119 protein-coding genes, 3 tRNA genes, 3 rRNA genes and 1 riboswitch (2 of these 126 running past the window's edge) are annotated in these 111961 nt (G+C 61.7%); of the genes, 26 read left to right on the top strand and 99 right to left on the bottom strand.

Translation table 11 applies throughout. The features are described from left to right. On the top strand, nt 1–410 hold the 3' portion of the coding sequence (locus tag ACEN42_RS02480) for a DUF748 domain-containing protein (RefSeq protein WP_187609506.1). Its footprint begins 718 nt before the window's first position; only the last 410 of its 1128 coding nucleotides appear in the window; its start codon lies off the left edge, out of view; it ends in the stop codon at nt 408–410. An 18-nt stretch (nt 411–428) separates the two neighbouring features. On the opposite strand, the gene ACEN42_RS02475 is transcribed toward ACEN42_RS02480, so the two are convergent. From ACEN42_RS02475 to ACEN42_RS02465, 3 genes are all read right to left on the bottom strand, one after another. Beyond that, nucleotides 429–1052 carry an HAD family hydrolase gene (locus ACEN42_RS02475; RefSeq protein ID WP_371880549.1) on the bottom strand — a complete coding sequence of 208 codons (624 nt, stop codon included), beginning with the start codon at nt 1050–1052 and terminating at the stop codon, nt 429–431. Nucleotides 1053–1076: 24 nt separating this feature from the next. Continuing rightward, nucleotides 1077–2864, bottom strand: a complete 1788-nt coding sequence (locus ACEN42_RS02470) for an aminopeptidase P family protein (RefSeq protein ID WP_371881050.1) — start codon at nt 2862–2864, stop codon at nt 1077–1079. A gap of 127 nt (nt 2865–2991) precedes the next feature. Then, complete coding sequence (locus ACEN42_RS02465; protein ID WP_371880548.1) at nt 2992–3264, bottom strand: hypothetical protein; 273 nt, start codon at nt 3262–3264, stop codon at nt 2992–2994. Nucleotides 3265–3670: 406 nt separating this feature from the next. Here ACEN42_RS02465 and ACEN42_RS02460 point away from each other — a divergent pair, with 406 nt between their 5' ends. The 7 genes from ACEN42_RS02460 to ACEN42_RS02430 all read left to right on the top strand — a co-directional run bounded on the left by ACEN42_RS02460 (nt 3671) and on the right by ACEN42_RS02430 (nt 9882). Next, nucleotides 3671–4489, top strand: a complete 819-nt coding sequence (locus tag ACEN42_RS02460; protein WP_371880547.1) for a galactosyltransferase-related protein — start codon at nt 3671–3673, stop codon at nt 4487–4489. Between the two features lie 191 nt (nt 4490–4680). Further along, a complete protein-coding gene (gene hemA, locus ACEN42_RS02455; protein WP_371880546.1) occupies nt 4681–5976 on the top strand; it encodes a glutamyl-tRNA reductase in 1296 nt (431 codons plus the stop codon). 100 nt (nt 5977–6076) lie between these two features. Then, on the top strand, nt 6077–7159 hold the full coding sequence (gene prfA, locus ACEN42_RS02450) for a peptide chain release factor 1 (RefSeq protein WP_238217899.1): 1083 nt from the start codon (nt 6077–6079) through the stop codon (nt 7157–7159). Beyond that, nucleotides 7156–7992 (top strand): peptide chain release factor N(5)-glutamine methyltransferase, encoded by an 837-nt coding sequence (gene prmC / locus ACEN42_RS02445; RefSeq protein WP_371880545.1) that lies wholly within the window; start codon nt 7156–7158, stop codon nt 7990–7992. Before prfA ends, prmC begins: the two co-directional genes overlap by 4 nt. A gap of 84 nt (nt 7993–8076) precedes the next feature. Continuing rightward, nucleotides 8077–8388 carry a Grx4 family monothiol glutaredoxin gene (grxD, locus tag ACEN42_RS02440; RefSeq protein WP_035509911.1) on the top strand — a complete coding sequence of 104 codons (312 nt, stop codon included), beginning with the start codon at nt 8077–8079 and terminating at the stop codon, nt 8386–8388. 10 nt (nt 8389–8398) lie between these two features. Further along, complete coding sequence (locus ACEN42_RS02435) at nt 8399–9001, top strand: UbiX family flavin prenyltransferase (protein WP_371880544.1); 603 nt, start codon at nt 8399–8401, stop codon at nt 8999–9001. Between the two features lie 95 nt (nt 9002–9096). Next, nucleotides 9097–9882 (top strand): class III extradiol ring-cleavage dioxygenase, encoded by a 786-nt coding sequence (locus ACEN42_RS02430; protein ID WP_371880543.1) that lies wholly within the window; start codon nt 9097–9099, stop codon nt 9880–9882. A 72-nt stretch (nt 9883–9954) separates the two neighbouring features. Here ACEN42_RS02430 and ACEN42_RS02425 read toward each other — a convergent pair whose 3' ends face one another. Beyond that, nucleotides 9955–11547: an APC family permease gene (locus ACEN42_RS02425; RefSeq protein ID WP_371880542.1), complete on the bottom strand. Its 1593-nt coding sequence runs from the start codon at nt 11545–11547 to the stop codon at nt 9955–9957. A 403-nt stretch (nt 11548–11950) separates the two neighbouring features. Here ACEN42_RS02425 and ACEN42_RS02420 point away from each other — a divergent pair, with 403 nt between their 5' ends. Then, nucleotides 11951–12154 (top strand): cold-shock protein, encoded by a 204-nt coding sequence (locus tag ACEN42_RS02420; RefSeq protein ID WP_007000074.1) that lies wholly within the window; start codon nt 11951–11953, stop codon nt 12152–12154. Nucleotides 12155–12228: 74 nt separating this feature from the next. Here ACEN42_RS02420 and ACEN42_RS02415 read toward each other — a convergent pair whose 3' ends face one another. Continuing rightward, the gene (locus ACEN42_RS02415; protein ID WP_238217927.1) at nt 12229–13479 is read right to left on the bottom strand and encodes an Hsp70 family protein; all 1251 of its coding nucleotides are present in this window, start codon (nt 13477–13479) and stop codon (nt 12229–12231) included. Between the two features lie 204 nt (nt 13480–13683). On the opposite strand from ACEN42_RS02415, the gene ACEN42_RS02410 reads away from it, so the two are divergent. Continuing rightward, nucleotides 13684–15171, top strand: coding sequence for an MFS transporter (locus ACEN42_RS02410; RefSeq protein ID WP_371880541.1), 1488 nt, complete (start codon nt 13684–13686; stop codon nt 15169–15171). A gap of 6 nt (nt 15172–15177) precedes the next feature. Here ACEN42_RS02410 and ACEN42_RS02405 read toward each other — a convergent pair whose 3' ends face one another. Both ACEN42_RS02405 and ACEN42_RS02400 read right to left on the bottom strand, forming a co-directional pair. Continuing rightward, nucleotides 15178–15774, bottom strand: a complete 597-nt coding sequence (locus ACEN42_RS02405; protein ID WP_035509899.1) for a nitroreductase family protein — start codon at nt 15772–15774, stop codon at nt 15178–15180. Between the two features lie 102 nt (nt 15775–15876). Beyond that, complete coding sequence (locus tag ACEN42_RS02400; RefSeq protein ID WP_187609494.1) at nt 15877–17160, bottom strand: MFS transporter; 1284 nt, start codon at nt 17158–17160, stop codon at nt 15877–15879. A gap of 122 nt (nt 17161–17282) precedes the next feature. Between ACEN42_RS02400 and ACEN42_RS02395 the strand changes: the two genes are divergently transcribed. After that, entirely contained in the window at nt 17283–17933 is a 651-nt protein-coding gene (locus ACEN42_RS02395; RefSeq protein ID WP_238295604.1) for a TetR/AcrR family transcriptional regulator, read from the top strand. Continuing rightward, on the top strand, nt 17926–18483 hold the full coding sequence (locus ACEN42_RS02390) for a DUF1415 domain-containing protein (protein WP_187609492.1): 558 nt from the start codon (nt 17926–17928) through the stop codon (nt 18481–18483). Before ACEN42_RS02395 ends, ACEN42_RS02390 begins: the two co-directional genes overlap by 8 nt. Here ACEN42_RS02390 and ACEN42_RS02385 read toward each other — a convergent pair whose 3' ends face one another. Beyond that, the gene (locus ACEN42_RS02385; RefSeq protein ID WP_371880540.1) at nt 18484–19359 is read right to left on the bottom strand and encodes an SAM-dependent methyltransferase; all 876 of its coding nucleotides are present in this window, start codon (nt 19357–19359) and stop codon (nt 18484–18486) included. A 378-nt stretch (nt 19360–19737) separates the two neighbouring features. Here ACEN42_RS02385 and ACEN42_RS02380 point away from each other — a divergent pair, with 378 nt between their 5' ends. Further along, nucleotides 19738–20058 carry a hypothetical protein gene (locus ACEN42_RS02380; protein WP_035509889.1) on the top strand — a complete coding sequence of 107 codons (321 nt, stop codon included), beginning with the start codon at nt 19738–19740 and terminating at the stop codon, nt 20056–20058. Between the two features lie 48 nt (nt 20059–20106). Here the strand turns inward: ACEN42_RS02380 and ACEN42_RS02375 are convergent, their stop codons facing one another. Further along, nucleotides 20107–20805, bottom strand: a complete 699-nt coding sequence (locus tag ACEN42_RS02375) for a FadR/GntR family transcriptional regulator (protein WP_371880539.1) — start codon at nt 20803–20805, stop codon at nt 20107–20109. Between the two features lie 220 nt (nt 20806–21025). Between ACEN42_RS02375 and ACEN42_RS02370 the strand changes: the two genes are divergently transcribed. From ACEN42_RS02370 to ACEN42_RS02360, 3 genes are all read left to right on the top strand, one after another. After that, the gene (locus ACEN42_RS02370; protein ID WP_371880538.1) at nt 21026–22150 is read left to right on the top strand and encodes a mannitol dehydrogenase family protein; all 1125 of its coding nucleotides are present in this window, start codon (nt 21026–21028) and stop codon (nt 22148–22150) included. A 94-nt stretch (nt 22151–22244) separates the two neighbouring features. Continuing rightward, nucleotides 22245–23531 carry an MFS transporter gene (locus ACEN42_RS02365; protein WP_035509880.1) on the top strand — a complete coding sequence of 429 codons (1287 nt, stop codon included), beginning with the start codon at nt 22245–22247 and terminating at the stop codon, nt 23529–23531. 10 nt (nt 23532–23541) lie between these two features. After that, nucleotides 23542–25083, top strand: coding sequence for a UxaA family hydrolase (locus tag ACEN42_RS02360; RefSeq protein ID WP_187609489.1), 1542 nt, complete (start codon nt 23542–23544; stop codon nt 25081–25083). 56 nt (nt 25084–25139) lie between these two features. Here ACEN42_RS02360 and ACEN42_RS02355 read toward each other — a convergent pair whose 3' ends face one another. From ACEN42_RS02355 to ACEN42_RS02295, 13 genes are all read right to left on the bottom strand, one after another. Then, nucleotides 25140–26774: an NAD(P)/FAD-dependent oxidoreductase gene (locus tag ACEN42_RS02355; protein ID WP_371880537.1), complete on the bottom strand. Its 1635-nt coding sequence runs from the start codon at nt 26772–26774 to the stop codon at nt 25140–25142. A 151-nt stretch (nt 26775–26925) separates the two neighbouring features. Further along, a 5S ribosomal RNA gene (gene rrf / locus ACEN42_RS02350) occupies nt 26926–27039 on the bottom strand. Nucleotides 27040–27214: 175 nt separating this feature from the next. After that, a 23S ribosomal RNA gene (locus ACEN42_RS02345) occupies nt 27215–30101 on the bottom strand. Nucleotides 30102–30388: 287 nt separating this feature from the next. Then, a tRNA-Ala gene (locus ACEN42_RS02340) sits at nt 30389–30464 on the bottom strand. A gap of 47 nt (nt 30465–30511) precedes the next feature. After that, nucleotides 30512–30588 (bottom strand) — tRNA-Ile (locus ACEN42_RS02335). 62 nt (nt 30589–30650) lie between these two features. After that, nucleotides 30651–32184, bottom strand: a 16S ribosomal RNA gene (locus ACEN42_RS02330). The 16S, 23S and 5S rRNA genes sit together here with 3 tRNA genes alongside, the layout of an rRNA operon. Nucleotides 32185–32585: 401 nt before the next feature. Further along, a tRNA-Thr gene (locus ACEN42_RS02325) sits at nt 32586–32661 on the bottom strand. A gap of 18 nt (nt 32662–32679) precedes the next feature. Then, nucleotides 32680–33180: a ClpXP protease specificity-enhancing factor gene (locus ACEN42_RS02320; protein WP_371880536.1), complete on the bottom strand. Its 501-nt coding sequence runs from the start codon at nt 33178–33180 to the stop codon at nt 32680–32682. A 63-nt stretch (nt 33181–33243) separates the two neighbouring features. Beyond that, on the bottom strand, nt 33244–33855 hold the full coding sequence (locus tag ACEN42_RS02315; protein ID WP_014192402.1) for a glutathione S-transferase N-terminal domain-containing protein: 612 nt from the start codon (nt 33853–33855) through the stop codon (nt 33244–33246). 93 nt (nt 33856–33948) lie between these two features. After that, a complete protein-coding gene (locus ACEN42_RS02310; protein WP_238217169.1) occupies nt 33949–34704 on the bottom strand; it encodes a cytochrome c1 in 756 nt (251 codons plus the stop codon). Between the two features lie 23 nt (nt 34705–34727). Beyond that, entirely contained in the window at nt 34728–36110 is a 1383-nt protein-coding gene (locus ACEN42_RS02305; RefSeq protein WP_035506598.1) for a cytochrome bc complex cytochrome b subunit, read from the bottom strand. Beyond that, a complete protein-coding gene (gene petA / locus ACEN42_RS02300; RefSeq protein WP_035506601.1) occupies nt 36111–36731 on the bottom strand; it encodes a ubiquinol-cytochrome c reductase iron-sulfur subunit in 621 nt (206 codons plus the stop codon). It abuts the gene before it with no gap. Between the two features lie 215 nt (nt 36732–36946). Beyond that, nucleotides 36947–37693 carry a Nif3-like dinuclear metal center hexameric protein gene (locus tag ACEN42_RS02295; RefSeq protein WP_371880535.1) on the bottom strand — a complete coding sequence of 249 codons (747 nt, stop codon included), beginning with the start codon at nt 37691–37693 and terminating at the stop codon, nt 36947–36949. Nucleotides 37694–37713: 20 nt separating this feature from the next. On the opposite strand from ACEN42_RS02295, the gene ACEN42_RS02290 reads away from it, so the two are divergent. Beyond that, nucleotides 37714–38940 carry a S1C family serine protease gene (locus ACEN42_RS02290; protein ID WP_371880534.1) on the top strand — a complete coding sequence of 409 codons (1227 nt, stop codon included), beginning with the start codon at nt 37714–37716 and terminating at the stop codon, nt 38938–38940. 98 nt (nt 38941–39038) lie between these two features. On the opposite strand, the gene tatC is transcribed toward ACEN42_RS02290, so the two are convergent. The 29 genes from tatC to ACEN42_RS02145 all read right to left on the bottom strand — a co-directional run bounded on the left by tatC (nt 39039) and on the right by ACEN42_RS02145 (nt 60430). After that, nucleotides 39039–39815, bottom strand: coding sequence for a twin-arginine translocase subunit TatC (gene tatC / locus ACEN42_RS02285; protein WP_035506608.1), 777 nt, complete (start codon nt 39813–39815; stop codon nt 39039–39041). A gap of 44 nt (nt 39816–39859) precedes the next feature. Further along, complete coding sequence (tatB, locus tag ACEN42_RS02280; protein ID WP_371880533.1) at nt 39860–40390, bottom strand: Sec-independent protein translocase protein TatB; 531 nt, start codon at nt 40388–40390, stop codon at nt 39860–39862. A gap of 36 nt (nt 40391–40426) precedes the next feature. Continuing rightward, nucleotides 40427–40663 carry a Sec-independent protein translocase subunit TatA gene (gene tatA, locus ACEN42_RS02275; RefSeq protein WP_035506614.1) on the bottom strand — a complete coding sequence of 79 codons (237 nt, stop codon included), beginning with the start codon at nt 40661–40663 and terminating at the stop codon, nt 40427–40429. Between the two features lie 156 nt (nt 40664–40819). Continuing rightward, entirely contained in the window at nt 40820–41182 is a 363-nt protein-coding gene (locus ACEN42_RS02270; protein WP_035506769.1) for a histidine triad nucleotide-binding protein, read from the bottom strand. A gap of 45 nt (nt 41183–41227) precedes the next feature. Further along, a complete protein-coding gene (locus tag ACEN42_RS02265) occupies nt 41228–41620 on the bottom strand; it encodes a DUF4870 family protein (RefSeq protein ID WP_371880532.1) in 393 nt (130 codons plus the stop codon). Between the two features lie 34 nt (nt 41621–41654). Then, nucleotides 41655–42023, bottom strand: coding sequence for a phosphoribosyl-ATP diphosphatase (locus ACEN42_RS02260; protein WP_035506620.1), 369 nt, complete (start codon nt 42021–42023; stop codon nt 41655–41657). Further along, nucleotides 42020–42412 (bottom strand): phosphoribosyl-AMP cyclohydrolase, encoded by a 393-nt coding sequence (gene hisI, locus ACEN42_RS02255; protein ID WP_371881049.1) that lies wholly within the window; start codon nt 42410–42412, stop codon nt 42020–42022. Before hisI ends, ACEN42_RS02260 begins: the two co-directional genes overlap by 4 nt. 15 nt (nt 42413–42427) lie before the next feature. Then, nucleotides 42428–43201, bottom strand: coding sequence for an imidazole glycerol phosphate synthase subunit HisF (gene hisF / locus ACEN42_RS02250; RefSeq protein WP_371880531.1), 774 nt, complete (start codon nt 43199–43201; stop codon nt 42428–42430). A 78-nt stretch (nt 43202–43279) separates the two neighbouring features. Further along, nucleotides 43280–44032, bottom strand: coding sequence for a 1-(5-phosphoribosyl)-5-[(5-phosphoribosylamino)methylideneamino]imidazole-4-carboxamide isomerase (gene hisA, locus ACEN42_RS02245; protein ID WP_035506628.1), 753 nt, complete (start codon nt 44030–44032; stop codon nt 43280–43282). 152 nt (nt 44033–44184) lie between these two features. Then, a complete protein-coding gene (gene hisH, locus ACEN42_RS02240) occupies nt 44185–44826 on the bottom strand; it encodes an imidazole glycerol phosphate synthase subunit HisH (RefSeq protein ID WP_075583928.1) in 642 nt (213 codons plus the stop codon). Beyond that, complete coding sequence (locus tag ACEN42_RS02235) at nt 44823–45443, bottom strand: MarC family protein (RefSeq protein WP_035506633.1); 621 nt, start codon at nt 45441–45443, stop codon at nt 44823–44825. Before ACEN42_RS02235 ends, hisH begins: the two co-directional genes overlap by 4 nt. Before the next feature lie 38 nt (nt 45444–45481). Beyond that, nucleotides 45482–46069: an imidazoleglycerol-phosphate dehydratase HisB gene (hisB, locus tag ACEN42_RS02230; RefSeq protein WP_035506636.1), complete on the bottom strand. Its 588-nt coding sequence runs from the start codon at nt 46067–46069 to the stop codon at nt 45482–45484. Between the two features lie 31 nt (nt 46070–46100). Continuing rightward, entirely contained in the window at nt 46101–47174 is a 1074-nt protein-coding gene (hisC, locus tag ACEN42_RS02225) for a histidinol-phosphate transaminase (protein WP_371880530.1), read from the bottom strand. 73 nt (nt 47175–47247) lie between these two features. Continuing rightward, nucleotides 47248–48570, bottom strand: a complete 1323-nt coding sequence (gene hisD, locus ACEN42_RS02220; protein ID WP_238217180.1) for a histidinol dehydrogenase — start codon at nt 48568–48570, stop codon at nt 47248–47250. A 46-nt stretch (nt 48571–48616) separates the two neighbouring features. Continuing rightward, nucleotides 48617–49309, bottom strand: coding sequence for an ATP phosphoribosyltransferase (hisG, locus tag ACEN42_RS02215; protein ID WP_187609293.1), 693 nt, complete (start codon nt 49307–49309; stop codon nt 48617–48619). Beyond that, entirely contained in the window at nt 49306–50577 is a 1272-nt protein-coding gene (gene murA, locus ACEN42_RS02210) for a UDP-N-acetylglucosamine 1-carboxyvinyltransferase (protein WP_187609294.1), read from the bottom strand. Before murA ends, hisG begins: the two co-directional genes overlap by 4 nt. Before the next feature lie 151 nt (nt 50578–50728). Then, the gene (locus ACEN42_RS02205) at nt 50729–50968 is read right to left on the bottom strand and encodes a BolA family protein (protein WP_035506651.1); all 240 of its coding nucleotides are present in this window, start codon (nt 50966–50968) and stop codon (nt 50729–50731) included. 15 nt (nt 50969–50983) lie between these two features. Then, the gene (locus ACEN42_RS02200) at nt 50984–51739 is read right to left on the bottom strand and encodes an ABC transporter permease (protein ID WP_035506654.1); all 756 of its coding nucleotides are present in this window, start codon (nt 51737–51739) and stop codon (nt 50984–50986) included. Next, the gene (locus ACEN42_RS02195) at nt 51736–52662 is read right to left on the bottom strand and encodes an ABC transporter ATP-binding protein (RefSeq protein WP_187609295.1); all 927 of its coding nucleotides are present in this window, start codon (nt 52660–52662) and stop codon (nt 51736–51738) included. The genes ACEN42_RS02200 and ACEN42_RS02195 overlap by 4 nt, the downstream gene beginning before the upstream one ends. Nucleotides 52663–52870: 208 nt before the next feature. Further along, nucleotides 52871–53158 carry a lipid asymmetry maintenance protein MlaB gene (locus ACEN42_RS02190; protein WP_238217186.1) on the bottom strand — a complete coding sequence of 96 codons (288 nt, stop codon included), beginning with the start codon at nt 53156–53158 and terminating at the stop codon, nt 52871–52873. After that, nucleotides 53155–53784 carry a phospholipid-binding protein MlaC gene (locus ACEN42_RS02185; protein ID WP_238295348.1) on the bottom strand — a complete coding sequence of 210 codons (630 nt, stop codon included), beginning with the start codon at nt 53782–53784 and terminating at the stop codon, nt 53155–53157. The genes ACEN42_RS02190 and ACEN42_RS02185 overlap by 4 nt, the downstream gene beginning before the upstream one ends. A 124-nt stretch (nt 53785–53908) precedes the next feature. Beyond that, nucleotides 53909–54793 (bottom strand): VacJ family lipoprotein, encoded by an 885-nt coding sequence (locus ACEN42_RS02180; RefSeq protein WP_371880529.1) that lies wholly within the window; start codon nt 54791–54793, stop codon nt 53909–53911. Nucleotides 54794–54803: 10 nt separating this feature from the next. Beyond that, nucleotides 54804–55385 (bottom strand): outer membrane lipid asymmetry maintenance protein MlaD, encoded by a 582-nt coding sequence (mlaD, locus tag ACEN42_RS02175; protein ID WP_035506660.1) that lies wholly within the window; start codon nt 55383–55385, stop codon nt 54804–54806. Nucleotides 55386–55478: 93 nt separating this feature from the next. After that, the gene (gene mlaE, locus ACEN42_RS02170; RefSeq protein WP_371880528.1) at nt 55479–56246 is read right to left on the bottom strand and encodes a lipid asymmetry maintenance ABC transporter permease subunit MlaE; all 768 of its coding nucleotides are present in this window, start codon (nt 56244–56246) and stop codon (nt 55479–55481) included. After that, nucleotides 56243–57058, bottom strand: a complete 816-nt coding sequence (locus ACEN42_RS02165; protein WP_371880527.1) for an ABC transporter ATP-binding protein — start codon at nt 57056–57058, stop codon at nt 56243–56245. The genes mlaE and ACEN42_RS02165 overlap by 4 nt, the downstream gene beginning before the upstream one ends. A gap of 97 nt (nt 57059–57155) precedes the next feature. Continuing rightward, nucleotides 57156–58241, bottom strand: coding sequence for a thiamine phosphate synthase (gene thiE, locus ACEN42_RS02160; RefSeq protein WP_371880526.1), 1086 nt, complete (start codon nt 58239–58241; stop codon nt 57156–57158). Next, entirely contained in the window at nt 58238–59044 is an 807-nt protein-coding gene (locus ACEN42_RS02155; RefSeq protein ID WP_238217196.1) for a thiazole synthase, read from the bottom strand. Before ACEN42_RS02155 ends, thiE begins: the two co-directional genes overlap by 4 nt. Before the next feature lie 23 nt (nt 59045–59067). After that, complete coding sequence (gene thiS / locus ACEN42_RS02150; protein WP_035506668.1) at nt 59068–59265, bottom strand: sulfur carrier protein ThiS; 198 nt, start codon at nt 59263–59265, stop codon at nt 59068–59070. 16 nt (nt 59266–59281) lie between these two features. Next, nucleotides 59282–60430: an FAD-dependent oxidoreductase gene (locus tag ACEN42_RS02145; protein WP_371880525.1), complete on the bottom strand. Its 1149-nt coding sequence runs from the start codon at nt 60428–60430 to the stop codon at nt 59282–59284. Between the two features lie 183 nt (nt 60431–60613). Beyond that, a riboswitch (TPP riboswitch) is annotated at nt 60614–60738 on the bottom strand. Between the two features lie 231 nt (nt 60739–60969). Between ACEN42_RS02145 and ACEN42_RS02140 the strand changes: the two genes are divergently transcribed. Both ACEN42_RS02140 and ACEN42_RS02135 read left to right on the top strand, forming a co-directional pair. Then, nucleotides 60970–62712, top strand: a complete 1743-nt coding sequence (locus tag ACEN42_RS02140; RefSeq protein ID WP_371880524.1) for an ABC transporter ATP-binding protein/permease — start codon at nt 60970–60972, stop codon at nt 62710–62712. A 237-nt stretch (nt 62713–62949) separates the two neighbouring features. Further along, on the top strand, nt 62950–63735 hold the full coding sequence (locus tag ACEN42_RS02135; protein ID WP_371880523.1) for a DUF1828 domain-containing protein: 786 nt from the start codon (nt 62950–62952) through the stop codon (nt 63733–63735). Between the two features lie 52 nt (nt 63736–63787). Here ACEN42_RS02135 and ACEN42_RS02130 read toward each other — a convergent pair whose 3' ends face one another. From ACEN42_RS02130 to ACEN42_RS02120, 3 genes are all read right to left on the bottom strand, one after another. Next, nucleotides 63788–65254 (bottom strand): glutamate synthase subunit beta, encoded by a 1467-nt coding sequence (locus ACEN42_RS02130; protein WP_187609304.1) that lies wholly within the window; start codon nt 65252–65254, stop codon nt 63788–63790. An 81-nt stretch (nt 65255–65335) separates the two neighbouring features. Then, on the bottom strand, nt 65336–70039 hold the full coding sequence (locus ACEN42_RS02125; RefSeq protein WP_238217205.1) for a glutamate synthase-related protein: 4704 nt from the start codon (nt 70037–70039) through the stop codon (nt 65336–65338). 324 nt (nt 70040–70363) lie between these two features. Further along, entirely contained in the window at nt 70364–71071 is a 708-nt protein-coding gene (locus ACEN42_RS02120) for a transposase (protein ID WP_035506683.1), read from the bottom strand. Nucleotides 71072–71276: 205 nt separating this feature from the next. Here ACEN42_RS02120 and ACEN42_RS02115 point away from each other — a divergent pair, with 205 nt between their 5' ends. Then, nucleotides 71277–72002 carry an OmpW family protein gene (locus tag ACEN42_RS02115; RefSeq protein ID WP_187609332.1) on the top strand — a complete coding sequence of 242 codons (726 nt, stop codon included), beginning with the start codon at nt 71277–71279 and terminating at the stop codon, nt 72000–72002. A 293-nt stretch (nt 72003–72295) separates the two neighbouring features. Beyond that, entirely contained in the window at nt 72296–72673 is a 378-nt protein-coding gene (locus ACEN42_RS02110; protein WP_035506783.1) for a YqjD family protein, read from the top strand. 4 nt (nt 72674–72677) lie between these two features. Here ACEN42_RS02110 and ugpQ read toward each other — a convergent pair whose 3' ends face one another. The 12 genes from ugpQ to pilM form a co-directional block, all read right to left on the bottom strand. Beyond that, complete coding sequence (ugpQ, locus tag ACEN42_RS02105) at nt 72678–73433, bottom strand: glycerophosphodiester phosphodiesterase (protein WP_371880522.1); 756 nt, start codon at nt 73431–73433, stop codon at nt 72678–72680. A gap of 14 nt (nt 73434–73447) precedes the next feature. Next, the gene (locus tag ACEN42_RS02100) at nt 73448–74524 is read right to left on the bottom strand and encodes a sn-glycerol-3-phosphate import ATP-binding protein UgpC (protein ID WP_238295339.1); all 1077 of its coding nucleotides are present in this window, start codon (nt 74522–74524) and stop codon (nt 73448–73450) included. A gap of 16 nt (nt 74525–74540) precedes the next feature. After that, nucleotides 74541–75386, bottom strand: a complete 846-nt coding sequence (gene ugpE / locus ACEN42_RS02095; protein ID WP_187609308.1) for a sn-glycerol-3-phosphate ABC transporter permease UgpE — start codon at nt 75384–75386, stop codon at nt 74541–74543. Then, nucleotides 75383–76267 carry a sn-glycerol-3-phosphate ABC transporter permease UgpA gene (ugpA, locus tag ACEN42_RS02090; RefSeq protein WP_238217211.1) on the bottom strand — a complete coding sequence of 295 codons (885 nt, stop codon included), beginning with the start codon at nt 76265–76267 and terminating at the stop codon, nt 75383–75385. Before ugpA ends, ugpE begins: the two co-directional genes overlap by 4 nt. A gap of 49 nt (nt 76268–76316) precedes the next feature. Continuing rightward, nucleotides 76317–77642, bottom strand: coding sequence for a sn-glycerol-3-phosphate ABC transporter substrate-binding protein UgpB (ugpB, locus tag ACEN42_RS02085; RefSeq protein WP_238217213.1), 1326 nt, complete (start codon nt 77640–77642; stop codon nt 76317–76319). Nucleotides 77643–77686: 44 nt separating this feature from the next. Beyond that, nucleotides 77687–78874: a deoxyguanosinetriphosphate triphosphohydrolase gene (locus tag ACEN42_RS02080; protein WP_371881048.1), complete on the bottom strand. Its 1188-nt coding sequence runs from the start codon at nt 78872–78874 to the stop codon at nt 77687–77689. A gap of 74 nt (nt 78875–78948) precedes the next feature. Then, nucleotides 78949–80046: a 3-dehydroquinate synthase gene (gene aroB / locus ACEN42_RS02075; RefSeq protein ID WP_371880521.1), complete on the bottom strand. Its 1098-nt coding sequence runs from the start codon at nt 80044–80046 to the stop codon at nt 78949–78951. Then, nucleotides 80046–80552 (bottom strand): shikimate kinase, encoded by a 507-nt coding sequence (locus ACEN42_RS02070; protein ID WP_371881047.1) that lies wholly within the window; start codon nt 80550–80552, stop codon nt 80046–80048. Before ACEN42_RS02070 ends, aroB begins: the two co-directional genes overlap by 1 nt. 137 nt (nt 80553–80689) lie before the next feature. Next, nucleotides 80690–82201 (bottom strand): type IV pilus secretin PilQ, encoded by a 1512-nt coding sequence (locus ACEN42_RS02065; protein ID WP_371880520.1) that lies wholly within the window; start codon nt 82199–82201, stop codon nt 80690–80692. After that, a complete protein-coding gene (gene pilO, locus ACEN42_RS02060) occupies nt 82198–83067 on the bottom strand; it encodes a type 4a pilus biogenesis protein PilO (RefSeq protein WP_371880519.1) in 870 nt (289 codons plus the stop codon). The genes ACEN42_RS02065 and pilO overlap by 4 nt, the downstream gene beginning before the upstream one ends. Continuing rightward, a complete protein-coding gene (locus tag ACEN42_RS02055) occupies nt 83064–83747 on the bottom strand; it encodes a fimbrial assembly family protein (protein WP_371880518.1) in 684 nt (227 codons plus the stop codon). The genes pilO and ACEN42_RS02055 overlap by 4 nt, the downstream gene beginning before the upstream one ends. Beyond that, nucleotides 83744–84745, bottom strand: a complete 1002-nt coding sequence (pilM, locus tag ACEN42_RS02050) for a type IV pilus biogenesis protein PilM (RefSeq protein ID WP_371880517.1) — start codon at nt 84743–84745, stop codon at nt 83744–83746. The genes ACEN42_RS02055 and pilM overlap by 4 nt, the downstream gene beginning before the upstream one ends. A gap of 247 nt (nt 84746–84992) precedes the next feature. Here pilM and ACEN42_RS02045 point away from each other — a divergent pair, with 247 nt between their 5' ends. After that, nucleotides 84993–87401 carry a penicillin-binding protein 1A gene (locus tag ACEN42_RS02045; protein ID WP_187609314.1) on the top strand — a complete coding sequence of 803 codons (2409 nt, stop codon included), beginning with the start codon at nt 84993–84995 and terminating at the stop codon, nt 87399–87401. A 51-nt stretch (nt 87402–87452) separates the two neighbouring features. On the opposite strand, the gene cyaY is transcribed toward ACEN42_RS02045, so the two are convergent. After that, complete coding sequence (gene cyaY, locus ACEN42_RS02040) at nt 87453–87770, bottom strand: iron donor protein CyaY (protein WP_187609315.1); 318 nt, start codon at nt 87768–87770, stop codon at nt 87453–87455. 35 nt (nt 87771–87805) lie between these two features. Here cyaY and ACEN42_RS02035 point away from each other — a divergent pair, with 35 nt between their 5' ends. Beyond that, nucleotides 87806–88114 carry an LPS translocon maturation chaperone LptM gene (locus tag ACEN42_RS02035; RefSeq protein ID WP_035506721.1) on the top strand — a complete coding sequence of 103 codons (309 nt, stop codon included), beginning with the start codon at nt 87806–87808 and terminating at the stop codon, nt 88112–88114. Nucleotides 88115–88150: 36 nt separating this feature from the next. Then, on the top strand, nt 88151–89413 hold the full coding sequence (gene lysA / locus ACEN42_RS02030; protein ID WP_371880516.1) for a diaminopimelate decarboxylase: 1263 nt from the start codon (nt 88151–88153) through the stop codon (nt 89411–89413). A 47-nt stretch (nt 89414–89460) separates the two neighbouring features. Here the strand turns inward: lysA and msrQ are convergent, their stop codons facing one another. The 5 genes from msrQ to ACEN42_RS02005 form a co-directional block, all read right to left on the bottom strand. Then, the gene (gene msrQ / locus ACEN42_RS02025; RefSeq protein ID WP_371880515.1) at nt 89461–90111 is read right to left on the bottom strand and encodes a protein-methionine-sulfoxide reductase heme-binding subunit MsrQ; all 651 of its coding nucleotides are present in this window, start codon (nt 90109–90111) and stop codon (nt 89461–89463) included. Between the two features lie 3 nt (nt 90112–90114). After that, nucleotides 90115–91107, bottom strand: coding sequence for a protein-methionine-sulfoxide reductase catalytic subunit MsrP (gene msrP, locus ACEN42_RS02020; RefSeq protein ID WP_371880514.1), 993 nt, complete (start codon nt 91105–91107; stop codon nt 90115–90117). A gap of 147 nt (nt 91108–91254) precedes the next feature. Next, complete coding sequence (ccsB, locus tag ACEN42_RS02015; protein WP_371880513.1) at nt 91255–92457, bottom strand: c-type cytochrome biogenesis protein CcsB; 1203 nt, start codon at nt 92455–92457, stop codon at nt 91255–91257. Between the two features lie 4 nt (nt 92458–92461). Further along, nucleotides 92462–94693 carry a cytochrome c biogenesis protein ResB gene (locus ACEN42_RS02010; RefSeq protein WP_371880512.1) on the bottom strand — a complete coding sequence of 744 codons (2232 nt, stop codon included), beginning with the start codon at nt 94691–94693 and terminating at the stop codon, nt 92462–92464. Between the two features lie 176 nt (nt 94694–94869). Beyond that, nucleotides 94870–95544, bottom strand: coding sequence for a cytochrome c (locus ACEN42_RS02005; protein WP_238217234.1), 675 nt, complete (start codon nt 95542–95544; stop codon nt 94870–94872). A 302-nt stretch (nt 95545–95846) separates the two neighbouring features. Here ACEN42_RS02005 and yihA point away from each other — a divergent pair, with 302 nt between their 5' ends. Both yihA and hemB read left to right on the top strand, forming a co-directional pair. Next, a complete protein-coding gene (gene yihA, locus ACEN42_RS02000) occupies nt 95847–96509 on the top strand; it encodes a ribosome biogenesis GTP-binding protein YihA/YsxC (protein ID WP_238217236.1) in 663 nt (220 codons plus the stop codon). Nucleotides 96510–96765: 256 nt separating this feature from the next. Beyond that, nucleotides 96766–97764: a porphobilinogen synthase gene (gene hemB, locus ACEN42_RS01995; protein ID WP_035506735.1), complete on the top strand. Its 999-nt coding sequence runs from the start codon at nt 96766–96768 to the stop codon at nt 97762–97764. A 55-nt stretch (nt 97765–97819) separates the two neighbouring features. Here hemB and dsbD read toward each other — a convergent pair whose 3' ends face one another. The 27 genes from dsbD to rplB form a co-directional block, all read right to left on the bottom strand. Beyond that, the gene (dsbD, locus tag ACEN42_RS01990) at nt 97820–99652 is read right to left on the bottom strand and encodes a protein-disulfide reductase DsbD (protein ID WP_371880511.1); all 1833 of its coding nucleotides are present in this window, start codon (nt 99650–99652) and stop codon (nt 97820–97822) included. Next, nucleotides 99645–99977 (bottom strand): divalent-cation tolerance protein CutA, encoded by a 333-nt coding sequence (gene cutA / locus ACEN42_RS01985; RefSeq protein WP_238217242.1) that lies wholly within the window; start codon nt 99975–99977, stop codon nt 99645–99647. Before cutA ends, dsbD begins: the two co-directional genes overlap by 8 nt. A 154-nt stretch (nt 99978–100131) precedes the next feature. Continuing rightward, nucleotides 100132–100527: a 50S ribosomal protein L17 gene (rplQ, locus tag ACEN42_RS01980; protein ID WP_016346459.1), complete on the bottom strand. Its 396-nt coding sequence runs from the start codon at nt 100525–100527 to the stop codon at nt 100132–100134. Between the two features lie 139 nt (nt 100528–100666). After that, complete coding sequence (locus tag ACEN42_RS01975; RefSeq protein ID WP_035506743.1) at nt 100667–101644, bottom strand: DNA-directed RNA polymerase subunit alpha; 978 nt, start codon at nt 101642–101644, stop codon at nt 100667–100669. 134 nt (nt 101645–101778) lie between these two features. Beyond that, nucleotides 101779–102402, bottom strand: a complete 624-nt coding sequence (gene rpsD / locus ACEN42_RS01970; protein ID WP_035506745.1) for a 30S ribosomal protein S4 — start codon at nt 102400–102402, stop codon at nt 101779–101781. 150 nt (nt 102403–102552) lie between these two features. Further along, nucleotides 102553–102957, bottom strand: a complete 405-nt coding sequence (gene rpsK, locus ACEN42_RS01965) for a 30S ribosomal protein S11 (RefSeq protein WP_035506748.1) — start codon at nt 102955–102957, stop codon at nt 102553–102555. Between the two features lie 28 nt (nt 102958–102985). After that, on the bottom strand, nt 102986–103351 hold the full coding sequence (gene rpsM / locus ACEN42_RS01960) for a 30S ribosomal protein S13 (RefSeq protein ID WP_008344037.1): 366 nt from the start codon (nt 103349–103351) through the stop codon (nt 102986–102988). A gap of 41 nt (nt 103352–103392) precedes the next feature. After that, the gene (gene rpmJ / locus ACEN42_RS01955) at nt 103393–103509 is read right to left on the bottom strand and encodes a 50S ribosomal protein L36 (RefSeq protein ID WP_004199844.1); all 117 of its coding nucleotides are present in this window, start codon (nt 103507–103509) and stop codon (nt 103393–103395) included. Between the two features lie 20 nt (nt 103510–103529). Beyond that, nucleotides 103530–103748, bottom strand: a complete 219-nt coding sequence (gene infA / locus ACEN42_RS01950) for a translation initiation factor IF-1 (RefSeq protein WP_004521905.1) — start codon at nt 103746–103748, stop codon at nt 103530–103532. Nucleotides 103749–103756: 8 nt separating this feature from the next. Beyond that, nucleotides 103757–105103, bottom strand: coding sequence for a preprotein translocase subunit SecY (secY, locus tag ACEN42_RS01945; protein WP_187609326.1), 1347 nt, complete (start codon nt 105101–105103; stop codon nt 103757–103759). A 41-nt stretch (nt 105104–105144) separates the two neighbouring features. Next, nucleotides 105145–105579 carry a 50S ribosomal protein L15 gene (gene rplO, locus ACEN42_RS01940; RefSeq protein ID WP_035506750.1) on the bottom strand — a complete coding sequence of 145 codons (435 nt, stop codon included), beginning with the start codon at nt 105577–105579 and terminating at the stop codon, nt 105145–105147. A 30-nt stretch (nt 105580–105609) separates the two neighbouring features. Beyond that, nucleotides 105610–105792 (bottom strand): 50S ribosomal protein L30, encoded by a 183-nt coding sequence (rpmD, locus tag ACEN42_RS01935; protein ID WP_028199571.1) that lies wholly within the window; start codon nt 105790–105792, stop codon nt 105610–105612. Between the two features lie 10 nt (nt 105793–105802). Next, on the bottom strand, nt 105803–106321 hold the full coding sequence (rpsE, locus tag ACEN42_RS01930) for a 30S ribosomal protein S5 (RefSeq protein ID WP_008343875.1): 519 nt from the start codon (nt 106319–106321) through the stop codon (nt 105803–105805). 14 nt (nt 106322–106335) lie between these two features. Further along, nucleotides 106336–106701: a 50S ribosomal protein L18 gene (gene rplR / locus ACEN42_RS01925; protein WP_008343872.1), complete on the bottom strand. Its 366-nt coding sequence runs from the start codon at nt 106699–106701 to the stop codon at nt 106336–106338. Nucleotides 106702–106713: 12 nt separating this feature from the next. Continuing rightward, nucleotides 106714–107247 carry a 50S ribosomal protein L6 gene (gene rplF / locus ACEN42_RS01920; RefSeq protein ID WP_035506752.1) on the bottom strand — a complete coding sequence of 178 codons (534 nt, stop codon included), beginning with the start codon at nt 107245–107247 and terminating at the stop codon, nt 106714–106716. Nucleotides 107248–107265: 18 nt separating this feature from the next. Next, complete coding sequence (rpsH, locus tag ACEN42_RS01915; RefSeq protein WP_035506756.1) at nt 107266–107661, bottom strand: 30S ribosomal protein S8; 396 nt, start codon at nt 107659–107661, stop codon at nt 107266–107268. Between the two features lie 14 nt (nt 107662–107675). Then, nucleotides 107676–107981, bottom strand: coding sequence for a 30S ribosomal protein S14 (rpsN, locus tag ACEN42_RS01910; RefSeq protein WP_016346471.1), 306 nt, complete (start codon nt 107979–107981; stop codon nt 107676–107678). A 7-nt stretch (nt 107982–107988) separates the two neighbouring features. Next, complete coding sequence (rplE, locus tag ACEN42_RS01905) at nt 107989–108528, bottom strand: 50S ribosomal protein L5 (protein WP_016346472.1); 540 nt, start codon at nt 108526–108528, stop codon at nt 107989–107991. 14 nt (nt 108529–108542) lie between these two features. Further along, nucleotides 108543–108851, bottom strand: coding sequence for a 50S ribosomal protein L24 (rplX, locus tag ACEN42_RS01900; protein WP_035967607.1), 309 nt, complete (start codon nt 108849–108851; stop codon nt 108543–108545). Between the two features lie 9 nt (nt 108852–108860). Beyond that, nucleotides 108861–109229 (bottom strand): 50S ribosomal protein L14, encoded by a 369-nt coding sequence (gene rplN / locus ACEN42_RS01895; RefSeq protein ID WP_006998478.1) that lies wholly within the window; start codon nt 109227–109229, stop codon nt 108861–108863. Between the two features lie 302 nt (nt 109230–109531). Further along, nucleotides 109532–109804 carry a 30S ribosomal protein S17 gene (gene rpsQ / locus ACEN42_RS01890; protein WP_008343854.1) on the bottom strand — a complete coding sequence of 91 codons (273 nt, stop codon included), beginning with the start codon at nt 109802–109804 and terminating at the stop codon, nt 109532–109534. Beyond that, nucleotides 109801–109995, bottom strand: a complete 195-nt coding sequence (rpmC, locus tag ACEN42_RS01885; RefSeq protein WP_007180130.1) for a 50S ribosomal protein L29 — start codon at nt 109993–109995, stop codon at nt 109801–109803. Before rpmC ends, rpsQ begins: the two co-directional genes overlap by 4 nt. Before the next feature lie 10 nt (nt 109996–110005). Next, nucleotides 110006–110422 (bottom strand): 50S ribosomal protein L16, encoded by a 417-nt coding sequence (gene rplP / locus ACEN42_RS01880; RefSeq protein WP_008343852.1) that lies wholly within the window; start codon nt 110420–110422, stop codon nt 110006–110008. 2 nt (nt 110423–110424) lie between these two features. Continuing rightward, nucleotides 110425–111219, bottom strand: a complete 795-nt coding sequence (gene rpsC / locus ACEN42_RS01875) for a 30S ribosomal protein S3 (RefSeq protein WP_035506762.1) — start codon at nt 111217–111219, stop codon at nt 110425–110427. Nucleotides 111220–111230: 11 nt separating this feature from the next. Further along, nucleotides 111231–111560 carry a 50S ribosomal protein L22 gene (gene rplV / locus ACEN42_RS01870; RefSeq protein WP_007730533.1) on the bottom strand — a complete coding sequence of 110 codons (330 nt, stop codon included), beginning with the start codon at nt 111558–111560 and terminating at the stop codon, nt 111231–111233. Nucleotides 111561–111572: 12 nt separating this feature from the next. Next, nucleotides 111573–111848, bottom strand: coding sequence for a 30S ribosomal protein S19 (gene rpsS / locus ACEN42_RS01865; RefSeq protein WP_035506764.1), 276 nt, complete (start codon nt 111846–111848; stop codon nt 111573–111575). Between the two features lie 10 nt (nt 111849–111858). Next, nucleotides 111859–111961: the 3' end of a 50S ribosomal protein L2 gene (rplB, locus tag ACEN42_RS01860; RefSeq protein WP_035506766.1), read on the bottom strand. It continues 725 nt past the right edge of the window; only the last 103 of its 828 coding nucleotides appear in the window; the start codon falls outside the window, past its right edge; it ends in the stop codon at nt 111859–111861.

Genomic DNA, 111961 nt, shown 5'->3' with positions numbered 1-111961 from the left:
TCGATCCGTATCTGCTCAAGAAGGCCGGCGCAAAGGCGGCGGTGACGGGCGGCACCATCGATTTGTCGATCGATGCGACCGTAAAGGATTACCGCATTCACGCGCCCGGCACGCTCACGCTGAATCACCTGCAGATCAGCGACGCGGGCAATCCGCTCGACACCTTCCTCTCGATTCCGACCAAAGCCGCGATCGCCGCGCTGAAGGACCGCAAGGAGCAGATCAAGCTCGATTTCGTGCTCGACGGCGATTTGCGCGATCCGAAGTTTTCGCTGAGTGAGAGTCTGTCGAAGAAGCTCGCGGCGGGCTTCGCGAAAGTCCTCGGCGTGAGCGCGGAAGGCGTCGCGCGGGGCGCGGGCGATACGGTGCGGGGAATCGGCAACGCGCTGAAGAATCTGCTGGGGCAGTAGCGCGTTGCGTTCGCGTTATCAGATCGGCAGATTCAGCGCGCGCAGCTTCGTTTCCGTATCCAGCGCGCCGGTGTAGTGAACGCCGTGCCAGCCGAGCGCGGTCGCGGCTTGCGCGTTTTTCAGATTGTCGTCGATGAACACGAGCTCTTCCGGTCGAATGCCCGGCAACTGCTTTTCGATTTCCACGCGCATCAGATCGAAAATCTGCGGATCGGGCTTCACGAGACCGACGCGTCCCGACACGACGATCTCACGAAACTTCCGCAGCACATCGAAACGCTCCCACGCGTACGGAAAGGTTTCCGCCGACCAGTTCGTCAGGCCGAAAAGCGGCACGCCCGCCGCCTCCAGCCGGTCGACGAGCGCGACGCCCTCTTCCATCACGCCCGACACCATTTCCGGCCAGCGCGCGTAAAACGCGCGGATCAGCGCTTCGTGCTCAGGATAGAGCGCGATCAACTCGGCAGTGCCTTCCTCGATCGTCTGCCCGCCGTCCTGCTGCACGACCCATTCCATCTTGCAGACGTTGTCGAGAAACCAGCGGCGCTCGGTATCGTCCGGAATCAGATGCCTGTAGAGATATTCGCGATTCCAGTCGATCAGCACGCCGCCGAAATCGAACACGACTGCCTTGATGGTCATCTCGCTGCGCTCCTGTCCTGTTCGTCAGATCGCCTTCGTCCGCGCTTCGAGCCACGCCAGCGCTTTCCCCGACACATGCGGCGACACGCGGGTGCGCACCGTCTCGTGATACGCGTTGAGCCACGCGCGTTCGTCTTCGCGCAACAGCGACAAGTCGATGCAGCGCGTATCGATCGGGCACAGCGTCAGCGTTTCGAATTCGAGGAAATCGCCGAACTCGGTCTTGGCGGCCGCGCGGTTCATCACGAGATTTTCGATGCGGATGCCCCACTTGCCCGGCCGATAAATCCCTGGCTCGATCGACGTGATCATGCCCTCTTCCATCGCCGTCCACGACTCGGCCGGCGCGTAGTGCGAGATCACCTGCGGGCCTTCGTGCACGTTCAGGAAGTAGCCGACGCCGTGCCCCGTGCCGTGACCGTAGTCCGCGCCCGCTTCCCAGATCGGCGCGCGGGCGATCGAATCGAGCATCGGCGAACGGATGCCGCGTGGAAAGCGCGCGCGGGAAAGCGCCATCGTGCCCTTCAGCACGACGGTGAAATCGCGCTTGTGCTCGGCGCTGATTTCGCCGATCGGCACGACACGCGTGATGTCCGTCGTTCCGCTCAGATACTGGCCGCCCGAATCGATCAGCAGCAGGCCGTTGCCTTCGATCACCGCGTGCGAGGCTTCGGTCGCGCGGTAATGCGGCATCGCGCCGTTGGCGTTGAAGCCCGCGATCGTGCCGAAACTCAGCGTGACGAAACCCGGACGGCGCGCGCGGGCGGCGGTCAGCTTCTCGTCGATGGTCAGTTCCGTGATGCGTTCGCGGCCGAGCGCGTCCTCGAACCACGCGAAGAATTCGGCGAGCGCGGCGCCGTCCTGTTCCATCGTCGCTCGGATGTGCTCCGCTTCCGCCGCGGTCTTGCGCGATTTGGCGAACGTCGACGGATTCACAGCCTCGACGATCGTCACCGTCGCGGGCACTTTCTCCAGCAGGCCGTGCGTGATGCGGCGCGGGTCGATCAGGAGCGTCGCGCCCGCCGGCAACGAAGCGAGCGATTCCGGCGCTGCGGGATACGGCGCGACGCGCACGTTGTCGCGCGCGAGAGATGCGACGAGCGCGGCGGGAACCTTGCCGTCGGCGACGAAGATCGTCGCATCATCGAGACCGATCAGCGCGTGCGCGACGAAGACCGGGTTGTAGCTCACATCGCCGCCGCGCAGATTGAAGATCCACGCGAGATCGTCGAGCGTGGAAACGAAGTGCCATTGCGCGCCTTTCGCCTGCATCGTGGCTCGCACTTGCGCGAGCTTGTCCGTCCGGGAGACGCTCGCATGCGGCGCGGCGTGCTCGTAGACGGCCGCCTCCGGCAAACCAGGACGCGCAGGCCACACCGAATCCAGCAGATCGAGATCGGTGCGCAGCACGATGCCGCGCGCGGTCAGCGCTTCGGACAACGCGCGCGCCGCCGCAACGCCGAGCACCGTGCCATCGACCGCGACGGTCGCGCCCGGAGGCACGTGTTCCGCGAGCCATTCGACGTGCGGCGCGGTCTGCTGGCCGCCCATCATCTTCATGAGCACGATGCCGGTGCCGGCGAGTTGGGCTTCGGCCTGCGTCCAGTAGCGGCTATCGACCCAGACGCCCGCGAAATCCGCTGTCACCACGAGCGTGCCCACCGATCCCGTGAAGCCCGAGAGCCATTGACGTCCCTGCCAGCGCTCCGGCAGATATTCGGAAAGATGCGGATCGGCCGACGGAATGAGCACGGCGGCGAGCTTTTCGAGCGCCATCTGGCCGCGCAACGACTCGATGCGTTTCGCGAACATGGCGGGCTCTGGAATGGCTGAATCTGCAATGCGATCGTTCATGAAGTCACCTGCTTGAAAGCCCGCGTAGGGCGCGAAGAGCACGGCGCGCGGCGAGGATCACCCGTCGCACGTCAGAAAAATTGGATCAGCGGCGCGCCGCCAGCCCGACGGTCATCGTCACGACGAAGAGCGCGAACACGGCGCACGCCAGCCATTCGAGCGTATCGCCGTCGTGATACACGTCGACGATATTGCCCAGCATGCGCGCGACGACCGTCGCCAGTATGCCAGCGCCGATGGTCGTCCAGATGCGTCCCGCCGGACCGCGCGCGCCGCGTCCCGCGCGCCGCAGCGGATGCAGCCACCAGCCCGCCGCGCCGATCACCGCGCCGAGAAAAATCAGTCCGATCCAGCCCATCAGCGGCGATGCTCCACTGATAGCGAGGTGGCGGGAAGTGAAGCGTTTCGAATAACAGGCATGGCTTGAACAATTTACGGCGGACGCAGCGGTTGAGTTTAGGGGCCGGACGATGCCTGTGCAAGGCTCCGGATCCAGCCGGCCGCGCGCTGCGGATGCGTCTCGTGTGACTCATGGAATATGAAACGATCGCTCTTCCGCTTGAGAAGCCTCTGTGAATTTTCCGAGTTTTTTGGGTTTGCCCGAATGCTATGATTTGTATTAAATCGCGCTCGCATCAATTCAGAATATTCCGATTAACCGCACTGAAAGCGGACTTCGGCTTCGAGTGGTGCTCGCGAGTTACGAATTAAATCATTTCGATTATCGACACTGCGAAATTGCGATTCTAAAAGGTATTTATCTCATGACGGAAACCAGTCTGATTTCCCTGCGCGGCCTGGAACTGATTATTACGTACCGCGGCGCTAGCCAGGAGAGGCAAGACAATCTGCGGGGCGTCCTGCGTCACTTGAACCGTACCTACTCGGACTATCAGATCTGGCTGATCGAGGCGGATGCCGCGCCCACGTTCAGTTGGCCCGAATTCGGCGACTCGAAGATCAAACATGTTTTCATACACGATACCGGCCCTTTCCCGAAGGCGCGACTGGTCAATCTCGGCGCACTCATGGCTAAGAGTGAGATTATCTGCCTGCATGATGCCGATATGATCGCGAACCCGTACTATATGAAAGGCGCATTGGACGCGCTGATGGACCAGAATAGCAGCGATGTGCTTTGTCCTTTCACACGCGTATTGAATGTTTCTGGCAATCGCCGGCAATCGTTTATCGAATCGGGTAATTTCGACGAGTTCGCGCCGTTTTTAGCAAGTGATTTGCCGGACGACATGAGTTTGCTGTACGTCAGTACGCCGGGTGCGATCAATTTCTTCAGGCGCGCGGAATTCATCCGCGTCGGGGGGCTGAATCCCGGCTTCATCGGCTGGGGAGGAGAAGACGACGAGTTATTCGTCCGCGCCGCGCGACTCGGCGTGCGGTGGCATTCGTTCTCGAACCTCCAGGCGACGCTGTTTCACCTCAATCACGACTCGGCCTCGCGCACTCAGTTGTTTGACGAGGAGCTCACCGCCAGAAACCGGCAGATGGCGTTCCACACCGACGATATCCCCATGGAAGAACTCGAAGCGCGCGCGGCCGAACTGGCAAAGTATTTTCGCTGAGCCGCACGCCGCGGCGTTCTGTCACACTGGTCCTGCGGCGGACGTTCATCGCCCGCCGTATGGGCGTGGGCGGCATTTGACCGTGGTCGCGCCCCCAAATGCCACCTATAAATGAAGAAATACGCAAAAGGCTATAATATTGGGCTATCTGAAAGGCCATCGGCTTAGGCCCAAAGCATCAGCTCAAAACAATGCAGCTCCTCACGATCGGAATCAACCACCACACTGCGCCTGTCGCCCTGCGCGAACGCGTGGCGTTTCCGCTCGAACAGCTCAAGCCCGCGCTGGGCGCGCTGAAGGACATCTGGCTGGGACCGCTCGCGAAGGCATCGCCCGAAGCGGCCATCCTCTCGACCTGCAACCGCACCGAACTCTACTGCGCCACTGACGACGCCGCCGCCCGCGAAGCCGCAATCCAGTGGCTCTCGAAGTATCACAGCATCCCCGTTCCCGAACTCGCGCCGCACGTCTATGCGCTGCCGCAGTCGGAAGCCGTGCGCCACGCGTTTCGCGTCGCATCCGGGCTCGATTCGATGGTGCTTGGCGAGACGCAAATCGTCGGACAAATGAAGGATGCCGTGCGTACGGCGTCCGAAGCCGGCGCGCTCGGCACGTATCTCAACCAGTTGTTCCAGCGCACGTTCGCGGTCGCGAAGGAAGTGCGCACGACGACGGAAATCGGCGCGCAGTCGGTATCGATGGCCGCCGCCGCCGTGCGTCTCGCGCAGCGCATCTTCGAGAACATTTCGAGCCAGCGCGTGTTGTTCATCGGCGCGGGCGAAATGATCGAGTTGTGCGCCACGCACTTCGCCGCGCAGAATCCGCGCGAGCTTGTTGTCGCGAACCGGACGGCGGAGCGCGGCGAAAAGCTCGCCGGACGCTTCAACGGCCACGCAATTCCACTCTCCGAACTGCCTGCGCGTATGCACGAGTTCGACATCATCGTGTCGTGCACGGCATCGACGCTGCCAATCATCGGTCTCGGCGCAGTCGAGCGTGCCGTGCGCGCGCGCCGACATCGGCCGATTTTCATGGTCGATCTCGCCGTACCGCGCGATATCGAGCCGGAAGTCGGCAATCTGCACGACGTCTTCCTCTACACCGTCGACGATCTCGGCGCGATCGTGCGCGAAGGCAACGCGTCGCGTCAGGCGGCGGTCGCGCAGGCCGAGGCGATCATCGAGACGCGTGTCGCGAATTTCATGCAATGGCTCGATGCGCGCAGCATCGTGCCCGTCATCCGCCACATGCACACGCAGGCGGACACGCTGCGCCGCGCCGAACTCGAGCGCGCGCGCAAGATGCTCGCGCGCGGCGACGATCCCGCCGCCGTGCTCGAGGCGCTGTCGCAATCGCTCACGAACAAGCTGATCCACGGCCCGACGCACGCGCTCAACCGCGCGAGCCGTGAGGAGCGCGACCAGCTCATCGACCTGATGAGCGGTTTCTACCGCCACGGTCCGTCGTCCGATTCGTCGGAACGTTAGCGGCTTCCTCTTTGCTATTCTCAAATGCTCCGCGCGGCTAGCAAGCGCGGCGCTCCCCGATCGCAGTATTTCCTGGCGCTGACCGCGCCGATTCCGCCCGATGAAAACGAGCATGCAAAGCAAGCTCGACCAGCTTGCAAAACGGCAGGTCGATCTCAACGAATTGTTGAGCCGCGAAGACGTGACGGCCGACATGGACCAGTATCGCAAGCTCACGCGCGAGCACGCGGAAATCAGCCCGATCGTCGATCAATACGCGCTCTGGCGTCAGGCGCTGACCGATGAAGCCACCGCGCAGGAACTGCTCTCCGATCCGTCGATGCGCGATTTCGCCGAAGAGGAAATCGGCGAGGCGCGCGAGCGCATGGTGAAGATCGAAGGCGACTTGCAGACGATGCTCTTGCCGAAGGATCCGAACGATGACCGCAACATCTTCATCGAAATCCGCGCGGGCACGGGCGGCGACGAATCCGCGCTGTTCGCGGGCGATTTGCTGCGCATGTATCTGCGTTACGCGGAACGCAACCGCTGGACCGCCGAAACGATGTCGGAGAGCGTGTCGGATCTCGGCGGCTACAAGGAAGTGATCGTGCGCATCGCGGGACAAGGCGCGTATTCGCGGCTCAAGTTCGAATCGGGCGGGCATCGCGTGCAGCGTGTCCCGGCGACGGAAACGCAAGGGCGCATCCACACGTCCGCGTGCACGGTCGCGGTGATGCCGGAAGCCGATGAAATCAGCGAAGTCGTCATCAATCCGGCCGATTTGCGTATCGACACGTTCCGCGCGTCGGGAGCGGGCGGGCAGCACATCAACAAGACCGATTCCGCCGTGCGCGTCACGCACTTGCCGACGGGCATCGTCGTCGAATGTCAGGACGACCGCTCGCAGCACAAGAACAAGGATCGCGCGTTGAAGGTGCTCGCCGCGCGCATCAAGGACAAGCAGTATCACGAGCAGCACGCGAAGGAAGCGGCGACGCGCAAGAGCCTGATCGGCTCGGGCGACCGCTCGGAGCGCATCCGCACGTACAACTTCCCGCAAGGGCGCATGACGGATCACCGCATCAATCTGACGCTCTACAAGCTCGAATACATCATGGACGGCGATCTCGATGAAATGATCGCCTCGCTCGTTTCCGAGCATCAGGCCGAGCTGCTCGCCGCGCTCGGGGAAAGCGAGTGAGCACGGCGGCCGACCTGCTGCGCGCTTCGGGACTGCCGCTGCTCGAAGCGCGCATTCTGCTGATGCACGTGCTCGGCTGGCGGCGCACCGAACTCATCACGCGTGATCGTGAATCGCTCGATTCGGACGCTGTCGCGCGTTTCGAAGCGCTCGCAAGGCGGCGTCTGAACGGCGAGCCCATCGCGCAACTGACCGGCAAGCGCGAATTCTTCGGGCTCGATTTCGACGTGACGCCGGACGTGCTGATCCCGCGGCCCGAGACCGAATTGCTCGTGGAACTCGCGCTCGAGTCCATCGCCGATGTGCCGAACCCGCGCGTGCTCGATCTCGGCACCGGGACCGGCGCGATCGCGATTTCGATCGCTCATGCCCGGCCCGACGCGCGCGTATGGGCCGTCGACCGATCGCGCGCCGCGCTCGACGTCGCGCGAGGCAACGCGCACGCGCTGCTCGATGCGACGCGCACAGGCGGCCCGGTCACGTTCGTCGAAAGCGACTGGGCCGCGAATATCGATCCGTCGCTGCTCTTCGAGACGATCGTCAGCAACCCGCCGTATATCGCGAGCGACGATCCGCATCTCGCGCAAGGCGACTTGCGATTCGAACCGCGCGGCGCGCTCACCGACGATGCCGACGGTTTGTCCGCGATCCGCACGATCATCGGGACCGCGCCGTTTCTGCTAACGTCGAACGGCGCCTTGTGGCTGGAGCACGGCTACGATCAGGCGGAATCCGTGCGCGAGCTGCTAAAGGCACGCGGCTTTACCAACGTGTGCTCGATGCGCGATCTCGCCGGCATCGAGCGTTGCTCCGGCGGTCTCTTCACGGCCTGAGCGTCTGGCCGTCGTCAGCCCTCGAAACCGAAATCCGCTATCATTTCAACCATCATTCCACCGACTTCAAAGCGCAGGAACGCCATGGACACGCAAGAACGCATCAAGCAGATCGTCGATCAAAACCCGGTCGTCCTTTTCATGAAGGGCACGGCGCAATTCCCGATGTGCGGTTTCTCCGGCCGCGCGATCCAGGTGCTGAAGGCATGCGGCGCCGATCAGATCATGACCGTGAACGTGCTCGAAGACGACGCGATCCGCCAGGGCATCAAGGAATTCTCTAACTGGCCGACCATTCCGCAGCTCTACGTGAAGGGCGAGTTCATCGGCGGCTCGGACATCATGATGGAGATGTATCAATCGGGCGAACTACAGCAACTCTTCGCCGCAGCCTGACCTTCCGCAAGTGAGCGCGCCCGCTGCCGAAAAGCGACGTCTTATTGTCGCGATTACCGGCGCAACGGGCGCCATCTACGGCATACGTCTGTTAGAGACGCTGCGCAAGCTCGGCGGCGTCGAAACGCATTTGCTCGTTTCCAGCGCCGGCTGGCTGAATATTCAACACGAACTCGATCTCGACAAGGCCGCCGTTCACGCGCTCTCCGATGTCGTCCATAGCGTGCGCGATGTCGGCGCAACCATTGCATCGGGCTCCTTCGCGACCGGCGGCATGGTCGTCGCGCCGTGCTCGATGCGCACGCTCGCAAGCATCGCGCACGGTCTCTCCGACAATCTCATCACCCGCGCCGCCGATGTCGTGCTGAAAGAGCGCCGCCGCCTCGTGCTGCTCGTGCGCGAGACGCCGCTCAATCTCGCGCATCTGCGAAACATGACGGCCGTCACCGAGATGGGCGGCGTGATCTTTCCGCCCTTGCCCGCGTTCTATCAAAAACCTGCGACCATCGACGAAATGGTGGATCACACGGTCGCGCGGGTCATCGATCTATTCGGCTTCGGGCAGCCAGTCGCGCCCGCCTGGCGAGGTCTGCGAGACGAAGCATCGGATTAACAACGGCGGCGACACAATTCGTTGCCATTCGGGCCGTTTATCAACAGGGCTCGCGGCCCTACATTGACGTCAAGACCCCACAGGAATTTGCCGCCATGAGCCGACTGCCCACCGTTTTCATTTCCCACGGCGCACCGACGTTGCCGATCGATCCGTCGATGCCCTCCGCCGAATTCGCTTCGCTCGGTCAAACGCTGCCGCGCCCGCGCGCCATTCTGATGTTGTCCGCCCACTGGGGCACGGCGCAGCCGGTGGCCAGCACGGCCGAACGCCCGGAAACGATCCACGATTTCTATGGCTTTCCGCGCGCCCTCTACGAGCTGCGCTATCCCGCGCCCGGCGCGCCCGAACTGGCGAAACACGCCGCCGCGCTGCTGTGCAAGCAAGACATACCCGCGGCGACCGCCGATCGCGGGCTCGATCACGGCGCGTGGGTGCCCATGCTCCTGATGTTTCCGGATGCCGACGTCCCGGTTTCGCAGCTATCGATTCAGCCGCATCTCGACGCCGCGCATCATTTCCGCATCGGCCGGGCGTTGCGCGATTTGCGCGATGACGGCGTGATGATCATCGGTTCCGGTCAGATCACGCACAATCTGCGCATGGCCGATTTCAGCGCGCGTCCGGAAGACGCCGATCCGCGCGTCGTAGAGTTCACCGACTGGTTCGAGAGCCGCATGGCCGCGCGCGATATCGATGCCCTGCTCGACTATCGCGCCCGCGCGCCGCACGCCGCGCTGATGCATCCGACCGATGAGCATCTGCTGCCTGTGTTCAGCGCGCTCGGCGCGGCGGCGGATGATTACCGGCTCGGCATCCAGTCGCTCGGCACGTTCCAGCGCGCGCTCGCGATGACCAACTACGTTTTCACCGACCAGTGACGTCGAATTTGCGCTGAAATAAAAAAACCCGCCTGATCGCTCGGGCGGGTTTCGTCGTGAAGCGGAGGAGCTTTAGGCGCCGACTTCGTGAAGAATGTCGTCGCGGCTTTCGCGCTCGTCGAGATACTTCGTGCGATATCCCGTGTGCACGCCCCAGTAGTAGAAGATCAACGCAAGCACGGTGACCGCAGCCATGTCCCAGCCGTACGGCAGAAGTCCGCTGCCGCCGAAATCCTTGCTGCCGATCAGCGACATCACCGCCATCGACGGCAAATAGGTCACGAGCCACCACGCCGCCTTCAAATCGCGTCCCCAGCCCGTAAAGCCCGTCCTGCTCTGAAAGTAGAAGTAGACGGGAAGCGCGACCACCATCAGCAGAATGATTTCGCCGGTGAGCGGCCACTTCGCCCAGAACAGCACGAGCGACGCGCACACGAACGCGAACGGAGCGATCACGCCCATCATCGGCAACTTGAGCGGACGATCGAGATCGGTCGCCGAGCGGCGCAGCGCCATCAGGCTGACCGGGCCGGTGAGATACGAGATGACGGTCGCGACCGAAATCACCGCCGCCAGCGAACTCCAGCCGCGAAAGAAGAACAGGAAGATGAACGCGACGATCAGGTTGAACCACATCGCCGGACGCGGCACGCCGTAGAACGGATGCACGAGTCCGAAAATCTTCGGCATCGTGTTATTGCGCTGCATCGCGTAGATCATGCGGGTGGTCGTCGCCATGTAGGTCGTGCCGGTGCCGCTCGGGCTGACGAACGCATCGACATAAAGCAGGAACGCGAGCCAGTTCAGGTTCAGCGCGAGCGCCAGTTCAGCAAACGGCGACGCGAAGTTGAAGTGCGACCAGCCTTTCATCGCGTCGGCGGGATTCACCGCGCCGATATACGCGATTTGCAGCAGCACGTAGATCACGAGCGCGAGCAGAATCGAGCCGATCACGGCGAACGGCACGCTGCGCGCCGGATTTCGCGCCTCGCCGGCGAGATTCACCGGGCTCTGAAATCCGTTGAAGCTGAAAACGATGCCGCTCGTCGCCACCGCCGTCAGCACGGCGGGCCAGCCGTACGGCGCGAAGCTCGACGTCGTGCCGAAATTCTCCGAATGAAATCCGGTGAAGATCAGGCCCGCGATGGTGGCGCCCGGAATCAGGAACTTGAAGATCGTGATCGCGGAGTTCGCACGCGCGAACACTTTCACGCCCCAGTAGTTCAGCATGAAGTAGACGATCACGAGCAGCGCCGACAGCACGAGGCCCATCGGCGTGAGCGACTCGTTGACGAAGAGCGCATGCGCCCAGTCATACGGCCAGGTGCTCATATATTGAATCGACGCTTCGGCTTCGATCGGGATCACTGAGACAATCGCGATCCAGTTCGCCCACGCGCTGATGAAACCGACGAGCGCGCCGTGCGAGTAGCGCGCGTAGCGCACCATGCCGCCCGACTCGGGAAACATCGCGCCGAGTTCGGCATACGTCAGCGCGATCGCCAGAATGACGACCGCGCCGATCACCCATGCCGCGATCGCTGCCGGCCCGGCGATTTTGGCGGCTTTCCACGCGCCGAACAGCCAGCCTGAACCGATGATGGACCCGAGGCCGGTCAGCAACAGTGCCATCGGGCCGATATTTCTCTGTATCGAACTCTTCAACTTTATCTCCAGTGTCTCGCGCCGCGCGCGCATCGCCCCCACTCCGACGATGTGGGTGCAACCGTAGAAAGGCGCGTAGTTTAACGGTTGCACCTTTCGAATGCAGTGCATACTGGAAAGAAATTGCCCCAAAGTGGGCTTTTCGAAGGGCGATCCGGCCCGGAATTACACGTTCTGTAATTTTTGCCAGCTTGTCTCGAAAAAAGCCCTTCAGAGTTGTCGGATATTAATTGACCGCGAAATCGTTTCGCCGTATAAACCTTCTTGCAGGATTTCAAGTGGCGAGTGAATTGGTTCTTTCGAGTTCGCCATCACGGTACTCCGGTTGGTCCCATTGCCCCTTCCTTGATTTTCCGCACCCTTGGGCTTCGGCCTTATTCATCAATTTTTTGGAATACGTAACATGGAAACCGGTACCGTCAAGTGGTTCAATGACGCAAAGGGCTTTGGCTTCATCACTCCGGATGGCGGCGGCGAAGATCTGTTCGCACACTTCTCGGAAATCCGCATCGAAGGCTTCAAGACGCTTCAGGAAAACCAAAAGGTTTCCTACGAAGTGAAGACTGGCCCGAAGGGCAAGCAAGCAGCGAACATCAAGCCGGTCTAACGTACCGCTGGAATTCGTAAAAAAACCCCGCTTCTGCGGGGTTTTTCTTTTTTCGCGCAGGTTTGTACGCGGCCTCAGGCGAAGATGCGCTGCGCATAGATGCCCAGCCCCTTCGCCACGCTGGCGAGTCGATCGCCGAACACGGGCTGCGCGGCCGGAAATGCCGCCGAAAGCGCTTCCGACAGAAACCGCAGCCCGGTCGTACCGCCTGTGAAATAGACGGCGTTCACGTCGGCGGGAGCCACGCCGGCCCGTTTGAGCGTTTCGTGCGCCGCCTCGACGATCCGCCGCGTTTCGTCGGCGCCGGCCGCGATCAGTTGCGACTCGTCGAACGCGACGCGCAGCGCTTCTTCCACCTCCTCCATGTCGATTTCGGTCGTGCCGCCCGCCGCGACATCGATCTTCGCTTCCTCGGCGTGCGCCGTCAGCGCGTGACCGAGCCGCCGATACACGACGCGCATCAACCGGTCGTGATGGCGCACATCGGTATAGAGATGGCGCATCAGTTGCAATTCGCTCACGCGTTTCGGCGTATAGACCGTGTTGATCAGATGCCAGGTCGCGAGATCGAAGTAAACGGGACTCGGCAATTCGCGTCCCTTGGTATCGAGCGACTGGTAACCGAGTTCGCGCAGCACGGTGACGAGTTCCACGCGACGATCGAAATCCGTGCCGGCGACGTGCACGCCATGATGCGCGAGCACATCGCCCTTGCGTTCCAGATGACGCGCACGCTCCGGGCCGACGCGCACCAGCGAGAAATCCGACGTACCGCCGCCGATATCCGCGACCAGCACGAGCCCTTCTTTCGTCAGACTCGCTTCGTAATCGAACGCCGCGGCGATCGGCTCGTACTGGAAGTGGATTTCGCGCAAGCCGATCGAATGCGCGCAGGCTTCGAGCTGTTTCTGTGCGAGGTGATCGGCCCGCGGATCGTCGTCGACGAAAAAGACCGGGCGGCCGAGCACCGCGCGTGTCAGCGGCTCGGCGGCGAGCAGCTGCGCCTTCTGCTTCAGATGTTGCAGAAAGAGCGTGATGACGTCGGTGTATTTAATTGCGGAACCGTCGCCGAGATCGGTGCTGTTGTCCGCGAGCGGCGAGCCGAGAATGCTTTTCATCGAACGCATCAGGCGGCCATCGAAACCGTCTATGTACGCTTCGAGCGCCGCGCGACCGTAGGTCTGGTTATTCTCGTCGGTGTTGAAGAAAACGGCGGTGGGCAGCGTGGTCGCGTCGCCTTCCACGGGCGCCAGCCGGATCGACAATCCGTCAGGCACAGCGACGGCGGAATTCGACGTGCCGAAATCGATCGCGCAATAAGTCATGGGCATCGGCGGCGTCGGGTGAGGACGTCGCATTCAAACATGGACGGCGTTTTTAACACGTTCCGCGCAACGCATCAACCGCATTTCGGCTATTTTTAAACCACCAGGTTTATTCGACAAAAGCGGAATGCAACTTGCGCACTTTGCGGCAATTTGTTCGTTTTTTTGCGTGCCGACTCGCAGCGAAAAGCACGCCTCCGACGCATGAACGAAGCCGCCGCGCCACAGGAGAACCGTTTGACCGATAAAGCCAGCGACTGTCCGGCCATCATCGAAACCGATTTGCCCGGGCGCCTCGATCGTCTGCCGTGGGGCCGCTTTCACACGCTGATCGTGCTCGCGCTCGGCATCACATGGCTGCTCGACGGACTCGAAGTGACGCTCGCGGGCGCGGTTGCGAGCGCGCTCAAGTCGAGCCCCACGCTGCAATTTTCGAATGCCAATGTCGGCATCGCGGGCAGCGCATATATCGCGGGCGCGGTGCTCGGCGCGCTCGGCTTCGGCTGGCTCACGGACCGGCTCGGCCGGCGCAAGCTGTTCTTCATCACGCTCTTTCTCTACGTCGCCGCCACCGCCGCGACCGCGTTCTCGTGGAATCTCGCGACCTTCGTGCTGTTCCGCTTTCTGACGGGCGCGGGCATCGGCGGCGAATACACCGCGATCAATTCGACGATTCAGGAATTCACGCCTGCCCGCCTGCGCGGCTGGACGGACCTCGCGATCAACGGCACGTTCTGGGTCGGCGCGGGCATCGGCGCGGCGGGTTCCATCGTGCTGCTCGATCCCGGCCTGCTTCCGCTCGATTGGGGATGGCGCGCGTGCTTTCTGATCGGCGCGGTGCTCGGGCTCACGATCCTTTTCATGCGGATGTGGGTGCCGGAAAGCCCACGCTGGCTCATCACGCACAATCGCGAGAAGGAAGCGCAAGAAGTCGTCGAGGAAATCGAGGCGCATTTCCGGCAGCACGGCGTCGAGATTCCCGATACGCCCATCAAGCCGTTGCGCCTGCACGCGCGCGAGGGGACGCGGCTGCGCGAAGTCGTGCATACGCTTTTCAACGCGCATCGCAGCCGATCGCTGGTCGGACTCACGTTGATGACGGCGCAGGCGTTTTTCTACAACGCGATCTTTTTTACCTACGCGCTCGTGCTGACCGACTTCTATCACGTGCCGGGCGATCACATTGGCTGGTACGTGCTGCCCTTCGCGGCGGGGAATTTCCTCGGACCGGTTCTGCTCGGCAAGCTCTTCGACGTGCTCGGCCGGCGCAAGATGATCGCGTTCACGTATGCGATGTCAGGCGTGCTGCTGACCATCAGCGGCTGGATGTTCATGCACGGGATGCTGACCGTGACGACGCAAACCATCGCGTGGATGGTGATTTTCTTCTTTGCGTCGGCGGCGGCGAGTTCAGCGTATCTGACCGTGAGCGAGACGTTTCCGCTGGAGATTCGCGCGCTCGCCATCGCTGTGTTCTATGCGTTCGGAACGGCGCTCGGCGGCATCATCGGGCCGACGCTTTTTGGCCAATTGATCGATACCCACGAGCGCGGCGCCGTGTTCGTGGGCTATCTGATTGGATCGCTGCTGATGATCGCGGCGGCGGTCGTCGCGGGCATCTGGGGCGTCGCGGCGGAGCGCAGATCGCTCGAGGATGTCGCTCGTCCGCTTTCCGCGGCGGACGAGCATTGAGCGCGATTACTTGAACGCCTTGTCCCACGCGCCTTCGAAGGCCGTTTCCGCCAACGTCTTGCGCGCGCGAGGCGCCGCTTCGCGCTCGCGCAGCGTTTCGTCGAGCTGGCTCGCGTCGCCGTGATGACCGATCGCGATCATCGCGATGATCTCCACGTCCGCCGGAATCGAAAGCGCCTGACGGAACGCGTCGCGATCGAAACCGCCCATCTGATGCGTCGCCAGCCCGAGCGCGTGCGCCTGGAGCACGAGCGCCATCGCGGCTGCGCCGGTGTCGTACGTCGCGGTGCGGTTCGCGTCGCCCTTCGGCGTGAGTGACGAAGCCGTCACGCAGACGAGCAGCGGCACGGTCACGTTCCACTTCTGATTGCCGGGCATGAGGGTGTCGAACGCGCGCTTGAACGCGGCTTCGTCCCGATGACGGTCGAACACGATAAAGCGCCACGGCTGCAAATTATTCGACGACGGCGCCCAGCGCGCCGCTTCCAGCAGACGATGCAACTGCGCGCGCTCCACGGGCGCGCTGGAAAACGCGCGCGGGCTCCAACGGCCGGCGATCAGTTCGTGGATGTCGATATCGGTCGGAGCGGGCTTCGTGGTCATGTTCGTCCTCGTTGGCGTGATGAAAAGCAAAAGGCGCGCATCGGCAAAGATGCGCGCCGTCAGGCGACAAGGATAAACAAGCTCGCGCGCGCGTGCAGATCGTCAGGTCGCGGCGACACCCACCGACCGGCCCGCGCGATTGATGCGCAGAACGGTCACGGCCGCGACGAGGCACAGGCCGCCGGAGATCATCGTCGCGATGGTGTAGCTGCCGAGGCTCGAACGCAGCATGCCGCCACCGAGCGCCGCGAATGCCGCGCCGAGCTGATGGCCCGCAACGATCCAGCCGAACACGATCGGCGCCGAATCCTTGCCGTAGACATCGGTGGCGAGGCGCACGGTCGGCGGCACGGTGGCGATCCAGTCGAGACCGTAAAAGACGGCGAAGAGCGGCAGGCCGAAGAAATCGATGCCGAACGCGTAGGGCAAGTAAATCAGCGACAGTCCGCGCAGGCCGTAGTACCAGAACAGCAGCAGGCGGGCGTTGAAGCGGTCGGAAAGCCAGCCGGAGAGCGTCGTGCCGAACAGATCGAAGATGCCCATCGCGGCGAGCAGCGTCGCGCCCTGGACTTGCGTCATGCCGTAATCGGAGCACATCGCGATCAGGTGCGTGCCGACGTAACCGTTCGTGCTCGCGCCGCAGACGAAGAAGCTGAAGAAAAGCAGCCAAAAATCGCGCGTCTTGCTGGCCGATGCGAGCGTGCCGAATGCGACCTTGATCGGATTTTTCGGCGGCGAGATCGCGGCGGGCGGGACATTCGCCGCTTCGCCCACGGGCCGCAGCGAAAGATCCGCCGGGCGCTCGGGCAGCAGCCACGCGACGAGCGGCAACACGACCGCCGCCGCCGCCGCGACCACGAACACGACCGGCCGCCAGCCGAAGCGCTCCGAAATCGACGCGAGGAACGGCAGGAACACGAGCTGGCCGGTCGCGGAGCTGGCGGTGAGAATACCCATCGCGAGACCGCGATGCGTGGTGAACCAGCGGTTCACGATCGTCGCCGACAGCGTGAGCGCCGCAACGCCCGTCGCGCTGCCGACCATCACGCCCCACACGAGCACCATTTGCCACGGCTCGGTCATCATCGACGAGATGCCGACGCCCGCCGCAAGCGTCGCGATCGCGGCGAGCACCGTCGGGCGCACGCCGAAGCGCTGCATCGCGGCCGCGGCGAACGGGCCCGCGAGGCCGTAAAGCGCCAGGTTGATCGAAATCGCGAGCGAAATCGTGCCGCGCGACCAGCCGAACTGCTTTTCGAGCGGCAACATCATCACACTCGGCGTCGCGCGCGTACCGGCTGCCGCGAGCAACACGAAAAACACGACGCCCACCGCGACCCAGCCGTAATGTATCCGGCCGTTCAGCCGTCTCGCTACCCAGTTCATCGCTGCTCCGTTACGTTGATTTTTGCCCTGCGACGTTACCGCTCTGTCACATCAGAGTTGCGAGCTTAGTTACCGATCGGTAACATGTCAAGCATGCAGCAGAATTCTTCGAGGAACCGACTGTGACACGATCAACCGCCGACCAGCCGAAAGCCCCCGCCCGCCGAAGTGTCCGCACGGACGGCGCGACCGCGCAGGAGCAGTTGCTCGACGCCGCGCAGGAGCTGTTTTATCGCGACGGCATCCGCGCAATCGGCGTCGATGCCGTCGTTGAACGCGCGGGCGTCAACAAGATGAGCCTGTATCGGCGTTTCGCGTCGAAGGATGAACTCGTCGTCGCGTATCTGGAACGCATGGACGAGGGTTTTCGGCGGCGCTTCGAGGCGAGCGTCGCGAAACATCCCGACGAACCGGCAAAGCAGATGATTCAGGCGCTCGAGGATCTGGTGAAACGGGCGTCCTCGCCGGATTATCGCGGCTGCCCGTTCGTCAACATCGCGTGTGAATTCGGCGATCCGGCGCATCCCGCGCGACAATCGGTTGAGCGCAACAAAAATTACCTGATGACGCGTCTGGTCGAGATTTGCACGGCAGCCGAAGCGGATAATCCCGCTGAACTGGCGGAATCGCTCGCGTTGCTTGTCGACGGAATTTACGCGACCAGCCAGACGTACGGACCCGGCTCGGGCCCGCTGCTCGCCGCGCCGCGCATCGCGCGCACGCTGATCGCGGCAGCGTGTCCCGCGTATCGAAAACAGGATTCTCATGACTGACGGCAGCACCCGCGACGACGTGATCGCGGCGACTCGACACTGGCTCACCCGCGCGGTGATCGGACTCAATCTGTGCCCGTTCGCGAAGAGCGTGCATGTCAAAGAGCAGATTCGCTACGTGGTGAGCGAGGCGCGCGGCGTGGACGATCTCGTCGTAGAACTGACGGATGAGCTTCGTCTTTTGCACGATACGGATCCCGAGGCCATCGACACGACGCTTTTCATTACACCGCACGCGTTCGCGGATTTCGCCGATTACAACGACGCGCTCTATTTCGCCGAAAATCTGCTCGTCCAGCTCGGACTCGCGGGCGAACTGCAGATTGCGAGCTTCCATCCGGACTATCGGTTCGAAGGCACCGGGCCCGACGATATCGACAACTACACGAATCGCGCGCCGTATCCAACGTTCCATCTGATTCGCGAAGCGAGCATCGATCGCGCCGTCGCCGCGTTCCCCGATGCATCCGACATCTACGAACGCAATATCGAAACGCTGCGCCGTCTGGGACATGACGGCTTCGACGCGTGGATGAAAGATAAATCCTGATCAGTGCGCGGGCGAAAAAAATCGCTCGCGCAGTTCGTCCAGCCCGAGCGTTTCGAGCACGTCCGAAAGCCTTTGCGCAGGCCGGCCACGCGGCAAGTCCTTGAACTGCGCGACGATGAGCTCGTTCTTCATCGAATGTTCCCATCCGACGAGTTCCGTCACGCTCACCTGATATCCGTGCGATTCGAGTTGCAGGCAGCGCAGCACGTTCGTGATCTGGCTCCCAAATTCGCGCGTATGCAGCGGATGCCGCCACATTTCCGTCAGCACGTTCTTCGAGAGCGCGTGCCCCTTGTTCTTTCGGAGCACTGAAGCCACCTCGGCTTGACAGCACGGCACCACGACGATGTACTTCGCATTCTTCTGCAGAGCGAACTGGATGGCGTCGTCGGTGGCGGTGTTGCACGCATGCAGTGCGGTGACGATATCGATCGAATCGGGCAGACGATCCGAATCAATTGATTCGGCCACCGACAGATTCAGAAACGACATCCCTGTAAACCGGAGGCGCTGCGCCAATTCCTCGGATTTTTTTACCAGATCCTCACGCGTCTCGATTCCAAAGATGTGTGACCGATCGCGCAGAGTCTTGAAGAAGAGATCGTAGAGAATAAACCCGAGATAGGATTTTCCCGCGCCGTGGTCGACGAGTGATACGGCCCCTTGGCGCGCGTGCACGTCGGCAAGAAGCGGTTCGATGAACTGATAGAGATGATAGACCTGTTTCAGTTTGCGGCGGCTGTCCTGGTTCATCTTGCCGTCGCGCGTGAGGATATGGAGTTCCTTCAGCAGTTCGATCGACTGGCCTGGACGAATCTCGTGTTTGGTGGAGGGGTCGGGTGTGCCCGGAGCCGACGCGGAGGCTTTCCTGGTCATCGTAAAAGGTTCGATCAATAAAAAAGCGGAGCATGTTCGCGCCGAATGTGCGCTAACCGCTGGTTCTGTTGTCTCAAAAGAGGAAGTTTACTCAAAAGCGCGAAGACGCTCTCGTTCCAGTCATCGGCAGACGGCCAATGCGTGGCAGCAAGGCTGCATGGAACAGATTGTGCATCGTCCGGCAATGAGGCCATTGGAAAAGACGACACAGCGTGGCCTTTCGGCCGCGTACCGATGCAGCAGCAGAAGCAACAAGCTGGTAACAGGCCGCGTCTCGACACGCGAAGCGTCGTCACCCGCGCCCGGCCTTGTTACGTAACACCTAACGCACAGCGCGGCGAATGCGACTCGCGGCGCCATGAACATGAGAGGACGGCGATGGATGCGATCCCCGACAAGAAAGCAGAGAAGCAGTTTCAGGAGATGCTCGCGGCACTGACCGCGATGCCCGCGTGGAGTGAAAAGCAGCAACTCGAACTGGAAATGGCCCGAGAGATTTCCGTGGAAATGTTGCGCCTCGCCGAGTCGATGCGCGACGGCTCCACCGACATCGAGTCGTGCCTGACCATGCTGAAGTACGCCAAAGTGATGGATTTCGTCCTGACTACGCTCGCCTCACGCCGGGAGATTGCGCCGCAAACGCTGCGCGTCATCTTCAAGCTGGCGGGTCTGAAGGTCGATGAAGCCTATCCTGGCTGACGCGGTCACGTTTTCGCCATCGGTGCGCGCTTCTCGCGCGCGCCGGCGTCAGCTTTTGCGTTTCGTCATCAGACGCGCCGCGGACTGACGCATGTGCCGCTGCATCGCGGCCTGCACCTGTATTGCGTCGCGCGCCTCCAGCGCTTCCAGAATTTCCCGATGCTCGCCCAGCGCGGCCGCCCACGTTTCTTCCCCTTCGAAGTGCCCACGCAGCGTCGACGATAGCGGACTGTGCCGTTCGTCGTAAAGACTGCCGACCGTTCGCACGAGCACATCGTTGCCTGTCATCTGCGCGATCGCGATGTGAAACGCGCGATCGGCGGCCATCGGCACTTGCCCGTTGCCGACTTCGCGAGCCATCGTCTCGTACACGGTGCGCAGCGCCTTCAATTCCTTCGGTTTCGCGAACGGTGCGACGCTCGCCGCGATCGCGCCTTCGATCACGCTGCGCGCGGTCATGATCTCGATCGGGCTTTCGCCCAGTTCCGCTTCGGTCGTCGGCGGCTTGTTCGCGGGCGTCGCGACGATATAGACGCCCGATCCCATGCGTATCTCGACGCGCCCTTCCAGTTCGAGCGCGACGAGCGCCTCGCGCACGGATGGCCGCGACACGCCGAGCGTCAGCGCCAGTTCGCGCTCCGACGGCAGACGGCCGTTCGGGGCGAAATCCTGCTGCTCGATCAGTCCGCGCAGCTTGTCGGCGATCTGTAGATACAGGCGTCGCGTCTCGGCTGGTTTCACGCTCACGTGCTGGCTCCTGCTTTTCGTCTCGGGGAAAACGTGGATTGTAATCAGCGGAAGGGCCGACGCACCGCGTGGCGGGCATTCGCCGTTCTCAGACCGCTTACAAGTGGCTTGACCAATTCTGTTTCAAGACACTAGTATGCAATCCGGTAAGGCCAGGTGGCCAATTTTTTTACGGCGATCTGGAACCGTTCCCACTCGACTAATTCCCCAGCTCCCGACGATGAGCAATCCGATTCTTCAATTCGGCACGAGCCGTTTCCTGCAGGCGCACGTCGACTTTTTCGTCAGCGAGGCGGCGCGCCGCGATCCGGCAAAAGCGCTCGGCAAGATCACCGTCGTTCAGACTACGTCCAGCGCCGACAGCCGCGCGCGCGTCGAGGCGTTGCGCGCGGCCGGGCGTTATCCGGTCCGCATTCGCGGCCGTCGAAGCGACGAGACCATCGATACAACCGTCGAATGCGATTCGATCACCGAAGCGCTGCACGCGAACGACGACTGGCCTTTGCTGATCGAGCGCGTGAAGCACGACGTGAAAGTGATCGTCTCGAACACGGCGGACGCCGGCTACGCACTCTTCGACGAAGACACCGCCGATCTGCTCGACGGCCAGCGCACGCCGCGCGGCTTCGCCGCCAAGCTCGCGGTGCTGCTCCACGCGCGATACCAGGCCGGCGCCGCAGCGATCACGCTCTTGCCCTGCGAACTGGTTTCGCGCAACGGCGACACGCTGCGCGATCTGGTGATCGGCATCGCGCGCGGCTGGAACGTCGACGAGGCGTTCATCGGCTATCTCGCGAAAGACTGCGTGTGGGTGAATTCGCTCGTGGACCGGATCGTGTCGGAGCCGATTCAGCCAGTCGGCGCGATCGCGGAGCCGTACGCGCTGTGGGCGATCGAGCGGCAGGCCGGCATGGTGCTGCCGTGCGAGCACGAGGACATCGTCGTGACCGACGATCTCGCGCACTACGAACGCCTGAAGCTGCTGATGCTGAATCTCGGCCACACGATGCTCGCCGAAATCTGGCGCACGCGCGAAGGCTCACCCGACATGACCGTGCTCGACGCGATGCGCGATCCCGCATATCGCGAGCCGCTCGAAGCGACGTGGCGCGACGAAGTGCTGCCTGTGTTCGCGGCGCTCGGCAAGCACGATGTCGCTGCGGAATATCTGTCGAGCGTGCGTGACCGCTTCGAGAACCCGTTTCTCGTGCATCGGCTCGCGGACATCGCGCGCAATCACGACGAGAAGAAAGTCCGGCGCTTCCGGCCCGTCATCGAGCTCGCGCGCGAATTGAATCTCGACATCGAGCAGAAACGTCTGCACGACGCGCTCGAATCCGCCTGAAGGCCGATACCCAGCTTTCGAATCACGGCTCACCGCGCCGGCATCGCGGGTCGGGCCGGAACACATGAAGTGCCGCCCATTGAGGAGACAAACGATGCGCAAAATGCGTTGGGTAGTGATATTTCTGGCTTTTCTGGCAATCGCGATCAATTACATCGATCGCGCGAACCTCGCGGTCGCCGCGCCGCAGATCGAAAAAGCGCTCGGCATCGGCCCTGCTGAAATGGGCTTCATCCTGAGCGGCTTCTTCTGGAGCTACGCGCTCATGCAAATGCCCTTCGGCTGGTTCGTCGATCGCGTCGGCGCGCGTATTGCGTTGCCGCTCGCGGTGGGCTGGTGGTCGGTATTCACGGCGCTTACCGCCGTCGCGACGAGCGTCGTCGGCATGTTCGGCTGCCGACTGATGCTGGGCATCGGCGAAGCGGGCGCGTATCCATCCTGCGCGAAGCTCGTGTCGCAATGGTTCAAGAAGGAGCAGCGCGCGTTCGCGACGAGCATCTTCGATAGCGGCTCGCGCGTGGGTTCGGCGCTCTCGATTCCGGTGGTCGCGCTCATCATCAGCTCGTTCGGCTGGGAAGCGTCGTTCGTCATCACCGGCGTGATCGGCTTCGTGTGGATTCTCGGCTGGTTCCTGATCTACCGTAACAAGTCCACGGGCGACCTGACGGGCGAGGTGGACGCCGCGCCGGTGCAACCGGTCGCGCCGAAGACCAAGGTGTCGTGGGCGTCGCTGTTCAAGTACCGCACGCTGTGGGGCATGATGCTCGGCTTCTTCTGCCTGAACTTCGTCATCTACTTCTTCATCACCTGGTTCCCGAGCTATCTCGTGCAGGCGCACGGTTTCTCGCTGAAATCGCTCGGCACGCTCGGCACGATTCCCGCGTTGATGTCGATTCCGGGCGGCTGGTTCGGCGGCTGGGTGTCGGACGCGCTCTTCAAACGCGGCTGGAGCCTCACCGCCGCGCGCAAGACCTGCATGGTCGGCGGCATGCTGCTTTCGTCGGTCATCACGCTGTGCGCGTTCGTGACCAACATTTATCTGATGCTCGCGTTCTTCGGCATCGCTTACGCCAGCCTCGCGTTCGCGGCCGCCAGCATCTGGTCGCTGCCGAGCGACGTTGCGCCGACGCCGGATCACGTCGCATCGATCGGCGGCATCCAGAACTTCGCGTCGAACCTTGCTGGCATCGTCATTACGACCTTCACTGGCGTGATGCTCGCGATCACCAAGGGCTCGTTCGTGATTCCGCTGTGTGTCGCGGGCGGCTTCTGCTTCCTCGGCGCATTCAGCTATCTTGTAATCGTCGGCAAGATCGAACCGCTCAATCGCGCCGAAGAAGAGCAAGCGCGGCTCGACAACCGCGCACCTTCCACGGTCTGAGAACAAAACCATGTCCACCACATCCACCGACCATGCGGTCATCCGGCTGCATCCGAACGACGACGTCGTGATTGCGACGCGTCAGCTGCTCTCCGGCGCGCGCATCGCGTCGGAGGATCTCGTCGTCGCGGGGCTGATTCCGCCGGGACACAAGATCGCGACCCGCGACATCGCCGCGGGCGCGCCCGTGAAGCGCTACAACCAGATCATCGGCGTGGCGCGCGAGGCGATTTCGCGCGGACAGCACGTGCACACGCACAATCTGTCGATGGCCGATTTCGCGCGCGAGCACGAGTTCGGCGTCGATCAGCATCCGACGCCGTTCGTCGACAAGCCCGCGACGTTCATGGGCATCCGCCGCGAGGACGGCCGCGTGGCGACGCGCAATTTCGTCGGCGTGCTGACGAGCGTGAACTGCTCGGCCACGGTTGCGCGCGCCATCGCCGATCACTTCCGGCGCGATGTGCATCCGGAAGCGCTCGCGGATTATCCGAACGTCGATGGCGTGATCGCGCTCACGCACGGACTCGGATGCGGCATCGACATGCAGGGCGAAGGCCTCGGCATTCTGCGCCGCACGCTTGCGGGTTACGCGATCCATCCGAACTTTCATTCCGTGCTATTCGTCGGATTGGGATGCGAGACGAACCAGATTTCGGGCGTGCTCGAATCGAGTGGCCTGAAGGACGGCGCCAAGCTGCGCAGTTTCACGATCCAGGATAGCGGCGGCACGCGAAAGACGATCGAGCGCGGTATCGCGATGATCGAGGAAATGCTCGTCGATGCGAATCGCGTGCAGCGCGAGCCGGTTCCGGCAGCGCATTTGGTCGTCGGATTACAGTGCGGTGGATCGGATGGTTATTCAGGCATTTCGGCGAACCCTGCATTGGGCGCCGCGGTCGATAAGCTCGTCGCGCACGGCGGCACGGCGATTCTCTCCGAGACGCCCGAAGTTTACGGCGCGGAGCATCTGCTGACGCGCCGCGCGGTGAGCCGCGAAGTCGGCGAAAAGCTGCTCGCGCGCATCAAGTGGTGGGAAGAGTACTGCGCGCGCAACGGCGCGGCGATGGACAACAATCCGTCGGCCGGCAACAAGGTCGGCGGTCTCACGACGATCCTCGAAAAGTCGCTCGGCGCTGTCGCGAAGGGCGGAACGACGAACCTCGTCGAAGTGTATGAGTACGCGCAGCGTATCGATGCGAAGGGCTTCGTCTTCATGGATTCGCCCGGATACGATCCGATGTCCGCGACCGGGCAGGTTGCGTCGGGCGCGAATCTGATCTGCTTCACGACGGGTCGCGGTTCCGCTTATGGATGCGCGCCCTCGCCTTCGCTCAAGCTCGCGACGAACACGGCGTTGTGGGAGCGGCAGGAAGAGGACATGGATATCAATTGCGGCGGCGTGATCGACGGTTCGGCGACCATCGAGCAACTCGGCGAACAGATCTTCCAGATGATGCTCGACTGCGCGTCAGGCGTGGCGTCGAAGAGCGAACTGCACGGATATGGGCAGAGTGAATTCGTGCCCTGGCAAGTGGGCGTGGTGACCTGAGGTTGCCGCAGTTTTAGTTACGAAGAGCGCAGCGGATCGACCGATGCGCTCTTTTTTTATACCGCGGCCGCGTGCTGCGCCATCATCTGCAACGCGACGGCTTCCGCGACTTCGATGCCATCGATCGCGGCCGAATAAATGCCGCCGGCGTAGCCTGCGCCCTCGCCCGCCGGGTACAGACCGTCGACATTCACGCTCTGATAATCGTCCTTGCGACGCACGCGAATCGGCGAAGACGTACGCGTCTCGACGCCGGTCAAAACGGCGTCGTGCATCGCGAACCCTTTGATCTTTTTGTCGAGTTCGGGCAAGGCTTCGCGGATTGCTTCGATCACGTAATCGGGCAGCGCGGTGCTCAGGTCGGTGGGCTTCACGCCCGGCTTGTACGATGGATTGACCGAACCAAGCGAAGTCGACGCGCGCCCCGCGATGAAGTCGCCGACGAGTTGCCCCGGCGCGGAATAGTCGCCGCCGCCCAGTTCGAACGCCCGCTCTTCCCACTTACGTTGAAAAGCGATGCCGGCAAGCGGGCCACCCGGAAAGTCATCCGGCGTAATGCCCACGACGATGCCCGCATTCGCGTTGCGCTCATTGCGTGAATACTGACTCATGCCGTTCGTCACGACGCGCCCGGGCTCCGACGCTGCCGCGACGACCGTGCCGCCCGGGCACATGCAGAAGCTGTACACCGCGCGGCCGTTGCTGCAATGGTGGACCACTTTGTAGTCGGCCGCGCCCAGCTTTTCGTGACCGGCGAATTTGCCGAAGCGACTTCTATCGATCACGCCTTGCGGATGTTCGATTCGAAAGCCCAGCGAGAACGGCTTGGCTTCCATGTACACGCCGCGGTCGTGCAGCATTTCGAAGGTGTCGCGCGCGCTGTGCCCCACGGCGAGCACGACATGATCGCAGCGCAGCGTTTCGCCGGTCGAAAGCTTGAGGCCGCGCACCTTTCCGTTATCGATGTCGATGTCCTCGACCCGCTGCTGGAATCGCACTTCACCGCCGAGCTGGTGGATCTGTGCGCGCATCTTCTCAACCATGCTCACGAGCCGGAACGTGCCGATGTGCGGGCGGCTCAAGTACAGGATGTCTTCCGGCGCGCCGGCTTTGACGAATTCATCGAGTACTTTGCGACCGTAGTGCTTGGGATCCTTGATCTGGCTGTAGAGCTTGCCATCGGAAAACGTGCCGGCGCCGCCTTCTCCGAACTGCACGTTCGACTCGGGGTTGAGCTCGTTGCGTCGCCAGAGTCCCCACGTGTCTTTCGTGCGCTCGCGCACGGCCTTGCCGCGCTCGAGGATGATCGGGCGGAAGCCCATCTGCGCGAGGATCAAGCCTGCAAACAGCCCGCAAGGCCCCATACCGATGACGACCGGACGCGGCAACGTCGAATGCGCCGGCGCTTTCGCCACGAAGCGATACGCCATGTCGGGCGTAACGCTGCAATGCGGATGGGGATACGCGTCGAGACGCTTCGACACCGATGCTTCGTCTTGCAGTTCGACATCGATGATGTAGGTGAGCTTGATGTCGGAGCGCTTGCGGGCGTCGTGCGCACGGCGAAATACGTGGAAGCGGATGAGCTCGTTCGCCGTTACGCCGATCTCGTCGAGACGTGCGAGCACCGCTGATTCGATAGCCGATTCGGGATGATCGAGCGGGAGCTTGATTTCGCTTAGACGTAGCATGGGGACATCGACGGCGCTGGCCGTGCCTTTCGAAAATACGTAGAGGGATTTTAGCGCTTGGGGGTGCGACTTTTGCCCCTTCTCCGTTGCGCGTTGCCCAACGCAAAAACCCCACCTTTATGGGGTGGGGTTTTTGTTTGCGGCATGAGGAGCCTGACGATTACCTACTTTCACACGGGTGATCCGCACTATCATCGGCGTGGAGTCGTTTCACGGTCCTGTTCGGGATGGGAAGGGGTGGTACCGACTCGCTATGGTCATCAGGCATGACTTGTTGTTGTATCGCCTGTGGGGCGCTACAACCAATCTGGGAAGAAGTAGTATCGAATTCGGGTGGTGACTGTGCACACACGCTTTGCTCAGCCAGTGGTGCCCCCTACGGGGGCGGGATGCTCGTAAGTGCTGAAGCACTGACGATCATCGCGAAACACACTGGTTATAGGATCAAGCCTTACGGGCAATTAGTATCAGTTAGCTCAATGCATTACTGCACTTACACACCTGACCTATCAACGTCCTGGTCTGGAACGACCCTTCAAGGGGCTCGAAGCCCCGGGGATATCTCATCTTAAGGCGAGTTTCCCGCTTAGATGCTTTCAGCGGTTATCTCTTCCGAACATAGCTACCCGGCGATGCCACTGGCGTGACAACCGGTACACCAGAGGTTCGTCCACTCCGGTCCTCTCGTACTAGGAGCAGCCCCCTTCAAATATCCAACGCCCACGGCAGATAGGGACCAAACTGTCTCACGACGTTTTAAACCCAGCTCACGTACCTCTTTAAATGGCGAACAGCCATACCCTTGGGACCGGCTACAGCCCCAGGATGAGATGAGCCGACATCGAGGTGCCAAACACCGCCGTCGATATGAACTCTTGGGCGGTATCAGCCTGTTATCCCCAGAGTACCTTTTATCCGTTGAGCGATGGCCCTTCCATACAGAACCACCGGATCACTATGACCTGCTTTCGCACCTGCTCGACTTGTCGGTCTCGCAGTTAAGCACGCTTATGCCATTGCACTATCAGCACGATTTCCGACCGTACCTAGCGTACCTTCGTACTCCTCCGTTACACTTTGGGAGGAGACCGCCCCAGTCAAACTGCCTACCATGCACTGTCCCCGATCCAGATAATGGACCAAGGTTAGAACCTCAAACAAACCAGGGTGGTATTTCAAGGACGGCTCCACCGAAACTAGCGTTCCGGTTTCATAGCCTCCCACCTATCCTACACAGATCGGTTCAAAGTCCAATGCAAAGCTACAGTAAAGGTTCATGGGGTCTTTCCGTCTAGCCGCGGGGAGATTGCATCATCACAAACACTTCAACTTCGCTGAGTCTCGGGAGGAGACAGTGTGGCCATCGTTACGCCATTCGTGCAGGTCGGAACTTACCCGACAAGGAATTTCGCTACCTTAGGACCGTTATAGTTACGGCCGCCGTTTACCGGGACTTCAATCAAGAGCTTGCACCCCATCATTTAATCTTCCGGCACCGGGCAGGCGTCACACCCTATACGTCCACTTTCGTGTTTGCAGAGTGCTGTGTTTTTATTAAACAGTCGCAGCCACCAGTTTATTGCAACCTCTTCACCCTTCTGGCGCAGGCCAGTCAAGCTACAGAGGCGTACCTTATCCCGAAGTTACGGTACCAATTTGCCGAGTTCCTTCTCCCGAGTTCTCTCAAGCGCCTTAGAATACTCATCTCGCCCACCTGTGTCGGTTTGCGGTACGGTCACTATTAGACTGAAGCTTAGAGGCTTTTCTTGGAACCACTTCCAATTGCTTCGCTTCCGAAGAAGCTCGCGCCACACCCTTGAATTATGTGCCCGGATTTGCCTAAGCACCTTCTCCAATGCAGCGACCGGGACGTCCAACACCCGGACAACCTTCCGCGATCCGTCCCCCCATCGCATCTAACAATGGTGCAGGAATATTGACCTGCTTCCCATCAGCTACGCATTTCTGCCTCGCCTTAGGGGCCGACTCACCCTACGCCGATGAACGTTGCGTAGGAAACCTTGGGCTTACGGCGAGGGGGCTTTTCACCCCCTTTATCGCTACTCATGTCAGCATTCGCACTTCCGATACCTCCAGCACGCTTTTCAACGCACCTTCGCAGGCTTACGGAACGCTCTCCTACCACACACGTGTCTTTCAACGTGTATCCGCAGCTTCGGTGACTGGCTTGAGCCCCGTTACATCTTCCGCGCAGGACGACTCGATCAGTGAGCTATTACGCTTTCTTTAAAGGGTGGCTGCTTCTAAGCCAACCTCCTGACTGTTTTAGCCTTCCCACTTCGTTTCCCACTTAGCCAATCTTTGGGACCTTAGCTGGCGGTCTGGGTTGTTTCCCTCTTGACACCGGACGTTAGCACCCGATGTCTGTCTCCCGTGATTGCACTCTTCGGTATTCGGAGTTTGCTATGGCGTAGTAATCCGCAATGGACCCCACAACCATGACAGTGCTCTACCCCCGAAGGTGATACACGAGGCACTACCTAAATAGTTTTCGGAGAGAACCAGCTATTTCCAAGTTTGTTTAGCCTTTCACCCCTATCCACAGCTCATCCCCTAACTTTTCAACGTTAGTGGGTTCGGTCCTCCAGTACGTGTTACCGCACCTTCAACCTGGCCATGGATAGATCACTTGGTTTCGGGTCTACGCCCAGCAACTGATCGCCCTATTCGGACTCGCTTTCGCTACGCCTGCCTTAATCAGTTAAGCTCGCTACTGAACGTAAGTCGCTGACCCATTATACAAAAGGTACGCCGTCACCCCTTACGAGGCTCCGACTGTTTGTATGCATGCGGTTTCAGGATCTATTTCACTCCCCTCCCGGGGTTCTTTTCGCCTTTCCCTCACGGTACTGGTTCACTATCGGTCGATCACGAGTATTTAGCCTTGGAGGATGGTCCCCCCATCTTCAGACAGGATTTCACGTGTCCCGCCCTACTTCTCGTACCCCTAGTTCTTCCAAGCTGTTTTCGTCTACAGGGCTATCACCTGCTATGGCCGCACTTTCCAGAGCGTTCGACTAACAATTCAGATAAAGAGTACAGGCTGATCCCATTTCGCTCGCCACTACTTTGGGAATCTCGGTTGATTTCTGTTCCTGCGGTTACTTAGATGTTTCAGTTCACCGCGTTCGCTTCACGTAACCTATGGATTCAGTTACGGATGACCCATACGGGCCGGGTTTCCCCATTCGGATATCGGTGGATCAAAGCTCGTTTGCCAGCTCCCCACCGCTTTTCGCAGGCTACCGCGTCCTTCATCGCCTGTGATCGCCAAGGCATCCACCACATGCACTTGTTCGCTTGACCCTATAACGAGTGTGTCTCGCAACACCCTCGTCATAGGCTGAGTATTCGCGTTGTGCCGTATTCCAAAGCAATCTTTCGATCACCTTTTCATACTTGATACAATCACTACCCTGATGCCCCTACTCACACCCATCTCTAAGTGCTTTCAGCGCATCTCTTTACTACTTCTTCCAGATTGTTAAAGAACGTTTAGCCGATCGGGTCACTTCACTACCCAACAGCATCAACTGGCTATAGTCGCCAATGCACAACGTTGAATCACCATTCAGCGCTGTGCATTGAGGACTTGGTGGAGGATGACGGGATCGAACCGACGACCCCCTGCTTGCAAAGCAGGTGCTCTCCCAGCTGAGCTAATCCCCCTACGTGGCCTGACCATGAGCTGTTGCCCCATCAGCACGCTTTTCGGGTGGTGGGTCTGGTTGGATTCGAACCAACGACCCCCGCCTTATCAAGACGGTGCTCTAACCGACTGAGCTACAGACCCTTAGCCTGTCTTAAACAACAGCCGATAAGCGTGAGCGCTTAATGTTGTGTGCGAAGCTCGAGAAAGGAGGTGATCCAGCCGCACCTTCCGATACGGCTACCTTGTTACGACTTCACCCCAGTCATGAATCCCACCGTGGTAAGCGCCCTCCTTGCGGTTAGGCTACCTACTTCTGGTGAAACCCACTCCCATGGTGTGACGGGCGGTGTGTACAAGACCCGGGAACGTATTCACCGCGGCATGCTGATCCGCGATTACTAGCGATTCCAGCTTCACGCAGTCGAGTTGCAGACTGCGATCCGGACTACGATCGGTTTTCTGGGATTGGCTCCACCTCGCGGCTTGGCAACCCTCTGTTCCGACCATTGTATGACGTGTGAAGCCCTACCCATAAGGGCCATGAGGACTTGACGTCATCCCCACCTTCCTCCGGTTTGTCACCGGCAGTCTCCTTAGAGTGCTCTTGCGTAGCAACTAAGGACAAGGGTTGCGCTCGTTGCGGGACTTAACCCAACATCTCACGACACGAGCTGACGACAGCCATGCAGCACCTGTGCGCCGGTTCTCTTTCGAGCACGTCCACCTCTCAGCAGACTTCCGACCATGTCAAGGGTAGGTAAGGTTTTTCGCGTTGCATCGAATTAATCCACATCATCCACCGCTTGTGCGGGTCCCCGTCAATTCCTTTGAGTTTTAATCTTGCGACCGTACTCCCCAGGCGGTCAACTTCACGCGTTAGCTACGTTACTAAGGAAATGAATCCCCAACAACTAGTTGACATCGTTTAGGGCGTGGACTACCAGGGTATCTAATCCTGTTTGCTCCCCACGCTTTCGTGCATGAGCGTCAGTGTTGGCCCAGGAGGCTGCCTTCGCCATCGGTATTCCTCCACATCTCTACGCATTTCACTGCTACACGTGGAATTCTACCTCCCTCTGCCACACTCAAAGCCTGCCAGTCACCAATGCAGTTCCCAGGTTAAGCCCGGGGATTTCACATCGGTCTTAACAGACCGCCTGCGCACGCTTTACGCCCAGTAATTCCGATTAACGCTCGCACCCTACGTATTACCGCGGCTGCTGGCACGTAGTTAGCCGGTGCTTATTCTTCCGGTACCGTCATCCCCCTCAGGTATTAACCAAGAGGTTTTCTTTCCGGACAAAAGTGCTTTACAACCCGAAGGCCTTCTTCACACACGCGGCATTGCTGGATCAGGGTTGCCCCCATTGTCCAAAATTCCCCACTGCTGCCTCCCGTAGGAGTCTGGGCCGTGTCTCAGTCCCAGTGTGGCTGGTCGTCCTCTCAGACCAGCTACAGATCGTCGCCTTGGTAGGCCTTTACCCCACCAACTAGCTAATCTGCCATCGGCCGCCCCTATAGCGCGAGGTCCCGAAGGAGCCCCCGCTTTCTTCCGTAGATCGTATGCGGTATTAATCCGGCTTTCGCCGGGCTATCCCCCACTACAGGACACGTTCCGATGTATTACTCACCCGTTCGCCACTCGCCACCAGGGTTGCCCCCGTGCTGCCGTTCGACTTGCATGTGTAAGGCATGCCGCCAGCGTTCAATCTGAGCCAGGATCAAACTCTTCAGTTCAAACCTGTTACTGTTTTTCGGTTCCGTTAGAAACCGGTCGCTCACTCAACGTTCTGACGATGATTGTTCATCTTAAAGATGAAAAACCTTCCTCTGATACTTCGTGTGAGACTCTTGATACTTTTGCTTGTTGTCTCAGCCTAAAAAGACTGAAACCGCACTCGCTATCAAGCGCCCACACTTATCGGCTGTTAGTTTTTAAAGAGCACATCGCAAGACATTCACTACATCAACTTCCGTCTTGCGTCGCTGCATCAGCAGCAGAGAAACGAGATTATGAACAACGTTTCGGTTCGTGTCAACAAGATTCGAAGCATTTTCTTATTGACTCAACCTACTGATCCTGCCGACTCAAAGCAAACGGGTCGTGCGGACATCGCACGACCCGTCGACGTAAGTCTTGGTGCCGGCTGCAGGACTCGAACCCGCCACCTGATGATTACAAATCAACTGCTCTACCAGATGAGCTAAGCCGGCGAAGAGCGAGATTCTACTTCATTTGACGACTTTGAGGTGAGACCTCGCAGGTGATTTCGAAGCGTCGTCGTCATCCGTGGCTGCCTGCGACTCATCCTTCGGCGTGGACTCCGCACGCTCAGCAGCGGGCTCCTCGATCTGCCGCGTCTCACGCTCAGGCGATCGCGCCCCGACGGGAGCACTCGCCAGTTCCGAACCGGAATGCGTCTGCTCGACCGGGAATGCCATCCCCTGGCCGTTTTCGCGCGCGTAGATGGCGAGCACGTTCGCGACCTGCACCTCGATCTTGTGCGACTTGCCGGAGAACCGCGCGCTGAACTCGATCCACTCGTTGCCCATCTGCAGCTGGCTCGTCGCCTCGAAACTGATGTTCAACACGATCTCGTCGTTGCGCACGAATTGACGCGGCACGCGCGTGGCGGCATCGACCCGCACGGCGATATGGGGCGTGAAACCGTTGTCCGTGCACCACTCGTACAGCGCGCGCAACAAATACGGCTTGGTGGAAATCTCTTGCATCAACTTTCCTCTGCCGGAATGCGGCCGCGCGAAACCGCGCTGCCGCGTCCCAACGCACTCAAACTATCGACGCATCACCTTTTCGGAAGGCGTCAGCGCTTCAATATAAGCCGGGCGGCTGAAAATCCGCTCGGCGTACTTCATCAACGGTGCAGCGTTCTTCGACAGTTCGATGCCGTAGTGATCCAGACGCCACAGCAGCGGAGCGATCGCGACGTCGAGCATCGAGAACTCTTCGCCCAGCATGTACTTGTTCTTCAGGAAGATCGGGGCGAGTTGCGTGAGGCGATCGCGGATCGCGCCGCGCGCTTTCTCGTGATTCTTCTCGGCGGCCTTGCCCTTCTCGTTCTCCAGCGTGCCGACGTGAACGAACAGTTCCTTCTCGAAGTTCAGCAGGAACAGGCGCGCGCGGGCGCGCTGCACCGGATCTGCCGGCATGAGTTGCGGGTGCGGGAAACGCTCGTCGATATATTCGTTGATGATATTCGACTCGTACAGGATCAGGTCGCGCTCGACGAGGATCGGCACCTGTCCGTACGGGTTCATCACCGCGATGTCTTCCGGCTTGTTGAACAGGTCAACGTCGCGAATCTCGAAGTCCATGCCCTTTTCGAACAACACCAGCCGGCAGCGCTGGGAGAAGGGGCAAGTAGTGCCGGAATACAGAACCATCATGTTTTTAAAGTTCCTTCAGTAAACTCGAAGGGCCGGCCGCGGCGTTTACTCGAGGAAAACGTCGTCGCGCCGACCCACGCCGTCGAAGGCGCGCTATTTGATATCTTTCCAGTATGCCGCGTTCAGGCGCCACGCGAGGAAACTCAGGAGCGCCAGGAACAGCAGAACCCAGACACCGAGCCGCTTGCGCGTCTGCTGCGCGGGTTCCGCCATCCACGACATGTACGAAACGAGATCGGCCACAGTTGAATCATAATCCACGGATGACATGGCACCAGGCGTAACCTGAGTGTAACCGACGAATCTTCTTACCTTTTCGCCGGTCTTTTCGTCCGTATCGGTCTCGAATTTCGCATCGCGAATGCCCTGAAGCGTCCAGAGCACATGCGGCATGCCGACGTTCTCATAGACGCGGTTGTTCCAGCCGGTCGGCCGCGTCGGATCGCGATAGAAACTCCGCAAGTACGTATAGAGCCAGTCGTTGCCGCGCGCCCGCGCCTCGACCGACAAATCCGGCGGCGACGCGCCGAACCACGCTTTCGCGTCTTCCGGACGCATCGCGATGGACATCGTGTTGCCGACCTTGTCCGTCGAAAAGAGCAGATTCTCCTGAATCTGCTTCTGACTGATGCCGAGATCGGTCAGCCGGTTGTACCGCATCAGGTTCGCGCTGTGGCAGTTCAGGCAGTAGTTTACAAAAACTTGGGCGCCATGCTGCAAAGACGCCAGATTGTCCGAACTGTCAGGTGCGCGATCGAGCACCGCTTCTTCCTGCGCAAACGCCGGCGCCGCACCGAACGCGAGCAGCGCCGCGCCGATCATCGCTATTGTAGAGAACCATTTTTTCATCGTATTTGTCTCCGGACGTGCGCTCAGTGAGGTTTGTAGTGCACTCGCTCAGGCGGCGTCTTGAATCTGCCGCGCGGCGTCCAGAAAGGCATCCCGAGGAAGAACGCGAAGTAGATCAACGCGCAGATCTGCGCGATCAGCGTCGCGGCTGGCGATGGCGGTCGTGTGCCGAGGAAACCGAGCATCAGGAACGCGAAGATGAAGATCGCGTAAAAGACCTTATGGAAGAGCGGCCGATAGCGGATCGATTTCACCGGACTACGGTCGAGCCACGGAAGGAAGAACAATGACACGACCGCCGTGCCCATCACGACCACGCCCCAGAACTTCGATTCCGTCAGCGCCATGAAAATCAGCACGAGGGCCGCGAGCACCGGCAGGCCGAGCCGCCACTTGCCGCGCCCCTTCACCAGTGCGAGCACGCCGAGCAGCGCGATCACGATCATCAGCACGATCTTGAACGGATCGGTCGTCGCGCGAAGCATCGCGTAGAACGCGGTGAAATACCACACGGGCGCGATCTCCGGCGGCGTCTGCAGCGGGTTGGCCGGCACGAAGTTATTGGCTTCGAGGAAGTAGCCGCCCATTTCCGGCGCGAAGAAGATGATCGCGGCAAAGATCAGCAGGAACACGCACACGCCCATGAAGTCGTGCACCGAGTAGTACGGGTGAAACGGAATGCCGTCGAGCGGAATACCGTCCGGGCCCTTCTTCGCCTTGATCTCGATGCCGTCCGGATTGTTCGAGCCCACTTCATGCAGCGCGACCAGATGCGCGACCACGAGCCCGATCAGCACCAGCGGGATCGCGATCACGTGGAATGCGAAGAAGCGGTTCAGCGTGACATCCGACACGACGTAATCGCCGCGAATCCACAGCGACAGATCCGGGCCGATAAACGGAATCGCCGAGAACAGATTCACGATCACCTGCGCGCCCCAGAACGACATCTGCCCCCACGGAAGCAGATAACCGAAGAACGCTTCGGCCATGAGGCAGAGAAAGATTGCGCACCCGAAGATCCACACGAGTTCGCGCGGCTTGCGATACGACCCGTACATCAGCCCGCGGAACATATGCAGATACACGACGACGAAGAACATCGACGCGCCCGTCGAGTGCATGTAGCGAATGAGCCAGCCCCACGGCACCTCGCGCATGATGTACTCGACCGATGCGAACGCGAGCGTCGCGTCAGGCTTGTAGTTCATCGTCAGGAAAATGCCGGTGACGATCTGATTCACCAGCACCAGCAGCGCGAGCGAGCCGAAGAAGTACCAGAAGTTGAAGTTCTTCGGCGCGTAGTACTCGGATACGTGCTTCTTCCAGGTCGAGGTCATCGGAAACCGGCGGTCGATCCAGCCGGTCAAGCCCGTTGCCTCCACTTCCTTGTCTGCGGTCGCCATTTACGCCTCTCCCTTTTCGTCCTTGCCGATCACGAGTTGCGTCGCGGAAGTGAACATGAACGGCGGAATGTCCAGGTTCTGCGGCGCGGGCTTGTTCTTGAAGACGCGGCCGGCCATGTCATAGGTCGAACCGTGGCACGGGCAAAGGAAGCCGCCCGGCCAGTTATCGGGGAGATTGGGTTGCGCACCCTCCTGGAAGCGCGGCGTCGGCGTGCAGCCCAGATGGGTGCACACGGCGACCGCTACGAAAATGTTCTTGTGATCGGCGCGCGAGCGGAACTCGTTGTTGCAGTACTCCGGCAACGGCATCGAAAATTCCATCTTCGACTTCGGGTCGGCCACTTCGTTGTCGGCCTTCTTGACGTCGGCCAGCATTTCGTCGGTGCGGTTGACGATCCACACCGGCTTGCCGCGCCAGGCGACGGTCATCATTTCGCCTGGCTTGAGTCCGCTGATATCGACCTCGACAGGCGCGCCCGCCGCCTTGGCCTTCTCCGATGGAGCAAACGAACCTACAAAAGGAACTACGGTTGCCACAGCTCCGAAACCACCTGCTGCGGTCGTCGCAATCAGCCAGGAACGGCGGCCGCCGTCGACGCGTTTTTCATCCTTGTCTCGCATCACACGCCCCACTTCTGAGTTGGATTTATACCGTCACATCAGTTGTTCGCCGTTAGTGTGCGCGAATGGAGTTAGCATTTACAAGGGCTGACTAGCAAAAATCACTCGAAGTGATTGATGCTTCAGGGTTTTCCCCACGTTTTTCGCGCAATCTGGTGAAGCTTCATTCAGGCAGCTGCAAGGGCCAATAATGGTCACGCCGGCTTAACAACGTATTAAACCGGATTATCGATGTCGATAAAAAGATGTTCGATATCGAATTGCTCGGACAGATGCGCGCCGACGGCCTGCACGCCATAACGCTCCGTCGCGTGATGACCGGCCGCGATGTACGCCACGCCCGATTCCGCGGCGATGTGCATCGTCTGTTCCGAGACTTCACCGCTCAGATATACGTCCGCGCGTGCCGCGATCGCGTCTTCGAAGTACCCCTGCGCGCCGCCCGTGCACCACGCCACGCGACGCAACTCCTTGTCCGTATCGCCGAACACGAGGGGCTTCCTGCCGAGCGCGTTCTCGACCATCGCGCTGAAGTGCTCGAGCGAAAGCGGCATCGCGAGCGTCGCGACCCAGCCGAGATCCTGATCGGCGAAACGGCTGTCGGCGATCAGCCCGAGTCGCCCACCGATCTGTGCATTGTTGCCCAGCTCCGGGTGCGAATCGAGCGGAAGATGGTAGGCGAAGAGATTGATGTCGTTGGCGATCAGCGTGCGCAGCCGCCGGTGCTTGCGCCCCGTGATCTGCGGCGCCTCGTTGCGCCAGAAGTAGCCGTGATGCACGAGCACGGTGTCCGCGCCCCACTCCAGCGCGGCCTCGAGGAACGCCTGCGAGGCCGTTACGCCGGTCGCGATCTTCTGCACGCGGCGCGCGCCTTCAACCTGCAGACCGTTCGGGCAATAGTCCTTGAAGCGGCCGATTTCCAGCAGATTGTTCAGATACAATTCGAGTTCGATCCGATCCATGAAATCCTCTATCCCTTCAAATGCTTAGACGCTTCTGGCTATTTTTTGCCCAAGCGGTCACCGTGCTTTTGGCCCTGATGTTCATCATCGCGACCTTGAAACCGCAGTGGCTTCAACGTCAGGGTCAATTCGGCAAGCAGCTTGCCGAGCCGATCGTCGCGTTGCAGGAAGTGGCGCCGAGCATCGGCTCGCGCCCGGTTCAGTCGTCCTACTCGGAAGGCGCGCAAAAGGCGATGCCGGCCGTCGTGAACGTCTTCTCCAGCAAGGACGGCAATCTGCCGCCCGACCCGCGTGCGAAAGACCCGCTGTTCCGCTATTTTTTCGGTGACAAGAACAAACGCAAGAGCGACGAGCCGCCTGCATCGAATCTCGGCTCCGGCGTCATCGTCAGCTCGGAAGGTTACATTCTAACGAACCAGCATGTCGTCGACGGGGCGGATCAAATCGAAGTCGCGCTCGCCGATGGTCGCACGTCCAGCGCGAAAGTGATCGGCGTCGATCCGGAAACGGACCTCGCCGTGCTGAAGATCAACATGACCAATCTGCCGAGCATCACGCTCGGCCGCATGGATCAGACGCGCGTCGGCGATGTCGTGCTCGCGATCGGCAATCCGTTCGGCGTAGGCCAGACGGTCACAATGGGCATCGTCAGCGCGCTCGGGCGCAATCACCTCGGCATCAACACGTTCGAGAACTTCATCCAGACTGACGCGGCCATCAATCCCGGCAATTCGGGCGGTGCGCTGGTGGACGTGAACGGCAATCTGCTCGGCATCAACACGGCGATCTATTCGCGCAGCGGCGGCTCGCTCGGAATCGGCTTTGCGATTCCCGTGTCGACCGCGCGCAGCGTGCTCGAAAGCATCATCACGACGGGCACGGTCACGCGCGGCTGGATCGGCGTGGAGCCTCAGGATGTCACGCCGGAGATCGCCGAATCGTTCGGGCTGGATCAGAAATCCGGCGCGATCGTCGCGGGCGTGCTGCAAGGCGGCCCGGCTGACAAGGCGGGCATCAAGCCCGGCGATATCCTCGTTTCCATCAACGACGACACGATCACCGACACCACGCGCCTGCTCAACGTCGTCGCGCAGATCAAGCCGGGCACATCGGTGAAGGTTCACCTGATGCGCAAGAACAAGGAACTGGACGTCAACGTGATGATCGGCAAGCGTCCCGCGCAACCACGCACGCCGCAGATGCCGGATGAAGATCAAGGCGATCAGGGTGACCAGGGCGACGAATAAAACGACGCATTCTTGAAAGCAAAAAGGCAGCTTCGATCACTCGAAGCTGCCTTTTTTGTTTCCGCTACGCCGACTCCCGCTGCGACAATACGCCGCACTTACTCCGCCGCCGGCTCCTCGTTCTTGACCTGTTCCTTGCCGACTACCAGCCGCGCCGCGATGATGCCCGCCTCATAAAGAATGATGAGCGGAATCGCGAGAATCAGCTGCGAGAAAACGTCAGGCGGCGTAACGACTGCCGAAATGACGAACGCGCCGACGATCACGTACGGACGGATTTGCTTGAGTTTCTGGATCGATACGACGCCCATGCGCGCGAGAAGCACGACGACGATCGGAACTTCGAATGTCACCCCGAACGCGATGAACATCGTCAGCACGAAGCTCAGGTAGTTGTCGATATCCGTCGTCATTTCCGCGCCCAGCGGCGCGTTGTAGTGCGCCATCACGCGGAAAATCGTCGGGAAGACGACGAAGTACGCGAACGCCATGCCGCACAGAAAAAGCGCGTAGCTGCTGAATACGAGCGGCCCGATGAGCTTCTTCTCATGCTGATACAAACCCGGCGCGACAAAGGCCCAGACCTGATACAGCACGATCGGCAGCGCGATCACGAAGGCGACGAGCATCGTCACCTTCATCGGCACGAAGAACGAACCGGTGACATCGGTGACGATCATCTTGCCGTCGGCTGGCAGGTTCTGCATCAGCGGACGGGCAAGCAGCTTGAAGATGTCCGGCGCCCAGTACACCAGCGCGATGAATACGACGATGACCGAAGCGCCCGCGCGAATGATGCGATCGCGCAATTCGACCAGATGCGAAATGAACGTCTCTTCGACGGGCTCTTCTTTAATGTGTTGCGGGTCGCTCACGCCGGCCCTCGGTAGAAATCATCGATGAAGGAATCGCGGCTCGCTCAGAAGAACTTCGTCTGCCGGCGCAGGGTGGCGGGCGTATGACGAGCGACGCGCGCCGCGCCCGATTGGACCCGCGTGCGACGAGAAGTCGTGCGCTTGTACCAGTTGGGAATCGCGGCCTGCTTCACGCGCCAGTTCTTGCGCCTGGTCGACGTCGATGAAGACGTGCTTGCCCAGGGCTTGTCCGACGCGGCGCTGTCCGACGATTCGCCCGCGCTGCCCGCAATGCTCGGTGCGACCGACGTGCCCTCTTTCCAGGCATCGTTCAGTTCGGATTCATGGCGACGCAGCGTGTCGTGAATCGTCGATTCGACATTCGACGCCGCGGTTTCGAACTCGGTGCGCATTTTCTTCAGCTCATCGAGTTCCATCTCGCGCGAGACTTCCGACTTGACGTCGTTGATATAGCGCTGCGCGCGCCCGAACAGCGCCCCCGCCGTGCGAGCGACGCCGGGCAGGCGCTCCGGCCCGAGGACCACCAGCGCCACGACGCCGATGACCGCCATTTTGGTCAGACCGAGATCGAGCATTGAACGAAAAGTGGAGGGTTACCGTCGGCGGACGGATTAGCGATAGTCGCCCGAACGGGACTTGTCCTTCGCCTCGACGTCCACGGCGCCGTTACGCGGCAGCTCGCGCTGATCGGTCGAATTTGCCGGCGTCTCGCCTTCGCGCATGCCTTCCTTGAAACCCTTGACCGCGCCGCCCAGATCGCCGCCGATATTGCGCAGTTTCTTGGTGCCGAACACCAGCGCCACGATCAGCAGAACGATCAACCAATGCCAAATGCTTAACGAACCCATGAATGAAAACTCTCCGTGATTCCGCCCCGAATTGGGTACCGAGGACGGAAGACTGGCCTTGCGACCTTAGCCGAGGCTGTCCGCCTCAACTTCAACTATCGATTTTGCTCGCCCAATATTTCATTGGAAAGGAGAAAGCAGACGTAGAGTGCCGCATTACCCCATTCGGCGCCACGGGCGCTCGCCGGCCAACAAATGCGCGTGGATGTGATACACCTCCTGCCCGCCGCCCGGCCCGGTATTAATTACCGTGCGAAAACCGGTGTCGCCTCCCGTGTAAGAGACACCCAGATCTTTCGCCAAACGTCCGACGAGACTCACCATTCTACCAAGCAGCGGACTGTCACTTTCTGTGCAGTGGGAAAGTGTTTCAATATGCTTGCGCGGGATCACCAGCACATGCACCGGCGCCGCCGGATTGATGTCGTTGAAGGCGACAAACTCCTCATCTTCATAGACCTTCGTGCTCGGCAATTGGCCAGTAGCGATCTTGCAGAAAATGCAGTTGTCTTGACTCATGTATGTCCCGTTCTCCCTATGCTGGCCTGCTTGATCAAAGCAGAATCAGAACCACGCACGCGGTTCGATCGTCTTGTTCTCGTAGAGATACAACCAGCCTTTGATGATGCGATAAAGCGTCCAGATGCTGACCGCGGCGAGAATCAGGAAGCCGATGCCGATCCAGATCGTCGCGAAACCAATCAGGTGACCCAGCACCGCCCACCAGAACGTGCGGATCTGCCAGGTAAAGTGATCCTCATACTGCGTACCGGCGGCGTCGCTTCGCTTGATGTAGTTGAGGATGATCGCGACCAGGCCCGTGAGCCCGCCGGTCAGCCAATAGAAGGCATACAACGCATACAGAACATGCGTGAACGTGCGAATGTTGCGCAGACGCTCAGGGTCATCCGAGTTCTGAACGACAGGCGGCGGATAGGGTTCGTACTGCCGGTTCATGCTTGCCCTCCTTCGCTTGAAAGCGAGATGCTCGTCAGCTGCCGCTTTGCTCGCGCTCGCGCGACTTGCGCAGCGCCTTCTCCTCGATCCCCGACAAACCTTCGCGACGCTCCAGTTCGGCGACCACGTCGGCGGGACTCAGGTCGAAATGCGACAGCATCACGAGACAATGAAACCACAAATCGGCGACTTCACTAACGAGCGCTTTCGGCGCGCCGCCATGACGCGCGTCCTTCGCGGCGAGCACGACTTCCGTCGCTTCCTCGCCGATCTTCTTCAGGACCGCATCGTCACCCTTGTGAAAGAGTCGGGAAACGTAGGATTGTTCCGGATCGCCGCCCTTGCGACTGTCGATGACGGCGGCGAGGCGCAGCAGCGTGTCCAGCGTATTGGCTTGCGTCATTTGTAGATGCTTTCTGGGTCTTTCAGGACCGGCTCGACGGCGACCCACTCGCCGCTTTCCGCCGTGCCTTCGAATTTCTGGAAAAAACAGGAATGGCGGCCGGTGTGGCACGCGATGCCCGACACCTGCTCGACCTTGAGGAGCACGACGTCTTCGTCGCAATCGAGGCGCACGTCGTGGACGTGCTGCACGTGACCCGATTCTTCGCCCTTGAACCACAGCCGCTGACGCGAGCGCGAGAAGTACACCGCGCGCTTCAGTTCGATCGTCTTCGCGAGCGCCTCGCGATTCATCCACGCGAACATCAGCACCTCGTTGGTCGAAGCTTCCTGCGCGATCACCGGCACGAGGCCGTTCGCGTCCCACTTCACCTTGTCGAGCCAGGTCATTTGATCGCTCACCGCTCACGTCCTCACCGAAATGCCGTGATCGGCCATGAAGCGCTTCGCCTCGGCGACGGTGTGCTCGCCGTAGTGAAAGATGCTCGCGGCAAGCACCGCGTCCGCATGACCTTCGACGATGCCGTCCGCGAGATGCTGCAACGTTCCGACGCCGCCCGAGGCGATCACCGGCACCGGCACCGCGTCCGATACGGCGCGCGTCAACGCGAGATCGAAGCCGGCCTTGGTGCCGTCGCGATCCATGCTGGTCAGAAGAATTTCGCCCGCGCCGTACTCGGCCATCTTGCGCGCCCACTCGATCGCGTCGATGCCCGTCGCCTTGCGGCCGCCGTGCGTGAACACTTCCCAGCGCGGCGTCTCGCCCTCGGCCGACACGCGCTTGGCGTCGATCGCGACGACGATGCACTGCGAACCGTGCTTGTCCGACGCGTCGCGCACGAGCTGAGGATTCGCGACCGCCGACGAATTCATGCTGATCTTGTCCGCACCCGCGTTGAGCAGACGCCGCACGTCCTCGACCGCGCGCACGCCGCCGCCGACGGTCAGCGGAATGAACACCTGCGACGCCACCGACTCGATGATCGGCAGAATCAGATCGCGTTGGTCGGACGTTGCGGTGATGTCGAGAAACGTGAGTTCGTCGGCGCCTTGATCGTCGTAACGACGCGCGATTTCGACGGGATCGCCCGCGTCGCGCAGTTCGACGAAATTGACGCCCTTGACGACGCGACCGGCGGTTACGTCCAGACAGGGAATGATGCGTTTTGCGAGAGCCATGTTCTTGCCACTTACGAAGTAAGGGCGGCGTCGCGGCCGCCCGGTGTGCTGCTCAGATGTGCTCGCGCTCAGGCGTCTTCAGGCGCCGTCGGCTTCGCGCAGCGCGTCGGCGCGCGTTTGCGCCGCCTTGAAATCGAGATCGCCGGAATAGATCGCGCGACCGCAGATCACACCTTCGATGCCCTCGCTCTCGACCTCGCAGAGCGATTCGATATCGGCGATGCTCGACAGTCCGCCGCTCGCGATCACCGGAATCTTCACCGCCTGCGCGAGGCGCACGGTCGCGTCGATGTTGATGCCCTGGAGCATCCCGTCCCGGCCGATATCCGTGTAAATGATCGATTCGCAGCCGTAGTCCTCGAACTTGCGGCCGAGATCGACGACCTCGTGGCCCGTGAGCTTGCTCCAGCCGTCCGTGGCGACCTTGCCGTCCTTCGCGTCCAGCCCGACGATGATGTGCCCCCCGAACGCGCTGCACGCGTCCTGCAGAAAGCCCGGATTCTTCACCGCCGCCGTGCCGATGATGATGTACGACAGGCCGTCGTCCAGATAACGCTCGATGGTCTCCAGATGGCGAATGCCCCCGCCCAGTTGCACGGGAATCTCGCTGCCGACCTCGTCGAGGATCGCGCGGATCGCGTCGCCGTTTCTCGGCTTGCCGGCGAACGCGCCGTTCAGATCGACCAGATGCAGCCGACGGGCGCCGCGATCGACCCAATGTCGGGCCATCGCTGCAGGATCTTCTGAAAAAATGGTCGCCTGGTCCATATCGCCTTGTTTGAGGCGCACGCACTGACCGTCCTTAAGATCGATGGCCGGAATGAGCAGCATAGGTATCGCGTATTTTCTGGGTAGAGTTGATCAAAACGGCGCACGTGCGGTCTTTCGTGCCTGCGCCGCGAGCCGTCTCGCTAGTGTAGTACAAGTCTTGCAACGGTCATGGGCCCGTAGTAATAGGCGAAAACGCTAGCGCGCGAGCCCTTTCACGGGTTCCAGTGCACGAAATTCCGGTACAGGCGCAAACCGGCATCCGCGCTCTTTTCAGGGTGGAATTGGGTCGCGAAGATATTGTCGCGCGCAACCGCCGACGTAAATGCGCTGCCGTACATGGTTTCGCCGGACGTGTGAGCCGGATTGTCCGGCACCACGTAGTAGCTGTGCACGAAGTAAAAGAACGCGCCGTCCGCGACGCCGTCCCAGATCGGGTGCGCCTGCGTCTGACGAACGCGGTTCCAGCCCATCTGCGGCACCTTGAAGCGCGAGCCGTCGTCCTGCAACAGGCCGTCGAGCTGGAAACGCACGACCTTGCCGGGCAAGAGGCCGAGGCCCTTCGTATCGCCTTCCTCGCTCCAGTCGAAGAGCATTTGCTCGCCGACGCACACGCCGAGCATGGGCTTTTCGCGCGCCGCCTGCATCACCGCTTCCTGCAGGCCGGATTCGGCCAGATGCGCCATGCAGTCGCGCATCGCGCCCTGTCCCGGCAGCACGACCCGATCCGCCGCATGGATGCCTTGCGGCTGATCGACGATCGCCACGTTCGCTTCGGGTGCAGCCTTTTTCAGCGCCTGGTAGACCGAGCGCAGGTTGCCCATTCCGTAATCAACAATCGCAATCGAAGTATTCATTTCAAAGATGGCATCAAGGCCTTCAACCCGTTGACGATGAATTCCACCGCCAATGCGGACAACATCAAACCCATGAGACGCGTGCCAATGTTGATTCCCGTGCGCCCGACCCAGCGCGCGATCGGCTCGGCGAGATTCAATGCGCCGAAACACAGCCCCGCGATGATCGCGCCCAGCACGACGAGCCCGAAGCGGTCGTACCAGTGCTGCGCATTGGCAGCATAGACGATCACCGTGCTGATCGAACCCGGGCCGGTGAGCAGCGGTATCGCGAGCGGCACCACCGCGACGTTGTTGCGTTCCTCGGCTTCCATGCGTTCTTCGGCCGTCGAGCGCGCGTTGCCCACCTGCGCGTTCAACATGCTGATCGCCATGAGCAACATGATGATGCCGCCGCCCACTTCGAACGATCCGACCGAAATGCCGAAGAACGCGATGATCTGCTGCCCGAGCAGCGCCGTCACCGCGATCACGCAAAACACGGAAATCGACGCGACGCGAATCGTGTTGCGCTTTTCGATGTCGGATTGCTGCGCGGTCAGGCTCAGGAAAAACGGTATCGCGCCGACCGGATTGATCAGCGCGAGCAACGATATGAACGACTTGAACAGATCCATCTTGTTGTCGACGCGCGCGCCGAATCAGCGTGAGTCGATCAGAGACTGCCCTTGGTCGACGGAATCTGCCCCGCCGCGCGTTCGTCCATTTCGACGGCCATGCGCAGCGCGCGGCCGAACGCCTTGAACACGGTCTCGACCTGATGATGCGCATTGATGCCGCGCAGGTTGTCGATATGCAGCGTGACGCCCGCGTGATTCACGAAGCCGCGGAAGAATTCGATGGTGAGGTCGACGTCGAACGTGCCGATGCGCGCGCGCGTGAACGGCACGTGGAATTCGAGACCCGGACGGCCGGAAAAATCGATCACGACGCGCGACAGCGCCTCGTCGAGCGGCACGTACGAATGACCGTAGCGGCGAATGCCCTTGCGATCGCCGATGGCCTTCGCGACCGCCTGCCCCAACGTGATGCCGGTGTCTTCGACAGTATGGTGATCGTCGATATGGAGGTCTCCATGCGCTTCGATGTCGAGATCGATGAGCCCGTGACGGGCGATCTGGTCGAGCATGTGATCGAGGAACGGGACGCCGGTGGCGAGCTTTTGCTTGCCGGTGCCGTCCAGATCGAGCTTCACACGGATCTGCGTTTCGCTGGTGTTGCGAACGACTTCCGCAATGCGCATGGTGATTCCTTGAGACTTTCGAAAGTGGGGTTCAGTTCGGTGCGAGCTTTTTCAGCGCCGCGACCATGTGTGCGTTTTCTTCGGCCGTCCCGACCGTCAAACGCACGCAATTGGTCAGCAATGGGTGCATTTTACCCACGTTTTTTATCAAAACCCGTGAAGTCAGAAGGGTTTCGAAAGCAACGGCGGCGTCCGGCACGCGCACGAGCAGGAAATTGCCCGCGCTCGGAAAGACCGTCATGCCGGGCAGCGCGGCGACTTCCCGCACGAGCGCGGCGCGTTGCGCGCGCAGATCGGCGGCCTGGGCGTCGAGCACGTCGAGGTGATCGAGCAGAAAATCGGCGGTCGCCTGCGTCAGCACGTTGATGTTGTACGGCGGGCGCACCTTGTCGAACTGCGTGATCCACGAAGGACGGCCCGCCATGTAACCGAGGCGGATGCCCGCGAGCCCGAGCTTCGAGACGGTCCGCATCACGACGACGTTATCGAACTCCGCCGCGCGCGGCATCCAGCTTTTCCCGGCGAAGGGTTGATACGCCTCGTCGATCACGACGAGACTCTTCTTCGCCGCGGCGATCACGCGCTCCATGTCGGCGTCTTCGTAGAGCGTGCCGGTCGGGTTGTTCGGATACGCGAGATACACGAGCGCGGGCTCGTGTTCGTCGATGGCGGCGATCAGCGCGTCGGCGTCGAGCGTGAAGTCCGGCTTGAGCGGCACGCCGATGAACTCCAGATGCGCGAACTTCGCCGACATTTCGTACATCACGAAGCCCGGCACAGGTGCGACGACCTTCGCGCCCGGCTTCGAACACGCGACCGACATCATGCTGATCAGTTCGTCCGAGCCGTTGCCGAGCAGCACGTCGCATGCGTCGGGCACCTTCATCGTGCGCTTGATCTTCGCGAGCAAATCCACGGGCCGCGGAGCCGGATAGCGATTGAGCGCGACGCCCGCGAGATGCGCGCCGAGACGTTCGGCGAGATCGGCGGGCAGGCTGTAGGGATTTTCCATCGCGTCGAGCTTGATCAGGCCCGTGGCATCGGGCACGGGATAGCTCGTCATCGCGAGGATGTCGGGACGAATGATGTCTTGTGCTGTGGTCATGTTTTCCCGGCGTGTCTCTCGCCGGTCAGGCGGCGGCTCTCAGGCCGCCTCGTTCATTCGGGCCGGCTCGATTTCAGCCGACGTTTTTCATCCGGTATTCCGCACTGCGCGCGTGCGCCTGCAGGCCTTCGCCGTACGCCAGCTCCGCCGCGATCTCGCCGAGCGTCTGGGCGCCGTCCGCGCTCACTTCGATCACGCTCGAACGCTTCATGAAATCGTACACGCCGAGCGGCGACGAGAAGCGCGCGGTGCGCGACGTCGGCAGCACGTGGTTCGGACCGGCGCAGTAATCGCCGAGACTTTCGCTCGTGTAGCGGCCGAGGAACATCGCGCCGGCATTGTGAATTTGCGCGGCCCACTGATGCGGATCGAGCGCGGAAATTTCGAGGTGCTCCGGCGCGATGTCGTTCGCGATCGCGCACGCTTCGGCCATGTCCTTCACCTTGATGAGCGCGCCGCGATCTTCGAGCGAACGCTGAATGACGTCGCGGCGCGGCATCGACGGAAGCAGTTCGACGATCGCATCCTCGACACGCTGGATGAAGTTGTCGTCCGGGCACAGCAGGATGGATTGCGCGAGTTCGTCGTGCTCGGCTTGCGAGAAGAGGTCCATCGCGACCCAGCGGGGATCGGTGGTGGCGTCGCAGATGACAAGAATCTCGGACGGCCCCGCGATCATGTCGATGCCAACGGTTCCGAACACGCGACGCTTCGCCGACGCGACATACGCGTTGCCCGGACCGCAGATCTTGTCCACCGCAGGCACGCTTTGAGTGCCGTACGCGAGCGCGCCGACCGCCTGCGCGCCGCCGATCGTGAACACGCGATCCACGCCGCCGAGTAGTGCCGCCGCGAGCACGAGCGGATTTTTCACGCCGTCGGGCGTCGGCACGACCATCACGATTTCCTTCACGCCCGCGACGCGCGCCGGAATCGCGTTCATCAGCACCGACGACGGATACGCCGCCTTGCCGCCCGGAACATAGATGCCCGCGCGATCGAGCGGCATGACTTTCTGGCCGAGCACGGTGCCGTCGGCTTCGGTGTATTGCCAGCTATGGCTGCCGCACTCGATGCGCTGCTTCTCGTGATAACCGCGCACGCGCGCTGCCGCCGCTTCCAGCGCCGCGCGGCGCTTCGGCTCGAGACCTTCGAGCGCGGCTTCCATTTCGGACAGCGGCAATTCGAGCGCCGCGACGCTGTCCGCCTTCAGGCGATCGAACTTGTTGGTGTATTCGAGCACGGCCTGATCGCCGCGCGCCTTCACATCCGCGAGAATCTGCGCGACCGAGCGCTCGATTGCCTCATCCTCGCTCGCTTCGAATGCGAGAACCGCACGCAACGCCTTGTGAAAACCATCGGTGCGTGAATCGAGTTTGCGAATCTTGATAGACATGCTGGTTTTCCGTTTTGCTGGTGGCGCGCCGCGGCGTGCGGCTCGCCTAATTTCCTATTGCGGCCGTGGCGCGCTCGAACGCGTCGAGGTACGGCTTGAGCGCCGCGCGCTTCAGCTTGAGCGCCGCCTGGTTCACGACGAGGCGCGACGAAATCTGCATGATCTCTTCGACTTCGACGAGATTGTTCGCTCGCAGCGTGCCGCCCGAGCTGACCAGATCGACGATCGCATCCGCGAGCCCGACGAGCGGCGCGAGTTCCATCGAACCGTACAGCTTGATCAGATCGACGTGGACGCCCTTCGCCGCGAAATGCTGACGCGCGGTCTCGGTGTACTTCGTCGCGACGCGCAGACGCGCGCCCTGGCGCACCGCGCTCGCGTAATCGAAGCCCGCCTTCACGGCCACCGACATCCGGCAACGCGCGATGTCCAGATCGATCGGTTGATACAGGCCGCTGCCGCCGTGCTCGATCAGCACGTCTTTGCCCGCGACGCCAAAGTCCGCCGCGCCGTATTCGACGTAGGTCGGCACATCGGTCGCGCGCACGATGATCACGCGCAGGTTCGGGTTCGTGGTCGGCAGGATCAGCTTGCGCGAGCTCTCCGGATCTTCGGCCACCTGCACGCCGGCGGCGGCGAGCAACGGCAGCGTTTCCTCGAAGATACGCCCTTTGGACAGCGCGAGCGTGAGGGGCGCGCTCGGCTCCACCGACGACGACGTCTGCGGCAGCGAGCTCATTGCTCGCTCCCGCTGCCCTTGATGCGGCGCACGTTCGCGCCGACTGCCGTCAGTTTCGATTCCATGCGGTCGTAGCCGCGATCCAGATGGTAGATGCGATCGATCAGCGTTTCGCCGTCCGCGCACATCGCCGCGATCACGAGACTCGCGGACGCGCGCAGATCGGTTGCCATGACCTTTGCGCCGGAAAGTTTCTCGACGCCGCTGATGAGCGCCGTGTTGCCATCGATCGTGATGTGCGCGCCGAGACGGTTCAGCTCCTGCACGTGCATGAAGCGGTTCTCGAAGATCGTCTCGACCACTTGCGACGTGCCGTTCGCGATCGTGTTGAGCGCCATGAACTGCGCCTGCATATCGGTCGGGAACGCGGGATATTCGGACGTGCGGATATTCACCGCACCGGCGCGCTTGTCCATGCGCACGCGCATCCAGTCGTCGCCTTCCTCGATGCTGACGCCGGCTTCGCGCAGCTTGGCCGTCACGGCGTCGAGCAGATGCGAGCTCACGCGACGCAGCGTGACATCGCCGCCCGCCGCCGCGACCGCGCACAGGAACGTGCCGGCCTCGATGCGATCCGGCACGACGTCGTGCTTTGCGCCGTGCAGCTTCTCGACGCCCTGAATCACCAGACGATCGGTGCCGATGCCGTCGATCTTCGCGCCCATCTTCACGAGCAGATGCGCGAGGTCGCTCACTTCGGGTTCGCGCGCGGCGTTCTCGATGACCGTCTCGCCTTCGGCCAGCACCGCCGCCATCAGCAGGTTTTCGGTGCCGGTAACGGTGATCATGTCGGTGATGATGCGCGCGCCCTTCAGACGCTTCGCGCGCGCTTCGATGAAGCCGTGCTCGATATTGATCTCGGCGCCCATCGCCTGCAGACCCTTGATGTGCTGATCGACCGGACGCGCGCCGATCGCGCAGCCGCCGGGCAGCGACACCTTCGCCTCGCCGAAGCGCGCGACGAGCGGCCCGAGCACGAGAATCGACGCGCGCATCGTCTTGACCATTTCGTACGGCGCGATCAGCTTGTCGACCTTCGATGCATTGAGGCTCACGCGGCCGTCGCCGGACACTTCGGACTGCACGCCCATCTGGCGCAGCAGCTTGACCATCGTGCGCACGTCCTGAAGATTCGGCACGTTCGACAGATGGACGTCGTCGGCGGTGAGAAGACTTGCGCAAAGAATGGGCAAAGCCGCGTTCTTCGCGCCCGATACGGTGATTTCGCCAGAGAGCTTCGCGCCCCCCGTGATGACCAATTTATCCATTGCTTGTCCTTCGACCGAGCTTCCTGCTGCGGAGCCGTTTTCGGCGCCGCGGTTATCTTGAATGAATCGCACTCTTACTGCCTTTGTCTGCCGGTGATGCCGGTGTTACATGAATTGAGTCGTGTGACCTGATTGGCTTCGCCGGGTGGACTCAGGCCGATTTCCACTCGTCGGGGGTGAGGGTCTTCATGCTCAGCGCATGAATCTCCTCGCGCATGCGCTCGCCGAGCGCCGCATAAACCAGTTGATGACGCGCGATCAGCCGCTTGCCGACGAACGCATCGCTCACGATGGTCGCGAAAAAGTGCTGGCCGTCGCCTTCCACTTCGAGATGCTGGCAGGACAAGCCGCCAGCGATGTAGTCCTTCACTTGCTCCGGAGTCGGCAACATGGAAGTCTCCTTGAATTAGTGACGCAGCTTGTAGCCGCTCGCGAGCAAACGCACGGCGATCAGCGCCAGCACGGCCAGGAATCCGCCGACGATGCCGAGACTCACCAGCGGATTCACGTCGGACAGGCCGAAGAAGCCGTAACGAAAGCCGTCGATCATGTAGAAGAACGGATTCAGATGCGACACCGCGCGCCACAGGGGCGGCAGCGTATGTGTCGAGTAGAACACGCCGGAAAGAAACGTGAGCGGCATGATCAGGAAGTTCTGGAACGCGGCCAGCTGATCGAACTTGTCGGCCCAGATGCCCGCGATCAGACCCAGCGTGCCGAGAATGCCCGAACCGAGGATCGCGAACGCAATGATGTAGAACGGTGCGGAAAAAGACATCGGGATGAACCATATCGTCACGATGAACACGCCGAAGCCCACGCACAGCCCGCGCACGACCGACGCCAGCACGTACGCAAAGAACATTTCCCAATGCGCGATCGGCGGCAGCAGCACGAATACGAGATTGCCGGTGATCTTCGACTGGATCAGCGACGACGAACTGTTCGCGAACGCGTTCTGCAGCACGCTCATCATCACGAGGCCGGGCACGAGAAAGCTCGTGTAGCCGACGCCCGGATACACCTGCACGTGTCCCGACAACGCGTGACCGAAGATGGTCAGATACAGCAGCGCCGTGACGACCGGCGCGAGCACGGTCTGAAACGAAACCTTCCAGAAGCGCAGCAGCTCCTTGTAGAACAACGTCTGGAAACCGCTCATGAAAGCCCCTCGACCACTTCCGGCTCGTTCATCACCTGCACGAACACGTCTTCCAGATCGGCCTTGCGCACGTCGATTTCATCGAACGTGCAGCCTGCCGCACGGCATTTCGCGAGAATCGGCTCGACGTCGTCGTAGCTCGCGAGGCGCAGCAAATGCTGCGCGCCCGACACCGCGTGCGGATCGACTTCGAGCGCGCGCAAGTCGGCTGGCAACGCGCCGTTGGACAGGCGCAGATACAACTGCATGCCCGAGAAACGCTGCAGCAGCGTGCTCGTGCGCTCGAGCGCGACGACTTCACCGCGACGAAGCATCGCGAGCCGGTGACACAGCGATTCGGCTTCTTCGAGATAGTGCGTCGTCAGCACGATCGTGTGACCTTCGCGATTCAGGCGCGAGATGAACTTCCAGAGCGTCTGACGCAATTCAACATCGACGCCGGCGGTGGGCTCATCGAGCACGATCACGGGCGGACGATGCACGAGCGCCTGCGCGACGAGCACGCGACGCTTCATCCCGCCCGACAGCGCGCGCGTGTTGACGTCGGCTTTTTCGGTGAGATCGAGATTGGCCATGACCTCGTCGATCCAGTCGTCGTTGTTGCGCAAGCCGAAGTAGCCCGACTGGATCCGGAGCGACTCGCGCACGGTGAAGAACGGATCGAACACGAGTTCCTGCGGCACGACGCCGAGTGCGCGCCGCGCCGCCCGGAAGTCGCTGACGACATCGTGGCCGCGCACGGAGATCGTGCCGCTATCGGCGCGCGCCAGGCCGGCCAGAATGCTGATCAACGTGGTTTTGCCCGCGCCGTTGGGGCCGAGCAAGCCGAAGAACTCGCCCTCTTCCACCGTGAGGCTCACGCCTTTAAGCGCCTGGAGATCCTTGTAGCGCTTCCTGACGTTTCGGATTTCTATGGCTGACATGTAGACAGTGCGCGCGCCGCGCACGGCCGCGCCTCAAATGTGCGGATTTTTTCGCTTGACGGACCCGGGCTCGGACCAAAAAGGGCCGGGTTGAGGCCCGAAAAAAACGTTTGATTATAGGGCAAAGCGGCTGGAGCCGACTTCGGAGCGATCCTGATTGCGGCAGCGAAGCGTGCTGCCGCGTTCTGCACGGGGTGTCAGAACAGGATCAATGTCGGAACGAGAGAAGCGTATCGACGCCGTAGGCTCGCGCGAGACTGACGAGCCCGGAAGGAAGATTGACGACGCCCAGTGCGGCGCCGCGCGCGGACGCGGCGCGCTGCCATGCGAGCAACACGGCGAGCGCGGAGGAGTCGAACTGCGTGAGCGGCGCGCAATCGACTTCGGTCGCGCCTGCTGCGATGCGCGACAGACCCGAGTCGAGCGCGGCCTTCGCGCTCTCGTGGGTCAGGGTCGCGGCCGTCTGGAAACGGCCGCCCGTGACTGGCGTGCTCACGATGCCTTGCCGCTCGCGAGTTGCTGGTTACGCTGCGTCAGGAACTGCAGCAGACCGCCCACGCCATTCTGCGAGATCTGCTCGTTGAACTGCTGTTGATACGCCTGGATCAGCCATGCGCCGAGCACGTTGATGTCGTACACGCGCCAGCCCTGGGCCGTCTTGTACAGGCGATAGTCGAGTTCGACCGGCGAGCCGTTGTTCATCACGACCGAGCGGACCACGACGTCGGTATCTTCCGGATTAGCGCGGAACGGCTTGTACTGCACCGTCTGGTTGCGCACCTGGGCGAGCGCACCCGAATACGTGCGGATCAGCAGCATCTTGAACTGCTCGACGATCTGCTTTTGCTGCTCCGGCGTCGCCGAGTTCCAGTTGCGGCCCATCACGAGGCGCGTCGTGCGCGTGAAATCCGTGTACGGCAGGATCTTCTGATTGACGAGCTCGGTGATCTTTGCGATATCCCCCGACTGAATCTTCGGGTCGGACTTGATTTCGTCGAGGACCTGTTGCGTCACCGTCTTGATCAGCACGTCGGGCGAACTCGAATCGACGCTCTGCGCCGACGCCGCGCCGCAAAGCGCCATGAACATCGCGAAGATGGGAAGAAGGAGAAGTTTTTTCATCACAGACCCTGCAAAAGTAGAGGCTTCGGTTTGAGCGCGCCGCCTGAATCGAGTTCAGGCGGTGCAGCATCCAAAGCGTAAGAAATGTCGTTAGATATGTTACCGCGCGTTAGCGAAAAGCCGCTCACCGCAAGCGGAATGAAGGGAAACCGGACGGCGGGACATACTGGTTGCCCGGCACCGTACTGCTCGGTCCGCTCGCCGGAGCTGGCGCAGCGGCCGTGCCGGAAACCGGAGCCGCTGTGGCCGATGCACCCGCCGCGGGAGCCGCGCCCTCGTCGCCGTAATTCGGCAGCGGCGCTTCGCCGTAATCCGGCATGTTGGTTTCGCCGCCGGAGATCAGATACTGACGGCGTTGCAAGTACGCGTTACGCACGAACGAGTACTTGTCGAGAGCGGCATCGGCGAGCACGTCGGTTGCGCCGAGCAAATTCGCGCGCACATTGATGAGGTTCACGCCATAGAGCGCCCAGCTCACCGAATCCGGGCTCACATAGGTGAGCGGATTGCCGAAATAATCGACGACGAGACCCGCGGAATCCCGCACGGTGCTCGGCCCGAGCAACGGCAGCACGACATACGGGCCGGCCGGCACGCCATAGTGCCCGAGCGTCAGGCCGAAATCGCCCGAGTGCTTCGGCAGCTTCGCGATGGTCGCGACGTCGAACAGGCCACCGACGCCGAACAGCGTGTTGATCGCGACGCGCATGATGTCCGACACGCCATCCGCAATCTTCAACTGCAGCAGATTGTTCGCGGCGATGTAGACGTCACCGATATTCGAGAAGAAGTTGGTCACGCTGTTGCGCACCGGCTCCGGCACGGCCCACACGTAACCCTTCGCCACCGGCTTCAACGCGTACTGATCGACGGTATCGTTGATCGTGAACATCGTCCGGTTGTAGCTCTCGAGCGGATCCCCTTTGGTTGGTGTCGTCACCGTCGTGCAGCCGGCGAGCGCGATCGCGCCCGTCACGATGATTGCGCGCCGCATCCCCATCGCCTGCATGCTGTTCTCCTTATTGAGCCGGTGCCGAGGCGGCATTCGCCCCGGCCGCGCCCGATGCGCCCATCGCGCTCGCCGCGCCCGGGAAAGCCGGTGCGGGCGCAGGCGCTGCCGGCGCTGCCGATGATTTCGAGGCGCCGGAATCCGCCGCCTTGTTGTAGAGGAACTGGCCGATCAGGTTTTCGAGGACCACTGCCGATTGCGTCATCGTGATGGTGTCGCCGTTCTTCAGCATTTGATCGTCGCCGCCCGGCTCGAGGCCGATGTACTGCTCACCGAGCAGACCCGACGTCAGGATCTTCGCGGACGAATCCTTCGGGAACTGGTACTGCTTGTCGATATCGATCGTGACGACCGCCTGGTACGTGTTCGAGTCGAAGCCGATGCCGCCCACGCGCCCGACCGTCACGCCCGCGCTCTTGACCGGCGCACGCGCCTTGAGCCCGCCGATGTTGTCGAACTTGAGTTTCACCTCGTAGGTTTGCTGGAACGACAGGGAGCTCATGTTGCCCGCCTTCAGCGCAAGAAAGAGCAGCGCCACGAAACCGAGCACCACGAAGAGGCCGACCCAAAAGTCGAGAGCAGTCTTTTTCATCGTCTTCCCAAAGAGAATCTTTTCGCAGATGGCGCGTGATGGTCTGTGCCTTTCACAACGCCCGCGCCTTGCCCGGCGCCTGCGCCTGGTCCATTAGCTGAACATCAATGCGGTCAGCAGGAAATCGAGCCCGAGTACGGCGAGCGACGCGTACACGACGGTCTTGGTCGTCGCTCGCGACACGCCTTCCGGCGTCGGCTTTGCCTCGTAGCCCTGGAACAACGCGATGAACGTCACCGCGAAGCCGAACACGATGCTCTTGATGACGCCATTGCCGACATCGCGCCACACATCCACGCCGCCCTGCATCTGCGACCAGAACGCGCCCGGATCGACGCCGATCAGGATCACGCCGACGACGTAGCCCCCGATGATGCCGACCGCGCTGAAAATGGCCGCGAGAACCGGCATGGCGATGATGCCCGCCCACATGCGCGGCGCGACGACCACTTTGAGCGGGTCGACCGCCATCATTTCCATCGCGGTGAGTTGCTCGCCCGCCTTCATCAGCCCGATTTCGGCGGTGAGCGACGTGCCCGCGCGCCCCGCGAACAACAGCGCCGTGACGACCGGCCCGAGCTCGCGCACGAGCGATAGCGCGACGAGCAGACCGAGCGCCTGTTCCGAGCCGTAGCGGCTCAGCGTGTAATAGCCCTGCAAGCCAAGCACGAAGCCGACGAACAATCCCGACACCGCGATGATCACGAGCGAATAATTGCCGACGAAGTGGATCTGTTTCGTGACGAGTCGCGGGCGACGCAACAGCGAAAAAAATTCGAGCACGAGGCGCAGGAACATGCGCGTCGCGTAGCCCGCGGTGCCGAAACCGTCGAGCACCCAGCGTCCGAGCGCGCTGATCATGCCTGCCCTCCGATGCCGAAATCCGCGGCGAGCGGCGTGCTCGCGTAGTGGAACTTGAACGGGCCGTCCGGTGTGCCGTCGATGAACTGGCGCACGGTCGGGTCCTGCGATGCGCGCAGCTCCGCCGGCGTGCCTTCGGCGTGGATGCCGCCGTTCGCAATGAAATACACGTAGTCGGCGATGGCGAACGATTCCGGCACGTCGTGCGTGACGAGAATGGAGGTTGCGCCGAGCGCGTCGTTGATCGTGCGGATGAGTTGCGCCGTGATGCCGAGCGAGATGGGATCGAGGCCGGCGAACGGTTCGTCGTACATCATGAGCTGCGGATCGAGCGCGATGGCACGGGCGAGCGCCACACGCCGCGCCATGCCGCCCGAAATTTCGGACGGCGCGAGATCGCGCGCGCCGCGCAGACCGACGGCGTTCAGCTTCATCAGAACGAGATCGCGGATCAACGCTTCCGGCAGATCCGTGTGCTCGCGCAGCGGGAACGCCACGTTCTCGAACACGGTCTGGTCAGTGAACAGCGCGCCGAACTGAAACAGCATGCCCATCTTGCGGCGCAGCGCGTACAAACCGTCGCGCGTCTGCGCGCCGACGTCCTGTCCATCGAACGTGACCTGGCCGCGGCTCGCCTTCACGAGGCCGCCGACCAGGCGCAAGGTCGTGGTTTTGCCGCAGCCGGAGCCGCCCATGACCGCGACCACCTGCCCACGCGGGAAACGCATGTTCAGGTTCGACAGTACGAGCCGGTCGCCGTAGCCGAAATCGACGTCGCGTAGCTCCAGCATAGTCTCGGAAGAAGCAGGCACTGGGTAAGAGATTCCGTTGACGCAAAAGGCCGAATTATAGGGCCTGCGTGCAATCGGTGCTTTGCCTAGGTTTGCGCCCCTTCGTTTTTGGGATTTTTCACCATTGACTTGCAAACATTTGTTGTAGCAACGAGACCGCCGCCGCCGTGTCCGCCGCTTCGGTGACCGCGCGCACGACCGCAGCGCTGCCGACGCGCGTCGCGAGGACGTCCGGCATCACCTTGGCGTCGATTCCGCCGATCGCCACGAGCGGCACGCGTCCCGACAAAAGCTGCACGTAGCGCGTGAGCCGTGCGAGCCCTTGCGGCTTGGTCGGCATGACTTTCGTCGTGGTTGGGAAAACGGCGCCGAGCGCGAGATAGCTCGGCTTGAAATGCAGCGCGCGCAGCATCTCGTAATAGCCGTGCGTCGAGAGTCCGAGTCGCACGCCGGCCTTCGCGATCGCATTCAGATCGGCCGTCTGCACGTCTTCCTGGCCGAGATGCACGCCGTACGCGCCCGCCGCGATCGCCTCGCGCCAGTGATCGTTGATGAAAAGCTGCGCGTCATGCCGACGCCCCGCCTCGACCGAGCGTGCGATTTCGCGGCTCAAATCGGCGGCGTCGGTCGATTTGCGGCGCAATTGCGCGGTGCGCACGCCGAGGTCCAGCACGCGTTCCACCCAGTCCGCGCTCGGCAACACCGGATACAGGCCGAGGCGATCGGGACACGCCGGGAAGCCGCCCTCGGGAGCCGGCGGCAAATCGGCGACGCGCGGGAAAGTAGCGAAATCGACAGGCCAGGCGTCCGCCTTGTTCTCGTCGCCCGCGCGCCAGGCGAGCGCGAGCGTGAGCGCGTCGTGCGGTTCGAAGTTGCAATCGAGGAAGGCGGCGAGCGCGGCCAGCCAATCATCGGACCATTCGCCTTCCAGCGCGAAACGTTCGTCGCCACGATGCAGCGTCACGCGGCCGTCACGCGCGTCGAGCACCGCCGCGCCGCTTGCCAGGAGCCGCGCGCTGTCCGCGTCGTGCGACTCGGCCGCGACGATCAGATCGCCGGCCTTCGGCGATTCCGGCGCGGTCAGGCAGATGCGCCAGCGCGTTTCGGCCGCGGGCCATTCGCCCAGACGCGCGCGAATCCGCTCGGCGACTTCGATCAGCTCGTCGGCCGGCGGCCAGAAAACTTCGCGATTCAGCAAGCTCATGCCGCGCCTCCGTCCTGATGCCAGAACGGCATGCCGACGACCGGCGTGCTCGCCTGCGCGCTGTCGCGTTCGGCCATCGGGCCGGCGAGAAATGCGGTGCGCCCCGCCTCGACGCCCAGCGCAAAGGCCCGCGCCATCTGCGGCGGGAAAGTCGCCTGCGATACGGCCGTATTGAGCAGCACGCCGTCGAAGCCCCATTCCATCACCTGGCAGGCGTGCGACGGCACACCGAGACCGGCATCGACGATCAGCGGCACGTCCGGCAGCCGCTCGCGTAGCGTACGCAGCCCATACGGATTGGTCACGCCTTTGCCCGTGCCGATCGGCGCGCCCCACGGCATCAGCGCTTCACAGCCGGCATCGAGAAGGCGCCTGCCGATCACGAGGTCTTCCGTGCAATACGGCAGCACCTTGAAGCCTTCGCGGATCAGCTTCGCGGACGCTTCCACGAGGCCGATCGGGTCGGGCTGCAGCGTGTAATCGTCGCCGATCAGCTCGAGTTTGATCCACGGCGTTTCGAATACTTCGCGCGCCATATGGGCGGTGGTCAGCACTTCGTCGACGCTCTGACATCCGGCCGTGTTGGGGAGCAGCGCGACGCCGTGGCGCTTCAGCACATCGAAAAAGCCGGCTTCGCCCGTTTCCGACTGGCGGCGCAGCGCGACCGTGACCATGCCAGGCCGCGCGGCGTCGATGGAGTCGGACAGCGATTGCAGCGACGGATAACGCGAAGTGCCGAGCAGCACGCGGCTCGGAAAGGTCTCGCCGTAGAGCGTGAGAACGTCGGCGGTGGATATGGTCATGATTCGATCCTTCGGTTCGGAATTCAGCCGCCCGCGACGGGCGAAACGACGTCGAGCTTGTCGCCCGCGGCGAGCGTTTTCGTGGCGTGCTCGCCGCGCCCGACGAACTGGCCGTTCAACGCAACCGCGAACGGCGGCTTCGCGCCGAACGCGGCGAGCGCTTCGGTAACGGTGGCGGTGTCGGGCAAATCGAAGACACGCTGATTGATGTGGATGTTCATCTCGTTTGTCTCTTGCTCAATGCGAAAGCGCGGGCGCGACCGAGAACTCGCCGTGCAGCAGTTCGGGCCAGCGCGCGGCGCCGCGGAAATCGGAGAAGGTGTCGGCATCGGCGACGTCGCCTGAAGCGAGCGCTTCGGCCAGATGGCTCGCGGCATCCGCGACTTCGGGTGCGATCATGAAACCGTGCCGATACAGGCCGTTCACGCGCAAGGTCCGCGCCCCGTCCCAGACGATGGCCGGCCGATGATCCGGCAAGGTCGGCCGGCAATGCGAATTCAGTTCGAGGATGCGCGCCTCGCCGAAACCCGGATGCACGGCGAAAGCCGCGCTCAGCAGTTCGAGCGCCGAGCGCACGCTGACGGGCGACATGTCTTCGCCTTCCACTTCCGTCGCGCCGATCACGTACAGATCGTTCTCCTTCGGCGCGATATAGAGCGGATAGCGCGGATGCAGCAGCCGCACCGGCCGCGAAAGCCCGATGCCCGGCGCATGCACGCGCGCGACTTCGCCGCGGATGCCGCGCAGCGCGGGCCACGCGGGCTTTCCGCCCAGACCACGACAATCGATGATCCAGCGGGCGTCGGGCATTGCGTCGACCGGCGTGTTCCAGTGCGTGCGCACGCCGCGCGCAGCGAGTCCGGCCGCGAGCGCGCTCAGGGCCTGGCGGTTATCCAGCTGGCCTTCGTTCGGCAGCAGCCAGCCCTGTGCGAAGCGCGTTCCGAGCGCGGGTTCGGCCTGCGCGACTTGCGCGCCCGCGAGCTTGACGAACCCGCCATCGAGCAGATCGGGAGGCGAATTGGCGCGCAGACGGCGCTCGAAAAGCGGCGCCTCGGCGCGATCCGCACCGTGCCACACGACGAGCGTGCCGTTGCGCTGAAAGAAGACCGGCTCGGGCAATTGCTCGATGAGACGCGGCCAGCGTTCGAGCGACGCCGCGCCGAGGCCGACCACGAGCGGCTCCGCGCTCGCCGCTTCCGCGAGCGGCGCGAGCATCGCGGCGGCGACCCACGCAGCCGATTGCGTGCCCGCCGCATCGCCGCGTTCGTAGAGCGCGACGTCATGGCCCGCGCCCGCAAGCTGCCAGGCGACGAGCCGTCCGACGAGCCCGCCGCCGACGACGGCGAAATCCTGCCGGCGCGGCGCGCCCTGTTCGATCCTGTTCAATTCGATGTCTCCAAAGGGCGTGACGCTGCACCGCACGAGGAGACGAAGTACGCGATCTCGACCGTGCTGGCGCGACGCCACATCACGAGGACGAAATCAGCGGAGAGACCGGCTCGGCATCGGATGAAACGTGCCGGGCGGAAGAAAAATACTGGAAGAGACTGGAGGAATGGCGCGGGATTCGCGCGTTCTCCGGAAACTTCCCTCGCCGGTATTACCCGGATCGGGTGCAAAGGGTCTCTCTCAGCCTCGCCGCGCTGCCGACCGTTCCGGCCGCCGATGCACGCGAAGCACCCCTGTTTCGTCGAGGATCATTAAAACATGAAAGGCGAAGCCGCTGCAAACCGGGATTGCCCGCCTTTTATCGCGCGCGTCGGCACTCTGGCACAATGCCGCGAACATGGTTCGCCGGCCGATCGCACGAAATTAAGCGAGCGTTAAGAGAATCCCGGAACAATTTACGGGGCCGGAAAACGCCGCGCGCGGCCCGGCCGCGGACGTCACAATCGGGCGCCACGGGGCGCATCAGCAGGAAGCTCATGACCAACACTCGTACCGAAAGCACGCAGCAGAAGGCCGACGAAGTCTCGGCCTGGAGCCTCATCAAGCCCTACTGGGTCTCGGAGGAGCGCGGTTTCGCGTGGGGCCTGCTCGTCGCGATCATCGCGATCAACATGACAGTCGTGTGGATCAATGTCCGGCTCAACAGCTGGAACGCCGACTTCTACAACGCGCTGCAGAACAAGAACGTCAAGGACTTCCCGCACCTTCTGCTGATCTTCACGGGCCTCGCATTCGCGTACATCCTGCTCGCGGTGTACGGGCGCTATCTGCGGCAGATGCTCGCGTTCCGCTGGCGGCAATGGCTCACCAACCGGTTTCTGGAGCAATGGCTCGGCGACAAGGCGTTCTACCGTATCGAGCGCGATCGCCTCGCCGACAACCCCGACCAGCGTATTTCCGACGACCTCCAGTCCTTCGCCACCACCACGCTTTCGCTGTCGCTCGACCTGCTTTCGACGCTCGTCACGCTCGTCACCTTCATCACGATTCTCTGGACCATTGCCGGCGCGCTCACGTTCTCGCTCGGCGGCACGCCGATCACGATTCCGGGCTACATGGTGTGGGCCGCCGCGCTCTATGCGATTCTCGGCTCGCTGATCATCCAGAAGGTCGGGCATCCGCTCGTGTCGATCAACTATCAGCAGCAGAAAGTGGAAGCGGATTTTCGCTTCGGGCTGATTCGGGTGCGCGAAAACGCCGAGCAGATCGCGTTCTACGACGGCATCTCCACCGAGACCGCCAACGCAAAGACCATTTTCCAGCGCATTCGCGACAACTGGTGGCTCATCATGAAGTACACGAAGCGCATGACCTTCGTGTTGAGCTTCTACGGGCAGATCGCGATCATCTTTCCGATCATGGTCGCCGCGCCGCGCTACTTCGCGGGCGCGTTTTCGTTTGGCGTGCTGATGCAGATTTCATCGGCGTTCGGCACGGTCAGCGATTCGTTTTCATGGTTCATCAATAGTTATTCGACGTTGGTCGAATGGCGCGCTACCGTCAACCGTCTGCGCGAATTCAAACGCGTGATGCGCTCGACCCATATCCGCGAGGAAACGTCGCCGGCGACGGAACACGGCGGCATCAATCTGCATTACACGAGCACGCCTTCGCTCACGACGAACGGCCTCATGCTCGCGCTGCCCAACGGCACGCCGCTCTCGCGCGTGGCGAACGTGTCGATCGAGCCGGGCTCGCGCTGGCTCGTCGTCGGGCCGTCCGGGTCGGGCAAGAGCACGTTGATGCGCGCGCTGGCCGGCTTGTGGCCTTTCGGCGACGGCACCATCGACGCACCCGTCGACGCAAAAATGATGTTCATCCCGCAAATGAGCTATCTGCCGATCGGGACGCTGCGCGCGGCGCTGTCGTATCCGTCGCCCGGAGGCACGTTCAGCGACGACGAATCGCGCGAAGCGCTGCGTCTGTGCAATCTCCAAGCGTATGCGGACCGGCTGGAGGAAAGCGCGCACTGGGCGCGGAGTCTGTCGCCGGGCGAGCAACAGCGTCTTGCCGCGGCGCGCGTGCTGCTGCACAAGCCGGACTTCGTGTTTCTCGATGAAGCCACCAGCGCGCTCGACGCGGAAAACGAACTGCATATCTACAACACGCTCGTCGAACGGCTGCCGAAGGCGGCGATTCTGAGCGTGGCGCATCGCGAGTCGGTGGCGATGTTCCATGATTACAAGATCGAGATCGAGAGGGCGATGGCGGAGGTTTGAGGCCCTGGCATCGATGGCTCGACGAACCGCACCGCGAGCAATCCGGTGCGGTTTTTCTTATTTGTCGATCGGGTTGATTCGATCGATTTGCTGCGCCCTAGACTGTCGCGTACCCGGCACATGGACAGCAAATGGACTTTCAGCTCTTGACCGACGAGGATCTCGAAGCAATGCGACGCACGCCGAAGATCATCGTCAATCCGCACAATCCTTTTCAACCTGAACTCGAGTTCTGACATGCTGCACAACACTCCGGACGCCGTGAGGCGACTGCTGTGCGAATCGTGGTGTTCCGAACTCGACGTCGCACAAGATGGCGATGCCTTGCGACTCTCCATGCCGCTGCTCGAACCCGACGGCGACTACGTGACCGTATGGCTTCGGCAGACGATGGGAGGGTGGCGAATCGAGGACGCCGGTTCCACGCTGATGCGTGTCTCGTACGATTCGGACACTTCGGCCCTGATGCGCGGTCCACGCCGCGTGCTGCTCGACAAGATGCTGGCGGAGTACGGTGCGCGACTCGCCGACGACGGGCAAATCGTGTCCGAATCGGATGAGCAGTTTCTCGGGATTTCGCTGCTTCGCTATGGACAAGCGATGCTTCGCGTCAACGACCTTCGAAGCTGGAGCAAGGCGCGCGTTGCATCGACGTTCTTCGACGATCTGAAGCTGAATCTGACCGAAATCGTCGGCGCCGACAATATCGTCGAAAACTATCTGGCGCCGGAAGTCCCCGACGCCGTCGACTATCCCATCGACTTTTCGATCAGGGGCGCACGCACACCGCTCTTCGTCTTCGGCGTGGCGAGCCAGGAACGCGCGCGGCTCGCGACCATCGTGCTTCAGCACATCGACCAGTACATCGAGCGCTTCGATTCGATCGTCGTGTTCCAGGACGCGAGCGCGATTCCGAGCAGCGATCTGCGCCGTTTGATGAACGCGGCCAACGACATGGTCGATTCGATCGACGCAAAGGCAGCGCTCGCAAAAAAGATTCATCATCGGATGCGCGCCGCGTAGAAGCAAAAAGGCCACGCAGTCGCGTGGCCTTTTCATCAAGCATCGCCGAGACCTACCGCGGCAACTCGCTCGACCCCATCAGATAAGCATCCACCGACCGCGCACACTGACGTCCTTCGCGAATCGCCCAGACGACCAGCGACTGACCACGGCGCATATCGCCCGCCGTGAACACCTTGTCCGCCGACGTGTAATACGCCTTGTCGCCTTCCGTCGCCGCGCGCACGTTCCCACGCGCATCCTTCTCGACGCCGAACGCCTCCAGCACGGGCGACACCGGCTGGGTGAAACCCATCGCGAGCAGCACGAGATCGGCCTTCAGTTCGAATTCGGAATTCGGCACTTCCTGCATCTTGCCGCCCTTCCACTCGACGCGCACCGCGATCAGCTTTTCGACCTTGCCGTTCTTGCCTTCGAAGCGCTTCGTCGCCACCGACCAGTCGCGATCGCAACCTTCTTCATGCGACGACGACGTGCGCAGCTTGATCGGCCAATACGGCCACACGAGCGGCTTGTTTTCTTCCTCGGGCGGTTGCGCGAGCAGTTCGAACTGCGCCACGCTCTTCGCGCCATGACGATTCGACGTGCCCACGCAGTCCGAACCCGTATCGCCGCCGCCGATCACGACGACATGCTTGCCCTTCGCCAGCAGTTGATCCGTCAGCTTGTCGCCGGCGTTGACCTTGTTTTGCTGCGGCAGGAATTCCATCGCGTAGTAGATGCCTTCCAGCTCGCGGCCCGGCACCGGCAAATCGCGCGGCGTTTCCGAGCCGCCCGCGATCACGACCGCGTCGAACTGTTCCTTCAGCTCGTCCGGCGTGATCGTTTCCTTCGCCGTGTTGCCGATGTACGCCGGCAACGGATCCTTACCGATGAACACGTTCGTGCGGAACGACACGCCTTCGGCTTCCATCTGACGCATACGGCGGTCGATCAGCCACTTCTCCAGCTTGAAGTCGGGAATGCCGTAACGCAGCAGTCCGCCGATGCGATCGTTCTTCTCGAACACGACGACTTCATGCCCCGCGCGCCCGAGCTGCTGCGCGGCCGCGAGGCCCGCAGGACCCGAACCGACGACAGCGACCTTCTTGCCCGTCTTGTGCTTCGGCGGCTGCGGCACGACCCAGCCTTCGGTGAATGCCTTGTCGATGATCGCGTGCTCGATCGACTTGATGCCGACCGGATCGTCGTTGATGCCGAGCGTGCACGCCGCTTCGCACGGTGCCGGACAGATGCGGCCCGTGAATTCGGGGAAGTTGTTGGTCGAGTGCAGCACGTTGATCGCGCTCTTCCAGTCCTGCTGGAACACGAGATCGTTGAAGTCCGGAATGATGTTGTTGACCGGGCAGCCGTTGTTGCAGAACGGAATGCCGCAATCCATGCAGCGCGCGCCTTGAACCTTGGCGTCTTCATCCGTCAGCGCGGCGACGAATTCCTTGTAATGCTTGACGCGGGTCAGCGGTGCTTCGTACGCCTCGTGGCGGCGTTCGAATTCGAGAAAACCGGTTGCCTTGCCCATTTCTTTCTCTGTATTTGGTGAGGATCGCGCTCCCCGATGCACACGCACCGGAGAGCCTTTCTAAACGTTGCGATTCGGGCCTTAAGCCGCGATGGCGTCCTTCGACTTCTTCGCGCCGAGCTCGGTGAGCGCGCGCTTGTACTCGGTCGGGAACACCTTGACGAACTGGCGGCGAGCCGAATCCCAGTTCTCGAGCAGCGACTTCGCGCGCGGCGAGCCGGTGAACTGGAAGTGACGCTCGATCAAGCCCTTGAGCAGCGCTTCGTCGGTCTTGCCGGTGTGCCACAGCGCGCGATCCACCGTGCGCTCTTGTTCGGCCTGCTGCAGCACCGGATCGAGCGCGACCATCGACTTGTTGCACTTGCCGGCGAACGTGCCGTCCGGGTCGTACACGAATGCGATGCCGCCCGACATGCCCGCCGCGAAGTTGCGGCCAGTCTCGCCGAGCACGACCACCGTGCCGCCCGTCATGTACTCGCAGCCGTGATCGCCCGTGCCTTCGACGACCGCCGTCGCGCCCGAGTTACGCACGCAGAAGCGCTCGCCCGCGACGCCGCGGAAATACGATTCGCCTTCGATCGCGCCGTACATCACCGTGTTGCCGCAGATGATGTTTTCCTCGGACTTGCCGCGGAAGTCGTTGGTCGGGCGAATGATGATGCGCCCGCCCGACAGGCCCTTGCCGACATAGTCGTTGCCGTCGCCGACGAGATCCAGCGTGACGCCCTTCGCCAGGAACGCGCCGAAGCTCTGGCCCGCCGTGCCCTTCAACTGGATGTGGATCGAGTCGTCGGGCAGGCCGTCGTGACCGTGCTTCTTCGCGATCAGACCGGACAGCATCGCGCCGACCGTGCGGTTCACGTTGCGCACCGGCTGGATGAACGACACATGCTCGCCCTTCTCGATCGCCGCCTTTGACTTCTCGATCAGCACGTGATCGAGCGCCTTGTCCAGACCGTGATCCTGCACGTCGACATGCTTGCGCGCGACGTCTTCGCCAACCGGCACCTGATAGAAGATGCGCGAGAAGTCGAGACCCTTCGCCTTCCAGTGCTCGATGCCCTTCTTCATGTCGAGCAGATCGACGCGACCGATGAGATCGTCGAACTTGCGGATGCCGAACTGCGCCATGATCTCGCGCACTTCTTCCGCGACGAAGAAGAAGAAGTTGACGACGTGTTCCGGCTGGCCGGAGAACTTCGCGCGCAGCACCGGGTCCTGCGTCGCGACGCCGACCGGGCACGTATTCAGATGGCACTTGCGCATCATGATGCAGCCTTCGACGACGAGCGGCGCCGTCGCGAAGCCGAATTCGTCCGCGCCGAGCAGCGCGCCGATCACGACGTCGCGGCCGGTCTTCATCTGGCCGTCGGCCTGCACGCGGATACGGCCGCGCAGACGGTTCAGCACGAGCGTCTGCTGGGTTTCGGCGAGGCCGAGTTCCCACGGCGTGCCCGCGTGCTTCAGCGACGACAGCGGCGATGCGCCCGTGCCGCCGTCATGACCCGCGATCACGACGTGATCCGCCTTCGCCTTCGCGACCCCGGCGGCAACCGTGCCGACACCGACTTCCGACACCAGCTTCACCGAAATGCTCGACGCCGAATTCACGTTCTTCAGATCGTGAATGAGCTGTGCCAGGTCTTCGATCGAATAGATGTCATGGTGCGGCGGCGGCGAAATCAGGCCGACGCCCGGAACCGAATAACGCAGCTTGCCGATGTACTCGGAAACCTTGTGGCCCGGCAACTGACCGCCTTCACCCGGCTTCGCGCCCTGCGCCATCTTGATCTGGATCTGATCCGCCGACGACAGATATTCCGCCGTCACGCCGAAACGCCCGGACGCGACTTGTTTGATCTTCGAGCGCAGCGAATCGCCGTCCTTCAGCGGGATGTCGCTGACGACTTCCTTGCCGATGATCGATTGCAGCGTGTCGCCGTTCTTGATCGGAATGCCGCGCAGTTCGTTGCGATAACGCGTTTCGTCCTCGCCGCCTTCGCCGGTGTTCGACTTGCCGCCGATGCGGTTCATCGCGACAGCCAGCGTGGCGTGCGCTTCCGTGCTGATCGAGCCGAGCGACATCGCGCCCGTCGCAAAGCGCTTGACGATATCCTTCGCCGATTCGACTTCGTCGAGCGGAATCGCTTTCGTCGGCTCGACCTTGAACTCGAACAGGCCACGGAACGTCATGTGACGCTTCGTCTGGTCGTTGATGATGTGCGCGTATTCCTTGTACGTCTGATACGAGTTGCTGCGCGCCGAGTGCTGCAGCTTGGCGATCGCGTCAGGCGTCCACATGTGCTCTTCGCCGCGCACGCGGTACGCATACTCGCCGCCCGCGTCGAGCATGTTCGCGAGGACCGGGTTGTCGCCGAATGCGTCGCGATGCAGGTGGATCGCCTCTTCCGCCACTTCGAAGAGGCCGATACCGCCGACCTTCGTCGCCGTGCCACGGAAGTACTTCTCAACCAGCTCCGTCGACAGGCCGACGCCTTCGAAAATCTGCGCGCCGGTGTAGGACATGTACGTCGAAATGCCCATCTTCGACATGACCTTCAACAGGCCCTTGCCGACCGCCTTCGTGAAGTTGTAGATGACCTTGTCGGCCGACAGGTCGCCCTTCAGGCCATCGGCCATGTTGGCGAGCGTTTCGAGCGCGAGGTACGGGTGAACGGCTTCCGCGCCGTAGCCCGCGAGCAGCGCGAAGTGATGCGTCTCGCGCGCCGAGCCCGTTTCCACGACGAGACCCGTGCTCGTGCGCAGACCGTGCGCGACGAGATGCGAGTGAATCGCGGACGTGGCGAGCAGCGCCGGAATCGCGACGTTATCGCGGTCCATCTTGCGATCGGACACGATCAGGATGTTGTAGCCGGATTTCACGGCATCGACCGCTTCCGCGCACAGCGACGCGATGCGCGCCTCGATACCTTCCTTGCCCCACGCCACCGGATAGCAGATGTTCAGTTCGTACGAACTGAACTTGCCGCCGGTGTACTTGTCGATCGCGCGGATCTTCGCGATGTCCTTGAAGTCGAGCACGGGCTGCGACACTTCGAGGCGCATCGTCGGGTTGATGTTGGTCGTGTCGAGCAGGTTCGGCTTCGGACCGATGAACGAGTTCAGCGACATCACCATGTTCTCGCGGATCGGGTCGATCGGCGGGTTCGTCACTTGCGCGAACAACTGCTTGAAGTAGTTGTAGAGCGTCTTGCTCTTGTTGGACATGACCGCGAGCGGCGAGTCATTGCCCATCGAGCCGACGGCCTCTTCGCCCGACTGCGCCATCGGCGCCATCAGGAACTTGAGGTCCTCCTGCGTGTAGCCGAACGCCTGCTGGCGATCGAGCAGCGCGGCGGCTTCGCGGCGTTGCGTTTCGACGTCTTCGGCCTTCGGCTCGATTTCGTCGAGCTTGATGCGCACGGCGTCGATCCAGCTCTTGTACGGCTTCGCGTTGGACAGGTTGTCCTTGAGCTCCTTGTCCTCGATGATGCGGCCCTGCTCCATGTCGATCAGGAACATCTTGCCCGGCTGCAGACGCCACTTCTTGACGATCTTCGATTCGGGAATGGGCAGCACGCCGGACTCCGACGCGAGGATCACGAGATCGTCGTCGGTGACGAGATAGCGCGCCGGACGCAGACCGTTACGGTCCAGCGTTGCGCCGATCTGGCGGCCGTCCGTGAACGCGATCGCGGCGGGACCGTCCCACGGCTCCATCATCGCGGCGTGGTATTCGTAGAACGCGCGGCGGTTGTCGTCCATCAGCGTGTGCTGTTCCCACGCTTCGGGGATCATCATCATCATCGCGTGGACGAGCGGGTAGCCGGCCATCACGAGCAGTTCGAGACAGTTGTCGAACGACGCCGTGTCCGACTGGCCCGGATAGATCAGTGGCCAGAGCTTCGGCAGATCGTCGCCGAGCACGTAGGACGCGATTGCGCCGGTGCGCGCGTTCAGCCAGTTGACGTTGCCCTTCACGGTGTTGATTTCACCGTTGTGCGCGATCATCCGATACGGGTGCGCGAGCTCCCACGCCGGGAACGTGTTGGTCGAGAAGCGCTGGTGCACGAGCGCGAGCGCCGACACGACACGCTCGTCCTGCAGGTCGCGGTAGTACACGCCGACCTGACCCGCCAGCAGCAGGCCCTTGTAGACGACGGTGCGCGACGACATCGACGGCACGAAGTATTCCTTGCCGTGCTTCAACTTCAGCGCCTGAATGCGATGGCTCGCCGTCTTGCGGATGATGTACAGCTTGCGCTCGAGCGCGTCCGTCACGACGATGTCCTTGCCGCGGCCGATGAAGATCTGGCGGATCAGCGGCTCGCTCGCCTTCACGGTCGGCGAAATCGGCATGTTGGAATCGACGGGCACGTCACGCCAGCCGAGCACCACCTGGCCTTCGGCCTTTACCGTGCGCTCCAGTTCCTGCTCGCACGCGAGACGCGAAGCATGCTCCTTCGGCAGAAAGATCATGCCGACGCCGTACTCGCCAGCCGGCGGCAATGTCACGCCCTGCTTGGCCATTTCTTCGCGATAGAAGCCGTCCGGCACCTGGATCAGGATGCCGGCGCCGTCGCCCATCAGCGGGTCGGCGCCGACCGCGCCACGGTGATCGAGATTTTCGAGAATCTTGAGACCCTGCTGAATGATCTCGTGGCTCTTTTTCCCCTTGATATGGGCGACAAAGCCGACGCCGCAGGCGTCATGCTCGTTCGCAGGGTCATACATGCCCTGCGCGGCGGGAAGCGAACCGGCTGCCGGTTGCTGATGATCGTTCATGGGGACACCGTCTCTACTGTGAGGGGCCGACTCGGCCGTTGAACCATTTTCTTGTCGCTTGCGACCGTTTTTTCAGCTTGGAAAGCGTCACGAAGCACGGTCGTGCGCGGCACGCTGCACCGCGGCAATCGCCGGAAATCGAAATATACGCGACGAATCAAAAAGATGGCAAATAAAACTTGATGATGCGGCACCAATTATCGATATGGTGCAAACACGCACCGATATATTAGGGACGCATCATTGTCGACGAAAAAGAAACGGCGAACCCCGAAATTTCGAGACGCCGTTTCATTTCCGCTTCAGGTTTGCCGTGGCACGCCGTTATTGGGTTTGTGGGGTTTCGCGGATCTTGCGCGGACGTCCGCGCGGCAGCGGCGACACGCGTCGGTTGGCAGCATGCGATGCCCATTCGCGATAGGCATCGCTGCCCAGCACCCAGCCTTTGAGTGTCGCTTGCAGGAGACGGTTGGCTTCGCGCTCGTCGAGCGGTTGCTCGCACAGTTCCTTGTAGGCGTGCTGGCGCTCGAATGGCGTGTTGCCGAGCGACCAGAAGAGCGGATGGTCGGTGATCAGCCCATCCAGAGTGAGCCCGATGTGATGACGGAAGCTGGACCACTTGTAGTCCTGCGGCGCCGCGACGAGTTGCGCGCGCACGGGCGCCATTTCGACGACGCGTGTGGCGAGCAAAAAGTAACGTTCGCCCTCGATGACCGTGGCACGATAGCGGCCTTCCCACAGGGTGCCGCGTCGCGTGTAACGGCGATTGAAGTGCGCTACGTAACGACGTCCTACGGCCTGCATCGCTTTGGGCAAGCTGGACTCGTCGCGAGGCGTGACGAGCAGATGCACCGCTTGCGGCATCAGCGCGTAGGCGTGGATGGAGAGGTGATGATCACGTGAAGCAGTCCTCAAGCAGTCGATGAAGAGCTCGTAGTCCTGGTCGTCGACGAAGGCGGGTTGCTGGTCGAGACCACGCAGGATGACATGCTGCGGCTGTTCGGGAACGTAGAGTCGTGCAAGCCGTGCCATTCTGGATATTCCGTTGGTCGCATTTGTGTTACCCCAATCGGGGGCCTTTCGGAGCCGTTTCGGTAGCGCGGACAAACACATGCAAGTGCCGTGCAACGAGGCCCCAAAGCCGCTCTTTGCCCTAGGGAAAATGCTCTACGGCATCGCTATGGTTAATGTGAAATGTTGTGTTCATAATGAGCGTGCTTTTTTGGAGGAGCACAAATTGAAAATAAAACAAGTCATCACGGGGATCGCGGCATTAGCGTGTGTGTCTACCGCGGCACATGCGCAATCTGCTGGATCCTTCTATGCAACAGCAGGCTGGTTTCACTTTGCCCCGCAAGACAGCAGTGGTCCGCTCAAAGAAACCAGTGTAGGCGGATCTCCGGTCAATATCGATGTTCCCGGCACCGGCGCCGGCATTTCGAGCGCTGACACGGCCGGCTTCACATTGGGCTACTTCGCTACCGACCACATCGCAGCGGAACTCGAAATGGGCGTGCCGCCCACGTTCGATCTCGAAGGCACAGGCACCTTCTCGCAGTACGGCAAGCTCGGTAGCGCGAAGCAATGGAGCCCGACGCTGCTGTTCAAATACTTCTTCAATGCTCCTACCGCGAAGTTCCGTCCGTTCGTCGGTGTTGGTGTGACGCGCACCTGGTTCACCGACGCAAAGATCACGAATCAGCAATTCGAAGGCTCCGTCCTGCATGGTCCGACCACAGTCGACACGGATAGTTCGTGGGCGCCTGTGTTTAACGTCGGTGCGACTTACAATTTCACAGAACACTGGTTTGCCGGATTTTCCGTGTCGTTCATTCCTTTGAAGGCCACGGCAAAGCTGAACACGCAGGCTCAAACGCCTGTCGGCACGCTCAATGTCCAGTCGCAAGCGAAAATCACGCTCAACCCGATCGTCACATATTTGCGCGTCGGCTATCGTTTCTAAAGTCAAACTGCGCATCGGCATGTAACGTCGATATAAGCGTGATTGTTGAAAAGAAAGAAAACGCCGGCATGATTAACTCGTGTCGGCGTTTTGTTTTGCGCGTGCTTGTAAATGTGACCTTCGGTTGAAGGAATCACATGCAGTTCTTACGCGCCGACGCGAGCGCCAGATCAATCACGGTCGCGCTTACCGATGAGTTGCGCAAGGGCGAGGCACCGGCATCGAATTTGCTGCATGATGGGTTTCCCGCCATCTCGGGCGGGCTATCCACGACTCATCCATCGGAGCGATCTATGAACGCACTGCCTAATACGCGAGACGCCATCGGAGATTCATGGAGCACGACGAGCCGCCGCGCACGCCGCATGGCGCGCCATGGCCGTGAAGCGGCCGAGGATATCGGCTCGGAACTCCGCACGCTTCTCAGCGAACTCGAAAGCACGTTGTCCGAAGGCACATCGGCCGATGCGGCTGCGCTGCGCGCGCAGATCAGCGAGCGTCTCGACAACGCCCGTGCACGTCTGAACGATACCCACGCGGCACTCCGCGAGCGCGCCGGCGCAGCGTTTGGAGACGCGGATGCCTATCTTCACGAAAAGCCCTGGCAGACGATTGCGCTCGTCGGCGGGTTGGCGCTCGTCGCGGGCGTGTTGCTCGCGCGTGTGCGCTGACGTTTCATTCTGACGACCCTTCCAGAAAATCCGCGCCAATGATGTCGATGCGATCCGTGCAGATCGCATCGACGCCCCATTGCGCGAGCAGACGCGCACGCGCCGGATCGTTCACCGTGTAGGCGAGAATGCGCAAGCCCGCATCCTTGATTTGCTCGACGAGCGTTCCGTCGAGCGCGCGATGGTTCGCGTGCAGCGACACGCACGATAGCGCCGAAGTCTGCGCGCGCCAGTTTTCCGGAACGCGTTCATACAGCATGCCGCGCGGCAGGTTCGGCGCGACATCGCGTGCGGCTTCGAGCGCCGCATATGAAAACGATGACAACAGCGGCGCAGTTTCGGCATCCGCCCACAAACGCGCCGCCTCGCGCGCGACGAGCACACCTGTTTCCACGTCGCGCCCCTGACTCGGCTTGATCTCGATGTTCGCCGCAAGCCCATGCTTTGCGCATCGTTCATACACTTGCGCGAGAGTCGGCATGCGCGCATCGGCGAACTCGGCGCTGAACCATGTGCCCGCATCGAGCGTGCGCAGTTGCGCGTAGGTCATCGCTTTCGCCGCGCCGCGTCCGTTCGACGTGCGGTCCACCGCGTCGTCATGCAGCAGGAAGACGATATCGTCGGCGGAGAGCTTCGCGTCGAATTCAATCATCTTGTGGCCGAAGCGCGCGCCCACGTCGATCGCTTCGAGCGTGTTCTCCGGCGCGAGCTTGCCGCCGCCGCGATGCGCGACGATCGCGGGATAGGGCCAGGTTCTCATCGCGTGTGCTCCATTCAATTGGCGCGCATTCCCGACGCCGGATCGAAGAAATGCAGATGCCGCGCGGGCAGCGACACGCTGAGCCGCTCGCCGCGCTGCGGACGATGCTCGTGCGGCAAGCGCGCCGCCACGTCGTGCTTGCCCCACTTGCCGTGCGCGAGATTGTCCGCGCCGAGCAGTTCGGCTGAATCGACTTCGAGCGTCGCGCTCGGTGCGTCCACGTTTCCAGGCGTCATGTGCTCCGGACGAATGCCGACGATCCACTCGCGCCCATGCATCGCGCTATTCACGTTGGATACAGGCAATGCAGGTCCGTCGCCTGCGACGATAAAGGTTGCGCCATCTTCGGACAGCCTGCCTCCCAGCAGATTCATCGCTGGCGAACCGATGAAGCTCGCGACGAATACCGTCGCAGGCCGCTCGTACACTTCAGTCGGCGCGCCGATCTGTTCGGCGTGGCCCTTGTTCATCACGATGACGCGCTGCGCGAGCGTCATGGCTTCGATCTGGTCATGCGTGACATACAGACTCGTGGTCGCGAGCCGCGCGTGCAGACGCTGAATTTCGAGGCGCATCTGCACGCGCAGTTTGGCGTCGAGATTCGAAAGCGGTTCATCGAATAGAAACACCGCTGGCTCGCGCACGATCGCGCGGCCCATCGCGACGCGCTGCCGCTGCCCGCCCGACAGTTCGCGCGGCTTGCGCGCGAGCAGATGTTCGAGTTCCAGTATGCGCGCCGCATTGGAGACGCGCGCCTCGATGGTCTTCCGGTCCGCGCCGCCGATCTTCAGCGCATACGCCATATTCTGCGCGACGCTCATGTGCGGATAAAGTGCGTAGTTCTGAAAGACCATCGCGATATCGCGATCCTTCGGCTCCAGCTTGTTCACGACTTTGCCGCCGATCTCGATCGCGCCTTCCGACACGCTTTCGAGTCCCGCGACCATGCGCAGCAGCGTCGATTTTCCGCAGCCGGACGGGCCGACCATCACGACGAACTCGCCGTCCTCGACCGCGACATCGATGCCGTGAAGCACGTAATTCGAGCCGTCGTATGTTTTCTTTACGCCTTTGAGATTCAATGCGGCCATCGATCAGCCTTCTCCGTTATTTCTCTGAGTCCACGAGTCCGCGCACGAACCAGCGCTGCATCGTCAGCACGACCGCGAGCGGCGGCAGCATCGCGAGCAGCGTCGCCGTCATCACCAGATGCCATTCGGTCGCCGTATCGCCCGACGCGATCATGCTCTTGATGCCGACCACCGCCGTCTGCAGCGACACTTCGTTGGTGATGAGAATCGGCCAGAGATACTGATTCCAGCCGTAGATGAACGTGATGACGAAGAGCGCCGCGATGTTGGTCTTCGAAAGCGGCAGCACGACGTCCCAGAAGAAACGCAGCGGACCCGCGCCGTCGATGCGCGCCGCTTCCATCAGCTCGTCGGGCAGCGTCATGAAGAACTGGCGAAAGAGAAACGTCGCCGTCGCGGATGCGATCAGCGGCAGCGTCAATCCCGCGTACGTGTTCGACAGATGCATCGACGAGACGACCTGCACCGTCGGGAAGATGCGCACTTCGACGGGCAGCATCAGCGTGATGAAGATCAGCCAGAACGCGAGGTTCTTCAGCGGAAAGCGGAAGAACACGATCGCGTACGCGGACACGATCGATACCGCGATCTTGCCGATCGAAATCACGAGCGCCATCACGAGACTGTTCATCAGCATGAGACCAAACGGCGCCGCCGCGTTGCCGCTGCCGTGCGTCCAGATGTTCGCGACATTCTCGAAGAGATGCGTGCTCGGAATCAGCGAGAGCGGCACGCTGAACACTTCCTTCGAGTTCATCGTGGCCGCGCAGAACGCGACGTACACCGGAAACACGATCAACACGACGCCGAGCAGCAGCACCGCGTGACAGAAGATATCGAAGCCGCGACGGTTTTCGATCATGAGTATTGCACCCTGCGTTCGACGAAGCGGAACTGGATCACCGTCAACGCGACGACGATCACCATCAGCACGACCGACTGCGCGCCCGAGCTGCCGATATCGAGTCCCTGAAAGCCTTCCGCGAAGATCTTGTAGATGAGCGTCTTGGTCGATTGCGCGGGGCCGCCGCCGGTTGCGGCATCGATGACCGGGAAGGTATCGAAGAACGCGTAGACGAGGTTCACGACGAGCAGGAAAAAAGACGTCGGCGACAAGAGCGGCAGCGCGATGCCAAAGAAACGTCGCACGGGCCCGGCGCCGTCGATGGCCGCGGCCTCGATCAGCGATTGCGGAATCGCCTGAAGGCCCGCGTAGAAGAACAGGAAGTTGTAGCTGACCTGCTTCCACACCGACGCGAGCACGACGAGGAACATCGCCTGCGTGCCATTGAGCGCGTGATTCCAGATGATGCCCTGCTTCGCGAGCGCATACGTCACGAGCCCGATGCTCGGGTTGAACAGAAACGACCACAGCACGGCGGCGATCGCGGGCGCGACCGCGTATGGCCAGATGAGCAGCGTCTGATACGCCTTCGCGCCGCGCGTCACGCGATCGGCGCATGCGGCGAGCAGCAGCGAGATCACGAGGCCCGACACGGTGACGAGCGAGCAGAAGATCATCGTCGTATTGAACGACGAGAGATAGAGCGGATCGGCGAACAACTGCCTGAAGTTCGCCAGCCCGACGAACTCGCTCGACGTGCCGAACGCGTCCTGACTCTGCGTGGCCTGCCAGAGCGCTTCACCGGCCGGCCAGAGAAAGAACAGCGCGGTGATCGCGAGTTGCGGCGCGACGAGCAGATACGGCAAGACGCTCGTATCGAAACGAGACCGTTTTTCCATGCGTTGTGTCCCGACGAAAGCGCCCGCGATGAACGCGGGCGCACGCGTTTTAGTTGCCGGTCTTCTCGAAGCGGCGCAGCAGTTCGTCGCCGCGCTGCACCGACGCGTCGAGCGCTTGCTGCGGCGTCTTCTTCTCGGCCCAGACCTGCTCCAGCTCTTCATCGACAATCGTGCGGATCTGCGGCATGTTGCCGAGACGCAGGCCCTTGGTGTAGGGCAGCGGCGGCTTGTTCAGCATCTGCTTGATCGCGATGTCCGCGCCGGGATTCTTGTCGTAGAAGCCCTGTTTCTGCGTGAGCTCATACGCGGCCTGCGTGACCGGCAGATAGCCCGTGTCCTGATGCCACTTCGCCGCGACTTCCGGCGTCGAAAGATACGCGAGGAATTTCGCGACGCCCTTGTAGACAGCCGGGTCCTTGCCCGACAACACCCACAGACTCGCACCGCCGATGATCGCGTTCTGGGGCGCGCCCTTCACGCTCGCGTCGTAGGGCATCATGCCGACGCCGTAATCGAACTTCGCGAACTTCGCGATGGTCGCGCGCGAGCCCGACGAGTTCGTGATGATGCCGCAGTCGCCGCTATAGAACTTCGACACGGGCTCGTCCTTGCGGCCGACATAGGTGAATGTGCCTTCCTTCGCCATGTTCTGCAGGAACTGGATGTGCGCGACCTGCAACGGCTTGTTGAATTCGAGCTTGGCTTCGAGACCGTCGAAGCCGTTGTTCTTCGTCGCGAACGGCGCGGCATGCCACGCGCTGTAATTCTCGAGCTGAATCCAGCTTTGCCAGCCCGACGAGTAGCCGCACGAATAACCAGCGGCCTTCAGCTTCTTCGCGTCGGCTTCGACATCGGCCCAGGTCTTCGGCGGCTGGTTCGGATCGAGACCGGCCTTCTTGAACGCGTCCTTGTTGTAGTAGAGAACGGGCGTCGAGCTGTTGAACGGCATCGAGATCAGATGGCCGGTCTTCGCGTCGCTGTAGTAACCGGCGATGGTCGGCACGAACGCCTTTTCGTCGAGCGTGACGCCCGCCTGCTTGAAGACGTCGGAGACGGGGATGACGGCCTTCTTCGCCTGCATCATTGTCGCGGTGCCGACTTCGTAGACCTGCAGGATCGCGGGCGCGTTGCCGCTGCGATACGCCGCGATGCCCGCCGCGAGCGCCTGGTCATACGTGCCCTTGAACACGGGAACGATCTTGTAATCGCTCTGCGACTTGTTGAAGTCGTTGGCGATGTCGTTCACGCGCTCACCCAGCGCGGCTTCCATCGCGTGCCAGAACTGGATTTCCGTCGCGGCGTGCGCCGCGGTGCTGGCGCCGAAGGCCAGAACGGCGGCGGCCGAGATCGTGCGGAACAGGGGCTTGCAGCTCATCGATGAGTCTCCTTTCGAGGATTCGCGCTTTGAAACGCGCGATATTAGTTGTTGTCGATGACAAACAGGCGTTGATACTCTTTTAATGCATAGCGATCGGTCATGCCCGCGATGTAATGCGCGATGAGCCGCGCCTGCGAGCTGTCGTGGCTCGATGAAGGCGCGTCGTTTGCGGACTCCTCCGTCACCGGTCCGCGCGCCTGATAAGCGGGCGGCAAGAGACGCGGATCGTCGGTGAAGGCTTCGAAGAGGCCCGTCACCACGCGCTTCGCCTTGTTGGCCATGCGCATCACGCGATAGTGCCGGTACAGGTTCTTGAACAGAAAGCGCTTGAGTTGCGCCGCCTGCGCCGCGACTTCATCGCTGTGCGCGACGAGCGTCGGCGCGTTGCGCACGGCGTCGAGCGATTGCGGCGCGACGCGTTCGAGATTGCGGCCCGTCGCCTCGATCAGATCGACGATCAACGTGTTGATGATGCGGCGGATCGTCTCGTGGATGAGCCTGCGCCCCTCGATGTCCGGATAGTCGGCACGCGCGGCATCGAAATGCGTGTGCCAGAGGCTCACCTCGGAAAGCTGATCGAGCGTGATGAGGCCGGAGCGCAGGCCGTCGTCCACGTCGTGATTGTTGTACGCGATTTCATCGGCGACATTCGCGATTTGCGCTTCGAGCGACGGCTGCTTCCCCGTGAGAAAGCGCTCGCCGAGTTCGCCGAGCTTGCGCGCGTTTTCGCGCGAGCAATGTTTGAGGATGCCTTCGCGCGTCTCGAAGCAGAGGTTCAGGCCGTTGAACGCGCCGTAATGCTCTTCGAGCTGATCGACCACCGCGAGGCTTTGCAGATTGTGTTCGAAGCCGCCGTGATCGTGCATGCATTCGTGCAGCGCGTCCTGCCCGGCGTGACCGAACGGCGTATGGCCGAGATCGTGCGCGAGCGAAATCGCTTCGACGAGATCCTCGTTCAGCCTCAGATTGCGCGCGACCGAACGCGCGATCTGCGCGACTTCGAGACTGTGCGTGAGGCGCGTGCGGAAGAGATCGCCTTCGTGATTGACGAAGACCTGTGTCTTGTATTCGAGCCTGCGAAACGCGGTCGAATGCACGATGCGATCGCGATCGCGCTGAAATTCCGTGCGTGCCGCGGGCGGCGGTTCGGCAAAACGCCGCCCGCGCGATTGCGACGCGTGCGCGGCATACGGCGCGAGATGCGCCTCGAACGCGAGCGTCGGCGGCATGCCCGGCGGAAGTTGCTGTTCTTTGTCGCTCACCGGCTGCTCCGAATCGTGGTTCTGGCCGCCGCTCGCGCGGATCAGACGCTGGCTGCGAGCGTCGCGCGCACGGCCTGATCGGGCGCGCTCGTGATCTCGGTCGCGCCGAAGCGGGTCAGCAGAATGAATTTGATCTCGCCGGCTTCGGCCTTCTTGTCGATCTTCATCAGATCGACGTAGCGGTCGTCGCCGAGTTGTGGCGCCGCGACGGGCAGTTTCGCCGCCTCGATCACACGCACGAGACGCCGGCGCGCGGCTTCGTCGAGCTTGCCGAGACGCACCGACAGATCCGCCGCCATCACCATGCCGCAACCGACCGCCTCGCCGTGCAGCCATTCGCCGTAGCCGAGCCCAGCTTCGATCGCATGGCCGAAGGTGTGGCCGAAATTGAGAATGGCCCGCCGGCCGCCTTCGCGCTCGTCCGACGCGACGACCGACGCCTTGATCTCGCACGAACGCTTCACGGCGTGCGCGAGCGCTTCGTCGTCACGGCGATTCAGCGCGTCGATGTTGGTTTCGATCCATTCGAAGAATTCGGCATCTGCGATGGCCGCGGTCTTGATGACTTCCGCGATGCCCGCCGCGAGTTCGCGCTCCGGCAACGTGTGCAGCGCGCCGATATCCGCGATGACCGCTTGCGGCTGATAGAACGCGCCGATCATGTTCTTGCCGAGCGGATGATTGATGCCCGTCTTGCCGCCGACCGACGAATCGACTTGCGACAGCAGCGTGGTCGGCACCTGGATGAACGGCACGCCGCGCATGTAGCTCGCCGCCGCGAAACCGGTCATGTCGCCGACGACCCCGCCGCCGAGCGCGATCAGCGTCGTCTTGCGATCGGCGCGTTCGGTCAGCAGCGCATCGAAGATCTGATTGAGCGTTTCCCAGTTCTTGTGCGCTTCGCCGTCCGGCAGGACCACCGTGGTCACTTTCTTGCCGAGCGGTTCGAGCGCGGCGCGCAACTGGTCGCCGTAGAGCGGATCGATGGTGGAGTTCGTGACGATCGCCACCGACGCGCCCTTGATGTGCGGCGCGAACAGTTCCGTGCGGCCGATCAGGCCCGCACCGATATGAATGGGATAGGCGCGCTCGCCCAGTTCGACGTTGACGGTGATCGTTGGGGTAATCATGGCGGACATTATGACTCAGCCGACTTGACGACGCCGGCGACCTCCAGTTGCATCAGGACCATATTGACGAGCGCGTTGACGGTCGGCCGCCCCGTTTCCACGACGAAATGCGCGCATTCGTGATACAGCGGATCGCGCGTCTGAAAGAGCGCTTCGAGCTTGCCGCGCGGATCGTCGGTCTGCAGGAGCGGACGATTCTTGTCGCGCCGCGTGCGCTGCCAGAGATCGTGCGGATTGGCGCGCAGATAGATGACGATGCCGCGATTCTTCAGATGTTCGCGATTCTCGGGCCGCAGCACCGCGCCGCCGCCCGTCGCGAGCACGATGCCGTTGCGCTGCGAAAGCTCGTCGATGACGTTCGCCTCGCGCTGACGAAAACCCGCCTCGCCTTCCAGTTCCCAGATCACCGGGATGCGGGCGCCCGTGCGCGCCTCGATCTCCTGATCCGAATCGATGAACGAGCGCTGCAGACGGCGCGCAACCGCACGGCCCACGGTGGTTTTACCCGCCCCCATGAGTCCGACGAAAAAAATGTTCGCGTTCGCGTGCCCTTCCTGCAACCTGGATCCTTTTACAGTATCGAATTTCTTCGTGCGGCAGCTTAAGGGCAAACCGCCCGCTTTGTCGAGTCGCGCCGCCCGCGAGCCGGCGTTCAGCCGCTCGGCGCGATCACACGCGGCGTAATCAATATGACGAGTTCGCTCTTCGAGCTGCGCCGCGCGTCGTGACGGAACAGCCAGCCGATCACCGGCAATTTGGACAGTCCCGGCACACCGGTCGTGTCCTGTCGCTCGTCGTCGGAATAAATGCCGCCGATCGCCACGGTGCCGCCGTTTTCCACTTCCACGCGCGTCTGCACATGCTTGGTCTGGATGGCCGGCCCGTTCGCCGTCTGTTCGCCGAGGCTGTCTTTCGTGATGTCGAGATCGAGAATGACGTGGCCATGCGGCGTGATCTGCGGCTCAACCTCCAGTTTGAGCGTTGCGCGCCGAAACTGCACGCCCGATACGCCGTTGCCGACCTTTGCCTGATACGGCACGTCCATGCCCTGCTCGACGATGGACTTCATCCGGTCCGCCGTCACGACGCGCGGACTCGAGACGATTTGTCCGCGCCCTTCCGCCTCCAGCGCGCTCAGTTCGAGATTGAGCAGCCGCGTCGCCTGCGCGACGAACAATGTGAGCCCGGCGGTCGCCGCGTCGAAACCGTTGATCGGCCCCGCCGACAGATCGTATACCACACCGTCCTTGCCGCCCGCCAACCCGGTCGAAGGATCGTTCTGCGACGCGACGCCCAGCTTGACGCCGAGATTGCGCGACAGCCCCGCCTCGCCCTCCACGATCTTCGCCTCGATCATCACCTGCGGCGTCGCCTTGTCGATCAGCGCGATCAACTCGGCGATCTGCCGGACGCGCGCGTCGAGGTCGGTGACGAAGAGCAGGTTCGTGCGCGCATCGGCGATGGCGGAGCCGCGTTTCGACAGCACGCGCTGGCTGCCCGAGCCGGTCAGCATCTTGCGGAGGTCTTCCGCGCGCGAATAGCGCAGCACGAACGTACGGCTCGCGAGCGGTTCGAGATCCGCGGCGCGCGCGTGCGCCTCGAAGCGCAGCTTCTCGCGCGCGGCGAGTTCGGCGAGCGGCGCGACCCAGATCACGTTGTCGTGCTGTTCCATCGCGAGACCGTTGACTTCGAGGAGCGTGTCGAACGCACGGCGCCACGGCACGGCGACGAGATTCACCGACACCTGTCCGCGCACCTTTTCGCTCGCAACGATGTTCAGTCCCGTGAAGCGTGCGAATGCGTGCAGCGCGGCGCCGAGGTCGGCGTTTTTCAGATCGAGGGTGATCGGCTTGCCGTCGTCGTTTCCGCCGTGCTTTGCGCGGCTCAATCGTTCGAGCTCCGGCAAAGGCACCGGCGGGCCTTCCAGTGCGTCCGCTGTTTCGGCTGCGGGCTTTTCGGGCGCGGCGACTTCCGCGCTCTGAGGGACGACCGGCGCGTCGGGTACGAGCGGATCGACAGACTGTGCGTCGAACGATGCGGGCAGCGGCGGCAGGGGCGCGATGATCGTATCGGCGCTTTCGGATGCGCGCGCCACGTGCGCGACCAGCAGCACCGCCGCGCACGCTGCCGCGAATCTGCGTGAAAGTTTCGCGAACTGGCTCACTTGCGATCCTCCGCGAATGTCAGCTTGCGCGAAATGCCATCGGTACGAGCGAGCTCGATCGCACGCGGCACGACGCGCCCAAGCCATTCGTCACCGATCTTCTGCCCCGGCGCAAAGCCATCGACATCGCGGCCACTCTGCAACAGCGCCATCGCGCGACGGCGTCCGACGAACGTGCCCACGAGCAGCATGTCGCCGCCCTGCGTCGCAGCGTCCGCGTTGCCGAACGGATCGACGACGAACGCATCAACGCGCGATGCCGTGGCGGGCGATACCGCCGGCAACGTCTCGAAGATGCGCAGCGTCGCTTCGATGGCAAGCGTGCCCGGCTGTCGTTTGATCTGCACGCTTTCCGGCACGACGAGCCGTGGCAGGCCGGCGAGCGCTTCCAGGAAGCGCCGGATTTCGGGAAAGGCGCCGTCGGCGCGCAGTCTGAGTGCGCGCTCCGGAATCGGCTGAGCCAGCTTCGGCTCGCCGACCTTGACCGCAACCGGCTCGATATCCGCAACGCGCAGACCGCTCTGCGCCGCCAGATCCGCGATGGCGCGCAACGCGTCGGCGGCGCTCCAGTGCTCCGGCTCCATGCGGCCCGACGCCGCCCGCGCTCGCAGATCGGGCAGTTCCGCAGCGATGCGCCCCGCGTCATGCACCTTCGCCTGCGTCGCCGCCCACGCGACGCGGCCCGCATCGAGCTGGTTCGCGTCGAACGTGCGCCAGGCTTGCAGACCGAGTACGAAGGCGAGCAGACCCAACGCAATCGCAACGCACGCGGTCCGGCGTCGCGACCATTCGTCGAGCGGCTGCAAGATGGACGGCGCGCGGCGCGAACGCGTATTCGCGGCGAAGTTCATCGAAATCGTGCTCATGGCCGTTTCTCCTGCGTGGCAGCGCGCGTGGCTGTCAATATCGGACGCACCTGACGCGACGCGGCTTCATCGCGCGAATGATCCGGCGCGTACCGCACGAGCGCCACGAACTCGAAATGCGCGGAATGCTCTCCGACAATCGGCGACGCGCCGCGCTTGCCCGACGGCGCCGGTTCCGCGCGCCGCTTCATCTCGATCACTTCCACCGCCTGCACGCCGCGCACGCGTTCCAGTCGCTTGAGCCATTGCGCGGCCGCCTGCGAATCGGGAGCGAGCGCGGCAAGTTCGACTTCGTTCGTTCTCTGCGACACGCGTTGAAGCGCGACGCCGCGTTGCAGAGGCGCCTCCGCGAGCGCTTCGAGCAGTGCGAGAAAGCGCTCGCGCGGCAAGGCCAAAGGCTGCGCGGCTTCACGCGCGCGCCGCCGATCCGATTCGGCGCGAACGAGACGCGCATGTTCGTCGATCTGCGCGCCCGATGTGCGCAGCGACGCCTCCAGGGCCATGCGTCGCTCGTCCAGACGGGCGCGCTCGAACGTGTCCCAGCCGGCCACGGCGCCGACAGCCGCGCAGCCTGCCAGCGTCACCGCGCCGAGCAGCGCCAGCCGCTGACGCCGCACTTCGCGGCGTTTTCGCGCGCGATACGGCAGGAGATTGAAACCGTCGAGCATGGCGGCGCTCATTGCATCACCTCGCGCAAGGCCAGCCCGAACGCGGCCGCGAAGCGCGGCGAATGCCGGTGCGCGGCCTGGATGTCGGAAGCGCCGTTGCAGTACGGCGCGGCCTCGAAAGGCAGCGCGGGGCAGTTGAAGGTCTTGCCCAGAACCGGAAGCGGAAGGCTCGCGTGCGCCAGCAGCTCGATCTGTCCGCCGACGTAAATGCAGTCGAGCGGCGCATCCTGGCCAGCGAGTTCGTGCAGCGCGTCGGAAATGCTCCGATGTTCCGGCGCGGGATATCGGATTTCGTTTTCGACGCCGCGCCCGCCGACGAGCCAGCCATGAAGCCCGGTGCTTTCCAGCCAGCAGACGAGATAGCGCGCGTCCGCGTCCAGCTCGACCGAGCCGGCATGGCGCATCGCGCGCAACGCCGCGGCCGGTTCGCCATCGATGGCGGATAGCGCGATGCCCGCTTCCGCTGCCGTTTCGACGCGCGCCTCGACATGCCGCCGCGCCGTGGCCGCGATCGCGACCTGCGCCTCACCGTCCTCCCGGGCCTGTACGGACCAGTCCACCGCCAGCGCGCCCCTCTCGATGCCCGCCGCGCGTTCCGCTTCCATGAGCACCGCCGGTTCGAGCATGCCGCGCGGATCACCGCCGATGGCGCCCGCGAGCTGCTCATCCGTGTCGATCAGACGGGCGAGCGGAATTTGCATCGTGAGCGTCGCCGACGCGGGCAAGCCCATCGCGCAGCGCAGCGCCCGCCACGCGCCGCTTTCCGGCAAGCGCCCGAACGCCTCGCGCAAAGCCACGACGATCGCCTCGCGATCGACGAAATCGCCGTCGATCACCGCGCCCGACGGCAGCGCCACCGAATCCAGATGTTCGACGCACACCGCCGCATTCGCTCTCAGTCGTCTGCTCACGATGGCGAGCCGCACCGCGTCCTCGCCCACGTCGATGCCCGCCGCGTAGCGCCGCGTGACCGTCAGCATCGTGCCGCGCAGCGTGTTTTCCTTACTCATCAGCCACTCCTTCCATTCACTCGCGCACCGAACCGTTCGGGCGCTTGACGTGGAAAGATTGTCGCGAGCGTGATCGGCGGCGAACACTCGGCCGAACGGCCAACGCTCACGATAGAAGGATGCTTCCCTGCACGATCGCGCGTATCTTGAAGACAGCGGCCAGAACGCGCGAACGGCGCGCCGAAAGGCTTCGGAAAAGTCGCAAAACCGGACAGCTATAATCGCGTGACCGTTTTTGGTGGTGCCAATGCAATCCTCTTCCTCGTCTAACCCGCCGTCCACGCCGCCCGAGAGGCCCAAAAAAGCCAAGCGCCCATGGTGGGCGCGGCTCATGCTCGGATTTTTCGTCAGTGTGTTCGCGCTCGTCGTCTGCGCGGGTCTCGTGCTCGGCTATGCGCTGGTCGTCGCGATGCCGAATCTGCCTTCGCTCGAAGCGCTCACCGACTACAAGCCGAAGGTGCCGCTGCGCATCTATACGGCGGATCACGTTCTGATCGGCGAATTCGGCGAAGAGCGCCGGAGCGTCGTGCGCATTCAGGACGTGCCCGATCATCTGAAAAAAGCCGTGCTCGCCATCGAGGACTCGCGCTTCTACGATCACGGCGGCGTCGATCTCACCGGCATTCTGCGGGCGGGCTCGGTTGCGCTGACCAACGGCCATGCGTCGCAAGGCGCGAGCACTATCACGATGCAGGTCGCGCGCAACTTTTTCCTGTCGAGCGAGAAGACCTACACGCGCAAGATTTACGAAATGCTGCTCGCGTACAAGATCGAGCGAGCGCTGACGAAGGATCAGATTCTCGAGGTCTATATGAATCAGATCTATCTCGGGCAGCGCGCGTACGGTTTCGCGAGCGCCGCGCGGGTCTACTTCGGCAAGGATCTGAAAGACGTCACGCTCGCCGAGGCCGCGATGCTCGCGGGCCTTCCGAAAGCGCCGTCTGCATATAACCCGGTCGTCAATCCGAAGCGCGCGAAAGTGCGGCAGGAGTACATCCTGCAACGCATGCGCGAGCTGAATTTCATCACCCAGGCGGACTACGACCAGGCCGTGAATCAGCCGCTCGTCGTGAAGGGACAAGGCCGCGAATTCAGCGTGCACGCCGAGTACGTCGCGGAAATGGTGCGCCAGATGATGTACGCGCAATACCGCGAGGAAGCGTACACGCGCGGTCTGAACGTCGTGACGACGATCGATTCCGCCGATCAGGACACCGCCTACCGCGCGTTGCGCAACGGCTTGATGGACTACGAGCATCGGCATGGCTATCGCGGGCCGGAAGGCTATATCGATTTGCCGAAGGATGCCGATGACCGCGAGCAGGCCATCGACGACGCGCTCGCCGAGCATCCCGACAACGGCGAGATCGTCGCGGCGGTGGTGACGTCGGCGAGTCCGAAGGAAGTGAAGGCGAGCTTCATCGACGGCAACACGGCGACCATCACCGGCAACGATCTGCGCTTCGTCCAGTTCGCGCTGAGCTCGCGCGCACAGCCGAATTCGCGCATCCGCCCGGGCGCGATCGTGCGTCTCATGAAGAACGACGACGGCAACTGGATCATCACGCAACTGCCGCAAGTCGAAGGCGCGTTCGTCTCGATGGTGCCTCAGGACGGTGCGATCCGCGCGCTCGTCGGCGGCTTCGACTTCAACAAGAACAAGTTCAATCACGTCACGCAGGCATGGCGTCAGCCGGGTTCGAGCTTCAAGCCGTTCATCTATTCGGCGTCGCTCGAGAAAGGTCTTTCGCCCGCGACGATCATCAACGATGGCCCGCTCTTCTTCAGCGCCGCCGAGACCGGCGGCCAGGCGTGGGAGCCGAAGAACTACGGCGGCGGCTTCGACGGCCCGATGTCGATGCGCTCCGCGCTGCAGCGCTCGAAGAACATGGTGTCGATTCGCATCCTGAGTCATATCGGGACGAAGTACGCGCAGCAGTACATCACGCGCTTCGGTTTCGATGCGGACCGCCATCCCGCCTATCTGCCGATGGCGCTCGGCGCGGGCCTCGTCACGCCGCTGCAAATGGCGGCGGGATACGCGGTCTTCGCGAACGGTGGTTATCGCGTGAATCCGTATCTGATCGCCGATATCACCGACCCTTACGGCCGCGTCGTGTCGCATCCGCAGCCGCTCGTCGCACAGCAAAGCGCGCCGCTCGCGATCACGCCGCGCAACGCGTTCGTGATGAACAGCCTTTTGCAGAGCGTCGCGCAGCACGGCACGGGCTCGAAAACGAATCAGCTGAAACGCGGCGATCTCGCCGGCAAGACGGGCACGACGAACGATTCGCGCGACGCGTGGTTCGCCGGTTATCAGCGCACGCTCGTCGCGATCGCGTGGATCGGCTATGACAATCCGCGCACCCTCGGCGACAAGGAAACCGGCGGCGGCCTCGCGTTGCCGGTATGGATGGATTACATGAGCCGCGCGCTGAAGGGCGTGCCCGAGTACAAGCCGATGATGCCGCCCGATATCACGCCGCTCGGCAACGAGCTGTACTACGACGACATGACGCCGGGGCACGGCTTCGTCGCGACCATCGGCGTGAGTCAGGCGCCACCGCAGGAAGGGGTGTCCGGTGTGACGGCGCCAGCGCCCGAAGTCGGCGAACAGGAGAAGCAGGACATCATGAATCTGTTCAAGGGGCAGTAGTCCTGCCTGCGACATTCGAAGCGAGCGGGCCACGCGGTCCGCTCGCTTTTTTTACGCCTTGAATTTGACCGGCTCGCCGGCCTGTTCGCTCGAATACTTGCTCAGCGTGGCAAAGAATTCGCTGTTGTCGCGCGTGTCGCGCCAGGCGCCGTCGACGTACTTGTAGTGAAAACCGCCCGCCTTCGCCGCGAGCCAGATCTCATGTTTCGGCGGCTGCAGGTTCACGATCACCTTCGTGCGATTCTCGAACTCCAGCGTCAAAACATTGCCGCTGCGCTCGAATTCGATATCGGCTTCGGCTTGATCCACCGAGCGTTCGATGGCGGTCAGCGCGGCCTCCGCCAGCGTCAGGTATTCCTGGTCTGTCATGCTAAACTCCATCGATTCAACGTTTAGGGACGGTCATGCGAGTCGTTTTCAGGATGAGCGCGATTGTAGCGGCTTTGAGCATCGGCGCCGCGGCAACGATCACGCTGGGCGGTTGCGGGCAACGCGGTTCGCTCTATCTGCCGAAGGTGCCCCCGCTACCGCAACGTCCAAACGATCTCCAGAATACGCCGCCTTCGAATGTCACTCCGGGCAGCGAAACCGCATCGCGTGCGGGCAGCATTCCGGATACATCGGGTCAGCCGCTGTCGCTCTCGCCCGAGACGGATCTGAAGACCAGCCCCAACGCCGCATCGGCGCCGAAAGCCGCGTCGTCCGCTTATTGATCCCCAAGCCTTCACGGCGCATTTTCGATTCCACGCATGAGTGATTCCGCATTCCACTACGTCGACGGCGTGCTGCACGCCGAAGGCGTTTCAGCCGCGTCGCTCGCGGAGCAGTTCGGCACGCCCCTCTACGTCTATTCGCGCGATGCGATAACACGCGCCTATCGCGCCTACGCCGATGCATGCGCGGGCCGTCACGCGACGGTCCACGTCGCGGTGAAGGCCAACAGCAATCTCGCCGTGCTCAACGTGTTCGCGCGCATGGGTTCGGGCTTCGATATCGTGTCGTCGGGCGAGCTCGCGCGGGTGCTCGCGGCGGGCGGCAAGGCAGAGAACACGGTGTTTTCAGGCGTCGGCAAATCGGCGGCGGAAATGCGCGAGGCGCTCGAAGCGGGCGTGAAGGGCTTCAACGTCGAGTCCATTCCCGAGCTGCACGCGTTGAACGAAGTCGCCGCATCGCTCGGCAAGAAAGCGCCGGTTTCGTTGCGCGTGAATCCCGACGTCGATGCGAAGACGCATCCGTACATCTCCACGGGCCTCAAGTCGAACAAGTTCGGCGTCGCGTTCAGCGATGCGCGCGCGACCTACGCGCAAGCGCATGCGATGTCGAACCTCGATGTCGTCGGCATCGACTGTCACATCGGTTCGCAGATCACCGAGATCAGCCCGTATCTCGATGCCGTCGACAAACTGCTCGAACTCGTCGAGCAGATCGAAGCGGACGGCATGCACATTCATCACGTCAATGTCGGCGGCGGTCTCGGCATCACGTACGACGACGAAACGCCGCCCGATATCGGCGAGTTCGTGAAGACGGTGCTCGATCACATCGAGAAGCGCGGCCACGGTCAGCGCGAAGTGTATTTCGAGCCGGGACGTTCGCTCGTCGGCAATGCCGGCCTGCTGTTGACGCGCGTCGAGTTTCTGAAGCCGGGCGAGGAAAAGAACTTCGCCATCGTCGACGCCGCCATGAACGATCTCGCGCGTCCCGCGATGTACGAGGCGTTTCATCGCATCGTGCCGGTCGTGAAGCGCGACGCGCAGGCGCACAAGTACGATGTCGTCGGCCCGGTCTGCGAAAGCGGCGACTGGCTCGGGCGGGACCGTGAACTGGCCATCGAACCGGGCGACCTGCTCGCGATCTGCTCCGCCGGCGCGTACGGCTTCGTTATGAGCTCGAACTACAACACGCGTCCGCGCGCAGCCGAAATCATGGTCGATGGCGAACGCGCGCGTCTCGTGCGCGAACGTGAAGAAGTGAAGCAACTGTTCGCCGGGGAATCGATTCTTCCGAACTGAAGCTCACGCGCTTCAACGAAAAAAGCGATGCCGAGGCATCGCTTTTTTTATGCGCGCCGCCGTGTCGCTCGCGTTCGAAGCCACGCGATCACGCGCCAGCCGAGCAGAACGATCACGATCGAGCCGTAGATCTTAGGCAGTTCGAAATCGTGCTTGCCCGCCTTCATCCACCAGAAATGCAGGATCGCGAGCGCGGCGATCAGATAGATCGCCCGATGCAAGGTCTGCCAGCGGCGGCCGAGTTTTCTGACCATGACTTTCGGCGATGTGACCGCGAGCGGAATCAGCAGCACGAACGCCGCGAAGCCCACCGTGATGAACGGCCGCTTGCCGATGTCCTTCAGCATCGCGGCGACATCGAACCATTTATCGAACCAGATATACGTCGTGAAATGCAGCACGGCGAAGAAGAACGCGTACAGGCCGATCATCCGGCGAAAGCGCGCGAGCGCCGTGATGCCGGTCATGCGGCGCACCGGCGTGATCGCGAGCGTGATGCACAGATAGACGAGCGTCCAGAGACCGGTCGATCGCGTGATGAATTCGATCGGATTCGCGCCCAGGCCGCCCGTTACGCCGAGCAGCACGAGACGCGCGAGCGGAAACAGCATCGCGATGAACACGACGACCTTCGCGGGAACGACCCAGCGAACGCCCGCGCTCGCCCGCGCGCCTTTGATATCGGAAGCGGTCGGCATCGTTCAGAAGTTCTTCTTGAGATCCATGCCCTGATACAACGACGCGACCTGATCGCCGTAGCCGTTGAACATGAGCGTCTTGCGCTTCGGCGAAAAGAAGCCGTCCTCGCCGATGCGCCGCTCCGTCGCCTGACTCCAGCGCGGATGATCGACGTTCGGATTCACGTTCGAAAAGAAGCCGTATTCGCTCGGCGCGTAGAGATTCCAGCTCGTCGGCGGCTCTTTCTCGACAAAGCGGATCTTCACGAGCGACTTCGCGCTCTTGAAGCCGTACTTCCACGGCACCACCACGCGCACGGGCGCGCCGTTCTGGTTCGGCAGCACCTGCCCGTACAAGCCGACGGTCAGGAGCGTGAGCGGATTCATCGCCTCGTCCATGCGCAGGCCTTCGGAATACGGCCATTCGAGAATCGGCGTCGAGAGTCCCGGCATCTGCGACGGATCGGCGAGCGTGATGAACTGCACGTACTTCGCACTGCCCGTCGGCTCGGCCCGCTTGATGAGTTCGGACAACGACACGCCGATCCACGGAATCACCATCGACCAGCCTTCGACGCAGCGCAGCCGGTACACGCGTTCTTCGAGCGGCGCGAGCTTCAGGATATCGTCGATGTCGTAGACCTTCGGGTTCTTGATCGCGCCTTCGACAGACACCTTCCACGGACGCGGACGCAGCGTGCCCGCGTGCTCGACGGGATCGCCCTTGTCGGTGCCGAATTCGTAGAAGTTGTTATAGGACGTGATGTCCTTGAACGACGTCGGCTTGTCCAGCGCGACGAACTTCGGATTGGTCTTCGCCGACGCGAGCTTCTGGCCTTTGGCATCCGGCGACGTGAGCGTCGCGTGGGCTAGGCTGCTTGCGCCGGCGAGTCCTGTCGCGGCGAACGCGCCGATCGAGCGCAGCGCGCGCCGGCGATTTTCGAACACGTCGCGCGGCGTGATCTCATGACCCGCGATGTCATCGCCATAAAGATGACGATTTCGTTTGATCCACATTTGCGTTCCTTCCATTGCGACGCTCGGGATGTCGCCGCTGAATGCTCATAAGGGGAAAACAGTAGTCCCGACGCCAGTATTCCACCGCGAAACGAAAAAAAACCGCCAGCGTGATGCGTGGCGGTTTTTTTAAGTCGAAACAACCGATCAGAGCTTGCCGTAACTATGCAAGCCCGACAGGAACATGTTCACGCCGAGGAAGGCGAACGTCGTGACGATCAGGCCGGTCAGCGCCCACCACGCCGCCGCCGCGCCGCGCAGGCCCTTCATGAGGCGCATGTGCAGCCACGCCGCGTAGTTCAGCCACACGATCAGCGCCCACGTTTCCTTCGGGTCCCAGCTCCAGTAGCCGCCCCACGCTTCCGCGGCCCACAGCGCGCCGAGAATCGTCGCGATGGTGAAGAACGCGAAGCCGACGGCGATCGACTTGTACATCACGTCGTCGAGGACTTCGAGCGACGGCAGGCGGTCCGCCATGAAACCGCGCTGTTTCGCGAGATACGCGACGGAGACCATCGCCGAGAGCGCGAAGCTGCCGTAGCCGATGAAGTTCGCCGGCACGTGGATCTTCATCCACCAGCTTTGCAGCGCGGGCACGAGCGGCTGAATCTGCTGCGCGTCGCGGGCGATCGAGTACCACATCAGGAAGCCGACGGCCGCGCTGATCACGAGCAGCACGAACGCGCCCATCTGCCGCGTCGAGTAATGCTGCTCGTAGTAGAGGTAGAACAGCGCCGTGATCAGGCAGAACAGCACGAACACTTCATACAGATTCGAGATCGGAATATGGCCGACGTCCGAGCCGATCATGTACGACTCGTACCAGCGCACCATCAGGCCGGTAAAGCCCATCAGCACCGCGACCCACGTCATGCGCGAACCGATCGCGCCGCCGGTCTGCGAGCGTGTCACGAGTCCGATCCAGTAAAAGAGCGTCGCGAGGATGAAGAGCGCGCTCATCCACAGGATCGCCGATTGACTCGACAGGAAGTACTTGAGGAAGAAATTGGTGTCGGCGCGGGCGAGGTCGTGCTGATAAAGCTGAATCGAAAACAGCGCGAGCACTGCGATCATCGCGATCAGCAGACGCACCGGTTTCCAGCGCCAGCCGAGCACGACGAAGGTAGGCACTGCGCCGACCAGCACCGCCGTGTCGTACACGTCCATGTACGCGTGATAGCGGTTCAGCGCGAAACCCGCGCCTGCGACCATCGCGAAGGCGAAGAGCCAGTCGATCAGCGTCAGCCGGCGCAGGAACGGACGATCGTCGAACACGGCGACATCGGGGAGGCCGGGTGCCGGTCGTTCCGTCTTGGCGGAGGCGTGGGAGGAAGTCTGTGTGAGGTCCATGATCTTACCGTGTCGAAACTTCCGAGCTCGGGGTCTCGGATTGCGAGTGCTGGGGCGCACTGGATGCCGGGGACGGATCAGCCGGTTCTGTCGGCTTCGCGTCGAGCGCCGCCGCGATCTGCGCGCGCGTGCGGACGAACTCCTTCTCGAAATCGAACGTCCGGCGCGCCGTGGACATCGCCATCAGCACGCTCGCGCCGCCCTGCCCTGCATCTTTGAGCCAGAACCAGAGCCGGCGTTCGCGGACGTAGAACATCGAGAAAATCCCGACGACCAGCAGAAGGCTGCCAAGATACACCAGATTTTTACCCGGCGCGCGCGTCAGCTGGAATACCGAAGCTTGCACCTGCTTGAAGTTGTCCAGTTGCAGAAAGACGGGCGAACCGTACAGAAAGCTATCGGAAAGCGCGTTGATGGATGACTGAACGAACGCGGAGTTCTTTTCATCCACTTTAGCGTCGGGCTGGCCGTTTTGCTCTCGGGAAATCTGCCATACGTCCCACATCGCGCCTTCGAGCATGCGCATCAGGAGGCCCGCCGCTTTTTCCTGCTCGCCCTTCGGCACCGAACGGTCGATGAACGTCGCGATGCTCTGGAAACCGCCAATCATCTGCGGATTCGTCGTCGCCTTGCCCGTTTCGTCGACGCCCGCGAAGAGATTCAGCACGCGAACCGCGCTTTCTTCCAGATGCTTCTGCAACTCGCCGTTTTCCTGCGGAACCGAACGCAGCGCAAACCGGTGCGCGGCTTCGGCGCGCGTCGCGGGCGTGGCGAGCGCGGCGCGCAAGTCCATCCACTGTTTCATCGTGCCCTGTTCGTCCGCGGGAATGCGCAGGTAGCGGAACGGATCGTTCGGGCTCACGCGCATGCCCGCGAGGAACATGCGCTGGCCGCTCACGTCGACCGGCAGCATGTAGTTGCTGTACTCGCGCGCCTGGCCGTCCGTGCCGCGCACCTTGTATTGCACCGATGGGCCGATATTGCGCAGATCCGTCGGCTTCGAGGTTTTCGCGCCGGAGCCGAGACGCTCGTCGAACGCGTCGCGCAGCGTTTCGGTCTTGCCGACGCCGCGCGCGTCCGGCGTACCGCTGCCGTCGGTCATGTTCTCGACGTTGATCGCGCGGAAATCCGTGAATTCGACGGTTTCACCTTGCGCGCCGGTGAACTGCCTGCCGATCGGCGACGTGCCGCCGATCGTACCGTTGAAAGGCGAGGTCTTCGCGCTGCCGCCGGTCATCGGCCATGCGGTCATTTCGAGCTTCGAGCCGCCGTCCTGAAAACTCGACTGATAGATCGAGATGCCGTCGTACGTGAACGGCTTGTTCACTTCGACGCGCGCCGGAATGCGCTTGCCCGTCTTGTGATCGATCACGACGATGTCGCTCGCGAAGAGCTTCGGCATGCCGGTCGAGTAGTAATCGACGATGAACTTGTTCAACTGAATGGAAAACGGCAGATCCTGGATGATCGAGCCGTCCTGCTGATTCAGGATCGCCGTGCCGACGTTCTGCCCTTCCGGCACCCACGCATAGCCGCGGAACGTCGGGTTCGACGTCGAAAGGCGATGCTCGGGCGGAATGTCGTTGATGACGGCGTTGCTGTTGATCGGCGTCTTGTTGAACATCCACATCTGCAGCTTGATGGGCAGATTGCTGTCGAGCAGACCGCCGATGCAGATCACGACGATCGCGACGTGCGCCGAGATATAGCCGATCTTCGTCATCGCGCCGCGCTTGGCGGTGATGAGCGTCGCGCCGTTGTCGGTCTCGCGCGTCTTGAAGCGGTAGCCCATCTTCGCGGCGAGCCGCTCGAGCGTCGCGGCTGTCTGCGCGCGATTCGTCGATACCGCGAACTCGCCCTTGTGATGGAACGCGCGCAGGCCGCCTTCATGCACGCGATCCTTCCAGCTCTTGAGGTCCGCGATCATCTTCGGGCTGTTGCGCACGACGCACAATGAGACCGAGATCACGAGGAAGATCAGGATGAGCATGAACCACCACGCGCTGTACACGTTGTAGAGACTCACGCCACGGAAGATGTCGGCCCAGAACGGACCGAACTGATTCACGTAGTTGGGGTACGGGTCTTCTTGTGTGAGCACCGTACCGATGATGCTCGCGATCGCCAGAATGACCAGCAACGCGATGGCGAAGCGCATCGAACTGACGAGTTCGACGAAATGCCTGATGGCCCGACGGCTCGACTTCGACTGCAAACCCGATGTGGTGACGCTCATTCAAACTCCGACTGGACAGCAAAAAAGGGTGGAGACGCTGGCGGTCTCATCGACCGACGTCCCACCCTTTTCTTGTTCTCGCGCCGGTCTTCTCGGATCTGCCCGGGACCGGCTTCGTAGTATGGGCGACTCCGGCGTGTGCCGCCGGGAACCGCTGGACGCTGACTGCTTTACGCTTAATGCAACCCGGCGATGTAGTCGGCAACCGCCTTCATCTCCGCTTCGTTCAGGCGCGAGGAAATCTGGTGCATCGGCTCGCTGTTGGCGCGTTGTCCCGATGCGAAGGCGTTCAACTGCGCCACCGTGTAATCGCCCCACTGCCATGACAGCCGCGGATATTGCACCGGGATACCCATGCCGGTCGCGCCGTGGCAAGCGGCGCACGCCGGTACGCCCTTGTCCGCGATGCCGCCGCGGTAGATCTTCTGACCCAGCGTGACGTCGTTCTTGTCGCGCGCGAAGTTGGGCTTGGCCTTCTGCGACGCGAAGTACGCCGCGACGTTCACCATGTCCTGATCCGACAGCGCGCCCGCAATGCCCGCCATGATCGGATTGTTGCGCGCTGGCGCCTTCGCGTCCGGCTGCGTCTTGTAATCCTTCAATTGCTTGACGATGTATTCGGCGTGCTGGCCAGCGAGCTTCGGAAACGCGGCGCCGGCGCTGTTGCCGTCCGCTGCATGACACGCCGCACACACCTGCGTCGCGATGGCCTGGCCGCGCGCCACATCCGGCTTCGCCGCTTGCGCGGGCTCCGCCGCGTTCACTGACATCGATACTGCTAGACCACTCAAACCCGCACCGAAAGCCGCCGCTGCCCGAATCACCACCAGAGACCTGTACAGTCGGTTCATTCGCGTACCCTGTTTTTCGTCTTGTGAGAATGTGAGGTTCTGCAAAAAACGACGGCGACCGATTATCGCCGCAAGATACCCGAACTCACTGAACGAAGAGGCTCAAAAAGTGCCCCGAAAACTGTCTCGCTCCTCTGTGGGTGCCGCCTGCGGCTTGGGTCTTGCGTGCCCGTGCTGGTCTTTAAAAATCCGTCGTATTGTACAATAACCCGCTACACGCAAAGACGCCAGTCGGGGCATGCCCAGTATTTGCCGGGTTCTCAAGGCTTGAAGTTTTCGCAGCTCTTTCGATTGGGCCCGCCATGTCATTTCTGCTTCACCAATCCCGCTTCTTCACGACCGTCAATCATCTCCGCGATCTGCCGCCCACGCCGCAGCCCGAAATCGCGTTCGGGGGACGCTCGAACGCGGGAAAATCGACGGCCATCAATATTCTGTGCAACCAGAAGCGGCTCGCGTTCGCCAGCAAGACGCCGGGACGCACGCAGCATATCAACTATTTCTCGGTCGGGCCGGAAGCCGCGCCGACCGGCTATCTCGTCGATCTTCCGGGTTATGGCTACGCCGAAGTGCCGGGAGCGGCGAAGGAACACTGGCAGCGTCTGCTGTCGACTTATCTCCAAAGTCGCGCGCAACTGCGCGGCATGATCCTGATGATGGATTCGCGCCGCCCGCTGACGGACCTCGATCGCATCATGATCGACTGGTTCGCGCCGACCGGAAAGCCGATTCACACGCTGCTCACGAAATGCGACAAATTGACGCGACAGGAAATGACCAACGCCCTGCGCGCGACGAAGAAATCGCTGGCTGAATACAAGGATGCAGGCTATCGCGGCGAGCTCACCGTGCAGCTCTTCTCCGCACTCAAGCGCACGGGGCTGGAAGAAGCGCACGAGCAGATCGAAAGCTGGCTGATGCCCGGGGAAGCCGGCGAGAACGCGTCAGAAGACGCAGCCGAGTGAGCCATCGCGCGCACGCGCCGGCATGAAAAAAACCCGCCGCATGACGGCGGGTTAACAGCCTAATCGAACATCGACAGGCACCCGCTCAGGGAGGAGAAGCGGGGAGTCCGGCGGCAAGCGCCTCGCTCGATCGGTATGATATACCATTGTCTCAAAACGGTTTCAGACGCGTCCAAGTGCTTGTTCGGCAAGGATTTACGCATTTCTGAAGCCGTTTTCGACCGCCCCGAAGACCACTCCAAATTCGAGTCAAGACATGAGCTTCTATCCCCACCATCGCCCGCGCCGGATGCGCCGCGATGACTTCTCGCGCCGTCTGATGCGCGAAAACCTCCTCACGACCAACGACCTCATTTATCCGGTGTTCATCGTCGAAGGCGCGAATGTGCGGCAAGCGGTGCCGTCGATGCCCGGCGTCGAGCGCACGTCCGTCGATCTGTTGATGAAAGTCGCCGAACAGTGCGTGGAACTGGGCGTGCCGGTGCTGTCGCTGTTTCCGGCGATCGAGCCGTCGCTCAAGACGCCCGATGGCCGCGAAGCCACGAACCCCGAAGGTCTTATTCCGCGCGCCGTGCGCGAGCTGAAAAAGAACTTCCCGATGCTCGGCGTGCTGACCGACGTCGCGCTCGATCCGTACACGAGCCACGGCCAGGATGGCGTGCTCGACGAGGAAGGCTACGTGAAGAACGACGAAACGAGCGAGATCCTCGTCGAGCAGGCGCGCGTGCAGGCCGAAGCGGGCGTGGATATCGTCGCGCCGTCGGACATGATGGACGGCCGCATCGGCGCGATCCGCGAGATGCTCGAAAGCGAGAGCCACATTCACACGCGCATCATGGCGTATGCGGCGAAGTACGCGTCGGCGTTCTACGGTCCGTTCCGCGATGCAGTCGGCTCGGCCGCGAATCTCGGCAAGAGCAACAAGATGACTTACCAGATGGACCCGGCCAACTCCGATGAAGCGATGCGCGAAGTGCGCATGGACATCGAGGAAGGCGCGGACATGGTGATGGTCAAGCCCGGCATGCCGTATCTGGACATCGTGCGCCGCGTGAAGGACGAATTCCGCTTCCCGACGTACGCGTATCAAGTCAGCGGCGAGTACGCGATGATCAAGGCCGCCTCGCAAAACGGCTGGATCGATCACGACAAGGTGATGATGGAAGCGCTGCTCGCGTTCAAGCGTGCGGGCGCGGACGGCGTGCTGACGTACTTTGCGCTGGATGCGGCGCGCATTCTGCGGGCGTCGAAGTAACGCTTCCTGCTGGCGATGTGAAGAGGGCGATGCTCGATGCATCGCCCTTTCTTTTTTATCCGTTCGACGGCCCGACCCGGTCGAGGCTCTTCAGGAAAGTATCGGCCGATTCGTACCCGACCACGCGCGCGACTTCGTTGCCTTGCGCATCGAAGAAGATGATGCCCGGCGGCCCGAAAAGCTTGAAGCGCTTGAGCAGCGCCTGATCGTCGGCGTTGTTGGCGGTCACGTCTGCGCGCAGAAGATTCAGTTGCGCGAGTCGCGCCTGTACGCGGGCGTCGGAGAAAGTCAGCTTCTCCATCTCCTTGCAGGACACGCACCAATCGGCGTAGAAGTCGAGCATCGCAGGACGCGCGGCGGCTTTCACCGCCGAGTCCAGTTCCGCCGACGAACGCACTGGCGCGAACGTCGGTCCTTCCGCTTGCGCATTCGCAGTCGACGACGACGCGCCTCGGGAAGCAAGCACCGCGAGCGGGCGTAGCGGATCCGTGGAACCCGCAGCCAGGCCGACGAGCAATGTCGCCGCCCAGATAGCGAACGCCGCGGCGAGACCGCGTCCGAGTCGCTTCCAGACCCCGACAGCCGGCGATGCGCCCGACGAGAACAATCCGAGCGATGCTGCCGCGATCAACAGCCATAACGCGGCGAACAGCATCTGCGCGACGCCACCGATAACCGGCCACACGATCCACAGCGCGGCCGCGAGCAGGACCACGCCGAAAAACACCTTCACGCCGTCCATCCACGCGCCGGCGCGAGGCAGGATCGATCCCGCGCCCAGGCCGATGATCAAAAGCGGCACGCCAAGTCCGATTCCCATCGCGAAGAGCGCCGCGCCGCCGAGCACGGCGTTGCCGGTATGCGCGATGAACGCGAGCACCGCGAACAGCGGCGCCGTCATGCACGCACCGACGACGAGCGCGGATAACGCGCCCATCACCGCGACCGCAGCGAACTTGCCCCCACTGCGCTTCTGCGAAGCCTCGTTCACCCCGCTTTGCCAGCGTTCAGGCAACTTGATGTCGACGCCCGAAATCAGCGCGACGGCGAACGCCGCGAGCAGCAGACCAAACGCTCCGAGCACCCACGGGTTCTGCAGCCACGCGCCGAGGCTCTGTCCGATCAGCGCAGCAACGATACCGAGGACCGTATAAACGAGCGCCATGCCGATCACATACGAAACCGACAACGCGAATCCGCGCGAACGCGTCACGCGCGAACCCTCGCCGACTATGATCGCGGACAATATCGGGATCATCGGATACGAACACGGCAAAAGGCTCAGCACCATGCCGGCAAGAAAATACATGCCGACGACCGCGAAGAAGCCACCGCCTTCGAGCATGGACTGCGCGTAGTCGGCGCTGGTCGCGCGCTCGAACCATGAACTCCCGGCGTCCGGCCTGACGGTAGTCGACGCGGCGCCCGCCGCTTGCAGCGCGTCGCCCTTCACGCGGTAGGTCTTCTCCATCGGCGGATAGCAGATGCCCTGATCCGCGCATCCCTGCGACGTCACCGCGAGCTCGAATGGCCCCTTCGCCTGCGTGACGGGAATGCGGATGTGCAGCTCGCCGCGATAGGTTTCGACGTCCTTGTTGAACGTCTGATCGAAGTGGACTTTGCCCGCCGGCAGTTGCGCGGCGCCGATGGTCGCATCGCCGCTCTTCACCGCGAATGCGAAGCGCTCACGGTACATGTAGTAGCCGTCGGCGATCTTGTAGCGCACGTCCACTTCGCCGGGCTTTTCCGACGCGCTGAATTTGAATGCGACATCGGGATCGAGGAAATCGTCGGCTGCGCGCGCGGCGCCCGACAGCAGTGCCAACGCTGCGAGAAACAGGAACGCGCCGAAGAATCGCCGCGAGAAAAGACGGGAAAACTCACACATGAAGAGGACGCTGCGTTTCTGCGTTGACCCATTGACCATAGCCCGGCGATGCATTCACCTGCCAGACGAGGATTTCGGGTGTCTCGTACGGATGTCGAGCCTCGACGAAGCGCTGCAATTCTTCGCTGCGCGCGATGCTCGTCTTGAACAACAATTGCACTTCCTGCGACGACTCCAGCACGCTCTTCCAGTGGTACTGCGAGGTCACCGCACCGAGGCTTGTCACGCAGGCGGCGAGCCGCGCGTCCAGCGCCGCTTGCGCGAGCGCATCGGCCGCGGCGGCGTCAGGCAGCGTGGAAAGCATCAAAACGACGGGGACATTCACGCAGATACTCCGGAAAAACGGCAGGCCAATTGCATATCGTAGCATCGGCGACCGACACACACTTTTACGCATCGGCGCGCTGAAACGTCGCAGGCAGAAAGCAAAAAGGCCAAGCTTTGAGCCTGGCCTTTCTGTGAACAACTGGAAACGGAATTTATTCCGCTTCTTGCACTTCTTCCGTCTCTTCAACTTCCGGGCGATCCATCAACTGGACCAGCGCCATCGGAGCGTTGTCGCCGACGCGGAAACCGAACTTCAGGATGCTGAGGTAGCCACCCGGACGGCTCGCGTAACGCGGGCCGAGGACGTCGAACAGCTTCGCGACGGAATCACGATCGCGCAGGCGGTTGAACGCCAGACGGCGGTTCGCGAGCGACGGCTTCTTGCCGAGCGTGATGAGGGGCTCAACGACCTTGCGCAGTTCCTTGGCCTTCGGCAGCGTCGTCTTGATGACTTCGTGCTCGATGAGCGAATTCGACATATTGCGGAGCATTGCCAGACGATGGCTGCTCGTGCGGTTCAGTTTCCGCAGACCATGCTTATGACGCATTTTCAGTTCCTTTAACGAGTTTTGATCCAGCTCTTCTATTGCGCTCTACATCAGCGCACGGGCCGGTCGAAAATAAAGCAAGACGCGGATTTTAAAGCAGAATCCGCGTCTTTGCAAAGCTACGCAGCGACTTCGACTGTTACTTGTCGAGACCAGCCGGCGGCCAGTTTTCGAGCTTCATACCAAGCGTCAGACCACGCGAAGCCAGCACTTCCTTGATTTCGTTCAGCGACTTGCGACCCAGGTTCGGCGTCTTCAGCAGCTCGTTTTCCGTGCGCTGGATCAGATCGCCGATGTAGTAGATGTTCTCGGCCTTAAGGCAGTTCGCTGAACGCACCGTGAGTTCGAGGTCATCCACCGGACGCAGCAGGATCGGATCGATCTGCGGCGCGCGCGACGGCGCTTCCGCCGCCGCTTCCGTGCCTTCGAGCGCTGCGAACACCGACAACTGATCGACCAGAATACGCGCCGACTGACGGATCGCTTCCTCCGGCGAAATCACGCCGTTGGTCTCGATGTTCATCACGAGCTTGTCGAGGTCGGTACGTTGTTCGACACGCGCGCTTTCGACGGCGTAGCTCACGCGGCGAACCGGCGAGAACGACGCATCCAGCACGATGCGGCCGATGATCTTGGCCGAATCTTCACCGTAACGACGCACGTTGCCCGGCACATAGCCGCGGCCCTTTTCGATCTTGATCTGAACGTCGAGCTTACCGCCCTTCGACAGGTGCGCGACCACGTGTTCCGGGTTGATGACCTCGCAGTCGTGCGCGAGTTCGATATCGCCGGCCGTGACGAGTCCTTCGCCTTCCTTGCGCAGCGTCACCGTGACTTCATCGCGGTTGTGCAGCTTGAAAACGACGCCCTTCAGGTTCAACAGCAGGTTGACCACATCCTCTTGCACACCATCGAGCGTCGAATATTCATGCACGACGCCTGCGATCGTCACTTCGGTCGGCGCATAGCCGATCATCGACGACAGCAGCACGCGCCGAAGCGCGTTACCCAAGGTGTGGCCATAGCCGCGTTCGAACGGCTCCATAACCACCTTCGCATGGTTTTCACCAAGCGATTCAACAGCAATGATCTTGGGCTTCAACAAACTGGTTTGCATAGGTTTTCCTTTTCAATACCCTCGGCTCGTTACACCGATAAGGCTGACCGGTAACAACCTGAAAATAAACAGCCGAGGCCACCCCTTGCCACGAGCAATCAGGCTCCCCGGCTGTCAATCCATTACCGCCGCGATTAACGCGAATACAATTCGACGATCAGGCTTTCGTTGATGTCGCCAGCGATATCGCTACGCTCGGGCATCGACTTGAACGTGCCTTCGAATTTCTTCGCGTCGACCGACACCCAGCTCGGCATTCCGCCTTGCTCGGCCAGCGACAGGGCTTCGACGATACGAGCCTGCTTGCGCGATTGCTCGCGCACGGACACGACGTCGCCCGATTTCACCTGCATCGACGGGATGTTCACGACCTGGCCGTTCACAACGATCGACTTGTGGCTCACGAGCTGACGCGCTTCGGCGCGCGTCGAGCCGAAGCCCATGCGATAGACGACGTTGTCGAGACGCGACTCGAGCAACTGCAGCAGGTTTTCGCCCGTCGGGCCCTTGCGGCGGTCGGCTTCAGCGAAGTAGCGGCGGAACTGACGCTCCAGCACACCGTAGATGCGCTTCACTTTCTGCTTCTCGCGCAACTGGGTGCCGTAGTCGGACGTACGCGCGCCCGAGGTGCGGCCGTGTTGGCCGGGCTTGCTGTCGAGCTTGCACTTGTCGGCGAGGGAGCGGCGTGCGCTCTTCAGGAACAGATCAGTGCCTTCACGGCGGGACAGCTTTGCTTTGGGACCGGTATAGCGTGCCACTTTGCATCCTTAAATATTGATCACGCACACTTTCGTCTGCGCTAGTCCGAACCCTTGGGGTCGAACGGTGGGCTTAGTCAAAACTTCATAACGCACGAAACCCGCCGATACTTGCGCATCGACAGGAAACATGCGGTCGCGTCGTCGACTTTAGATACGACGGCGCTTCGGCGGACGGCAGCCGTTGTGCGGGACCGGCGTCACGTCGGAGATCGCGGTGATCTTGATGCCAAGACCATGCAGCGCGCGCACCGCCGATTCACGGCCAGGACCGGGGCCCTTGATCCGCACTTCGAGGTTCTTCACGCCGTATTCCAATGCCACGCGGCCAGCCGATTCGGCTGCGACCTGAGCTGCAAACGGCGTCGATTTACGCGAGCCCTTGAAGCCCTGACCACCCGAGGTCGCCCATGCCAGCGCGTTACCTTGACGGTCAGTGATCGTGATAATGGTGTTGTTGAACGACGCGTGAACGTGAACCACGCCCTCGGCGACGTTCTTCTTGACCTTCTTGCGAACGCGTTGCGCCGCGGAGTTGTTCGAAGCCTTAGCCATTACGTTTTCCTGTAACTGTCAGTTCCGCTTACTTCTTCAGCGATTGCGCTGCACGACGCGGACCCTTGCGCGTACGGGCATTCGTGCGCGTACGCTGGCCACGCAGGGGCAAGCCCTTGCGATGGCGCATGCCGCGGTAGCAACCCAAGTCCATCAGGCGCTTGATATTCATCGTCACTTCACGGCGCAGGTCGCCTTCGACGATGAACTTACCCACTTCGTCACGCAGCTTTTCGAGGTCTGCGTCAGTGAGGTCCTTGACCTTCTTCGAAAATTCCACACCAGCTGCCGTGCAAATGCCGCGGGAACGCGTGCGACCGATGCCGAAGATTGCCGTCAGGCCGATCTCGGTATGCTGGTGATTCGGGATGTTAACCCCTGCGATACGAGCCATTGTTTTTCCTCAAACAAAAAGCGCAAGCAAAAGCGCGGCGTTCAGCCTTGACGCTGTTTGTGGCGCGGATCAGAGCTGCAAATCACGCGCACAACGCCCTTGCGCTTGATGATCTTGCAATTGCGGCAAATGCGCTTAACCGATGCCATCACTTTCATGATATTACCCTTTTTTCAAATCACTTCGCCCGGAACACGATCCGTGCACGAGACAGATCGTAAGGCGTCAATTCAACCGTAACCTTGTCGCCCGGCAGGATGCGGATGTAGTGCATCCGCATCTTTCCGGAAATATGCCCCAGGACGACATGGCCATTTTCCAATTTCACCCGGAAAGTAGCGTTGGGAAGGTTTTCGATGACCTCACCCTGCATCTGGATAACATCGTCTTTGGCCATAGTCCTTATTAACGCGTCGGGACGTTGCCACCCTTGAAGTTTGCCTTCTTGAGCAGCGATTCATATTGTTGCGACATAACGTACGACTGCACCTGAGCCATGAAGTCCATCGTGACGACGACAATGATCAGCAGCGACGTTCCACCAAAATAAAACGGCACGTTCCAGCGCAACACCAGAAACTCAGGCAGCAGGCACACGAATACGATGTAGATCGCACCAGCCAGCGTAAGACGCGTGAGGATGCGGTCGATATATCGTGCAGTCTGATCACCCGGACGGATACCCGGAACGAAAGCACCGCTCTTCTTCAAGTTGTCGGCTGTTTCCCGGCTGTTAAACACCAGTGCGGTGTAAAAGAAGCAGAAGAACACGATCGCCAACGCATACAGCAGGACGTACACGGGTTGACCGGGCTTAAGCGCCTCGGCCACGTTGTGTAGCGTGTTTGCGAACCAGTTGGTCCGCGTACCCGAGCTGAACCAGTTCAGGATGGTTGCCGGGAAGAGGATAATCGACGACGCGAAGATCGGCGGAATCACACCCGACATGTTCAACTTCAGCGGCAGATGAGACGACTGTCCGCCGTAAATCTTGTTACCGACCTGGCGCTTCGCGTAGTTCACGAGGATCTTGCGCTGACCGCGTTCGATGAACACGACCAGATACGTGACCGCCGCGATCAACACGACGATGATGATCGCCGAGATGATGCTCATCGAACCGGTGCGAACCAGCTCGAACAGACCACCGATTGCGTTCGGGAAACCCGCCGCGATACCACCGAAGATGATGATCGAGATGCCGTTGCCGAGACCGCGCTCCGTGATCTGCTCACCAAGCCACATCAGGAACATCGTGCCCGTCACCAGCGTGACGACCGTCGTCAGCCGGAACACCATGCCGGGGTCCAGAACCAGAGCCGGCTGGTTTTCTAGCGCGACCGCGATACCGAACGCCTGGAAGGTCGCCAGAACCACCGTGAAGATACGCGTGTACTGCGTAATCTTCCGCTGTCCCGCTTGCCCTTCCTTCTTCAACGCCTCCATCTGCGGCGACACGATCGACAGCAACTGCATGATGATCGACGCCGAAATGTAGGGCATGATGCCCAGCGCAAAGATCGTGAATCGCGACAGCGCGCCACCCGAGAACATGTTGAACATGCCCAGGATGCCGCCTGACTGGCTTTGGAACAGCTTGGCCAGTTGATCCGGATCGATGCCGGGTACCGGAATATGCGCACCAATGCGGTAGACGATCAACGCCAGCAGCAGGAACACTGCACGCCGACGCAGATCGCCGAATTTCGCCGCGCTTCGACCGGTTTTTGCGAGACTCGGGCTGTTAGCCAAGTACCTTCTCCGATGCTAGTGCTAGTAACGGCGAAAGCGCGTTACTCGGCGAACGAGCCGCCAGCGGCTTCGATTGCCTCACGGGCGCCCTTCGTTGCCGTCAGGCCCTTCACCGTGACCTTGCGCGTAATCTCGCCGGTCTTGATGATCTTTGCGCTCTTGATGAGTTCGCCGACCAGACCTGCTTGCTTCAGCGCCAACAGATCGATTTCGTCGACCGGCAGCTTTTCAAGATCAGACAGGCGCACTTCACCGACGAATTCCTTCGTCAGCGACGTGAAGCCACGCTTCGGCAAACGACGCTGCAGAGGCATCTGACCGCCTTCGAAACCGACTTTGTGAAAGCCGCCCGAACGCGATTTTTGACCCTTGTGGCCGCGGCCAGCGGTCTTGCCGAGGCCCGAACCGATACCGCGACCGACGCGACGCTTAGCGTGCTTCGCGCCTTCTGCCGGCTTCAGGTTATTCAATTCCATGTTCAACTCCTTGGATCCTAGGGTCAGCGCTTAGCCGATGACCTTAACGAGGTACGAGACCTTGTTGATCATCCCGCGCACTGCCGGCGTGTCCTGCAACTCGGAGACCGAGTTGAGGCGGCGCAGGCCGAGGCCACGCACCGTCGCGCGGTGCGTTTCGCGAGTCCCGATCAGGCTCTTGACGAGCTGAACCTTGACAGTTTTATCAGACATGGTGCCCACCTTAGCCCAGAATGTCTTCGACGGACTTCCCACGCTTCGCCGCGATGTCGGCCGGGGTCGACTGCTTGCGCAGACCGTCCAGCGTTGCGCGAACGAGGTTGTACGGGTTCGTCGAACCGTGGCTCTTGGCCACAACGTTTTGCACGCCCATCACGTCGAACACTGCGCGCATCGGGCCGCCAGCGATCACGCCGGTACCGTCCTTCGCCGGAGCGAGGAGAACCGCCGAGGCGCCATGCTTACCGTGCACTTCGTGTTGCAGCGTGCCGTTCTTCAGGGGCACCTTGAACATGTTGCGGCGTGCCTGTTCCATTGCCTTTTGAACAGCAACCGGAACTTCCTTGGCCTTGCCCTTGCCCATGCCGATCCGGCCGTCACCGTCGCCAACCACGGTCAGTGCGGCGAAGCCGAGAATACGGCCACCCTTCACGACCTTGGTCACGCGGTTGACCGAAATCATCTTTTCGCGCAGGCCGTCGTCGCGTTCGTCAGCCTGAACTTTCGCTTGCATCTTTGCCATGACGAATTCTTCCCTTAGAACTTGAGCCCGGCTTCACGCGCCGCATCAGCCAGCGCCTTCACGCGGCCGTGGTAGCGGAAACCCGAGCGGTCAAAGGCGACGGATTCGATGCCGGCAGCCTTGGCCTTTTCGGCGATACGCTTGCCGATCAGGGTCGCAGCGTTGACGTTGCCGCCCTTGCCCGACTTGTCGGCGAGTTCAGCGCGCACTTCAGCTTCGAGCGTCGAGGCGCTTGCCACGACTTTCGTACCGCACGCCGAGAACACTTGCGCGTAGATATGCGTATTCGTGCGATGCACGGCCAGACGCGGAACCTGCAGCTCAGCGATCTTGATACGCGTCTGACGAGCGCGGCGCAGGCGAGATTGAGTCTTATCCATGATTGCGCACCCTTACTTCTTCTTCGTTTCTTTGAGGATCACGACCTCGTCGGAATAGCGCACGCCTTTGCCCTTGTACGGCTCAGGCGGACGATAGCCGCGCACTTCTGCTGCGGTCTGTCCGACTTTCTGCTTGTCGATCCCCTTGATCACGATTTCGGTTTGCGACGGAGTTTCAGCCTTGACGCCTTCCGGCATCTGGTGCACCACGGGGTGCGAGAAACCCAGCGACAGGTTCAGCTTGTCGCCTTGCGCTTGCGCACGGTAACCGACGCCAACCAGCGTCAGCTTGCGCTCGAAACCCTTGGTGACGCCCTGCACCATGTTCGCCACCAAGGCGCGCATCGTGCCGGACATCGCGTTTGCTTCGCGGCTTTCGTCGGCCGGAGCGAGCTTCAACGTGCCGTTGTCGTTCGTCACGGTCACCAGCTTGTTAGCCGGTTGCGAAATCGTGCCGAGCGGGCCCTTAACGGTGATGACGTCGCTCTTGATGGCCACTTCCGCGCCTTGCGGCAGCGCGATCGGGCTTTTACCTACTCGAGACATGTTTCTTCTCCTTAGGCGTTAAGCGACGTAGCAGATGACTTCGCCGCCGACGCCGTTCTGGCGCGCCTTGCGGTCGGTCATCACACCCTTCGGCGTCGACACGATGGCAACGCCGAGGCCGTTCATGACCTGCGGAATGTCGTTGCGACCGCGGTACACGCGCAGGCCAGGCTTCGAAACGCGCTCGAGGCGCTCGATCACCGGACGGCCAGCGTAGTACTTCAACGCGATATTCAATTCGATCTTCGCGCCTTCAGCCTTCACTGCGAAGTCGTCGATATAACCTTCGTCCTTCAAAACCTGCGCAATCGCAACCTTGACTTTCGACGAGGGCATAGTCACCGAAACCTTCTCGACCATCTGCGCGTTGCGGATGCGAGTCAGCATATCGGCGATAGGATCACTCATGCTCATTTATGTTTCTCCTATTACCAGCTCGCCTTGGTCAGGCCAGGGATTTCGCCGCGGAAAGCGATTTCACGAATCTTGCCGCGCGCGAGTCCAAACTTGCGGAACGTACCACGCGGACGACCCGTGATCGCGCAGCGGTTACGCTTGCGAGTGGGGTTCGAGTTACGCGGCAGTTGTTGCAGCGCCAGACGCGCGAAGTAACGCTCTTCGTCCGACTTGCTTGCGTCATCGATCACAGCCTTCAGCTCGGCACGCTTCGGAGCGTACTTAGCTGCCAGGCGCGCGCGCTTCTTTTCACGTTCGATCAGTGCCAGTTTAGCCACGGTAACCTCAGTTTCTGAACGGGAACTTGAAGCCGGCGAGCAGCGCCTTTGCTTCGTCGTCAGTCTTCGCGGTAGTCGTGATGCTGATGTTCAGCCCACGCAGCGCGTCGATCTTGTCGTAGTCGATTTCGGGGAAAATGATCTGCTCTTTCACACCGATGTTGTAGTTGCCACGACCGTCGAATGCACGGCCCGACACGCCACGGAAGTCACGCACACGGGGGAGCGCAACCGTCACGAAACGGTCGAGGAATTCGTACATCGCTTGGCCGCGCAGCGTGACCATCGCGCCGATCGGGTAGCCTTGACGAATCTTGAAGCCTGCGATTGCCTTGCGCGCCTTCGTGATAACCGGCTTCTGGCCAGCGATCTTCGTCAGGTCGCCCACGGCGTTTTCGATGATCTTCTTGTCGGCGACGGCTTCGCCAAGGCCCATGTTCAGGGTGATCTTGGTGATGCGCGGCACTTCCATGACAGACTTGTAGCCGAACTTTTCGACGAGTTGCGGCACAACCTTCTCTTTATAAATCTCTTGCAGACGAGCCATTTTTTAACTCCGCGTCAGGCGTTAAGCGTGGCGCCGGTCGACTTCAAGAAGCGAACCTTCTTGCCGTCTTCGACCTTGATGCCCACACGCGATGCCTTGCCATTCGCGTCGACCAATGCGACGTTCGAAATATGCAGTGGCATCGTTTTGGCTTCCACACCGCCCGTCGTACCCTTCATCGGGTTCGGCTTCACGTGCTTCTTGACGAGGTTGATGCCCTCGACCGTGACACGATCTTCCGCAACGACCAGCACGGTACCGCGCTTGCCCTTGTCCTTGCCGGTGATGACGATGACTTCGTCACCCTTGCGAATCTTGTTCATCGCGACTCCTTACAGCACTTCCGGCGCGAGCGAAACGATCTTCATGAATCGTTCGCTACGCAGTTCACGCGTAACCGGCCCGAAAATACGCGTGCCGATCGGCTCGAGCTTGGTATTCAACAAAACGGCGGCATTGCCGTCGAACTTGATGAGCGAGCCATCCTGGCGACGCACGCCCTTGGCCGTACGAACGACCACGGCGTTGTAAATTTCGCCCTTTTTCACGCGTCCGCGCGGCGTCGCTTCCTTGACGGTCACCTTGATGATGTCGCCAATGCTAGCGTAACGACGCTTCGAACCGCCGAGCACCTTGATGCACATGACTTCACGCGCACCCGTGTTGTCGGCCACTTCAAGCCGAGTTTCGGTCTGGATCATGGTTTATCTTTCCCAACTTAATCCGGTCGCACCACCATGGCACAGCCGGTCAGTCTTGGTCCCGTCAGCCAACTGGCTGCTTGGGTTAGAACAGGCAGCGAGGGCAGACGAAACCCGCCATCGCAATCCGGTGAATCTGTCGACTCAGGCTGGCGCCCGAACCGGCTTCCCCCACCAGTTTCGCCCGCGACGGGGCTCCCACAAAGAGGGAAGACCGAGATTATAACAAATAATCTCGGTCTTGCAAGCGAAACTTACTGCGACACGATTTACTACTGCATCGCGGTACTACAACTTCTGCTTCAGATCACACGAGCCGCTTCAACCAGCTTCGACACAACCCAGGCTTTCGTCTTCGAAATCGGACGGGTTTCCTGGATTTCGACGAGATCGCCTTCGTTGTACGTGTTCGCGTCGTCATGCGCGTGGTACTTCTTCGAACGCACGACGTACTTGCCGTAGATCGGATGCTTCACGCGGTGCTCGACCAGAACGGTGACCGTCTTGTCCATCTTGTTGCTGACGACCTTGCCGACCAGCGTCCGCTTGAGCGAGGTTTTTACGCTATCGTTCATTTCTGGTTCGCCTTCTCAGTCAGGACGGTGCGCACACGTGCGATGTCGCGACGGACCTTCTTCAGCTGGCTCGTGTTCGTGAGCTGCTGGGTCGCGAGTTGCATACGCAAGCCGAATTGCGCCTTCAGCAGGTCCGACAGCTCTTTGTTGAGCGCGGCCTGGTCTTTCTGGTGAAGTTCAGATGCCTTCATCATTTACTCCTTAGGCGCCGAGCTGACGTACGACGAAGTTCGTCTTGAGCGGCAGTTTGGCTGCAGCCAGACGGAACGCTTCGCGCGCCAGTTCTTCGGAGACGCCGTCCATTTCGTACAGCATCTTGCCCGGTTGAATTTCAGCGACGTAGTACTCCGGGTTACCCTTACCGTTACCCATACGCACTTCGGCCGGCTTCTGCGAAATCGGCTTGTCCGGGAAAATACGGATCCAGATCCGGCCACCACGCTTGATGTGACGCGTCATTGCACGACGCGCCGCTTCGATTTGACGCGCGGTCAAACGGCCGCGACCGATAGCCTTCAGACCGTATTCACCGAACGACACCGCGTTGCCGCGCGTCGCCTTGCCGGTGTTACGACCTTTCTGCTCTTTGCGATACTTTCTGCGTTTCGGTTGCAGCATCGTTATTCTCCAGTCTTCGCGTCACCGCCAGCGCGACGGGGTGCACCACGACGAGCACCAGCCGGAGCGCCTTCACCATCACGACGCGGACGGCGATCGCCACCCGGACGTGCGTTGCGGCGCGGACGCTTTTCTTCCGCCACTTCTTCAACCACCGGCGCTTCGTTGCGGCCCAGGGTGTCACCCTTGTAGACCCACACCTTCACGCCGATGATGCCGTACGTGGTCTTCGCTTCCGACGTCGCGTAATCGATATCCGCACGCAGCGTATGGAGGGGCACGCGACCTTCGCGATACCACTCGGTACGAGCGATTTCGATACCGTTCAGACGGCCCGCGCTCATGATCTTGATGCCCTGGGCGCCAAGACGCATTGCGTTCTGCATCGCGCGCTTCATCGCGCGGCGGAACATGATCCGGCGCTCGAGCTGCTGCGTGATGGAGTCAGCGATCAGCTGAGCATCCGTCTCCGGCTTGCGGATCTCTTCGATGTTGACGTGAACCGGAACGCCCATGCGCTTCTGCAGTTCAGCCTTCAGCGATTCGATGTCTTCGCCCTTCTTGCCGATGACGACGCCCGGACGCGAGCTGTAAATCGTGATGCGCGCGTTCTTCGCCGGACGCTCGATGACGACGCGACCGACCGAAGCGTTCTTCAGCTTCTTCTTCAGGTACTCACGAACACCGATGTCTTCCTGCAACATCGCCGCGAAATTGTTGTTGTTCGCATACCAGCGCGAAGCCCAATTGCGGCTGACGGCCAAACGGAAGCCAGTCGGATGAATTTTCTGTCCCATCGTATGGCTCCTTAATTCCCGACCGTCACAGTGATGTGACAGGATTGCTTCTCGATGCGGTTACCGCGACCCTTAGCGCGTGCGGTGAAACGCTTCAGCGAAGCAGCCTTGTCGACGTAAATGCTCGTGATCTTGAGCTCGTCGATATCGGCGCCTTCGTTGTGTTCCGCATTCGCGATCGCAGACAGCACGACCTTCTTGACGATACCCGCCGCCTTCTTCGGCGAGAACGTCAGGACGTTCAGCGCCTTGTCGACCGGCAAACCACGAATCTGGTCAGCCACAAGGCGCGTTTTCTGCGCCGAGATGCGGGCACCGCGATGAATTGCTTTCACTTCCATCTTGATAGCCCCTTATTTCTTGGCCTTCTTGTCGGCCGCGTGACCCTTGAACGTACGGGTCAGTGCGAACTCGCCAAGCTTGTGGCCGACCATGTTTTCCGTGACATACACCGGAACGTGCTGACGGCCGTTGTGAACAGCGATCGTCAGGCCGATGAAATCCGGCAGAATCGTCGAGCGACGCGACCAGGTCTTGATCGGCTTCTTGTCGCGCGTAGCTGCTGCCGACTCAACTTTCTTCAGCAAATGAGCGTCGCAGAACGGACCTTTTTTAGCAGAACGTGTCATTGCCTACTCCTTAACGCTTGTGACGGCGCTGGACGATCATCGTCGTCGTGCGCTTGTTGCTGCGGGTGCGATAACCCTTCGTCGGCGTGCCCCACGGGCTCACCGGATCGCGA

It is taken from the genome of Caballeronia sp. S22, from assembly GCF_964261745.1.
Taxonomy (GTDB): Bacteria; Pseudomonadota; Gammaproteobacteria; order Burkholderiales; family Burkholderiaceae; genus Caballeronia; species Caballeronia jiangsuensis.
Note: the sequence above shows the minus strand (reverse complement) of the source record. Positions and strands in the feature narration are given on the sequence as shown.

Coding starts and splice junctions, on each gene's coding strand:
- ACEN42_RS02475 (WP_371880549.1), bottom strand. CDS start 1,052: ATGACCATCAAGGCAGTCGTGTTCGATTTCGGCGGCGTGCTGATCGAC.
- ACEN42_RS02130 (WP_187609304.1), bottom strand. CDS start 65,254: ATGGGCAAGGCAACCGGTTTTCTCGAATTCGAACGCCGCCACGAGGCG.
- rpsE (WP_008343875.1), bottom strand. CDS start 106,321: ATGGCAAAGATGCAAGCGAAAGTTCAGGCTGACGAACGCGACGACGGC.
- rpsK (WP_035506748.1), bottom strand. CDS start 102,957: ATGGCTAAGGCTTCGAACAACTCCGCGGCGCAACGCGTTCGCAAGAAG.
- ACEN42_RS02420 (WP_007000074.1), top strand. CDS start 11,951: ATGGAAACCGGTACCGTCAAGTGGTTCAATGACGCAAAGGGCTTTGGC.
- dsbD (WP_371880511.1), bottom strand. CDS start 99,652: ATGTGTGAGTTTTCCCGTCTTTTCTCGCGGCGATTCTTCGGCGCGTTC.
- ACEN42_RS02380 (WP_035509889.1), top strand. CDS start 19,738: ATGGATGCGATCCCCGACAAGAAAGCAGAGAAGCAGTTTCAGGAGATG.
- ACEN42_RS02460 (WP_371880547.1), top strand. CDS start 3,671: ATGACGGAAACCAGTCTGATTTCCCTGCGCGGCCTGGAACTGATTATT.
- ACEN42_RS02155 (WP_238217196.1), bottom strand. CDS start 59,044: ATGACCATATCCACCGCCGACGTTCTCACGCTCTACGGCGAGACCTTT.
- rpsC (WP_035506762.1), bottom strand. CDS start 111,219: ATGGGACAGAAAATTCATCCGACTGGCTTCCGTTTGGCCGTCAGCCGC.
- ACEN42_RS02135 (WP_371880523.1), top strand. CDS start 62,950: ATGCTGCACAACACTCCGGACGCCGTGAGGCGACTGCTGTGCGAATCG.
- ACEN42_RS02295 (WP_371880535.1), bottom strand. CDS start 37,693: ATGGATCGGATCGAACTCGAATTGTATCTGAACAATCTGCTGGAAATC.
- rplV (WP_007730533.1), bottom strand. CDS start 111,560: ATGGAAGTGAAAGCAATTCATCGCGGTGCCCGCATCTCGGCGCAGAAA.
- ugpE (WP_187609308.1), bottom strand. CDS start 75,386: ATGATCGAAAACCGTCGCGGCTTCGATATCTTCTGTCACGCGGTGCTG.
- ACEN42_RS02120 (WP_035506683.1), bottom strand. CDS start 71,071: ATGGCACGGCTTGCACGACTCTACGTTCCCGAACAGCCGCAGCATGTC.
- rplF (WP_035506752.1), bottom strand. CDS start 107,247: ATGTCTCGAGTAGGTAAAAGCCCGATCGCGCTGCCGCAAGGCGCGGAA.
- ACEN42_RS02080 (WP_371881048.1), bottom strand. CDS start 78,874: ATGCCGCCGACGCTCGCGTTCGAGGCGCATCTCGCGCCGTATGCCGCG.
- prfA (WP_238217899.1), top strand. CDS start 6,077: ATGAAAACGAGCATGCAAAGCAAGCTCGACCAGCTTGCAAAACGGCAG.
- rplO (WP_035506750.1), bottom strand. CDS start 105,579: ATGGAATTGAATAACCTGAAGCCGGCAGAAGGCGCGAAGCACGCTAAG.
- ACEN42_RS02200 (WP_035506654.1), bottom strand. CDS start 51,739: ATGAGCGGTTTCCAGACGTTGTTCTACAAGGAGCTGCTGCGCTTCTGG.
- ugpB (WP_238217213.1), bottom strand. CDS start 77,642: ATGAGCTGCAAGCCCCTGTTCCGCACGATCTCGGCCGCCGCCGTTCTG.
- ACEN42_RS02415 (WP_238217927.1), bottom strand. CDS start 13,479: ATGACTTATTGCGCGATCGATTTCGGCACGTCGAATTCCGCCGTCGCT.
- ACEN42_RS02260 (WP_035506620.1), bottom strand. CDS start 42,023: ATGACGCAAGCCAATACGCTGGACACGCTGCTGCGCCTCGCCGCCGTC.
- lysA (WP_371880516.1), top strand. CDS start 88,151: ATGAGTGATTCCGCATTCCACTACGTCGACGGCGTGCTGCACGCCGAA.
- tatB (WP_371880533.1), bottom strand. CDS start 40,390: ATGCTCGATCTCGGTCTGACCAAAATGGCGGTCATCGGCGTCGTGGCG.
- pilO (WP_371880519.1), bottom strand. CDS start 83,067: ATGAGCACGATTTCGATGAACTTCGCCGCGAATACGCGTTCGCGCCGC.
- rplQ (WP_016346459.1), bottom strand. CDS start 100,527: ATGCGTCATAAGCATGGTCTGCGGAAACTGAACCGCACGAGCAGCCAT.
- yihA (WP_238217236.1), top strand. CDS start 95,847: ATGTCATTTCTGCTTCACCAATCCCGCTTCTTCACGACCGTCAATCAT.
- ACEN42_RS02390 (WP_187609492.1), top strand. CDS start 17,926: ATGACTGACGGCAGCACCCGCGACGACGTGATCGCGGCGACTCGACAC.
- rpsH (WP_035506756.1), bottom strand. CDS start 107,661: ATGAGCATGAGTGATCCTATCGCCGATATGCTGACTCGCATCCGCAAC.
- ACEN42_RS02035 (WP_035506721.1), top strand. CDS start 87,806: ATGCGAGTCGTTTTCAGGATGAGCGCGATTGTAGCGGCTTTGAGCATC.
- ACEN42_RS02360 (WP_187609489.1), top strand. CDS start 23,542: ATGTCCACCACATCCACCGACCATGCGGTCATCCGGCTGCATCCGAAC.
- thiE (WP_371880526.1), bottom strand. CDS start 58,241: ATGAGCTTGCTGAATCGCGAAGTTTTCTGGCCGCCGGCCGACGAGCTG.
- ACEN42_RS02070 (WP_371881047.1), bottom strand. CDS start 80,552: ATGGGGGCGGGTAAAACCACCGTGGGCCGTGCGGTTGCGCGCCGTCTG.
- ACEN42_RS02430 (WP_371880543.1), top strand. CDS start 9,097: ATGAGCCGACTGCCCACCGTTTTCATTTCCCACGGCGCACCGACGTTG.
- rpmC (WP_007180130.1), bottom strand. CDS start 109,995: ATGAAGGCATCTGAACTTCACCAGAAAGACCAGGCCGCGCTCAACAAA.
- hisH (WP_075583928.1), bottom strand. CDS start 44,826: ATGAATACTTCGATTGCGATTGTTGATTACGGAATGGGCAACCTGCGC.
- rplX (WP_035967607.1), bottom strand. CDS start 108,851: ATGAACAAGATTCGCAAGGGTGACGAAGTCATCGTCATCACCGGCAAG.
- rpsQ (WP_008343854.1), bottom strand. CDS start 109,804: ATGAACGATAGCGTAAAAACCTCGCTCAAGCGGACGCTGGTCGGCAAG.
- ACEN42_RS02405 (WP_035509899.1), bottom strand. CDS start 15,774: ATGACCACGAAGCCCGCTCCGACCGATATCGACATCCACGAACTGATC.
- ACEN42_RS02310 (WP_238217169.1), bottom strand. CDS start 34,704: ATGAAAAAATGGTTCTCTACAATAGCGATGATCGGCGCGGCGCTGCTC.
- ACEN42_RS02185 (WP_238295348.1), bottom strand. CDS start 53,784: ATGAAAAAACTTCTCCTTCTTCCCATCTTCGCGATGTTCATGGCGCTT.
- hisB (WP_035506636.1), bottom strand. CDS start 46,069: ATGCGCATTGCGGAAGTCGTTCGCAACACCAGCGAAACGCAGATCCGT.
- hisF (WP_371880531.1), bottom strand. CDS start 43,201: ATGGCTCTCGCAAAACGCATCATTCCCTGTCTGGACGTAACCGCCGGT.
- ACEN42_RS02205 (WP_035506651.1), bottom strand. CDS start 50,968: ATGTTGCCGACTCCGGAGCAAGTGAAGGACTACATCGCTGGCGGCTTG.
- aroB (WP_371880521.1), bottom strand. CDS start 80,046: ATGTCCGCCATGATTACCCCAACGATCACCGTCAACGTCGAACTGGGC.
- ACEN42_RS02400 (WP_187609494.1), bottom strand. CDS start 17,160: ATGAACTGGGTAGCGAGACGGCTGAACGGCCGGATACATTACGGCTGG.
- ACEN42_RS02110 (WP_035506783.1), top strand. CDS start 72,296: ATGAACGCACTGCCTAATACGCGAGACGCCATCGGAGATTCATGGAGC.
- thiS (WP_035506668.1), bottom strand. CDS start 59,265: ATGAACATCCACATCAATCAGCGTGTCTTCGATTTGCCCGACACCGCC.
- hisD (WP_238217180.1), bottom strand. CDS start 48,570: ATGTCTATCAAGATTCGCAAACTCGATTCACGCACCGATGGTTTTCAC.
- ACEN42_RS02140 (WP_371880524.1), top strand. CDS start 60,970: ATGACCAACACTCGTACCGAAAGCACGCAGCAGAAGGCCGACGAAGTC.
- ccsB (WP_371880513.1), bottom strand. CDS start 92,457: ATGGACCTCACACAGACTTCCTCCCACGCCTCCGCCAAGACGGAACGA.
- murA (WP_187609294.1), bottom strand. CDS start 50,577: ATGGATAAATTGGTCATCACGGGGGGCGCGAAGCTCTCTGGCGAAATC.
- msrQ (WP_371880515.1), bottom strand. CDS start 90,111: ATGCCGACCGCTTCCGATATCAAAGGCGCGCGGGCGAGCGCGGGCGTT.
- hisG (WP_187609293.1), bottom strand. CDS start 49,309: ATGAGCTCGCTGCCGCAGACGTCGTCGTCGGTGGAGCCGAGCGCGCCC.
- ACEN42_RS02010 (WP_371880512.1), bottom strand. CDS start 94,693: ATGAGCGTCACCACATCGGGTTTGCAGTCGAAGTCGAGCCGTCGGGCC.
- rplP (WP_008343852.1), bottom strand. CDS start 110,422: ATGCTGCAACCGAAACGCAGAAAGTATCGCAAAGAGCAGAAAGGTCGT.
- rpsS (WP_035506764.1), bottom strand. CDS start 111,848: ATGACACGTTCTGCTAAAAAAGGTCCGTTCTGCGACGCTCATTTGCTG.
- ACEN42_RS02470 (WP_371881050.1), bottom strand. CDS start 2,864: ATGTTCGCGAAACGCATCGAGTCGTTGCGCGGCCAGATGGCGCTCGAA.
- ACEN42_RS02320 (WP_371880536.1), bottom strand. CDS start 33,180: ATGCAAGAGATTTCCACCAAGCCGTATTTGTTGCGCGCGCTGTACGAG.
- ACEN42_RS02045 (WP_187609314.1), top strand. CDS start 84,993: ATGCAATCCTCTTCCTCGTCTAACCCGCCGTCCACGCCGCCCGAGAGG.
- ACEN42_RS01975 (WP_035506743.1), bottom strand. CDS start 101,644: ATGCAAACCAGTTTGTTGAAGCCCAAGATCATTGCTGTTGAATCGCTT.
- ACEN42_RS02410 (WP_371880541.1), top strand. CDS start 13,684: ATGAACGAAGCCGCCGCGCCACAGGAGAACCGTTTGACCGATAAAGCC.
- ACEN42_RS02195 (WP_187609295.1), bottom strand. CDS start 52,662: ATGTCAGCCATAGAAATCCGAAACGTCAGGAAGCGCTACAAGGATCTC.
- infA (WP_004521905.1), bottom strand. CDS start 103,748: ATGGCCAAAGACGATGTTATCCAGATGCAGGGTGAGGTCATCGAAAAC.
- rplE (WP_016346472.1), bottom strand. CDS start 108,528: ATGGCTCGTCTGCAAGAGATTTATAAAGAGAAGGTTGTGCCGCAACTC.
- hisI (WP_371881049.1), bottom strand. CDS start 42,412: ATGACCTGGCTCGACAAGGTGAAGTGGGACGCGAACGGCCTCGTGCCG.
- ugpQ (WP_371880522.1), bottom strand. CDS start 73,433: ATGAGAACCTGGCCCTATCCCGCGATCGTCGCGCATCGCGGCGGCGGC.
- ACEN42_RS02125 (WP_238217205.1), bottom strand. CDS start 70,039: ATGAACGATCATCAGCAACCGGCAGCCGGTTCGCTTCCCGCCGCGCAG.
- rpmJ (WP_004199844.1), bottom strand. CDS start 103,509: ATGAAAGTGATGGCATCGGTTAAGCGCATTTGCCGCAATTGCAAGATC.
- hemB (WP_035506735.1), top strand. CDS start 96,766: ATGAGCTTCTATCCCCACCATCGCCCGCGCCGGATGCGCCGCGATGAC.
- rplN (WP_006998478.1), bottom strand. CDS start 109,229: ATGATCCAGACCGAAACTCGGCTTGAAGTGGCCGACAACACGGGTGCG.
- ACEN42_RS02315 (WP_014192402.1), bottom strand. CDS start 33,855: ATGATGGTTCTGTATTCCGGCACTACTTGCCCCTTCTCCCAGCGCTGC.
- ACEN42_RS02370 (WP_371880538.1), top strand. CDS start 21,026: ATGAGCAATCCGATTCTTCAATTCGGCACGAGCCGTTTCCTGCAGGCG.
- petA (WP_035506601.1), bottom strand. CDS start 36,731: ATGCGAGACAAGGATGAAAAACGCGTCGACGGCGGCCGCCGTTCCTGG.
- ACEN42_RS02265 (WP_371880532.1), bottom strand. CDS start 41,620: ATGAACCGGCAGTACGAACCCTATCCGCCGCCTGTCGTTCAGAACTCG.
- mlaD (WP_035506660.1), bottom strand. CDS start 55,385: ATGAAAAAGACTGCTCTCGACTTTTGGGTCGGCCTCTTCGTGGTGCTC.
- ACEN42_RS02005 (WP_238217234.1), bottom strand. CDS start 95,544: ATGAACCGACTGTACAGGTCTCTGGTGGTGATTCGGGCAGCGGCGGCT.
- ACEN42_RS02465 (WP_371880548.1), bottom strand. CDS start 3,264: ATGGGCTGGATCGGACTGATTTTTCTCGGCGCGGTGATCGGCGCGGCG.
- msrP (WP_371880514.1), bottom strand. CDS start 91,107: ATGTGGATCAAACGAAATCGTCATCTTTATGGCGATGACATCGCGGGT.
- mlaE (WP_371880528.1), bottom strand. CDS start 56,246: ATGATCAGCGCGCTCGGACGCTGGGTGCTCGACGGTTTCGGCACCGCG.
- rpmD (WP_028199571.1), bottom strand. CDS start 105,792: ATGTCTGATAAAACTGTCAAGGTTCAGCTCGTCAAGAGCCTGATCGGG.
- pilM (WP_371880517.1), bottom strand. CDS start 84,745: ATGAGTAAGGAAAACACGCTGCGCGGCACGATGCTGACGGTCACGCGG.
- rplR (WP_008343872.1), bottom strand. CDS start 106,701: ATGGATAAGACTCAATCTCGCCTGCGCCGCGCTCGTCAGACGCGTATC.
- cyaY (WP_187609315.1), bottom strand. CDS start 87,770: ATGACAGACCAGGAATACCTGACGCTGGCGGAGGCCGCGCTGACCGCC.
- ACEN42_RS02235 (WP_035506633.1), bottom strand. CDS start 45,443: ATGGATCTGTTCAAGTCGTTCATATCGTTGCTCGCGCTGATCAATCCG.
- tatA (WP_035506614.1), bottom strand. CDS start 40,663: ATGGGTTCGTTAAGCATTTGGCATTGGTTGATCGTTCTGCTGATCGTG.
- ACEN42_RS02055 (WP_371880518.1), bottom strand. CDS start 83,747: ATGAGCGCCGCCATGCTCGACGGTTTCAATCTCCTGCCGTATCGCGCG.
- ACEN42_RS02100 (WP_238295339.1), bottom strand. CDS start 74,524: ATGGCCGCATTGAATCTCAAAGGCGTAAAGAAAACATACGACGGCTCG.
- ACEN42_RS02270 (WP_035506769.1), bottom strand. CDS start 41,182: ATGAGTCAAGACAACTGCATTTTCTGCAAGATCGCTACTGGCCAATTG.
- ACEN42_RS02290 (WP_371880534.1), top strand. CDS start 37,714: ATGCTTAGACGCTTCTGGCTATTTTTTGCCCAAGCGGTCACCGTGCTT.
- hemA (WP_371880546.1), top strand. CDS start 4,681: ATGCAGCTCCTCACGATCGGAATCAACCACCACACTGCGCCTGTCGCC.
- ACEN42_RS02305 (WP_035506598.1), bottom strand. CDS start 36,110: ATGGCGACCGCAGACAAGGAAGTGGAGGCAACGGGCTTGACCGGCTGG.
- rpsM (WP_008344037.1), bottom strand. CDS start 103,351: ATGGCTCGTATCGCAGGGGTTAACATCCCGAATCACCAGCATACCGAG.
- ugpA (WP_238217211.1), bottom strand. CDS start 76,267: ATGGAAAAACGGTCTCGTTTCGATACGAGCGTCTTGCCGTATCTGCTC.
- hisA (WP_035506628.1), bottom strand. CDS start 44,032: ATGCTGCTCATTCCGGCCATCGATCTTAAGGACGGTCAGTGCGTGCGC.
- ACEN42_RS02365 (WP_035509880.1), top strand. CDS start 22,245: ATGCGCAAAATGCGTTGGGTAGTGATATTTCTGGCTTTTCTGGCAATC.
- grxD (WP_035509911.1), top strand. CDS start 8,077: ATGGACACGCAAGAACGCATCAAGCAGATCGTCGATCAAAACCCGGTC.
- hisC (WP_371880530.1), bottom strand. CDS start 47,174: ATGACCACAGCACAAGACATCATTCGTCCCGACATCCTCGCGATGACG.
- ACEN42_RS02385 (WP_371880540.1), bottom strand. CDS start 19,359: ATGACCAGGAAAGCCTCCGCGTCGGCTCCGGGCACACCCGACCCCTCC.
- ACEN42_RS02180 (WP_371880529.1), bottom strand. CDS start 54,793: ATGCAGGCGATGGGGATGCGGCGCGCAATCATCGTGACGGGCGCGATC.
- ACEN42_RS02355 (WP_371880537.1), bottom strand. CDS start 26,774: ATGCTACGTCTAAGCGAAATCAAGCTCCCGCTCGATCATCCCGAATCG.